Annotated in this window: 90 protein-coding genes, 1 tRNA gene, 2 pseudogenes and 3 CRISPR repeat arrays (2 of these 96 cut by a window edge); of the genes and pseudogenes, 28 read left to right on the plus strand and 65 right to left on the minus strand. The window is 51.8% G+C overall.

The features are described 5' to 3' along the window. Positions 1-175: the 3' portion of a hypothetical protein gene (locus ACTHPM_RS23330; RefSeq protein WP_440397541.1), read on the plus strand. It extends 5 nt beyond the left edge of the window; the window shows 175 of its 180 coding nt (coding positions 6-180); its start codon lies beyond the left edge, outside the window; its stop codon occupies positions 173-175. Here ACTHPM_RS23330 and ACTHPM_RS23335 read toward each other — a convergent pair. From ACTHPM_RS23335 to ACTHPM_RS23370, 8 genes are all read right to left on the minus strand, one after another. Continuing rightward, positions 167-240: transfer RNA gene (locus tag ACTHPM_RS23335), tRNA-Pro, on the minus strand. The two genes, ACTHPM_RS23330 and ACTHPM_RS23335, sit on opposite strands and share 9 nt — an antisense overlap. 284 nt (positions 241-524) lie before the next feature. Further along, positions 525-1,346 carry an MBL fold metallo-hydrolase gene (locus ACTHPM_RS23340; protein WP_440397540.1) on the minus strand — a complete coding sequence of 274 codons (822 nt, stop codon included), beginning with the start codon at positions 1,344-1,346 and terminating at the stop codon, positions 525-527. A 65-nt stretch (positions 1,347-1,411) separates the two neighbouring features. Next, positions 1,412-3,148 (minus strand): glycoside hydrolase family 36 protein, encoded by a 1,737-nt coding sequence (locus ACTHPM_RS23345; protein ID WP_440397539.1) that lies wholly within the window; start codon positions 3,146-3,148, stop codon positions 1,412-1,414. A gap of 51 nt (positions 3,149-3,199) precedes the next feature. Continuing rightward, positions 3,200-4,033 (minus strand): carbohydrate ABC transporter permease, encoded by an 834-nt coding sequence (locus ACTHPM_RS23350; protein WP_440397538.1) that lies wholly within the window; start codon positions 4,031-4,033, stop codon positions 3,200-3,202. 14 nt (positions 4,034-4,047) lie between these two features. After that, complete coding sequence (locus tag ACTHPM_RS23355) at positions 4,048-4,929, minus strand: carbohydrate ABC transporter permease (RefSeq protein ID WP_440397537.1); 882 nt, start codon at positions 4,927-4,929, stop codon at positions 4,048-4,050. Between the two features lie 68 nt (positions 4,930-4,997). Then, positions 4,998-6,347: an ABC transporter substrate-binding protein gene (locus tag ACTHPM_RS23360; protein ID WP_440397536.1), complete on the minus strand. Its 1,350-nt coding sequence runs from the start codon at positions 6,345-6,347 to the stop codon at positions 4,998-5,000. Between the two features lie 102 nt (positions 6,348-6,449). After that, positions 6,450-8,039 carry a response regulator gene (locus ACTHPM_RS23365; RefSeq protein ID WP_440397535.1) on the minus strand — a complete coding sequence of 530 codons (1,590 nt, stop codon included), beginning with the start codon at positions 8,037-8,039 and terminating at the stop codon, positions 6,450-6,452. After that, complete coding sequence (locus tag ACTHPM_RS23370; RefSeq protein ID WP_440397534.1) at positions 8,032-9,849, minus strand: sensor histidine kinase; 1,818 nt, start codon at positions 9,847-9,849, stop codon at positions 8,032-8,034. The genes ACTHPM_RS23365 and ACTHPM_RS23370 overlap by 8 nt, the downstream gene beginning before the upstream one ends. A 409-nt stretch (positions 9,850-10,258) precedes the next feature. Here ACTHPM_RS23370 and ACTHPM_RS23375 point away from each other — a divergent pair, with 409 nt between their 5' ends. The 4 genes from ACTHPM_RS23375 (at position 10,259) to ACTHPM_RS23390 (ending at position 14,429) form a co-directional block, all read left to right on the plus strand. Then, complete coding sequence (locus tag ACTHPM_RS23375; RefSeq protein WP_440397533.1) at positions 10,259-11,068, plus strand: ABC transporter ATP-binding protein; 810 nt, start codon at positions 10,259-10,261, stop codon at positions 11,066-11,068. A gap of 23 nt (positions 11,069-11,091) precedes the next feature. Then, positions 11,092-11,916 (plus strand): ABC transporter permease, encoded by an 825-nt coding sequence (locus ACTHPM_RS23380; RefSeq protein ID WP_440397532.1) that lies wholly within the window; start codon positions 11,092-11,094, stop codon positions 11,914-11,916. A 114-nt stretch (positions 11,917-12,030) separates the two neighbouring features. After that, on the plus strand, positions 12,031-13,377 hold the full coding sequence (locus ACTHPM_RS23385) for an LLM class flavin-dependent oxidoreductase (protein WP_440397531.1): 1,347 nt from the start codon (positions 12,031-12,033) through the stop codon (positions 13,375-13,377). Positions 13,378-13,406: 29 nt separating this feature from the next. Then, complete coding sequence (locus ACTHPM_RS23390; protein WP_440397530.1) at positions 13,407-14,429, plus strand: ABC transporter substrate-binding protein; 1,023 nt, start codon at positions 13,407-13,409, stop codon at positions 14,427-14,429. 171 nt (positions 14,430-14,600) lie between these two features. On the opposite strand, the gene ACTHPM_RS23395 is transcribed toward ACTHPM_RS23390, so the two are convergent. The 11 genes from ACTHPM_RS23395 to ACTHPM_RS23445 form a co-directional block, all read right to left on the minus strand. Further along, positions 14,601-18,902: a SpaA isopeptide-forming pilin-related protein gene (locus tag ACTHPM_RS23395; protein ID WP_440421693.1), complete on the minus strand. Its 4,302-nt coding sequence runs from the start codon at positions 18,900-18,902 to the stop codon at positions 14,601-14,603. Positions 18,903-19,329: 427 nt separating this feature from the next. Beyond that, a complete protein-coding gene (locus ACTHPM_RS23400) occupies positions 19,330-19,962 on the minus strand; it encodes a class D sortase (protein WP_440397528.1) in 633 nt (210 codons plus the stop codon). A 24-nt stretch (positions 19,963-19,986) separates the two neighbouring features. Next, positions 19,987-21,114 carry a response regulator gene (locus ACTHPM_RS23405; protein WP_440397527.1) on the minus strand — a complete coding sequence of 376 codons (1,128 nt, stop codon included), beginning with the start codon at positions 21,112-21,114 and terminating at the stop codon, positions 19,987-19,989. Positions 21,115-21,212: 98 nt separating this feature from the next. Beyond that, positions 21,213-21,458, minus strand: coding sequence for a hypothetical protein (locus tag ACTHPM_RS23410; protein WP_440397526.1), 246 nt, complete (start codon positions 21,456-21,458; stop codon positions 21,213-21,215). Positions 21,459-21,655: 197 nt separating this feature from the next. Beyond that, a complete protein-coding gene (locus ACTHPM_RS23415) occupies positions 21,656-24,379 on the minus strand; it encodes a glycoside hydrolase family 2 protein (protein WP_440397525.1) in 2,724 nt (907 codons plus the stop codon). An 11-nt stretch (positions 24,380-24,390) separates the two neighbouring features. Then, a complete protein-coding gene (locus tag ACTHPM_RS23420; protein WP_440397524.1) occupies positions 24,391-25,230 on the minus strand; it encodes a carbohydrate ABC transporter permease in 840 nt (279 codons plus the stop codon). A gap of 17 nt (positions 25,231-25,247) precedes the next feature. After that, positions 25,248-26,129, minus strand: coding sequence for a carbohydrate ABC transporter permease (locus ACTHPM_RS23425; RefSeq protein WP_440397523.1), 882 nt, complete (start codon positions 26,127-26,129; stop codon positions 25,248-25,250). A gap of 120 nt (positions 26,130-26,249) precedes the next feature. Further along, positions 26,250-27,548 carry an ABC transporter substrate-binding protein gene (locus tag ACTHPM_RS23430; RefSeq protein ID WP_440397522.1) on the minus strand — a complete coding sequence of 433 codons (1,299 nt, stop codon included), beginning with the start codon at positions 27,546-27,548 and terminating at the stop codon, positions 26,250-26,252. A gap of 281 nt (positions 27,549-27,829) precedes the next feature. Further along, positions 27,830-28,735, minus strand: coding sequence for an ArsR/SmtB family transcription factor (locus tag ACTHPM_RS23435; RefSeq protein WP_440397521.1), 906 nt, complete (start codon positions 28,733-28,735; stop codon positions 27,830-27,832). A gap of 131 nt (positions 28,736-28,866) precedes the next feature. Next, positions 28,867-30,675, minus strand: a complete 1,809-nt coding sequence (locus tag ACTHPM_RS23440) for a glycoside hydrolase family 2 protein (RefSeq protein ID WP_440397520.1) — start codon at positions 30,673-30,675, stop codon at positions 28,867-28,869. 276 nt (positions 30,676-30,951) lie between these two features. Further along, positions 30,952-33,708 (minus strand): fibronectin type III domain-containing protein, encoded by a 2,757-nt coding sequence (locus tag ACTHPM_RS23445; RefSeq protein WP_440397519.1) that lies wholly within the window; start codon positions 33,706-33,708, stop codon positions 30,952-30,954. 399 nt (positions 33,709-34,107) lie between these two features. On the opposite strand from ACTHPM_RS23445, the gene ACTHPM_RS23450 reads away from it, so the two are divergent. From ACTHPM_RS23450 to ACTHPM_RS23475, 6 genes are all read left to right on the plus strand, one after another. Then, on the plus strand, positions 34,108-36,339 hold the full coding sequence (locus tag ACTHPM_RS23450) for a helix-turn-helix domain-containing protein (RefSeq protein ID WP_440397518.1): 2,232 nt from the start codon (positions 34,108-34,110) through the stop codon (positions 36,337-36,339). Positions 36,340-36,605: 266 nt separating this feature from the next. After that, positions 36,606-37,898, plus strand: coding sequence for an ABC transporter substrate-binding protein (locus tag ACTHPM_RS23455; RefSeq protein WP_440397517.1), 1,293 nt, complete (start codon positions 36,606-36,608; stop codon positions 37,896-37,898). Between the two features lie 96 nt (positions 37,899-37,994). Further along, positions 37,995-38,900 (plus strand): carbohydrate ABC transporter permease, encoded by a 906-nt coding sequence (locus tag ACTHPM_RS23460; RefSeq protein ID WP_440397516.1) that lies wholly within the window; start codon positions 37,995-37,997, stop codon positions 38,898-38,900. Beyond that, positions 38,897-39,709 carry a carbohydrate ABC transporter permease gene (locus ACTHPM_RS23465; protein WP_440397515.1) on the plus strand — a complete coding sequence of 271 codons (813 nt, stop codon included), beginning with the start codon at positions 38,897-38,899 and terminating at the stop codon, positions 39,707-39,709. Before ACTHPM_RS23460 ends, ACTHPM_RS23465 begins: the two co-directional genes overlap by 4 nt. Positions 39,710-39,766: 57 nt before the next feature. Next, on the plus strand, positions 39,767-41,443 hold the full coding sequence (locus ACTHPM_RS23470) for a DUF4091 domain-containing protein (RefSeq protein WP_440397514.1): 1,677 nt from the start codon (positions 39,767-39,769) through the stop codon (positions 41,441-41,443). Then, positions 41,440-44,016, plus strand: a complete 2,577-nt coding sequence (locus ACTHPM_RS23475) for an immunoglobulin domain-containing protein (RefSeq protein ID WP_440397513.1) — start codon at positions 41,440-41,442, stop codon at positions 44,014-44,016. The genes ACTHPM_RS23470 and ACTHPM_RS23475 overlap by 4 nt, the downstream gene beginning before the upstream one ends. A 66-nt stretch (positions 44,017-44,082) precedes the next feature. Here ACTHPM_RS23475 and modB read toward each other — a convergent pair whose 3' ends face one another. Both modB and modA read right to left on the minus strand, forming a co-directional pair. Continuing rightward, complete coding sequence (gene modB / locus ACTHPM_RS23480; protein ID WP_440397512.1) at positions 44,083-44,787, minus strand: molybdate ABC transporter permease subunit; 705 nt, start codon at positions 44,785-44,787, stop codon at positions 44,083-44,085. Positions 44,788-44,802: 15 nt separating this feature from the next. Then, entirely contained in the window at positions 44,803-45,666 is an 864-nt protein-coding gene (gene modA / locus ACTHPM_RS23485; protein WP_440421695.1) for a molybdate ABC transporter substrate-binding protein, read from the minus strand. 179 nt (positions 45,667-45,845) lie between these two features. Here modA and ACTHPM_RS23490 point away from each other — a divergent pair, with 179 nt between their 5' ends. The 3 genes from ACTHPM_RS23490 (at position 45,846) to ACTHPM_RS23500 (ending at position 48,134) form a co-directional block, all read left to right on the plus strand. After that, a complete protein-coding gene (locus ACTHPM_RS23490; protein WP_440397510.1) occupies positions 45,846-46,817 on the plus strand; it encodes a substrate-binding domain-containing protein in 972 nt (323 codons plus the stop codon). Between the two features lie 20 nt (positions 46,818-46,837). Then, positions 46,838-47,635: a helix-turn-helix transcriptional regulator gene (locus ACTHPM_RS23495; protein ID WP_440397509.1), complete on the plus strand. Its 798-nt coding sequence runs from the start codon at positions 46,838-46,840 to the stop codon at positions 47,633-47,635. Between the two features lie 109 nt (positions 47,636-47,744). Further along, the gene (locus ACTHPM_RS23500) at positions 47,745-48,134 is read left to right on the plus strand and encodes a VOC family protein (RefSeq protein ID WP_440397508.1); all 390 of its coding nucleotides are present in this window, start codon (positions 47,745-47,747) and stop codon (positions 48,132-48,134) included. A gap of 75 nt (positions 48,135-48,209) precedes the next feature. Here the strand turns inward: ACTHPM_RS23500 and ACTHPM_RS23505 are convergent, their stop codons facing one another. The 8 genes from ACTHPM_RS23505 to ACTHPM_RS23540 form a co-directional block, all read right to left on the minus strand. Further along, positions 48,210-49,079 carry an EamA family transporter gene (locus ACTHPM_RS23505; RefSeq protein ID WP_440397507.1) on the minus strand — a complete coding sequence of 290 codons (870 nt, stop codon included), beginning with the start codon at positions 49,077-49,079 and terminating at the stop codon, positions 48,210-48,212. Positions 49,080-49,283: 204 nt separating this feature from the next. Further along, entirely contained in the window at positions 49,284-49,655 is a 372-nt protein-coding gene (locus tag ACTHPM_RS23510) for a hypothetical protein (protein ID WP_440397506.1), read from the minus strand. A 167-nt stretch (positions 49,656-49,822) separates the two neighbouring features. Next, positions 49,823-50,326: a CYTH domain-containing protein gene (locus tag ACTHPM_RS23515; RefSeq protein ID WP_440397505.1), complete on the minus strand. Its 504-nt coding sequence runs from the start codon at positions 50,324-50,326 to the stop codon at positions 49,823-49,825. A 236-nt stretch (positions 50,327-50,562) separates the two neighbouring features. After that, positions 50,563-52,458 (minus strand): cyclic nucleotide-binding domain-containing protein, encoded by a 1,896-nt coding sequence (locus tag ACTHPM_RS23520; RefSeq protein ID WP_440397504.1) that lies wholly within the window; start codon positions 52,456-52,458, stop codon positions 50,563-50,565. 54 nt (positions 52,459-52,512) lie between these two features. Then, the gene (locus ACTHPM_RS23525) at positions 52,513-53,106 is read right to left on the minus strand and encodes a hypothetical protein (RefSeq protein WP_440397503.1); all 594 of its coding nucleotides are present in this window, start codon (positions 53,104-53,106) and stop codon (positions 52,513-52,515) included. Positions 53,107-53,328: 222 nt separating this feature from the next. Then, complete coding sequence (locus ACTHPM_RS23530) at positions 53,329-54,747, minus strand: DEAD/DEAH box helicase (protein ID WP_440397502.1); 1,419 nt, start codon at positions 54,745-54,747, stop codon at positions 53,329-53,331. Positions 54,748-54,925: 178 nt separating this feature from the next. Next, positions 54,926-55,300 carry an IDEAL domain-containing protein gene (locus ACTHPM_RS23535; RefSeq protein WP_440397501.1) on the minus strand — a complete coding sequence of 125 codons (375 nt, stop codon included), beginning with the start codon at positions 55,298-55,300 and terminating at the stop codon, positions 54,926-54,928. A gap of 183 nt (positions 55,301-55,483) precedes the next feature. Beyond that, positions 55,484-55,849 (minus strand): sensory rhodopsin transducer, encoded by a 366-nt coding sequence (locus ACTHPM_RS23540; protein WP_440397500.1) that lies wholly within the window; start codon positions 55,847-55,849, stop codon positions 55,484-55,486. A 172-nt stretch (positions 55,850-56,021) separates the two neighbouring features. Here ACTHPM_RS23540 and ACTHPM_RS23545 point away from each other — a divergent pair, with 172 nt between their 5' ends. Further along, positions 56,022-59,132, plus strand: coding sequence for an ATP-binding protein (locus ACTHPM_RS23545; protein WP_440397499.1), 3,111 nt, complete (start codon positions 56,022-56,024; stop codon positions 59,130-59,132). Positions 59,133-59,216: 84 nt separating this feature from the next. Here the strand turns inward: ACTHPM_RS23545 and ACTHPM_RS23550 are convergent, their stop codons facing one another. Both ACTHPM_RS23550 and ACTHPM_RS23555 read right to left on the minus strand, forming a co-directional pair. After that, the gene (locus tag ACTHPM_RS23550) at positions 59,217-59,345 is read right to left on the minus strand and encodes a hypothetical protein (RefSeq protein ID WP_440421697.1); all 129 of its coding nucleotides are present in this window, start codon (positions 59,343-59,345) and stop codon (positions 59,217-59,219) included. 102 nt (positions 59,346-59,447) lie between these two features. Next, positions 59,448-60,170, minus strand: a complete 723-nt coding sequence (locus ACTHPM_RS23555; RefSeq protein ID WP_440397498.1) for an NADPH-dependent F420 reductase — start codon at positions 60,168-60,170, stop codon at positions 59,448-59,450. A 166-nt stretch (positions 60,171-60,336) separates the two neighbouring features. Between ACTHPM_RS23555 and ACTHPM_RS23560 the strand changes: the two genes are divergently transcribed. Both ACTHPM_RS23560 and ACTHPM_RS23565 read left to right on the plus strand, forming a co-directional pair. Further along, the gene (locus tag ACTHPM_RS23560) at positions 60,337-60,699 is read left to right on the plus strand and encodes a winged helix-turn-helix transcriptional regulator (protein WP_440397497.1); all 363 of its coding nucleotides are present in this window, start codon (positions 60,337-60,339) and stop codon (positions 60,697-60,699) included. A 102-nt stretch (positions 60,700-60,801) separates the two neighbouring features. Continuing rightward, positions 60,802-61,407 (plus strand): hypothetical protein, encoded by a 606-nt coding sequence (locus ACTHPM_RS23565; protein WP_440397496.1) that lies wholly within the window; start codon positions 60,802-60,804, stop codon positions 61,405-61,407. Here ACTHPM_RS23565 and msrA read toward each other — a convergent pair. Both msrA and ACTHPM_RS23575 read right to left on the minus strand, forming a co-directional pair. Beyond that, on the minus strand, positions 61,363-62,352 hold the full coding sequence (msrA, locus tag ACTHPM_RS23570; RefSeq protein WP_440397495.1) for a peptide-methionine (S)-S-oxide reductase MsrA: 990 nt from the start codon (positions 62,350-62,352) through the stop codon (positions 61,363-61,365). The two genes, ACTHPM_RS23565 and msrA, sit on opposite strands and share 45 nt — an antisense overlap. Positions 62,353-62,467: 115 nt before the next feature. Beyond that, positions 62,468-63,361: an AraC family transcriptional regulator N-terminal domain-containing protein gene (locus tag ACTHPM_RS23575; RefSeq protein WP_440397494.1), complete on the minus strand. Its 894-nt coding sequence runs from the start codon at positions 63,359-63,361 to the stop codon at positions 62,468-62,470. A gap of 191 nt (positions 63,362-63,552) precedes the next feature. On the opposite strand from ACTHPM_RS23575, the gene ACTHPM_RS23580 reads away from it, so the two are divergent. Together ACTHPM_RS23580 and ACTHPM_RS23585 are read left to right on the plus strand one after the other, a co-directional pair. After that, entirely contained in the window at positions 63,553-63,825 is a 273-nt protein-coding gene (locus ACTHPM_RS23580) for an Atu4866 domain-containing protein (protein WP_440397493.1), read from the plus strand. A gap of 2 nt (positions 63,826-63,827) precedes the next feature. Further along, positions 63,828-64,565, plus strand: coding sequence for an SDR family oxidoreductase (locus tag ACTHPM_RS23585; protein WP_440397492.1), 738 nt, complete (start codon positions 63,828-63,830; stop codon positions 64,563-64,565). A gap of 495 nt (positions 64,566-65,060) precedes the next feature. Beyond that, a CRISPR array of direct repeats spans positions 65,061-65,816; the repeat unit is 32 nt; unit sequence ATTTCAATCCACGCACCCACATAGGGTGCGAC. A gap of 89 nt (positions 65,817-65,905) precedes the next feature. Further along, a CRISPR array of direct repeats spans positions 65,906-67,070; the repeat unit is 32 nt; unit sequence ATTTCAATCCACGCACCCACATAGGGTGCGAC. A 169-nt stretch (positions 67,071-67,239) separates the two neighbouring features. Here ACTHPM_RS23585 and cas2 read toward each other — a convergent pair. From cas2 to ACTHPM_RS23635, 10 genes and pseudogenes are all read right to left on the minus strand, one after another. Then, on the minus strand, positions 67,240-67,530 hold the full coding sequence (gene cas2, locus ACTHPM_RS23590) for a CRISPR-associated endonuclease Cas2 (RefSeq protein ID WP_440397491.1): 291 nt from the start codon (positions 67,528-67,530) through the stop codon (positions 67,240-67,242). 10 nt (positions 67,531-67,540) lie between these two features. After that, positions 67,541-68,571: pseudogene (gene cas1c, locus ACTHPM_RS23595) on the minus strand (type I-C CRISPR-associated endonuclease Cas1c). Then, positions 68,568-69,228, minus strand: a pseudogene (cas4, locus tag ACTHPM_RS23600) (CRISPR-associated protein Cas4). Before cas4 ends, cas1c begins: the two co-directional pseudogenes overlap by 4 nt. Further along, entirely contained in the window at positions 69,218-70,081 is an 864-nt protein-coding gene (cas7c, locus tag ACTHPM_RS23605; RefSeq protein WP_440397490.1) for a type I-C CRISPR-associated protein Cas7/Csd2, read from the minus strand. The pseudogene cas4 and the gene cas7c overlap by 11 nt, the downstream one beginning before the upstream one ends. A gap of 2 nt (positions 70,082-70,083) precedes the next feature. Then, entirely contained in the window at positions 70,084-72,006 is a 1,923-nt protein-coding gene (gene cas8c / locus ACTHPM_RS23610) for a type I-C CRISPR-associated protein Cas8c/Csd1 (protein ID WP_440397489.1), read from the minus strand. Further along, complete coding sequence (cas5c, locus tag ACTHPM_RS23615; RefSeq protein ID WP_440397488.1) at positions 72,003-72,722, minus strand: type I-C CRISPR-associated protein Cas5c; 720 nt, start codon at positions 72,720-72,722, stop codon at positions 72,003-72,005. The genes cas8c and cas5c overlap by 4 nt, the downstream gene beginning before the upstream one ends. A 233-nt stretch (positions 72,723-72,955) precedes the next feature. After that, the gene (gene cas3 / locus ACTHPM_RS23620) at positions 72,956-75,388 is read right to left on the minus strand and encodes a CRISPR-associated helicase Cas3' (RefSeq protein ID WP_440397487.1); all 2,433 of its coding nucleotides are present in this window, start codon (positions 75,386-75,388) and stop codon (positions 72,956-72,958) included. A gap of 186 nt (positions 75,389-75,574) precedes the next feature. Further along, positions 75,575-75,799, minus strand: a complete 225-nt coding sequence (locus ACTHPM_RS23625) for a helix-turn-helix domain-containing protein (RefSeq protein WP_440397486.1) — start codon at positions 75,797-75,799, stop codon at positions 75,575-75,577. A 287-nt stretch (positions 75,800-76,086) separates the two neighbouring features. Beyond that, a CRISPR array of direct repeats spans positions 76,087-76,716; the repeat unit is 32 nt; unit sequence ATTTCAATCCACGCACCTCTATGAGGTGCGAC. A gap of 871 nt (positions 76,717-77,587) precedes the next feature. Then, entirely contained in the window at positions 77,588-78,511 is a 924-nt protein-coding gene (locus tag ACTHPM_RS23630) for an alpha/beta hydrolase family protein (protein WP_440397485.1), read from the minus strand. A 60-nt stretch (positions 78,512-78,571) separates the two neighbouring features. Beyond that, the gene (locus ACTHPM_RS23635) at positions 78,572-79,324 is read right to left on the minus strand and encodes an SDR family oxidoreductase (RefSeq protein WP_440397484.1); all 753 of its coding nucleotides are present in this window, start codon (positions 79,322-79,324) and stop codon (positions 78,572-78,574) included. 189 nt (positions 79,325-79,513) lie between these two features. Here ACTHPM_RS23635 and ACTHPM_RS23640 point away from each other — a divergent pair, with 189 nt between their 5' ends. The 3 genes from ACTHPM_RS23640 to ACTHPM_RS23650 all read left to right on the plus strand — a co-directional run bounded on the left by ACTHPM_RS23640 (position 79,514) and on the right by ACTHPM_RS23650 (position 82,405). Then, the gene (locus ACTHPM_RS23640) at positions 79,514-79,930 is read left to right on the plus strand and encodes a MarR family winged helix-turn-helix transcriptional regulator (RefSeq protein ID WP_440421699.1); all 417 of its coding nucleotides are present in this window, start codon (positions 79,514-79,516) and stop codon (positions 79,928-79,930) included. 363 nt (positions 79,931-80,293) lie between these two features. After that, the gene (locus tag ACTHPM_RS23645) at positions 80,294-81,046 is read left to right on the plus strand and encodes a GTP pyrophosphokinase (RefSeq protein ID WP_440397482.1); all 753 of its coding nucleotides are present in this window, start codon (positions 80,294-80,296) and stop codon (positions 81,044-81,046) included. Between the two features lie 60 nt (positions 81,047-81,106). After that, on the plus strand, positions 81,107-82,405 hold the full coding sequence (locus tag ACTHPM_RS23650; RefSeq protein ID WP_440421701.1) for a hypothetical protein: 1,299 nt from the start codon (positions 81,107-81,109) through the stop codon (positions 82,403-82,405). Positions 82,406-82,477: 72 nt separating this feature from the next. Here the strand turns inward: ACTHPM_RS23650 and ACTHPM_RS23655 are convergent, their stop codons facing one another. The 3 genes from ACTHPM_RS23655 to ACTHPM_RS23665 all read right to left on the minus strand — a co-directional run bounded on the left by ACTHPM_RS23655 (position 82,478) and on the right by ACTHPM_RS23665 (position 84,869). Next, a complete protein-coding gene (locus tag ACTHPM_RS23655; protein WP_440397480.1) occupies positions 82,478-82,990 on the minus strand; it encodes a ferritin in 513 nt (170 codons plus the stop codon). A gap of 132 nt (positions 82,991-83,122) precedes the next feature. Further along, positions 83,123-83,776 carry a M48 family metallopeptidase gene (locus ACTHPM_RS23660; protein ID WP_440397479.1) on the minus strand — a complete coding sequence of 218 codons (654 nt, stop codon included), beginning with the start codon at positions 83,774-83,776 and terminating at the stop codon, positions 83,123-83,125. A 226-nt stretch (positions 83,777-84,002) separates the two neighbouring features. Continuing rightward, positions 84,003-84,869: a DMT family transporter gene (locus ACTHPM_RS23665; protein WP_440397478.1), complete on the minus strand. Its 867-nt coding sequence runs from the start codon at positions 84,867-84,869 to the stop codon at positions 84,003-84,005. 107 nt (positions 84,870-84,976) lie between these two features. On the opposite strand from ACTHPM_RS23665, the gene ACTHPM_RS23670 reads away from it, so the two are divergent. From ACTHPM_RS23670 to ACTHPM_RS23680, 3 genes are all read left to right on the plus strand, one after another. Next, on the plus strand, positions 84,977-85,648 hold the full coding sequence (locus tag ACTHPM_RS23670; RefSeq protein WP_440397477.1) for an ArsR/SmtB family transcription factor: 672 nt from the start codon (positions 84,977-84,979) through the stop codon (positions 85,646-85,648). Positions 85,649-85,758: 110 nt separating this feature from the next. After that, the gene (locus ACTHPM_RS23675) at positions 85,759-86,460 is read left to right on the plus strand and encodes a dihydroorotate dehydrogenase electron transfer subunit (protein ID WP_440397476.1); all 702 of its coding nucleotides are present in this window, start codon (positions 85,759-85,761) and stop codon (positions 86,458-86,460) included. Beyond that, positions 86,444-87,376: a dihydroorotate dehydrogenase gene (locus ACTHPM_RS23680; RefSeq protein WP_440397475.1), complete on the plus strand. Its 933-nt coding sequence runs from the start codon at positions 86,444-86,446 to the stop codon at positions 87,374-87,376. The genes ACTHPM_RS23675 and ACTHPM_RS23680 overlap by 17 nt, the downstream gene beginning before the upstream one ends. 253 nt (positions 87,377-87,629) lie before the next feature. Here the strand turns inward: ACTHPM_RS23680 and ACTHPM_RS23685 are convergent, their stop codons facing one another. The 6 genes from ACTHPM_RS23685 to ACTHPM_RS23710 form a co-directional block, all read right to left on the minus strand. Then, positions 87,630-88,175 (minus strand): GNAT family N-acetyltransferase, encoded by a 546-nt coding sequence (locus ACTHPM_RS23685; protein ID WP_440397474.1) that lies wholly within the window; start codon positions 88,173-88,175, stop codon positions 87,630-87,632. Between the two features lie 108 nt (positions 88,176-88,283). Beyond that, positions 88,284-89,165, minus strand: coding sequence for an NmrA family NAD(P)-binding protein (locus ACTHPM_RS23690; RefSeq protein WP_440397600.1), 882 nt, complete (start codon positions 89,163-89,165; stop codon positions 88,284-88,286). A gap of 39 nt (positions 89,166-89,204) precedes the next feature. Next, positions 89,205-89,633 carry a nuclear transport factor 2 family protein gene (locus tag ACTHPM_RS23695; RefSeq protein WP_440397473.1) on the minus strand — a complete coding sequence of 143 codons (429 nt, stop codon included), beginning with the start codon at positions 89,631-89,633 and terminating at the stop codon, positions 89,205-89,207. 115 nt (positions 89,634-89,748) lie between these two features. Next, complete coding sequence (locus tag ACTHPM_RS23700) at positions 89,749-90,333, minus strand: TetR/AcrR family transcriptional regulator (RefSeq protein ID WP_440397472.1); 585 nt, start codon at positions 90,331-90,333, stop codon at positions 89,749-89,751. A gap of 62 nt (positions 90,334-90,395) precedes the next feature. Beyond that, positions 90,396-91,790: an MATE family efflux transporter gene (locus tag ACTHPM_RS23705; RefSeq protein ID WP_440397471.1), complete on the minus strand. Its 1,395-nt coding sequence runs from the start codon at positions 91,788-91,790 to the stop codon at positions 90,396-90,398. An 82-nt stretch (positions 91,791-91,872) separates the two neighbouring features. Continuing rightward, a complete protein-coding gene (locus tag ACTHPM_RS23710) occupies positions 91,873-92,400 on the minus strand; it encodes a DUF4241 domain-containing protein (protein WP_440397470.1) in 528 nt (175 codons plus the stop codon). A gap of 239 nt (positions 92,401-92,639) precedes the next feature. Here ACTHPM_RS23710 and ACTHPM_RS23715 point away from each other — a divergent pair, with 239 nt between their 5' ends. After that, a complete protein-coding gene (locus tag ACTHPM_RS23715; RefSeq protein WP_440397469.1) occupies positions 92,640-93,524 on the plus strand; it encodes a stalk domain-containing protein in 885 nt (294 codons plus the stop codon). A 105-nt stretch (positions 93,525-93,629) separates the two neighbouring features. Here the strand turns inward: ACTHPM_RS23715 and ACTHPM_RS23720 are convergent, their stop codons facing one another. The 5 genes from ACTHPM_RS23720 to ACTHPM_RS23740 all read right to left on the minus strand — a co-directional run bounded on the left by ACTHPM_RS23720 (position 93,630) and on the right by ACTHPM_RS23740 (position 100,837). Continuing rightward, positions 93,630-94,115, minus strand: a complete 486-nt coding sequence (locus tag ACTHPM_RS23720; RefSeq protein WP_440397468.1) for a hypothetical protein — start codon at positions 94,113-94,115, stop codon at positions 93,630-93,632. 1 nt (position 94,116) lies between these two features. Continuing rightward, positions 94,117-95,403, minus strand: coding sequence for a WXG100 family type VII secretion target (locus ACTHPM_RS23725; RefSeq protein ID WP_440397467.1), 1,287 nt, complete (start codon positions 95,401-95,403; stop codon positions 94,117-94,119). A gap of 467 nt (positions 95,404-95,870) precedes the next feature. Next, positions 95,871-97,838, minus strand: coding sequence for a carbohydrate binding domain-containing protein (locus ACTHPM_RS23730; protein ID WP_440397466.1), 1,968 nt, complete (start codon positions 97,836-97,838; stop codon positions 95,871-95,873). A 45-nt stretch (positions 97,839-97,883) separates the two neighbouring features. After that, on the minus strand, positions 97,884-98,852 hold the full coding sequence (locus ACTHPM_RS23735) for a peptidylprolyl isomerase (protein WP_440397465.1): 969 nt from the start codon (positions 98,850-98,852) through the stop codon (positions 97,884-97,886). Positions 98,853-98,887: 35 nt separating this feature from the next. Next, positions 98,888-100,837, minus strand: coding sequence for an exo-alpha-sialidase (locus ACTHPM_RS23740; RefSeq protein WP_440397464.1), 1,950 nt, complete (start codon positions 100,835-100,837; stop codon positions 98,888-98,890). Between the two features lie 174 nt (positions 100,838-101,011). Here ACTHPM_RS23740 and ACTHPM_RS23745 point away from each other — a divergent pair, with 174 nt between their 5' ends. After that, positions 101,012-102,745, plus strand: coding sequence for a cache domain-containing sensor histidine kinase (locus ACTHPM_RS23745; protein WP_440397463.1), 1,734 nt, complete (start codon positions 101,012-101,014; stop codon positions 102,743-102,745). Continuing rightward, the gene (locus ACTHPM_RS23750; protein WP_440397462.1) at positions 102,742-104,007 is read left to right on the plus strand and encodes a response regulator transcription factor; all 1,266 of its coding nucleotides are present in this window, start codon (positions 102,742-102,744) and stop codon (positions 104,005-104,007) included. Before ACTHPM_RS23745 ends, ACTHPM_RS23750 begins: the two co-directional genes overlap by 4 nt. A gap of 6 nt (positions 104,008-104,013) precedes the next feature. Here ACTHPM_RS23750 and ACTHPM_RS23755 read toward each other — a convergent pair whose 3' ends face one another. The 8 genes in view from ACTHPM_RS23755 to ACTHPM_RS23790 are tightly spaced (at most 28 nt apart) and all read right to left on the minus strand, a layout consistent with a single transcriptional unit that may run on beyond the window. Then, positions 104,014-105,135, minus strand: a complete 1,122-nt coding sequence (locus ACTHPM_RS23755) for an ABC transporter ATP-binding protein (RefSeq protein WP_440397461.1) — start codon at positions 105,133-105,135, stop codon at positions 104,014-104,016. 13 nt (positions 105,136-105,148) lie between these two features. Further along, complete coding sequence (locus ACTHPM_RS23760) at positions 105,149-106,138, minus strand: carbohydrate ABC transporter permease (protein ID WP_440397460.1); 990 nt, start codon at positions 106,136-106,138, stop codon at positions 105,149-105,151. A gap of 2 nt (positions 106,139-106,140) precedes the next feature. Beyond that, a complete protein-coding gene (locus tag ACTHPM_RS23765) occupies positions 106,141-107,004 on the minus strand; it encodes a carbohydrate ABC transporter permease (RefSeq protein ID WP_440397459.1) in 864 nt (287 codons plus the stop codon). Continuing rightward, complete coding sequence (locus ACTHPM_RS23770) at positions 106,994-109,288, minus strand: DUF5696 domain-containing protein (RefSeq protein ID WP_440397458.1); 2,295 nt, start codon at positions 109,286-109,288, stop codon at positions 106,994-106,996. The genes ACTHPM_RS23765 and ACTHPM_RS23770 overlap by 11 nt, the downstream gene beginning before the upstream one ends. Further along, the gene (locus ACTHPM_RS23775) at positions 109,285-111,438 is read right to left on the minus strand and encodes a YIP1 family protein (protein ID WP_440397457.1); all 2,154 of its coding nucleotides are present in this window, start codon (positions 111,436-111,438) and stop codon (positions 109,285-109,287) included. The genes ACTHPM_RS23770 and ACTHPM_RS23775 overlap by 4 nt, the downstream gene beginning before the upstream one ends. Positions 111,439-111,462: 24 nt before the next feature. Then, positions 111,463-112,329: a carbohydrate ABC transporter permease gene (locus tag ACTHPM_RS23780; RefSeq protein ID WP_440397456.1), complete on the minus strand. Its 867-nt coding sequence runs from the start codon at positions 112,327-112,329 to the stop codon at positions 111,463-111,465. Then, positions 112,329-113,267, minus strand: a complete 939-nt coding sequence (locus ACTHPM_RS23785; protein ID WP_440397599.1) for a carbohydrate ABC transporter permease — start codon at positions 113,265-113,267, stop codon at positions 112,329-112,331. Before ACTHPM_RS23785 ends, ACTHPM_RS23780 begins: the two co-directional genes overlap by 1 nt. 28 nt (positions 113,268-113,295) lie before the next feature. Next, positions 113,296-115,343 carry the 3' portion of an extracellular solute-binding protein gene (locus ACTHPM_RS23790; RefSeq protein ID WP_440397455.1) on the minus strand. It continues 949 nt past the right edge of the window, so only the last 2,048 of its 2,997 coding nucleotides appear in the window; its start codon lies off the right edge, out of view; it ends in the stop codon at positions 113,296-113,298.

A 115,343-nucleotide genomic window follows, 5' to 3' on the forward strand; every position in this document is an offset into this window, starting at 1 on the left:
ATCCAAATCCACGCACTCCCTTGTCGCTGCTGTTTTGACCTTTAGCATCCTGATGGTGAATTGCGCGGAAGCCAGACGTGCTGCCGATCTGCCTTCCAATTCATCCGTCAGGCCGTTCAAAGGCCCTATTGCCTTGAATAAAAGCATCGATCGTCATGGTGAAAAATCGGAGTAGCGGGATTCGAACCCACGGCCTCACCCACCCCAAGGGTGCGCGCTACCAGACTGCGCCATACCCCGATGAAATAACGCGGTATTACACCGTTATCGTACGTTTTGCCCTTACGCCATCTTTCAAATCCACCCTAATTATACGTGATAGGCGCGCACACCCGCAATACATAAACCGCACACCCCGCCGGAATAATTTTATTCGTTTTATGCGCGCCATCATCTCGTCACCATTCGCCACGGAAACGGGCGAACCCCAACTTATACACCCTTCGCATTTCGCTCGAAATGCAATTTATAGAATAAAAGACAAAAAACCGCCGATGCCTCCTGGCATCAGCGGTTGCAGGTCGTCAATTAAGATCAAGCATCATACCGTCATAGGCGACCTGAATGCCATGCGGCGCAAAAATCTCCGTCAAATCCGTATGCGAGAGCTGCGCATTATGCGAAAAATGGGTTACGACGATGGCCGCATCCGGCTTCAGCATGCCACTTGCTTCAAACTGCTGCTTCGTCTCAAGCACCGCATCGATGTTCATATGGGATTTACGATAGTCGATGCGTCCCATCGTGCATTCTAGCACGGCCAGATCCAGCTGCTTATTTTGCAGCCAGGCCCAGGTTTCTTTGGGGAACCAGCCGCTGTCATGCCCGTACAGGATGCTTTTTCCGTCCTTTTCGATGTAATAGATCAGGCAGTTTTCGATCGGGTCGTGGCTTGCCGGAAGCGGCACGATGACCGCGGTCTGCAGCTCCGTCCGTTCGAACGGCCTTGCCCTGTTCAGCTGGAACTTTCCCTGCACCCCCCCGTTAAAATCAAGGGTCTGCTTGATTCTGAGCAGTACGGCATCATTGCCGTACACCTGAACCGCATGAGCCCCGGACTGCGCATAGCCCGGCAGCCTCGCCGCCAAGTCCTCCGCGTACAGATGATCGGAATGCGAATGGGTAAAGATCAGATCCTTCACCTGCTCCAGGTCCAGCCCGCCGTGCACCATATGCATAAAGGTGTCCGGCGGAAAGTCGATCTTCAGGTCTTCGTCCAGCAGGACGGAGGTACGGGAGCGGATTTCTTTTCCCCCGGTCTCCCTGGCCTTCAAACATAGCCCGCACCGGCAAAACAGTGACGGAATGCCCTCGAAGGCCGCCGTCCCCAAAAAGCGGATTCTCATCTTATCCCCCCTCAAGCTAGATGTATGTCCATTTAAGAACTTATATACGGGGCTCTCTTTTCCTTCTATTCCTGCCGCAATCGGATAAGCCCGGACGGAGGCACGTGGAGCATATGCAGCCCTGCCTGCAGGCTTACCGGCCCAGCCGACAGCTCATTTCCCAGGCAATCGAGCACCGTCGCGAAACCTGCCAGCGGTTCCGCCAGATGAATGGCCATCGAGCCGCTTGAGGTGCCGTTCACGAACAGATAGCTTTCATGCCCGAAGCTGTCGATATGAACGATGTGTTCGCTGTATACGGCTGCAAGCCATTGGTTCGTGCTTGCCGCGTACACCACCGGGTACAAGTACTCCGGAGACTCGGGCCGCAGGCTCCCGGCAAGCAGCAGCTCGCGGTGCTCCCGCCAGAAGCTGAGCCAATAGGCAGTCACCTGCCGATGGGACTCCGGGATCTGGTCCAGCCGAACCGAAATCTGCGGCACGGAAAATAACGAATGGATGAACTGAAGCGCGACATGCTCCGGGCTTTCATTGCGGTTCCACATCATCATATCCGAGTGCACGGCCGTATTCCCGCTTAGTAGGCGGATGTCGAGCGAACCGATGCGGTTTTGGCTGTAGTTGCCCGGGCAGTCGGCCACCCGGAACATATTGCCGTATTTCCGCATCAGCGGGCCTACGTATTGCTGCCGGAACTCGATGATAACCTCGGGTTTGATCGTCTTCAGCCTCAGCATCACATCCGACAGCAGCCGGTCCACCGCTTCCGGCACGGAATCGTAATCGCGTCCCCCGCCAAGCGAGAACCGCATCTCCTCCGACAAGTTAAAGGAGTCCACGAAATCCAGCTTGAAGCCGTCAATTCCCCAAGCCAACAGGGCATCTTCATAAGTGCCGATCAAATATTCGCGAACCTCCGGGAACCGGGGGTCCAGCACAGCGGTATCTGAGCCGTAGCTGTTCATGAATTTCCCCTCGAAGCGTCCCCAGGCAGCGGAGTGCCTGCCCACGAACGGGACGGAGTACCAGAGGATGAATTTCATACCGAGATCATGCACGCGATCCACGAAACCCCGCATATACGCGATCCGATTCGGCGAGACTTCCCAATCCCCGCAGTAAGCATAGCCCCGCTGGTTGTCGTCCGTCTGCCAGCCGTCATCCACGATGACCGCCTCGCAGCCAAGCTCCTTCGCCATCCGGCACTCTTCTTCAATCGCCGCCGGATCCAGCTGCTGATGAAAGCTGTACCAGGTGGAATACATCGGAAGCCGCGCCGTGTCCGGCACATCAGCGGGGGCGTAACCCGGCATGGCGGCCCACCACTCGCCGACCTCCCGGAGGCAATCCGCATAGAAGAGCTCCCTCGTATCGATGCGGAGCACGGCTTCGTAATGGTCGATCGGCGGACTGGCCTCGGTGAAGAGCTCCAGCCACATTTCGAACTCCGCCGTTTCCTCATGGATGCCCGCCCGCATCCGCAGCGGTCGCATCGCGTCGGAGAAGGCGACCGTCAGCCGGTTCTTCCCTTTCGGATTGTATAGGGCGCATACGGGCGCAAGCGAAGTCGCCTTGCTCTCCAGCGGGGCGCTGAAGTCGATCCGCAGCCCCTTTTCCCGGTTCGCGCCCGGATCCCAGTAACCGGAGATATCGATTGCGGGATGCATCCAGCTGATCCGCACGGACTTCGGAATCCGTGCTTCTTCGCTATCCATAGCGAAGCGGATGAACTCCAAGCCGCCTTCAGCTTCGAGCAGCTCCAGCGTGAAGCTGAAGCCCGTTTCTTCCGTGCTGATGTTCATAGATTTAGTTCCGGTCTGAAAGCGCATATTGATCCTCCTCGAAGATGTTCCTTATCCTTTCACTGCCGAGCTGACGGTCAGGGCATTCTCCACCTGTTCCGAGAACAGCAGATAGATGAGCACCGTCGGAATCGTCGATATGACCATCACCGCTCCCATGGCGCCCCAGTCCGACGTAAACTGCGTTTGGAAATACAGCAGTCCAAGCGGCAGCGTCTTCAGTGCATTATCGCTGATCATCACGAGGGCGACCAGAAATTCGTTCCATGCGTACAGGAAGACGAAAATACTTACCGAGGCGATTGCCGGCTTCACGAGCGGAACCATGATTTTGAAGAACGTCGTATATACGCTAGCCCCGTCGATCGAGGCGGATTCTTCGATTTCATAAGGCAATGTCCGGAAAAACGCAAAAAAGATAATCGTCGCAAAAGACAGCTGAAAAGCCACGTAAGGCACGATGACGGCCAGGTAGCTGTTCTGCAGATGGAACGTGCGCTCCAGAATCAGCAGAGGAATCAGGATGATCTGCATCGGAATAAACATGCCTACGGTCATGTAGATCTTGGCTCCGTTCGCCAAACGCCACTTCATCCGGGCAGCCGCGTAGGAGAACATCAGCGACAGGATCACCGTGCCCACCACCGTGCCGACAGATACGACAAGGCTATTTTTGAAATAATTCAGCAGATCGAACGCGGAAAACGCGTTTTGATAATTCTCGAAATGCCACTGCTTCGGAAACCCGAATACGTTGGTGGAGAAGATCTCCTCGTTCGTTTTGAACGAATAGAACAAAAGCCAAATCAGCGGGTATAAGCTAAGCAATACGAACAGCGACAGCGGTACATAGATCAGCGTTCGATTCGTCAGTCTCTTTAACATATGTGCCTCCCCATTTAATAACTGATTTTTTCCCGCGCCACGAATTTGTTAATGAGGATGGTGAACAACAGGCATTCGATGACCAAGATCGCGGAGGCAGCCGATCCATAGCCGTACTCGCCGGATCTGAACGCCGCTTTGTACATCATGAAGGTGAGCGTGTACGAGATATTGCCCGGACCGCCGTTGGTCATGACGAACATGTTCTGGAACGCATTCAGTCCCCCGGTAATCGCAATGATCAGGCAAAATTTATACGTTTCGCCCAAGAGCGGAATCGTAATTTTCCAATGCGTTTTCCAATAAGGCGCACCGTCGATCTTCGCAGCCTCGTACAGATGCTCGGGAATCGATTTGATCGCCGTGTAGATCAGCACGAGCTGGACGCCCATATTATGCCATGCATTGGTGAATGCAATCGCCCAGATCGAGGTATGCTCACCGCTCAGCCACGCCTGCTGGTAATCGATGCCGAGCAGGGAAAAGATGCTGTTCAGCAAACCGCCGTCGGCATTGTAGATCGAAATCCACAGCTGCGACACCACGACGCCCGAGAGGACGACCGGAATGAAGTAGCTTGTTTTGAAAAATTTGCGTCCCCGGATGCTTTTCGTGCTCAGCGCAATCGCGAGGATTGTCCCGAGGCCCATCTGGTAGACGACCAGGACAAAGGCGAAAATGAGACCGTTCTTCAGCGAAACCCAGAAGTCGTCATCCGTCAGCAGGCGCTTATAGTTATCGAGGCCGATAAAGGTCGCGGGCGTCAGGCCATCCCAATCAAAAAAGCTTTTCTGGAACGTTTGAAAGATTGGAATGATGACGATCACCGTAAAAAAGAGCAGCGTGGGAACCGTAAACACAAGTAAAGCCAAATTGTACTTCTGTCTGGATGTCATATTCTCCCTCCCCTTGAAAAACAGGTCATCCATGAAAGACAAGGATAACCTGTTCTCACCTACCTTATTTATTTGCGGGCCGTTTCCAGCGCTTTGTTCATGTCTTTAATGAAATCCGCCGCCGATTGTCCGGCAAGCAGCTTTTGCGTATTGTCTTCCACGGCCGTCTTGAACTTCGCGTTCTCATATCCCCAGGCAAATGTGGTCATGGTTTTGAAATTCACCGAATCGTCCGCATACTGCTGCTGAATCGAAGACAGTCCCTTTTGCGGGGTGACCTTCTCGGCCAGAATCGAGTTCGGGTCGGACAGCAGGATCACGCGCTGTTTCGCAAATTCAAGGGAGAACAGTGCCGCGTATTTCACAGCCACGTCTTTGTTTTTCGAATTCTTGGAAACCGCGAACCCTTGGTTGAAGCCGCCGCCGCTTAAGTTCCACTTCACCTGATCCACTTTGTCCGCATCACTCAGCGGCGTGTACAGAATGCCCACTTTATCTCCCATGAGCGAGTCCAGGTTGCTCATCGACCATGCGCCATTCATGTACATGGCCGCTTTACCGGAGCTGAACTGGGCCGAGGCATCGTCCGCCGTCGTGTTGAATGCGTTTTTCGAGATGAGTCCTGCCTTGGTCAGCTCTTCCAGCTTTTGTGCGCCCTTCGCGTAGGCTTCATCGGAGAATGTGCCTTCCCCGTTGTCCAGCTTTTTCAGACCGCCAGGTTCGGAGCCTACGACAGCCAAGTCGAGCAGCTGTACCGCCGGCCATTTTTCTTTGGCAAACACCGCAAGCGGCGTAATCTTCTTCGCATTGAAGGCTTTGACAGCTGCCAAAAACTCATCATAGTTCGTTGGAACTTTCACATTGTTCTGGGTGAACAAATCTTTGTTGTAAAAGATAAGCGCCGCCCACTGTCCAACGTTCGGTACCGCGTAGGAATGTCCGTCCTTGTTCCACATCATCGGCTTTGCGCTTTCGGTCAGCTTCTCCTCAAGCTTATTCTCCTTGATGACGTCGTCCATCATGGCGAGATTATCCGATTTTTTGAGCGTCTCGATCAAACCGCTGGATGCGTAGAAAATGTCCGGCAGGGTGCCAGCCGCCGCATACGTTTTAATCTTTTGCTCGTCATCCTGCGCGGAAACCTCGAAGTCCACGCTTACTTCAGGCATGACCTTCTTCATCTCTGCGGCGGCCGCATCGTACACAGCCTTTTCAGGACCGCTGTACTGCGCGTAAAATTTAAGCTTTACAGAGCCCTCTTCCTTCTTCTCGCTGCTTCCGGCCGTACTTGTACCGCCGCTTGCGCCGCTGTCCGAAGCCGTCCCTTTGTCGCCCGCGCCGCCGCATGCGGAAAGCGTGAGCATGAGCATCGAGAGCACCACCAGCATGGAAGCCGGTTTTTTAACATTCCATTTCACCCGTGTATCCCCCTTATTTGTGTTCGATTTATTATTATTGTAATGAAAACGCTATCTTGGCTGAATGGAGGAATCGGTACTGATTTGTATATTTCCACATCTTTATCTGGTGACCTCATATTCGCTCGGCGATAAGCCGGTATGTTTTTTGAACGTTTTGCTGAAATGGGCCACGTCGCTATACCCCACCATTTCCGCGATGCTTGACAACCGCAGGTTCCGGCCGGAGGCGAGAAGCTCCTTCGCCTTTTTCATCCGGGTCTCCACGATGTACTCGCTGACGCTCATACCGAGGCCCTCCTTGAAAATTTTCAGCAGATACCGGGGCTGGATCAGAAATTGTCGCGAAATGTCCTCGACCTTCAGCTGGCTGTCCGCGTAATGCGTATCGATGTGCTCCCTTGCCAAGGTCAGGATTTTGTTCGACTTGGACCGCTTGACGTTCTTCGAATGCTCCATGACCTTCATGTAGAGCCCTTTCATCCATTCGAAAGCATCCTCCAGCGATGGCTTGTTCGTGATTTCCTCAAACGGCGAGAAACCTTCAGGAAAAATATCGCCCACATGCTTGCCGATTTCATGCACATAGGTCAGGCACAGCGACACGAGTCCGGCCAAAATCATATGGATGTAATCGCCGGAGAGCTGGTTGACCTGAATATAATGCCGAATGGCATCCAGCGTTTCCCTGATTTGCGCTTCATCGCGAAGCCGGAGGTGAATGAGCAGGTTCTCATTCATCTCGCTCGGGTAAAATCCGATGTTGGCGGGCCTTGCGACCATCTCCTCGTACTTCACCACAGGGGCGGTATTCATGGAAATCCGGTTGCGAAGCGCGATCACTGACTCCTTGTAGGACTGGCGGATCGAGGCGATGCCGCTGCCTACGCTTCCCAAGCCTGCCGTGACGCTGAACCCGAAATGCTTGCCCGTCAAAAAGCACAATCGTTCGAATCCTTCTGTCGCCAGGCTCGGGTGCTTCCCGCCGGCATCATACTGCAGCAGCAGGATAATCCGGTTCTCAGGTCCGTTGAAAATATACCGCTGCCCCTGGGTCTGAATCAGATCCCCGAGCAGGCTGGAAACGGTCGATTTGCGGAGACGAACCTCCGCGGGGTCGAGCATCGCCTCATGAAGACCGTCCATTTCTATGGATGCCACCTGAAACAAGGTCTGTTCCTTGACCATGTCGGACAGGTGGAGCCGATTCCAATCGAGCCCGCTGTCCGTCGTGCCGTCGTTGCTGATCAATAGGTTCAGGAAGCCTTCCTTCAGAGCCATCCGCTCCTTCTCCGACCGGCTTCGTTCCGAACGCAGCTTCTCCAGCGAGCTCTTGACCTTGGCAAGGGCCACGAGGAGCTCTTCTTCGTCAAAAGGCTTCAGGATGTAGTCATCCACTCCGATTTTCAGCGCCTTGCGCGCGTATTCGAATTCGCTGTGGCCGGTCACGAGCAGGACGAACGTGGACGGATACCCCTCCTTTACCTTGGCCGCAAGCTCCATGCCGTCCATATAAGGCATGTTGATGTCCAAGATGGCGATATCCGGCTGCGTCTCCTCGACGAGCTTCAACGCCTCGATTCCGTTCTTTGCTTCACCGCACCATTCGAATCCGTGGGCGTTCCAATCAATAATGCCTTTCAGGTACGCGCGGAACCGGGTCTCATCATCGGCAATAACCACTTTATACATCGGCTTGTTCTCCTCTCGATAGCGGAATTCTAACGGTAATCTCGGCTCCTTCGCCGCGGGTGCTGTGGATGCGGATGCCGTACCGGTCACCGAAATACAGCCGGATGCGCTCATCTACGCTTTTCAGTCCGAAGGTCCCACTGCTTTCCCGGCCTTTCCTGAATCCCTCCAGCTGCTCCGGGCTGAATCCGACGCCGTCGTCCCTTACGATCAGCTCGATCATTTCTTCCTGCCTGCGTCCTTCGATGGAGATGTGACCGAAGCTTCCCTTCTCCTTCAGGCCGTGATAGATCGAATTCTCCACCAGCGGCTGCAGGGTCAGCTTCGGGATCGCGCAGTTCTGCAGCTCGGCGGGAACGTCGATGCGGAAATCGAACAGATCGGAATAACGTGCGCTTTGTATATACAAATAGCTCTGGAGATTCTGTAATTCCTCGCGGACGGTGATGATCTCTTTGCCGTTGCTGAGCGCAACCCGGTAGAAGTCCGCCAGCGCCTTGGTCGCTTTGCCCGCTTCTTCGCTTTCTCCCGTTTTGCACATGACAAAGATCAGATCCAGCGTGTTGTAGAAAAAATGAGGCTTGATCTGCTCCTGAATGAGCGCCAGCTCATACTCCCGCTTCTGCTGCTGCTCTTCCCTGACCTTGACGAGCAGATCATTGATTCGCCCCAGCATCATGTTCAGGCCGGCGCCGAGCATGCCGACCTCGTCCCGGCTTCTCACTTCAACGGGCCGGTCGATGTTCTCGTCCCGGATGCGGTTCATATGCTTGGCAAGCGACATGATCGGCGCCGCGATGACGCCGGAGAGAATGATCGCGCCGAGCAGCGCGAGCAGCAGGCAGAGGCTGCCGACGATGAGAATAACCCGGGATACCTTGGCCGTCTCCCGGGTGAGATCGGCAAGGGAGATCTCGTCCACGAGCTTCCAGTCGGCATGGCTGAACGGCATCGCCGTCAGCAGTACCTTCTCGCCGTTCTCCTTGCGGATTTCTTGAAAAACGGTATCGCCCGCCATGATTTCCTGCTTCCGGTACGATTCCAGCGGCTTTAATATGCGGTTTTCATCCCCTGCCGAAATCACGATGCCGCGCGAATCCACGATGTAATATCCGGCCGTCTGCACAGGACCCACCGGATTATAGATATTTGAAAGCGTTTTCTCACTGATGTTGACGAACAGGTAACCAAGCGTCTCCATGGTCTCCGTATCCAGTATCTTTTTGCCAACGGTCAGCACCGCCTTGTCCTGATCCAGCACCCAGAAGCTGCGCTTCTGCATCGGAAACCAGAGCATAATGCCGTTGCTGCCCTCCACCTTCCGGTACATGTCGCTTGCCAGGCCGGCCTCGCTGCCCGCCGTCAGCTTCGGATCGGTCGTGTATACATTCTGGTTTCGGTCGACGAACACCGCCGACTCCACGTCATGAAAGATCAGCTGGGCAAAGTCCAGCTTGTTCTCAATCTGGTTGCGCAGCACATGATCGTCGCTGATCGGCAATTCGCCTTCATGCTTGGCCGCAAGCTCCAGCGTCTTCAGCTTCACTTCTTTGTTCAGGTCGAGCATCGCAATATTGGCAAAGCTCTCGGCGTTGACAAGAAGGGTATCGATCCGGGTCGTAATGAGCCGCGACTCGTCCAGCATGTTTTTTCTCGTCTTGCTGACGATCGAATTCGTATTGGTGTTATAAGAAAAGAGTCCCAGCAGCAATAGCGGGATCACAATCAGCGGCAGGTACACGAAAATGATTTTATTCTGAATTCTCTGGTTCCGGAACCACCTGAATTTGCCGGTCTGCATCCTGTCCATTCATCCTCCGATTCTGTCATTTCATGTAAGGGCTTCAATAATGGTATGCTCGAAAGCTTTGAGCGTCAAGTATCGACAAAATATTATTTTCCACTTCCTTCCTTGTGAATTTCTTAGGTCCACATCCGACAAATGATGATCTATCCATACACAACAGAAAGGCAGCCTGCTGAATGAAGCCGGTATAACCAATGTTACGCCTTGATTCAGGAAGATGCTCAAAAATGATTGACAATTCCATCCAAGATGTTAGTATATTCACATCGGCATAATAGGAATTAAATTCACCATTGGCTGACCGGTCAACCGGAAGCTCAGAGGACAATGACGTTTCGACGTCATTTCCACTGAGCTTTTTGTGTTCTATGGATGCAGGGTCGAAATCATTCAAGGCGAAAGGAAGATGAATATGCCTCCAAAAGATAAAATCAGATTCGACAACGTCACCAAGACCTTCACGGTCCGTGATTCCAGAAAAAGCGGAGCAACCAAGCTGTTCACAGCGGTCAAGGATCTAAACTTCACTGTCCGGGAAGGAGAGTTCCTGACGTTGGTGGGGCCGAGCGGCTGTGGCAAATCGACCCTGCTCGACATGATCAGCGGCTTATCGGAGCCGACGCGCGGCCGCATCCTCATGGACGGCGAGAAGATTTCCGGTCCCGGGCTCAACAGGGGAATTGTCTTCCAGCAATACGCCCTATTCCCATGGAAGACAGCGCGCGGCAATATCGAGTTTGGATTGGAGGCCAAGGGCATCCCGAAGCGCGAACGCAGAGAACAGGCCGACCACTTCCTTTCGCTCGTAGGGCTCGGCAGCTTCGGCAATCGGTACCCGCATGAGCTGTCCGGCGGTATGAAGCAGCGTGTCGCGATTGCCCGCAGCCTAGCCTTTAACCCGGATGTACTGCTCATGGATGAACCGTTTGCGGCGCTCGACGCGCAGACCCGGGAGTCTCTGCAGGGTGAGCTTCTGCGAATCTGGCAGCAGACGAAGAAAACGATCATTTTCATCACCCATGGCATCGACGAAGCCGTTTATCTCGGGGAGCGCGTCGTTGTTCTGACTCCAGGCCCCGGCACCGTGAGCAAAATCGTGGACGTGCCACTCTCATCAAGGTTGGAGGACGCAGATATCCGCTCACATCCCGACTTCGTGAAGCTCCGTCATGAAGTGTGGAGCTTGCTTTACAAACCTGTATATCAGGGAGCCAGCATCTAGTACAAGGAAGGAGAAATATTCAAATGGAGACCGTCAAGTCCGCACCTGCAAGCTTGCCCGGAAGAGGTCCTGGAGTTGCTCTGCTAGCCGTCTTCCAAAGACTGATCCGGCAGTCCATCGTTCTTATTGCCTTGTTCTTGTTATGGGAGATCGCTCCCCGCGCGGGACTGGTGGATCCCGCTTTCTTCCCGCCGTTCTCCCACGTCGTCGAGGCGTTGTGGAACCTCATTGTGTCCGGAGAACTGCTTCGGCATTTTACTGCAAGCATCGTTCGCTCTCTGGCCGGCTTCTCGCTCGCTCTCGTCATCGCGATTCCACTCGGACTGATGATCGGTTGGTACCCGCTGGCGAGAGAGCTCCTCAATCCGGTGCTCGAGCTATTCAGGAATACGGCGGCGCTGGCTCTGCTCCCCGTATTTATGCTGTTTCTCGGTATCGAGGAGACTTCCAAAATCGCGATCGTCCTGTTCGCCTGCTCTTGGCCGATTCTCCTCAATACGATCGCTGCTGTTGGTAATGTTGATCCATTGCTCATCAAATCGGCGAGATCGATGAACCTGTCTTCCTCCAAGCTGTTCCTAAAAGTCATTCTGCCTGCATCCATTCCGACGATATTCACGGGAATTCGAATGGCCGGGACGGGGGCAATACTGGTGCTGATTGCCGCCGAGATGGTGGGTGCTAAGGAAGGGCTTGGGTATCTCATCACCTATTCGCAGTACAACTTTCAAATCCCCAAGATGTATGCGGGCATTCTCTCCATCTCACTGCTGGGGCTACTCATCAACCAGGGGTTAGTGCTGCTCGAACGGAAGTTCTCCAAGTGGAAGCCACAGGCAAACAGCTAGCTGCTGAAAAGGAGTTCGGCGTGAAGCCGGAATGGCTGGAACGTATGCGGACAACCGCCCGTAAGGACCAATTCCCTCACGTATTCATTGAATTAAAAACAAGGAGTGATAGCGATGGCTAACAAACAAATGAAGCTCGGAGCGTTCTTTAATCTACCAGGGCACCACGTGGCCAGCTGGAGGCATCCGCTGACTGCGGCTGACCAGAGCTTGAATCTGGCTTACCTGCAGGAGCTCGCGCAGATCGCCGAGCGGGGCAAATTCGATATGATTTTCTTCGCCGACGTACTTGGGCTACGGCCTTCCGGCAATCAGTCGGCTTCGGCCATCAAGCTGGACCCGTTGATCATCCTGGCGGCACTCGCGTCTGCCACGCGTCATATCGGACTGACCGCCACCTTGACGACGACGTATAACGAGCCTTACCAGGTCGCCCGCAAATTCGCGGCGATCGATCACCTGTCCGGAGGCCGGGCGGCTTGGAATGTTGTGACGTCAGCCAACGACAGGGAGTCACTGTTATTCGGCAAACCGAAGCATCTGGAACACGCACGCCGTTACGAAAGAGCCGAAGAATTCGTCGAGGTTGTCAAGAAGCTCTGGTTATCGGTGGATCGGGAAGCGCTCATCCTTGACAAGAAGAACGGGAACATCCTAGACGTCGAGAAGCTTCATCCCTTGGACCACGAGGGGGAATGGTTTAAATTGGAGGGTCTGCTGGATGCACCAGCAACCCCACAGGGACATCCCGTCATCGTACAAGCGGGATCTTCGGAGGCGGGGAAGGACCTGGCTGCGAAGACGGCGGAGGTCATTTTCACCGCGTGGCAAACACTGGGGGAAGCCCAGACGTTCTATCGGGACGTGAAAGGTCGCCTCGCCAAGTATGGCCGTAAGCCTGATGATTTGAAGATTATGCCTGGGGTCTTCATCACAGTGGCGGAGACGGAAGCGGAAGCGATCGCCAAGCGGAAAGAATTAAACAGCTACATTCTACCCGAGGTCGGACTGGAATACCTGTCCAACTTTATCGGTACAGACCTTAGGGGCTATGACGTCGATGCGCCACTGCCGGAGTTCGTGGAGGCCGAGGATAAGACGAATCCTCAGATTCGGGCAAACCTGATCCGGACTTTGGCCGAGCGTGAGGGATTGACGACGATCCGCGAGGTTTACGAGCAGATTGCTGGAGCACGCGGACACCGTGAGATTGTGGGTTCGCCGACTCAGATCGCGGACCAGCTCGAAGAATGGTTCCTCAGCGATGGTGCGGACGGCTTCAATATCATGCCTCCGACCTTCCCGGAAGGACTCCGGGACATCGTCGAACTCGTGATTCCAGAATTGCAGCGCCGCGGATTATTCCGCACGGAATACGAGAGTGACACGCTGCGCGGAAATCTAGGATTGTCCGTGCCCGCCTATCCGGATGCCAAGCAAACGCAATCGGTGCATCGATAACACAATTCCTTGAAAGCGGGAGAACTCATATGCGTATATCATGGATAAAGACAGCAGCGTTAATCACGTTGATCGGGATCGCGGGAGCGATTCTGGGAGGGTGTGGCATAGAAAGTAAGGCGAAGTCTACAGGTGAAGAAGACAAGGTACTTCAGTACAATTCGACGCCGGGTAGCGTGTCATTCCCGGAACTGGCCGAAGAACTCGGCTATTTGGGAGATTTAAAGCTAGAGTCGATCGGCAGCTCGACGGGCGGCCCGGAGATGATTCAGCTGACGGCGACGAAGCAGAGTGATTTTGGGTCTGCGTTTAACGGGGCGATCATCAAAGCGATCTCGCAGGGAGTCAAGATCAAGTCCGTTATCGGTTCGTACGGCAGCGACAAGAACACTTACGTCGGTGCTTACGTGCTGGAAGGCAGCCCGATTCAGGCGGCTAAAGATTTCATCGGCAAGAAAGTGGGCATGAACACGCTTGGCGCGCATCTGGAGTTCGTGATCAAGGATTACTTGCGCCAGGGCGGACTATCCGAGAAGGAGATCAGTCAGGTAACCCTGATGACGGTTCCTTCCTCGAACGCGGAACAAATTCTTCGCAGCAAGCAGATCGACATCCTCCTGACAAGCGGAATTACCCGGGACCGCGCCTTGGAGAAGGGCGGCCTCGTCGAGCTGTTTAAAGATATCGACGTGTATCATACGAATTTCACAGCGGGCGACTACTTTTTCACGGAGGAATATATCAAGAACAATCCAAACACCGTGAAACAGTTCGTTGAAGGGGTAGCCAAAGCGATCGAATGGGAACGGACGACACAGAGGGAAGAAGTGATCAGCCACTTCAAGAGCATCGTGGAGAAGCGGGACGGCAAGGACGCGACTGCAAATCTGAAGTATTGGAAAAGCACGGGCATCGCGACAAAAGGCGGTGTTATCACCCCGGATGAGTACCAGATGTGGATTGATTGGCTGGTGGCTAATGGCGAATTGAAGAAAGGGCAAGCGAAGCCGGAGGATCTCTATACGAACGAATTCAATCCGTATGCCAAATAACCGGATCAGAGGAAGGCGGCCCGTATCCCCGAGCTAGGGATCGCCCGCCTTCCTGGTGGTTGCAGTACAAGCAGTTTTATTCCGGAGCTAACTTTCGCCTTAGTTCGATCATCAAACTACGCTATAACGTAAAAAAGCAGCCTGCTGGAATACCAGCAGGCTGCTTCTCTTCTATTGGTTGCGAATGGCGTTCATCTTTCTGTACAAGAGCATCGCTCCCCCGAGCACGATCAGGCCAAAGCCTGCGAGCTGAATCGGAAGATGACTGTCTTCTCCGGTTTTCGGCAGCATGCCTCCGGAAGAAGGATCCGGCTTCATCCCTTCACCGGAGCCGTCCGGCGAGCTGGCGCTGCCTTTGCCAGGCAGTCCTTGGTCATTGCCGGCATCCGGAGCCCCGGAGCCGCTTGCACCCGGAGCCGATTCACCGTCAGGCTGACCAGGCTCAGCTGGCGTAACAGGCGTGCTTCCGTTATCCGGTACGCTTGGCGTTCCCGGCTCCACCACGGTTCCCGGTACGCTCGGCGTTTCCGGTTCCGGCTGAGGAGTCGCCGGAGGCTGCGGATCCGTTGTTGGCGGCGTTACAGGACCCGGCTGATCCGGCCCGGTAGATGGTCCGCTTGGACCTCCCGGAGTGGAAGCTCTATTGTTTGTTTTTTCGACCATTACCGGTTCCGTTTGTTTACTCGTAATTTCAAATGCTACGGGCTTGTTGTCCAACTGATAGCCCGGCGGCGCCTGAATTTCAACCAGTTGATATTTTTGAGGCGCCAAGTTCTCTAAGAATAGCTCACCGTTTACATCGGTCGTTAACTTCGCTTTATCGATGCCTGAAACCACGTTATATACATAGTTCCCGGCTTGATCGAAGATGTTCGTTTCTTCTCTTAATTCGAACACAGCCCCTTGAAGCGCTTGGCTTTTGACCGAATTATATTTTGTCAGTTTGACCGAGCGATCATTCTTTTTATTCTCGATCGTCAACGGCGTATTCGATTGCTTAACTTGAACCAGAGTTTCAGCCTGTTCAATAACATAACCCGCGGCGGCTTTGGTTTCTACTAATGTATATTCGCCATAAGGCAGGTTATCAAACTCGACTAGGCCCTGGCTATCCGTCGTTTTCGTGCCCTTCAGAGTCTTTGTACTATCGTAAAGCTCAAATTCTACTCCTTCCAGTAGAACCGAAGGATCTTTAGCGTCTACTTTGGTAAGGATGAGCTTACCATCCGCACCCCGGGCATTCGTTTGGTTCAAATGCAATATTTGCGTCTGGTTGGCATCAATGGTGACCGGAATCGGCTTCGTATCCAGGACGTAGTAATCGGGTGCCGTGATCTCAACCAATTCATACGTTCCGGGCTCCAGGTCGCCTTTGGCAATCTTTCCATCCACATCTGTCGTTAAGGTATCAACCACATCTTGCGTACCGGCCTTTCTCAATTCAAACACGGCACCCTGCAGCTTAATCGCCAGATCTGCCGCATCGGATTTGATTAACTCGAACCCGTGACGCAGTATTTTGTTCACGATCGTAAAGGATTCACTCGGATCTTTAAATAAGATTTGTTTTCCCGTCGTACCCGCATAATCAGGGTCCATCAGATAACCTGAAGGTACGGATACTTCTTTTAATTTGTAAGGCAGTCCTGCCGTTTTATTATTGTATCTGTAATCCCGGGCCGTCACTGCTTCCCCGTTCGCATCGGTTTCCAGCGTTTCGAGCAGCGTCGTTCCGGAAGCATTATACAGCTCGAATTTGACTCCTGCGAGGGGTTTGTTCAAATCATCCACTTTGACGATTTTGATCTTCCCGCTGCCTGTCGATGCTCCGCCGCCCGCTCCGGCTAAAGAGACGAGAATGCCTTCCTGATTCCCTTGCCCGATTACGGAAGAGGATTTGCCTGCGAATTCAGCTTTATTGGTTATTCTTGCACCGCTGTCTGCATTAATAAACGACTGGTATTCCAGGATATAGGCCGTATTCAGTGCCTTCTTGAAGGTTAGCTTGAACGTGTTACCTGTGACTTCTAAGGCATAGTCTGATGTCGGATCAAATTCGATGGCTGAACCATTTTTTTGGGATACATTACCGGAATTGTCCGCAGGTATATCTGCCTTATATAACTTTATGGAATCCTTGAGCAGAATTTGGTTATCCGATAAGGTATCTGTCAATATGGAGCCTGCTGGTACGTAAGATTGGCTCGGATTGATGCTTACATGCCAAGAGGCAATATCGGATTGACCTACTTGATTCCCCGTTTTCTCAACGTAGACCCCGCCATGTTTAGGTGTGACAGAGGCTTTTTTATCGAAAAGATTGGCCGTACCCTCGCCATCCTGCAGCGTTGCATGATTCGAATACGTACCTTCGACCGGAAATTCACCGTCAAGGCTTGTTTTGTACGTAATCCGATACGCGGTTTTACCGATGTTACCCAGGTTCAATACAAAACCCTTACCATCCGGATTCAGCGTGAATTGACTAGGTGCAAAGGTTATTTCGCCACCAACATCTGTTACTTCGTTATTTTTGGGGTCAAGTGTCAACTTACTAACCTTCAATGAGTTTTCTACAAAGGTTTCGTTACCTTCATAGTTATCCTTGATCACGGCATCCCTAATATCATGCAGGTTATAGTTCACGTCAATTTTCCACGTAATGGTTTTATCTTTGGCGTTATATTCGCCTATTTTATTACCATTATCAAGCGTGTAGTTTTGGGGTGTCACTACTGCAGACTTGGTGATCGAAGCTTGAGGAACGCCGGCTTCATTCCAATTCAGGGTTCCTACGTTTTTGTACTCGTTATCCGAAGGCATGCCTGCCGTCGGATCAAACGAAGTGGTGTACGTAATAACATATGGAATACGAATAGCGTTAGCCGGGTCTTTCAGCTGCAGCTTAAACCCGCTCTCAAAGCCGGCATCTCCGCTATTGGCAATAAGCTCAAACTCGCTATGTTCCAGATCTGCTCCGTTAACCTTGATCGTAGCCGGGTCTAATTTCATATGTTTGCCCGCATAATTATCTTGGATGACGACATCTGTCATTTCTTTCGAATCTTGGTTCAGCACAAGTTTCCACTCAATCGTCTTGTTCTGGAAATCCGACTTGCTTACGCTCTTGTCAAAAATAACTTCACGGATACCTTTTGAACCCGTTCTCGTCGTGTTATCGTACATTTTCACCGTGTTCGCTACGGTTTCATCCTTGTAGATGCGCGCTTGAGCATCGGTTTGGTATTCGATGATATAGGCTTTGTTGATCGGATCGTTAAACTGCAACTTAAAGCCGCCCTCAAAATCTGTGCCCACACTAGTTAAGGTGTACTTGGACGGGGCAACGAGGGTCCGATTCACGCCTTGGCCCGCACCGTTAATGTCCACGGAATACACATTCACACTACCGCCAACAAGCTTCTGCGTTGTCTTATTCGCCGCATCGAATGTATCCTCGATCCATGCATTCGCTTGGGAAATCGATTGTTCATTATAATTGTATTGAATTTTCCAGGTAATGGTTTGCGTCTGTGCATTATAATCACTTTCAGCCGGATTCGGCTTCGTCAGCGGCTCGTTGAAGTTCACCTTCACCTTGCCCGTAACCGTTTCAGTGGCTGCTCCATCGCCCGTAAGCTCCGCCGTGTTAGCAATTTCCCTGTTCTTAAACGGTTCGGCGGTTGGTGCTGCAACGCTTGTCGTATAAGTCACCCGATATGCTTGATGGATATCCCCAAGATGAATCGGGAAGCTGGTTTCCGTTGTCGGGGAACCCTTCGGCTGCACGCTGCCGTCTAACTTCACTTCCAGCGGCTGAACCGTAATATCCCCTTTAAGCGCTAGTCCGTCATAAGCGAACGTATCATTCAGAACGGCGTTCTTGATTTCCTTTTCACTTTGGTTAAATTCAACGGTCCATTCAATTTCATCGGAATTGATTCCATTTTTATTGGCCTTGGCGGTTTTCTTGAGCTTGTCCACCGCGGTATTGGCAAAATGAACGTTGATGGCGCTTTGCCCGACCGAACTGAAATCGATGGGCTGTTCCAGGCTTCCGTCCAGCTTGGATTCGTCAAACGTCAACCACACGTAGAAGCTACCGCTTAATTGATTCCCTTTAATGGCTCCATTGAATGTGAACGTGACTTCTCCATCGGTAGACACGACATAATCGCCTACTTCACCAATCAATTTCCCCGTCAGTTCGCTCGGAACCTTAAATTCGTCAGGAAGACGGAAGGTATAGGTTGAACCGTCATCGTACGAATGTGCATCATCCGGTAATGACCAGTCATAAACGATAGCTACCGTATCCTTGACGCTGGGCCGAACGTTCTGGATCTCGTTCCCTTGCGGACGAATCGTCCCGTCGGTTTCATCAAAAAGGGGCTTGGCATCCCAAATCTTGACTCCTGTAATAAGCTGATCCGTAATCACCGGACCGACGGGCTCATCACTGGCCGTAGCCATTGAGCCAGGAAGTACAAGATTTAGTAGTAATGTTACGACTAAAAACAAATAGAGCATTTTGCTATGTTTCTTCATGCTTCGTCTTTCACCTCACGCTTGATTTGTTGAACATTTCCCTGCAGAACCCAAACTACGCCTATTGCTGCCCGAAGCAATTTCATAACTATATAAATTGGTGTTCTGCATCATCAGGCAGCTCAATCAGGCCAGCAGCACGGCGGCAGCTTGCCATCTCTCCCGAACATCCGGATGCTCTCCTCTCTTTTTCCACATATTCATACGCTTTTCGAGCCGTCATTTCGTCCTTTTTTGGCTAAACATGTCGGATCGGAGCCTATCATCTGAACTATACAGCACCGCTCTGAATATTTTCTGAATACACGGAAGCACAAAAAAACCACCCATTCCCTTCGGAACTGCGTGGTTTTTAATGTATGATCCTTCCTTTAATAATGAGCCGGTGCGTCGGATTGACCATCGGATGACAGGTCACAAGCGTAATTTCCTGGTCCTGGCCGCCGGCTTCAAGTACCCATACGTCCTCGGGCTTGACGATCAGCTTTTCGGTAACGGTATACTCAAAGCGCTGTGTCCCGGTATCCACCACAATTTGATCTCCCGTTTGCAGTTCATCCAGCCGGTTGAAGTTTCTGCCGAACGTCCGGTTCCGGTGCCCTGCAATGGCATAATTGCCGATTTCCCCAGCTGTACCCGTATGTTCAATGCTGGCCACAGTCGTTCTCATGTTCTGCTTCGTGGCTCCATGCAGGATCGGCAGCTTCAGGTCGATTGTATCGATCTCGAGCATACCCTCCATCTGTCCCACCACGCTTGACGCCGAGGAAGACATCGGTTTGACCTGTGGAGTCACGTCCTTGTCCTTTAGCTGTTCTCCGGAAGAGTCCGGCTCATCCGCGGCTTCCACATTTCGAAAGCTGCTCTCCCACGTCTCCGCCAATTCCTGCTGCTGAGCATTCTCCCTCAGCTCCGTCAGCTTGGGGTAGCACAGCAGGAATAATCCCGCAATGATGAAGAGCAGCGCCCCTATTCTTAATTTCACCTGCTCTCTCCTTCCTCCCTAAGATCATAAAGAGTTGTCCCTTTCCCATGCCCAATACCACTCCGCAAGCTCCTTGCTGGACGTCATACCGTATTCCTGCATCAGCACAGCCTCCAGCATCTGAAACAGCCTCCTGACCTCGCCGGGATGATGAAGCTGTGCATAAACCCGCATCAAGCCCGCATAGCCGTCCTCTGCATACGGAATTCTCTCCATCATCTTCTGGTACAGGCCGAGCGCCTCCCCATACTGTCCGAGCTCAAAATGACAGGCTGCCACGCTGTTGGCATGTTCAAGCCACAGCAACCGGAGGCGTTCCTGTTCGGGTTCCGCCCATGTATACCGATGCTCCTCCAGAAAATCCCCCGTATACAGCTCCATAATGGACAAATGCGGCTCGAGCGTGTCCGGTGTAACCGGAGGCGCCTCGCGCAACCGGCTTTCCCACACCTCGGCATCCAGAGCGACGGCGCCCCATTCCAGGCGGTAGCCCTCATCCTGATATTTGATGCTGATATCCAGCTCATACGTTTTGATCATCCTGCGAATTTGATAGATGGCCGTGTGCAGCTGAGTCGTTGCTTTTTTTATTTCGTATTCCGGCCACAGCAGATCGATCAGCGTCTGTTTGCCTACCGTCTTATCGCGGTAGTAGAGGAGATAGGCGAACAATTCAGGCGCTTTCAGCGTTTTCCACGGAAAGGACCGCGCCTCTTGGTGCTCATCCCTAAAATGCAGGCTGCGGAGACAGCAAAGCATTGCGGAACGGACATGCGCGCCGGCGGCGAGCCCGGACACCCTGTTCATGGTCACGGCCAAGCGGGATGCATGCACGGGCTTCAGCAGATAATCCAGCGCATTGATCTCGAATGCCTTGACGGCAAAGTCCTGATAGGCGGTGACAAAAACGATCTGCATGGAAGGGTCCAGATCCAGGAGGCGTTCCGCCAAGACGAATCCGCTCATTTCAGGCATTTCGATATCAAGAAAAGCGAGATCGGGCGCGAGGTCCCCTGCCGCTTCCAATGCGGCCGCAGGGTTCTGGAAAGAGCCCAGAATGTCCACGGAAGCGTCGAACCCGTCACGTGCCTGCAGAAGCCTTTCCATTTTTCGCAATGCCAAATATTCATCATCGACAAGGATTATCTTCAATTTCTATCTCTCCCCCGGGGTCGTTCCATTGCTTATTTGTCCTTATTTTAGCAACAAATAGCGCCGAGGGGTACGATTTCAACCATTTTGCATGCAGATTAATCGGGCGTATCCATCTCCGTGTTCAGCGAACAATGCTTCCAATCATCCATGACCATGTACCCACGGCGAACCAATGCAAAAATGGTATTCGTCGTGCAGCACCATTCCAGATCCGAAGCGTCCTCCTGTTCCGGTATAGCCTCCGCATACGTCCAATATCCGCCCTGCTTCCAGCGCACCAGTCTGCCACCGTGCTTTTGCGCCTGATTCAGCGCTTCCTGCTGCTTTTCCGATAAATCCATGATCCTCACCACACACTTCGAATGTTCAAAGCCCCTTCCGGGCGAGGCGCCCGAAGCAAAGGGTCTTCCCTAACTTTTCCGACATTTCGACAATTTCTATTAAAGCACAGCGTTCTGAATATTTTCTGAACATGGACCTGCCCAACAAAAAGAAGAGGGCTTTCGCCCTCTTCTTTCTTATCTGCTTCACTTCCCCGTTACTTCCGGCATTTCAGCAGTAACGCATTCACCAGCTGTGTAGCGATCGGATGAATTCCATAACTGGTCTTCAGCTTCCAGGTCGTTAATATCAGGCTGCCTTGTTCGCTCTTCTGCACGAGCAGCGAGCCGCCCGCCTGCCCGATCCAGCCTTGGAAATATCCCGAGACGATTTCACTTGTCTCCGTGACGCCCTCATTGCCGAACATATAGACGACACGGCCGATTGTACCGCCCAGCTTGTTGTAGTTGCTGAACGGCACGATGTAATCCGGGTACAGCCCTTCCATTTCCCAGCCCATCTCATGATGGAGCGGCACGCCCTGGAAGTATTCGGGATCGACATAATTAAAGGAAGATGTGCGGTCCCAGCTTTCGCCGCGCACCAGTTCACGGAACGTAAACTGGCCTTTCTCCGACAGCTGATCGCCATCCTCTGCCAGGAAGACGACATGCCCGCCGCCGCGATAGTATTCGAGCACCTGCTCGTCGAGAACCGAAGTGACCACCGCTTCCGCCGCATGCAGCTCATCGGTCATCACCATGCCTCCGTCCGCCAGACGGGATTGGAATTCCGAATCCATCCGGTAGGCGCAGACACGGACGCCGGCGGACGCCGGCCGTGGCGAGATCGTCAGTTCTTCCTCATTCACCGCTGCGAGCTCTTCATCCAGCACAATCGACAGCTTCAGCGTGTAGAATCCGGACTCCTTTACCTTCGGCACCTGGAATTGAATCGCGCCGAGCAGCGCCGCAAAGGTCCGGTTTCCTTCCCGCAGCGGAATGACGCCGGACAAGTCCGTTCCCGGGATTTCCCACCGGACCTCGCCGTTCAGGATCCGCTGATCATGGTTGGAGATCAGGATGTCCCATGACTGGCTTTCCCCGCACCACAAATTCCGCTTGACGCGGTCCGCCATAATCACGAGCCCGCCGTTGAAGTCGGCGGCATGCTCCATGCCGAGCTTCAGGTTACGCGTGTAATCCATCCAGCCATTCGTTTCCCATTCGATATCCGTAAATTCGGTTACGACATAGCCGTTAATCTGCGGACGTTTCCGCATTTCCTCAATGAGCGACTTCACGGCTCGGTACATCCGCCGCTGGGAATGCAGAGACAGGTTCTCCAGATTGCCGAAGATGCGCTGCAGCTGATATTTCTCGAAGTTTTCGTATGCCGTCAGCGGTTTCTTGAAGTCCTCGCGATGGGTGTCATCGCCCAGATTGGCGAACCAGGACGGTTCTCCCTTGTAGTATTCCAGCAGCTTCGCGACGCTTGGCAGCCCCCACACGCCGAATTCGGAGATAATGATCGGTTCGCCCTGCGGGGCATAGCCTTTCACATAATTTGCCTCCGGATCTCCGGCCATGTAGTCGTCAAGGTCGGCTTTCCATTCTTCCGTCTGTTCCGGCAGGACAAAATAGCGGTGATAATCGTTAATATCCGTCTTCACGTGAATCCAGCCGGAATTGTCGCAAATCAGCCGGGTCGGGTCCATGGTTTTGATATCCTGGTACATCGCTTTTACATGTTCCTGCTTGGCCTTGTCATTCGCCAAATCCCATTCCAGTCCCCACTCTTCGTTATACAGCGACCAGATGAGAATGGATGGATGGTTGAAGTCTCGGTCAATCATAGCGCGCAGCTCGTCGCTGAACCGGCGTCTGCTCTGTTCGGACCATTTCACGACGTTCGGCGGCTCCGCCCAGATCAGCATGCCCATCCGATCCGCCCAATACAGATAGCGCGGGATTTCTACCTTGATATGCTTGCGCAGCAGGTTAAAGCCCATGTCCTTCGCGCGCTGGATTTCCGTCTTGATCCATTCATCCGAAGGAGCCGTGTAGATCGTATCCGGGTAGAAGGCCTGATCCAGCGCCCCGCGCACGAACAGCGGCTGGTGATTCAGCAGCAGCTGGCCGTCTTTAAACTCTATTGTTCTCATGCCGAAATACGTGCAATACTCGTCGATTACATTCCCCGCAGCATCTCTAAGCTGGACCTTCAGGTCATACAGATGGGGGGCCTGCGGCGACCACAGCTGCGCATCCGGAATCGGGATTTCATGCTGAAGCCATCCGTCTTCCGCGGCGGCCATGGATTCGGTCACCAGCGTCTTTGGATGCAGATGCCCCGTAACCGCAAAAGTCAGCGCCGCGCCCGGAAGCATGCCTCCGTTCATCGTCACCTTGGTCCGGGCTATGCCGCTGTCGATATCCGGCACCACATGCACCTGCTGGATGAAGCTGTCCGGACGGTATTCGAGACGGACCTCCTGCCAAATCCCGCTGATGCGAGTATACCAGCTGCCCTGCTTGCCGATCGGAATTTCCGCGTTATCCTGCGGATCGTATACCCTTACCGTCAAGCGGTTCGTCCGCCCCTGCTCCAAACTCGTTGAAACCTCGAATTCGAATGGCGTAAAACCGCCTTCATGCTCGCCGATAAATTTGCCGTTCAGCCAGACCCTGGCCTGAAAGTCCACGGCGCCAAAGCATAGATATGCCTTCTGCCCCGGTTGGTGCAGAGCAACCTCGAACTCTTTTTCGTACCAAGCCGTTCCGCAGTAATGCACGAACTCCTCTTCGCGCTGCCAAATATGAGGAACCTCGACCTGCCGCGACTCCGTCAGGCTGCTATCGTACCAACGCGCGCGTTCCCCTTCATCCTTGCGGTCAATCCTGAACTGCCATGTTCCGTTCAATCCCAGTTGTTCTCTCATGTTCTCCTCCACTATTTAATGCCCGTCATCGAAATGCCTTTAATAATATGCTTTTGGAAAAATAGGAATACGAGCAGTGCCGGGATGCTTGCCAGCACGTTCGACGCCATCGGCACCGCCAAATCCGTCGCAAAAATACTTTGGAAGGTTGGAATGCCGACCGGCAGCGTCATCATGGCCGTATCCTGCGCTACCAGCATCGGCCACAGCAGGTTATTCCATGATTGAATGAAAATGAAAATGCTGACGGCAGCCATAGAACTGCTGGACAGCGGGAAAATGATTCGCGCCCAGATTCTGAAGATGCCCGCTCCGTCGATTTTGGCCGCCTCCAGCAGCTCGTTCGGCAGCTGATCGATAAACTGCTTCAGGATCAGGAAGGCCAGTGGAAGCATCATGCCCGGCCAGATGAGCGCATTGTAGCTGTTGCTCCAGCCCATATCCGTAACCATCTGGAACAGCGGAACCACGATGGACTCCACCGGTACCATCATACCGGCAAGAATCAGCGCAAAAACAAACGTCTTCCCTTTAAAAGGAATGCGGGATACGGCGAATGCCGCCCATGAGCTGAACAGAACCGTAATCGCCGTCTGGATCACACCGACGATGACGCTGTTCAGCGTCCATCTCCACATCATGGCCGTCCCGTCCGGCTTCAGCACTTTCGCAAAGCTTTCAAAGGTGAAAGGAGGGCCAAACAGCTTGCCCAGGATGGTGACGGTGGAGCCCGGCTGCTTAAAGGCGGATATGAGCATCCAGAGCAGCGGGGCAATCATCATCACGGCAAACAAATATCCGAAGGCATAGGCCCATATCCGGGGATTCGTCCAACGTTTAATCGTAGTCATGTTCTCTCACCTCTTCCTTAGCTTTTGCTCATGAGCAGTTTGTATTGGATCAAGGAAATCAGGGCAATGATCAGGAACAGCACGAATGACACGGCAGCCGCATACCCGGTATCCCACTGCTTGAACGCGATTTGATAAATATAATGAACGAGAGGCGTCGTCGATGTTCCCGGTCCGCCTTTCGTAATAAGCCAGGTTTGGCCAAACAGCTTAAAGGAGGAGATCGTCTGGAGAATGACTACCAGCGCCGTCACTCCCTTCAAGGATGGCATGGTAATGAAGCGGAATTTATTCCATGCGCCCGCTCCGTCAATGTCCGCCGCTTCGTACAGGTCATCCGGAATTTCCTGAAGGCCTGCCAGAAACAGGATCATGTTGAAGCCAGCGGTCCACCACAGCGTGGCGATCAGGATGGAGAGCCATCCCATTCCCCAGCTCCCGAAGAAGGATACGCCCATGGTAATGCCCATCGAGCCCAGCGTCTCCGCAATGAAGCCGGTTCTGGATTGCAGAATGAATACCCAGATGCTTCCGATTACGGAAACCGACAGCATATAGGGCATGAAAAAGGCGGTGCGCAGAAATGTGGTGCCTTTCAGCTTCATATTAACGATCAGCGCCAGCACAAGGCCCACAACGACGATGGATGGCGTTGAGATGAGAATAAAATACAACGTGTTCCACAGCGAGCTCCAGAACTTGTCGTCTGACATCATGTAGCTGTAATTGTCGAGGCCTGCAAACGTCTTCTCCCCGCCCATGCTGCCCTTGGACAGGCTTGTCATAAATCCTTTAATGATCGGATAAATCCAGAACCATAAATAAATCACCATGAAAGGGGCCAAAAAAGCCAAAGCGGCCAGGTAATTTTTGTAGGCATGGCTTTTGTGCTGCTTCACTCGTCTCACTCCTTTACAAACACCTATATATGCAGATGGCGGACATACGATCTGCTCTCTTGTAAATAAAGAGGATGCGGGGCTGTAATTCTATCTTTGTCCCCGCATCGCCTCCATTTCCTATCTGCTCATTAATTTGTCAGCTTTCTCTTGCGCTTCCTTCAGGCCTTCTTCAATCGTTTTTTGACCATAGTTGATTTGTACCAGGGACTCGAGAACCGCGTCGTTCACGGCGCTCAGCTTCGGCGTATCCGGCATGTACTTCACGATTTTCATCACGTCCGCGTATCCGGCGCGGTAAGGCATCGCCTTGTATTCTTCGGATTCCACCACGGATGGTTTGGAAGGCACATGGCCTGCTTTTGCCCACATGGCGCCATGCTCTGCAAGCCAGTTCGCGAACTTCACGGCTGCGACCTCTTTATCCTTGTCATCCTGCTTCGGTACGATCAGCGTATGCGAATCGCCCCATGCGGCAGGCTGGTCGAAGAGCTGCGGGAACGGCACGGCAGCGAATTCAAGCGATTGTTCCTTCTCGAAATTGCCTGTAGCCCATACACCGGTGAAGGTTACGGCTGCTTTGGATGTTTTGAAGATATCGTAGCTGTTGTCTCCGATGTCCGGAAGCATGAGGCCTTTATCCAGCCAGGACTTCAGAAGCTCCATCGCTTTTTTGCCCTCGGGCGTATCGATCGTCGGCTTGCCGTCCTTGAAATACGTTCCGCCCTGCTGCTGCACGAGTGCATACCAGATCCAGTACGTAAACACGTTGTTGCTTCCGATGATCATCGGAGATACGTCGCCAGGCAGCTTGGCTTTCAAGGTTTCCAGCATTTTCGTGAAGCCTTCGGCGCCCGGTTCCATCTTGATGGTTCCGTCCTCGTTCAAGAGGCCGGCATCGCCAAGGAACTTCTTGTTGTAATACATGACGACCGCGTGGGTATCCAAAGGTACCGCATAATGCTTGCCGTCACGGATGATGGCATCCTCCTGGTTTTTTCCGAACGTGGACCAGTCGAGGCCCGCATCCTTCGCCAGGTCATCCAGCGGCTCGAGCATTCCCGTCGGAGCCAGCTCCGCCAGATGGGATACGTGGGCAACCGCCACATCCGGAGCCGATTTCGCCTGCAGGGAGGACAAAAGCTTCGGATAGTAGTTATCCCAGTTGTTGTTCATGAACTTGACCTTGATCTCGCTTTGCGATTCGTTGAAGGAATTCACCATATCCTCCATGAACTCGCCGTCCGAGCCGCTGAACGGCACCCAATAATTGAGCTCTACGGTTTTGCCGCCGGACTTGCCTTCCGAATTCGAAGCGTTTTCATTACTTGGCTTGGAATCCCCTGATTTGGAGCATCCGGCCAATACCAGACTAAGAATCATGAGGACGCTTACAAATTGAATCATCGTTTTTTTCATCGCTTCAATCCCCCTTGAAAAGTGAAGTTTTCCACTGCAAAAACAATATAACACTATTTTATGTTTTATATCAATATTTTTTGTAATAAAAACTGAAAGTACTTTGCTTCACAAATAAAAACGTTGCTATAACAGGGATTTTATCATCATTCGGGCTGATTTCATTGTTACATAAAAAACCATAACAAAAACTTCCTCACGGATCTCTGCACAAAAAAAGACATGCGCCTTGATCAAGGCCATGTCTTCCATTTCAGCCACCCATCGGATTGACGGCTTCCTTACTCGGTGTGACGCAAATTCATGATGATCCCCTGCTCATAGTTGCCGAAATTCGGGCCGAACAGATTGATTCCTCCCGCGTTGAAGGCATCCTCTTTGACGCCGATCCGCAAGGAAACGAAGGGCTTGTCATGAAGATTCAAGTCGCTGATCGTCACGTCCGAAATTTGGACGCCGTCCAGAAAGCTCCCGTTCTGATTGACCTTCCAGTGCTTCAGGAGGCCGTATTGGGTAAAGTAGATCGTCCACCATTCCGGCGTATTGAAGCCCCGCTGGCCTCCAAAATCCCCGGGACAAGTCCAGGTCCCGATCTCCGTCCCGTTGATCCAGAGCGTAATGTCCGAGGGCCAGTCCAGCTTGTGATACGGCGCCTCCGAGCAGATCTCCATGCTGAATTCGATCTCCGTCGCCTTCTTCCCGTAAGGAATGCGGTTAGGGTAACGGTATTCGACAAAGCCGTGCCGGAAATAGAGAAGCTGCGCCTCCCTCCGTCCAGGCTCATAGAACGAACGGGGATCATCCTGCATGCCGATGTAATCCGATTCGCTGACCAGGCCGCAGCTGGGCTCTACCTGGCAGTCCACGTATTCGCCAATCGGCATGTCGATGGTAATCATGTTCTTCTCCTTATCCGTGCTGTCCGTGAACAAATCGATGACGATGCGGTCATAGTTCTTCGAATTCACCTTCTGGGTTCCCCGTCCGGGAACCAGCTCGGTAATGATCAGGTTCGCGTCCTCCAGCTTCTTGACGTTCACGGCCGTCGTCGAGAAGGGAAGCCCGAGCTTTTCTGACAGTTCGTTAACGTTATGCGGTCCCGTGCTTAATATTTTCAAAATATTCATCCGGTGTTCATTCCCGATGACTTTGCTTATTTCGATCGCTTCATCCATCGTCAGCTGCAAAACTTTAATGGAGAACACCTCCAATCCGAGATTATTTAAGAAACGGACGTTTTATTACATGTTTTCTTAATATAATAAATATAGCAGATATAAGGCTATGTTGGAATGAAATGATGCAGGGCTTTTTTTTGTTACCCCTTGGACAGCAGCTCCAGATGCAGCTTTCTCATCCACTCGGGCTCGACCTTTAGGACTTCACGGTCATAGGTCAGAAGCCCGTTGATCTCTGTCTCGACGTCCGTCAATTGTGTATAAACGGCAGCGCACACGCCTTTGGCAACGAGCGGCGCAAGCTGCGTCCGGATCAGCCTGCCGTAGGCTTCGGTCAGCTCTTCACGCGATCGGCAGCGCTTATACCCGACCTCCTTGCCCTCCTGCCATTCATGCCCCTTCTCGAGCAGGCTGTAGCCGCCATATTCCGAAATGACGACGGCCCGGCCCTTGATGCGGTTCGGCATGCGAAGCTTGCGGAAGTAGATATGTACGCTCTTGATGTCCCCGACCTCCTGGTCATGCCAGCCGCTGGCGTGATCCACCGGACGTGTCGGATCGTATGCTGTAAGCCAGGCCGCCGTCCCGGCCGCGTCGAACTGCCCCCAGGCTTCGTTGAACGGCACCCACATGCCGATGCTCGGGACATTGTACAGCGCATCGACCATTTCTTTGAGCTCCGCCCTGTACTGCTCCCGGTTAGCCGGGTCCTCGCGTCCCATGACCTTATAATGATTGTCCTTGACCTTAAAAGCTCCGAAAAAGTTCGGCAAAACGATATGGTGCAGATGATTCCACCCGCCCCCGCCGTTGATCATGTCCTGCCAGACGATCAGGCCCAGCCGGTCGCAGTGATAATACCAGCGGGCAGGCTCGACTTTGATATGCTTGCGGGTCATATTGAAACCGAGCTGTTTGGTGACAACCACGTCATAGGCCAGCGCCTCGTCCGTCGGTGCGGTATACAGGCCATCCGGCCAGTACCCCTGGTCGAGAATGCCATGCTGGAACAGGGGCTTGTGATTCAGACACAGCCGCTTGTCCCCCAAGTGATCCTTCTCGACGCTGAACGAGCGCATGCCGAAATAGCTTTCCACGGTGTCCACGCTCTCTCCGTTCTCGAGACGCTGCACCGTCAAATCGTATAAGAAGGGGTCCTCCGGGCTCCATAGCCGCGGATTCTCCAGTTGAAGCTTCAATACCTCTCCGGAACGGCAGCAGCCATAAGCCATGCGGATCCCCTTTTCATAGGCCGCTGCTTCATAGAGGGTATCATCCGTACCCGCGCTGCCAGCCTTGATCTCGATACGCAGCTCCTGGCGGTCGATGTCGGGCGTCAGCCTTATCGATTGAATGCCATGCTCCGGAACCGGCTCCAGCCAGACGGTCTGCCAGATGCCGGACACCGCCGTATAGAACAGGCCCTTCGGCTGCAGGGTTTGCTTGCCGCGTTCCTGCCCGTGCGTCTCGGTCGGATCCCAGACGATGACCGTGAGCTCGTTCGAGCCGTCGTTCACCAGATCCGTGATATCGAACGTAAAAGGGCAGTAGCCGCCGGTATGTTCACCTGCCCGCTGTCCGTTGATCCATACCTCCGTCTGCCAGTCCACCGCGCCGAAATGCAGGAGGAGACGCTGCTCCAGCCACGCCCCGGGGATGTGGAATGAGCGACGGTACCAGAGCCGCTGGTCCGGACGAAGCGGCTTCTGCACGCCTGACAGCGCCGATTCTACCGGAAAAGGCACCAGAATCTGCCCATCATAGGTTCTCGGCTCTTCCGCCATGGGACGGATCGCATAGTCCCACAGCCCGTTCAAATTCATCCATTGCTCCCTTACCATCTGCGGCCGCGGATACTCGGGAAGCACGCTGTCCGGGTTCACGTTCTTGGCCCACCTGGTCATCAGCTTGCCCTGCACTGGCTTCCACTGCTTCTGCCTCTCTTCCATGACCCGCCTCCTAGAAGATTTGAATTCTGTTTTTTCAATGCGCTCTTTCGCTTCCGTTTGTATAACTGGATGTTATCACCATTTTATACGTAATTTTGAGTTTCGGATATGATAGAATATCGAAGCTTCATGATCGGTGCTTATGTTGATCTTGCTCCGGTATGGACACAGGTTCCAGGCACCGGGTACAAAGTAAAGAAGCCGCCAATTTGGCGGCTTCTGATGCGTAAGATATGATAAAGCCTGTTCGTCTGACCTTCATTATCTTCTCCTTATTTATTTCGTCAGCGTAAACTGATCCACAACTCTGCCTTGAACGGTACGGGCCGTGAATTTCAGCTGATCCCCGTCCACTTCGACAGAAGCGTACATTTGCGTCTTCTCCTCATCCGTTATCTGCTGCCAGTATTTTTCCGTGAGCGGATAAAATTTCGGGCCGGAGGTGCCGCCCACCACATATGTCGTTCCTTCGCCTTCCTTCACCACTTGATTATCCATCATGGCGTGGGTGCGGAGGTACATATGATCATGTCCGTTCAGGACGAGATCGACGTTGTTCTTCTCCAGCACTGGCGCCCACAGGCGTCTGACTTCCTCGGTATCATAAATGCTGCCGTATGGACCGCGGTGGAAGATAGCGATCGTCCACTTTTGGTCCGATGAAGCGATGTCCTGCTCCAGCCACTGCCGCTGCGCTTCATACTCGTATTCGCTGTTCAGCACGATGAAATGAATGTTTTTGTAATCAAAAGAGAAGTTGCTTCCTTTCAGGTCCGGAATACCGTTCCCCGGTTGATTGAAGTGCTGGAGGAAGTCATTGCTTTGCGTCGTTCCCATCACTTCATGGTTGCCGATGGCCGTAACCAGCGTCGTATTCAGCATGGCTTCCTGCGCTTCGCTGAACCACCATTTCCATTCCTGCTCGTTGAACCCTTTCTCGACCATGTCGCCCACCTGAATCATGAACTCGGCATCCGGCGAATTCTTGAACGCCTGCTTCACGGTATTCCCCCATAGCTGGAAGCCCGGTACGTCCTTGGCCTGGGAGTCCGCAAAATACACGAAGCTCGTGCGTTCCCCCGATTCCGGCGCGGTTTGGAAGCTGCCCTGCGGACTGTAATGCCCTTGGCCGTCGCCAACCCGGTATACATAAGCTGTCCCTGGCGTCAGGCCGTTTACGATTGCCTTATGCACGCGTACGGTGCCCAGGTCCAGCGTTTGGTACAGCTCGCTTGTACCTTCTACCTTGATGACATCCGCCTGTTCAAAGCTGCGGAAGCCGGATTGCTTTGCCACTTCCACGACGGTTGCTTCCGTTCCCGGATCGGTCTGCCATGTAAAGCCTCGGGAAACCTTCGGATCGGCTCCCATGCTGACGTTGATGCTGTACGGCACCGGAGTACCCGACAGCGGGGACACCTTGAACGGAAGAACCGGACTGAAGTACTTGCCTTCCTTGCCGGCCTGCAGCTTGACGGTGTGAACCGAAGAAGTGAGCGCGCGGGTCGTCAGCTTGCCCTCTTCGTTGGTCGTGCCGATCACTTGGCCATCCGCGAGCACCTGTGCATGCTGGACCGGGTTGCCTGCCACATTCTTGACTTGAAGCTCCGTCTCGTATTCCTCTACGTTCCCGTTTTTGTCCCAGGTCAGGGATAAGCTCGTCTGGATGCTCGATGGCAGCGTATATCCGGAAAAGGCAAGGCTGCGATCCGAACCGGCGAGCTTGATGCTGCCGGACTTCAGGCGGATTTCATTGGTGCCTGCCGCGTCCTTTTTAATGTCGTACAGGATCTGCCCGATCACGTCCTCATCCGACAGGCTGGATGCATTCAACTGGTCCAGAGAGACCACTGCCGTCCCTTGGGACGTGTCGACCTCAGCCTGAACCTGCTCCCCGCTCAGCTTATCGCTTTTGACAAAACGCAGGTTCTCCACCTTTGCCGGATCGAAGATGAACTCCATGCGGCCGCCGGCAATCTCCGCCGCCTTGACGCCCTTGATGTCCAGCGAATACGTATTGCCTGCATACGTGACATCCTCGGCATGATAGGTCAGCTTCGGCTCGCCCGCCGCGACCGTGAACGACCAGGTGCGTTCCGCAAGGTTGCCTGCGGCATCCTTCACCGAGACGTTTACGCGATGCAGACCGTCCGAAAGCGGCGCTTCCGGCTGATACTGGATCAGCCCTTCCGCGGCAGCCAGCGTGTGCTGTACCGGCTGCCCGTCCACGCTCATCCGGATCGAATCCGGATCGATCTGCGTATCTTCGGGATGCTTCACCGGATCATATCCGGCGTCCTCGGCATGCACCGAGATCACCGGCGTGCCGCTGGCAACCGGAACGCCTACCGCCGGCGTCAGCCTGCTCAGCACCGGCGGTTCCACGTCGTCCGTGTTCGGACCGTACAGCGCGCGGATTTGGTCCACGTAGATTGCGCCGGCATCCTTTTTGTCGCCCGAGGTTTCCATATACCGTACCGGCATGTCGATCGAGAACGGAAGCGTGCGTCCCTTCGGCACCTCAGCCTCAAGATAGCGCCAGCCGGTCCAGTCGATCCCGACCTTCTCGTCGACGAAATTCAGCGGCACGGCGCCTTTGGCGTCAAGCAGCTGCATCCGCAGCCAATGCTTTTTGCCGTCGCCATACACCCACATGCTGATTTTCTCCGGATAGCCGGGTACTTTCAGATTCTTCGATGCATCGGTGGTCTGCAGGTACGCGCCGGATGTTCCGGTCGTGCCCGTAAAATCGTATTCCAGCTTCAGCGAACCGCTGCCGAACCTCACCAGCGCCGGATCCTTTTCGATGCCGATTCCAACCTTTTTAAACTGGGCACCGGAAGAGGGCATATAAGCCTCCAGCCCATTCTCGAAATCCTCCAGAACGACCGGAGCCTGCGCGCTCCCGCCGGCTTGCCCCGCAGAACCGCCTCCCGCGTCCGCCAGCGCCTGCTGCGCCGGCAGCATCATGGACAGCAGCATCATGCCGCTGAACAAGGACGAAAACATCCGCTTACCCTTTTTTCTGATCATGCCTTGATGACCTCCCTCTTTGGTTTTCATTGATTTGGACAGCCGATACAGCCTTCTGACGAGCCCGAAAGAAAGCCCTTTCAGAATAAGGCGAACGAGAATTTTGGATCTCCCATGCTGCAGCTTGTTTCACTTGCCGGTCAGACTGTCTTTTTATTTCAAAATTTTATTACATACATTGATAAATACTATAAAATTTTATTACAAAAATTTGAAGGTGCTTTGTTACTAGGGACATGTACCCAGCTTACGAGGACCTCCACGCAAAAAGCGCGAAAGGGATTCTTTTTTCACGTCGGAATTTGCAATATTCCATTTCAAAAAAAGCGTTGTCTGCTATACTGGACATACATTTTACGGAAATAACCCCCAAGTACGGTTGAAGGAGATCGTGGACCGATGAACATGATGAAGAGCAAGGCTCAACGCATATGGATTCGCACGCTCCTGGTTTTGATCATCATCCTGCTTCTTGTTGTAACCGTTCTCACCACGTGGATGGTCAATTCCTTTACCAAGGAAATCACGGAGCTTAATTATCATCTGACGTCTCTGGTGCAGGAAAGCGTGGATACCCGGCTGAAGGAAGTCGACAACATTTCCTCGCAAATCGAGCTGAGCGCCGCCAATCTGGCCTTAAGCCGCCTCCAAAGCAAGGAGCAGATGAACAGCCTGCTTTCCTACCAATTCGGGAATCAGGTGCGGAATTACAAGCTGGCGAACCGTTATATCGAGGACATCTACGTATATTATCCCACCATTGATTACGTCATCGGCGATATCGGCAGCTTCTCCTCCAAAAATTACTATCTGCTCCATAACAGGCTCATCCAAACGGGCTATGGCGAATGGGTCGGCAAAATTTCAACCAAGAACAAAAACTATTATTTTGACGGAAACGCGCTCATGTTTTCCCGCCAGCTGCCCTACAATGATTTTGCCAAAACGACGGCCAGCATCGTCATCAAAATCAACCGCGACGAAATTCTGAAAACCCTCGGCAGCACCAAAGGAGCCGGCACCAATGCCGTTACCGCTGTGCTGGGTGCGGAAGGACAGGTTTACGCTGCTGCAGGCAAAGATGCCGAAGGCGTGCTGAAGGCCATTCCTGCGGACATGCTGGCAGGGAAGGCATTGACATCCTACCGTAATTACTACATTTTAAAGCGCGACTCCACGATCGGTGGCATGAGCTTCGTTACGGTCGTGGACCGCACCGATCTGTTGTCGCTTGCCAATAAAATACGCAATATCGCTTACCTCGTGCTGCTCGGCTGCCTTGTCATCGGCATTTATCTGTCGTTCTATATCAGCAAGAGAAACCACCGCCCCCTGCTTCACATCGTCAATAAAGTAAGAGAAAGCGAAGCGGAAGCGGGAGCACCGGCCAAAACCATCGACGAATACGGCCTGATCGCAAGCAGAATCGAGCATTTCCTGACGGAGAATGCCAAAAGCAGCAAGCGTCTGGAGATGCAGCATTCCCGGATTGAGAGCCTTTTCCTCACCCATGTGCTGAGCTTCGAGGAGCGAAGCAGCTCCGAAATTTTCGCGACCATGCAGCGGCTGGATCTGGAATTTCTGGCTCCCCGGTTCGAAGTGATGGTGATCCGCCCTCACCTGAAGCTGGATGCCGAAGAAATCGACGAACGCTTCCGGCAGTTTACGCAAAAGCTGCATGAAGCCCATGAACATATGTATTTCATATCGGCCGGGTATCAGGGCGACCTGGTGCTGCTGTTTAATATCGAAAGCGAGGTCACGCTCGGGGAGCTTGCGGGAACGGCTGCCGATTTTCAGCCTTTGCTCGCTGAGCTCCCGGGATGCATTACGGCGCTTGGAGGTGTCTATGACACGCTCTCCGATATCGCGCGAAGCTACCATCAGGCCCGCAAGACAGCTGAAGCCCATCAGGAGCAGCCCGGCGGCGTGTACGTATACGATGCCGCTTCCGCCAATGCCGTCCCCCTCGAAAACTATGCGCACCGCGTCATGCAGGAATTCGCCCGGCATATGGACGAGCACCATTACGACGAGGCGCGGCAGCTGGCTGACGTGATGTTCCAGCAGTATGTTATGCCGGATGAGCATGATTACCTCGCCCGGTGCAAAAAATACGCCATCGTGAACCGGATCGTAGAGGAGGTTCAAGCCTGCGCCCTCCTCCATAAAACGCTGGATGCCGATGCCTGCGTCGGGCTGTTGTCCGGCAGCCAAAGCCTTGCCGAGCTGCGGCGTTCCGCCGCCGAGGTGCTTCGTCTGCTTCAGGACACGCAGGTGCAGCCATCCGCAAGGCAGCATGCGGGTCTCGCCGAGCGCGCCCGCGAGATCATCGAGACCGGATATGCGGATCCCATGCTGGGCCTTTACAGCATCAGCGAACAGCTTGGGGTGACGAATACCTACCTGTCCAAAGTGTTCAAAGACGCCTACGATCAGGGACTGGCCCAATTCATCAACCAGAAGCGCGTGGAAAAAGCCATTGAGCTGATCACGACCACCTCGCTAAGCGTTAAGGAAGTCGCTGTCCGGGTGGGTTATTCGAGCGATGTAAGCTTCATCCGCGTCTTCAAGCAGTATACGAATACGACGCCGGGCAAATTCAAAGAGAAGCGCCGGAATGCGGACTAACCATTTTTATGATGCCGACTAAAAAATTGTTAACGATGCCTAAAAAAATGTATATTTCCTGCGCCTGCGCCGCGGGTTACAATACCGGAAACGGCTGGATATGCCGCTGTTTTCCGGTTTTTTTATGAGCAAATATGAGAATAAATATTGCGTATTTACGCCCCTGTCCGGGGTTGATTATGATGACGGCACAAAGGCAAACCGCACCTTGCAAGCGCTTTATCAGTGATATTAGCGGGCCTTTCAAAAAGGAGGATCAGAACAAGATGAAAAAGACATGGAGTACGCTGCTCACGCTGCTGATGGCCGTAACACTGATGGCCGGCTGCGGAAGCAAGGACGGCGGCGAGACGGGCACGGCGGCCGATCCCGGGGACAACGCTGCGAATAAGGAACCGGAAAAGCTGCTGCTCTGGATGCCGCCCTTCGGCACCGAGGATACCCTCGATAAGGAGATGTGGTCCAAGACCATCGCGAAGTTCGAGCAGGACAACAACGCCAAGGTCGAGATCGAGATCGTGCCTTGGAGCAATTATGAAGAAAAGTACCTGACGGGCATCTCCTCCGGCAACGGTCCTGACGTGGGCTACATGTACATGGAAATGATGAATGACTTCATCGACATGGGCGCGCTTGAGCCGTTCGACAGCTACTTGACGGACAAGGACAAAGAGAATTTCTATTACCTGGATAAAGGCGTCATCAACGGCAAGCAGTATGCGCTCCCGATCGTCGTGGGCAGCGCCCGCGTCATGTACTATAACAAAAGCATGCTGGACAAGGCTGGCGTGACTACCGTTCCGTCCACATGGGACGAATTCCTTGCGGCCAGCAAGAAAATCAAGGCCGCGGGCATGACTCCGTTCCAGCAGCAATGGGGAGACAAATCCAAAGGCGCCCTGAACGCGATCTTCTTCCCTTATCTCTGGCAGGCCGGCGGAGATATCTTCAGTAAGGATGGCACGAAGGCTACCTTCCATTCGCCCGAGGGCATCAAGGCCGCCCAGTTTCTGTATGACATGAAGAAGGGGGGGCTGATTCCGGACTCCACCACCTCCATGTCCGAGGATCAAGTCCTTGCCGATTTCAAGGCAGGCAAGCTCGCCTTTGCGGTCGCACCGACGAACCGTGGCGCGGAATTCACGAAAGCGGGGGTCGACTGGGGTTACAGTACGTCGCTTAAGCAGGCGAAAGGAGGCACCTTCGCGGCTGCCGACTCGCTGGTCCTCATCAGCTCCAGCAAGCATAAGGAGCTTGCAGCCAAGCTTGCGCTGTACATGCTCAGCGGCCCGGCGATGACCGAATTCCATAAGATGGCGCCGTTCCCGCCGGTCGCGAAGGACGAAGAATATCATGACGACGTCAATTTCAAGCGCGTATACAACGAGGATCAGGCTTCACTGGTCACCCTGCCTGCCGTGAAAGGATCTGCGGGCATATATGACAACCTGTACAAGAACCTGCAGCTCATGATGCTGGGCGAGCTTACGCCCGAGCAGGCGCTGAACGAATCCGCCAAATATGCGGATGACTCGCTCTCGCAGGCGCAGGCCAAATAAAAAGGATGTCATTTTGCAACCGGATCGCTCTCCCGCCATTCATTCCATGGCCGGAGGGCGGTTGTCTAACAGCTATGATTGGAGGTGGAGACAGACATGCATACTCCACTAGTGAAGCGGCTTAAACAGAACAGCGGTTTTTTATATATTCTTCCCAGCTTTCTATTGATCCTTATTTTCTCGCTCATTCCGCTCGGGATGACCGGATATTACAGCTTTACGCAGTATAACGTCATTCAGCAGCCGGATTGGATCGGCCTGGGAAATTACAGGCATCTCATGGATGACGCCTTTTTCCGCTCAGGCATCATCAATACCCTGGTCTATACCGTGATCGTCGTGCCCCTCCAGACAGTTCTTGCGCTGGTGATCGCCGATATCATTGCGGCCTATTGCCGGGACAAGTTCGGATCCTTCGTCAAGAGCGCCCTCTTCATTCCGGTCATCAGTTCGATGATCCTCGTCGGCACCGTCTGGAAGTTTCTTCTTGCCACCGACAACGGGCTGGTCAACCAGTTCCTTGGCATGATCGGTATCGACGGGCCCAACTGGCTCGGCGGTAAAATGCTGGCCATGATCAGCATCTGCCTCGTGTCCATTTGGAAGAATGTCGGCTACTTTCTTGTCATCTATTATGCGGGCATCATGGACATCCCGCGCAGCCACTACGAGGCCGCGGAGGTCGATGGAGCGACCCGCTTCCAGCAGTTCATCTACATTACCCTGCCCAGCCTGAAGCCGATCACCTACCTGGTCGTCACGCTAGGCACGATCTGGAGCTTCCAGGTGTTCGACCTCGTTTACGCCATGACCGGCGGCGGTCCGGGACGCAGTACGCTGACAATGGTGCTGAACATTTACCAGAACGCGTTCAAGCAGTACAAGATGGGCTATGCCAGCGCGATTTCCTTCGTGCTCTTCCTGCTCATTCTCATCATTTCGGGTCTCCAAAAGGGACTGTTCAGCGATAAAAAACGAACCCGGGGAGGTTATCGTTCATGACGGCACGCGCGGGCACCAAAAACCTGTTTCGGATCATTCTGTTGATCCCTTCCCTGCTGGCCTTGTTCCCTTTCGGCTATATGATCGTCACCTCGCTTCGCCAGACGTATGCGATGGATCTATCCTTCGATCTGGCTAGCCTGAATTTTAAGAATTACGCGACGATTTTCAAAAATTATGATTTTGCGCGGTATTTCACCAACAGCCTGGTCGTCGTCGTATGCGCCTGCATCGGCAACGGACTGATTTCTTCCCTGGCCGCCTTTGGCTTCGCTAAGAAACGATTCGCCGGCAAGGACTTTATCTTCTGGCTGTACCTGGCGACGCTGATGATTCCTTCGCAGGTCATCCTCGTTCCGATGTTCGTCATCATCCGCGAGCTGCATATTTCCAACACCTATCTTGCCCTCTTCCTGCCGATCATCAATGCCTTCGGCGTATTCCTGATCAAGCAGTTCATGGAAAGCATTCCCGACGAACTGCTCGAAGCGGCGCGCATCGACGGCAGCGGCGAGCTGCGGGTATTCTTCACGATCGTCATCCCGCTGGTGAAGCCGGTACTCGTGAGCCTGACCGTCTTCACGTTCATCACGAGCTGGAATGATTTCGTATGGCCGCTCATTTCCATCACGAACCAAAAGATGAGCACCCTGACGCTCGCGCTGTCCTCGCTTCAAGGCAATTACGCGACGAATTATGGTCTGGTCATGGCCGGAGCGACCATGACGTTCCTGCCGCCCTTCATCCTGTATTTGTTCCTGCAGCGGCAGTTCGTCGAAGGTATCGCGCTAAGCGGGATCAAAGGGTAGAACATCATCGAACGAGAAGCACGCTTCGTACAACCACCAAAACTTCAGGAGGCTCCCATGACATCCTTTACATTCACGCTCGCCGGAAGTCTGGAGAAGGTGCTGCCCAAACAGGCGCCTTCTTCCCTCAGCTCCGGCGCCTCGCTCTCCGGGCTATGGGGAGAAATGTTATCCTTCCAGCTCGCCTACCGCTGCGATAGCGACGAATACGATACGGCGAGCTTTCATTATCGCCTTGAGATCGACTCGCCACTGCATGCAGATATCCGTGTCCGCAAGGTCGAGCTCGTGCCCTGCTCGTATCCTTGCCACGGCGTGTGGGATGATGACTATCTCACCACCGAGCCTGGATTGCTGCCGGACCTTCTTGTTCCGCTGGATCTCGGCCAAGCGGTCAAAGCCGTTCCCGCCCAGTGGCGATCGCTATGGATTGACGTGAAACTGCGAGGAAGCCTGCCGGCCGGGAAGTATCCCGTCACGCTGACCGCCCGTAATCGTGAAGGCGGCTTTCTCTGGGAGGATACAATCTACATCGAAGTCATCCCGCATCACCTGCCGCCGCAGCGCCTGCTGCATACGGAATGGTTCCACGCGGACTGCCTCGCCGACTATTACGGTGTCCCCGTATTCAGTGAAGAGCATTGGCGCATCATCGACAACTTTATGGCTGCCGCCGCCGACCATGGCATCAACATGCTGCTGACGCCGATTTTCACCCCGCCACTGGATACGGCGATCGGCGGCGAGCGGACGACGGTCCAACTCGTGGACGTACATGTTGAAGACGGCAGGTACACGTTTGATTTCGGCAGGCTGGAACGTTGGATCAACCTCTGCCGGAAGCACGGCATCGACCATCTCGAAATTTCCCACCTCTTTACCCAGTGGGGTGCCGAGCATGCGCCGAAGATCATCGCCCGGGTTAACGGGAGGCCAGAGCGGATATTCGGCTGGGATACGGAAGCCGCCGGGGAAGCTTATACCGCCTTCCTGCACGACTTCCTCCCGCAGCTGAAGGATTTCCTGAAGCGGCAGGGCGTGTTCGAGCGGACCTGGTTCCATATTTCCGACGAGCCCCATGACCATCAGAAAGAGACTTACGCGGCGGCCAAAGCCGTGGTCAAAGACCTGCTGTCGGACTGCCGGGTCATCGATGCGCTCAGCAGCTACGACATCTACACAGAAGGCATCGTGGAGAAACCGATTCCCTGCAATGACCATATTCAGCCGTTCATCGATGCGGGCGTGCCCCATTTGTGGACCTATTACTGCACTGTGCAGGCACTCCAGGTCAGCAACCGGTTCATCGCCATGCCTTCGTCGCGCAACCGCATCCTTGGCGTTCAGCTGTATCTGCACCAAATGGAAGGATTCTTGCATTGGGGCTTCAATTTCTACAACTCGCAGCATTCGGTTAAGCCGATCAACCCGTATCTGGTGACGGATGCCGGCGAGGCTTTCCCTTCGGGCGACCCGTTCCTCGTATATCCTGCACCGGACGGCACCGCTTATGATTCCATCCGCGGCATGATCCTGAAAGAGGCGCTTTACGATCTGCGGGCCATGCAGAAGCTGGAGACGCTCGCAGGGAGACATACGGTTGAACGCCTTATTCATGAAGATACCGAAGGGCGCATTTCGTTTACCGCCTATCCGAAAGGCTCGCAGTACCTGATTCGGCTGAGGGACAAAATTAACGGCTCCATCGCCGTTTTAAAGGAGGATGAATCATGAAAAAGAAAGCGTTAGGCTTACTTCTATCCTGCTCCATGCTGTTCACGGGAGGTGCAGCGGCTTCCGCCGAAGCCGGCAGCGCCGCCGCCAGCTTGAGCGCCACCGTTACCGTGACGGACACCCAGCTCCAGTCCTCGGTTCCTCTAAGCCAGTTCAAGCATATGGGCGTGAACTTCGAAATGTCCAAGACGAGCGACGAAATGTGGAATTCGAACGGTAAATGGATGGAGCAGACCTATGCGGGGAGCGGCATCCAAATGATCCGCTGGGGATACGACGCCTGGGTCTTCGACTGGGAAAACGAGCTGCCCCTGAACACCAATTACCAGGGAGGCATGAATACGAAGGATGACGCAGGCTCCTTCGGCCTGAGGGAATTCCTCGAGTTCGCCAAAGCGCATGGCATCATTCCGTTCCTTCATCTGCCGATCGAGTCCTGGAACCATAATAACGGCAAAAACGACCCGACGTACGCCAGGGTGCTTCAGCTTGCCGAAAATATGGCGACGTACCTGAACAACAACGGTTTCCAGCAGGTATATTTCGACATGGGCAACGAGCCCATGGAGGCGCCGAGCAATCCGTACGGTACGTTCTCCGCAGCCGTTTACGGCAGCACGTTCAAGGATGTCTATACCCGCGTCAAAGCCATCAACCCCAACTACAAAATCGTCATGATGGCCAACAACAAAACCTGGTATAACAATGTCAAGACTGCGGCCAGCGAGAACGGCAAGCTGTATTTCGACGCCATTGACTACCACAATTACCCGAGCAACAACGTCGGTTGGGATTTGTACTATGCCCGCAGCGACGACAATATCTTCGGAAGCTTCGGCGCTATAGATTCCGGCGTAGAGAAGATTCTGGGCGAAAGCAATATCCCGTGGCCGAATTTCCCGACATACTCCACCTCGCTCGGAAGCGGACTTGCGCTGCTGAACGGATTCCTGAAGCTCGCGCAAAACGACGAGTACAGCAGCGTCATCATGTGGCCTTCCCAATGGCCGAGCAACGGCACGACCTATAATGCGTTCAACCCGTCCGGCAAGTCCTTCGGCTGGTTCGATCAGGACGCCTGGTACGACAGCAAAACGGCCAAGCGCCTGAACGGGCCGATGCTTGCCGAGATGATCACCCAGAAGAGCGTGCTCTCCCGCAAGGTCGACAGCACCTCGAGCGATTCCAAAATGCGCACCTTCGCGTTTACCAACGATGATAAGTCCCAGCTGAACGTTATCGTGATCAACAAGCATTCCGAGGACGTCAGTCTGACGCTGAACGTGCCTTCTGCCTTTACTTCCGTCAAAGCCTCAGTGCTGAAGGGCGTCAAAAACGCCTCCGGAACCGCCAACGCAGATGAAGCGCCGGATTTCGCCGGACATATTGCAGCGGCCCAGGTCGCGAACGGAACGTTTACGGATCAACTGAACTACGGGGAAAGTGCCGTTGTGTACACGTTCTACAAAGACCTTGCGGCAGGACTCCCCGCAGCTTTTAACGCTATCCTTCCGGCGAGTAGCGGCCAAGAAATCAGCACGGCGCAGAACTTCACCTGGCAGGCAGCCGCAGGGGCGCAGAACTATCGCCTGATCGTGTCCGAAAATGCGAACTTATCGAATCCGGTAATCGATACGACGACCAAAGGCTTCACCAATTATCAGCCGACCAAGGATTTGAAATTCGGCACAACGTATTATTGGAAGGTCTCTGCCTTGAACAACCAGGGCGAAACGCCCGCCGCCACGGGCATCCGCACCTTCAAGACTGTCCGCGAACGCCATTTTTACGACAATAATCACGCCTCCATCCAATATGGTGGCAGCTGGAACGCGAACCAGAACTACCTCGGCTCCTTTGGCCGCAAGGATCATGGCACGAACAAACCGGGGGCAACGGCGACCATCCAGTTCAACGGAACGCAGGCGATCGTCTACGGCATCAAGGATGACTGGATCCGCAACATCTCGGTATCGGTCGACAATCAGACACCGCAGATCATCGATCTGTACCAAAGCCGCGGGGTGATGGCCTACAGCGCCAACGATCCGGCTCATTACAGCCGCGGGGCCGGCGAAACGGAGAGCCAGAAGATCGCGCGCCTGAACGGCGTAGCGGCCACGCAGCAGGTCTTGTTCGATACGGGCAAGCTATCGGAAACCGATCAGAACCATACAATTAAAATTACGGTGCTGGAGAGCTATAATCCGGCCATTACGAAAAGCTGGATCGGGTTCGAGCTCGATTATTACGAAGTGATCAAGGCAGGCGAGAAACCGCTACAGACCTCGGCCAAACCGCCCGTTCTGACCACGAATCTGCCAGCTGCCCGGAATGCCGCGGCCGGAAGCCCGGTGATGCTCTCCGTGAGCGCTTCTTCGCCGGACCAAGGCCAAATTCGTTATGAGTGGTACAAAAACGGCAAGCTTCTCACCCAAACAGGCAGCACGCTGTCCATCCCTCAAGCGACTGCAGCGGATGCCGGCGAATATTGGGTGCGGGTCACCAACATCTATGGTGGAAATTCAACCAAAACGATATCCAGCACGCACTGCATCCTGACGGTTCAATAAACCTGCTCCACCCGAACAAAGCGAGCGGCCCAAGGGCCGCTCGCTTTGTTGGTACTTATATGGTTCTTAATGCGAAGATGTTTTCGTTCGGACCGCCGCGCGAGTATCCTCTACGGGGCTTCGTTTCCCCGTGAGCAGCAGCATCACGAACGAAATGAGGATGATCGCACAGGTCCAGGCCCAGGCCATGCTTGTATTGCCCGCATCCACCGCTACATAAATCGCTGTCGGAATCGTCTGCGTTTTGCCCGGGATATTCCCGGCAATCATGAGCGTCGCGCCGAATTCGCCGAGCCCCCGCGCGAAGCCGAGGATGAAGGCCGTACCCAGCGAATGGTAGGTGACCGGCAGCGTGATGTACCTGAAGACCTGCCATTCACTCGCCCCGCTCGACCGGCCGGCATTCTCCAACTCCGGATCGACGGAGGCAAAACCGTTTCTCATCGTCTGGTACACAAGCGGGAAGGAGACGACCACAGCGGCGATAACGGCTGCCCACCAGGAAAAAATGACGGGAGCATTAAACAGCCATTCGACAGCCTGTCCTACCCAGCTTTTGCGGCCCAAGATAACGAGCAGCAGAAAACCGACGACCGTCGGCGGCAGCACGAGGGGAAGCATCAGCAGGGTTTCCAGCATGATTTTCCCTTTGAAATTTCGTTTGGACATCCACCAGGCCGCGGCGACGCCAAGAATCAGGACGACCACGCTGGAGAGCAGCGATACCTGCAGCGATATCCGCACCGGCGGCCACAAATCGCGCCAGTTCATGAAGACACATCCTTTTTATTTCGGAACGGTAAATCCGTATTTAATAAACACGTCAAGTGATGCTTGGGATTGCAGGTAGTCATAGAAGTCTTCCGCTTCTTTCGGATGCTTCGTCGCTTGGACGACGCCGATCGGATACTCGATGACCGAATATGAAGCCGGGTCGACCACAAACGCGATTTTCACCTTCTGCGAAGTCAGGGCATCCGTTTTATAGACGAATCCGACATCCGCATTTCCTGTCTCTACGTATTGTAACACCTGACGGACGTCCTTGGCTTGCACCATTTTCGGCTGCAGCGCATCCCACTGCTTGGCATTCGTCAGCGCCTCTTTTGCATAATTACCGGCAGGAACGCTTTCCGGAATGCCGACCGCGACCTTTTTCACTTCCGCTTTGTCCAAATCTTCCAGCGCAGCTACCGCTGCCTTGCCGTCCGCGGGGACGACAGCTACCAATTCATTAGTCAGAAGCGTCAATTCCTTGCCTTCCTCGATCAGGTTCTGTTCAATAAGAGGGGTCATATTCTTCGTAGCAGCGGACAGGAACAAATCCGCCGGTGCCCCCTGCTCGATCTGCTTCTGCAGTGCGCCGGAGCCGCCGAAGTTAAAGCGGAGCTCGATATTCGGATGAGCCGCTTCATAGGATTTCTCGATTTCGCCCAGCGCATCGGTCATGCTGGCGGCAGCCGAGATGGTCAGATCCACCCTTTTCGCCGGGGTCGTGTTTGAAACGTTCGTATCGGAGGAACCGGAAGCCGCGCCGCTCGGTTGGCTATCTGACTTCGAATCGGAGCTGTTTCCGCAACCTGCAGCGAACACTAGCATCATCGCAACCAAAACATACATGATCACATTACTTTTACTTTTAGAAATCACTATCGCTTCCTCCATCGTTATATTTAATTATAAATAGATATAATTAATATAAATTAAATTATAACTAGGTCGGTTTAAGCTTGTAAACCTGCTTCAGAAAACTTTCACATTCAATTATGCTACAATAAAGAGCAATGAAACCTTAAGAGCGGATTGTTTTTTGAACGAGGAGGAGTCCAATGTCCAGCGATATATCCTATACCACCGAAGAAATTGCCAAAATGCTGAAAATCTCCAAGCTCACGGTCTATGACCTGATCAAAAAGGGCGAGCTGCCTTCGTATCGTGTCGGCAAACAGATGCGCGTCGACAAGACGGACTTTGATGCGTATAAACAGCGGGCCAAAGGCATCCAGACGGCAGCTCCATCCGCACCATCCGTTCCGCTGCCTGCCCCTTCCGCAGATCATTCCTATGCCCGCGAGAATACAGCTTCAGGCGGCATGCGCCCCATCGTCGTCACGGGCCAGGACATCAGCCTGGATATTTTGGTCAAGTACATGGAAAAAGGCATCTCCGGCATCCGGCCCCTCCGCGCATACGTCGGCAGTCTCGACAGCCTGATCTCCATGTACCGCGGCGAGTCCGATATCGTCAGCACCCACCTGCTCGACGGCGATACCGGCGAATACAATGTTCCGTACATCCGCAAGCTGCTGGTCGGCTCGTCTTACATGGTCGTCAATCTGCTGTCCCGAAATGCCGGACTCTACGTGCCGAAGGGAAATCCGCTGGGGCTTAAAGCATGGTCCGACCTAAGCCGCCCCGGCCTGCGCCTCATGAATCGCGAAAAAGGCTCGGGCGCCCGCGTCCTGCTGGACGAGCAGCTGCGCCTGCATGGCATTCATCCGCAGCAGCTGACCGGCTATGAGCTGGAGCAGACGAACCATATCGGGGTGGCTGCCCAAGTCGCCTCGGGTGAAGCCGATGTCGGCGTCGGCATCGAAAAGGCCGCAGCGATCGTGGGTCAGGTGGATTTTATCCCGCTGATCGAAGAGCGCTATGACCTCGTCATGCTGAAAACTGCGGAGAATCTGCCGTGGATTCAGTCTCTGCTGGACATTTTGCGGTCAGAGGGGTTCCGGAAGGAGCTCCAGGCCATTGCCGGCTATGACCTTGCCCGCACGGGCGAAATTCTTTTCGAGACCTGAACAAGGCCAAGGAGGATCACATGCAGGTAAAGCGAATACACGAAATTGACGAAGTCGTCGCGTTCATCCATCGGAATTTGCACGAACCATTCACGCTTGAACGTTTGGCGGCGCATGTGGGGTATAGCCCTTTTCATTTCTCCAGGATGTTCAAGAGACAAGTCGGCCTGCCGCCGCTGTACTACGCATCCGCACTGCGTCTGCAAAAGGCCAAAGATCTCCTCATTCATACGGGTCTCAGCATACGCGATATCAGCCTTGAGATCGGACAGCAAAGCTTGGGTACGTTTACGACCCGCTTCACGAATTGCGTTGGCGTCACGCCATCGGAATTCCGTCATTCGCTGCCGTCTTCGGAAGCGGCGAGAGCCTCCCTTTCCCTTTTGAAACATTGGCGGGAGCCTCTGCTTTCCATAAACACTGATCATGCCGTCGAAGGAACCGTCAGCACCAGCGCTCCGTTTGAGGGCTTCATCCTGATCGGATTGTTCGCAAGTCCCATCCCGGAAGGCCTCCCCATAAAAGGTACTTTGCTGCCTGGACCGGGGTTCTTCTCTTTGTCCGGCATCCAGCCGGGCACGTATTATTTAATGGCAACCGCGATTTCGTGGGGCTCGCGTGAGCATGATATGCTCCTTCCCTATGACACGCTGCGAACCCGGGACCATCAACCCCTCATCGTGCATCCGCATACAAAGGTCCCGCATCAAAACGTTATTCTCCACGAGCCTCGCCTGGATGACCCGCCCATATTAATTTCCCTGCCGCTGCTCATGAACAGATTTCTTAAACGATTGAGCCAGATTAACCACCGGTAAACAACAATGACCACTGCCATATCCGCAATCCAGAAGAAATGAGCCCGGACCACTTAGGGTACAATGGTTAATATCGTCCAATTTTTGTAACAGAAAGGATGTTCAACCAATGGGATATGTAAGACCTTTTATTCTATCCGAGGATGCGAGATCGCAGGCAGAGTTCTATGCAGAGACGCTTGGCGGAAGCATTTCTTCCGTGATGACGCATGGACAAGCCGGGGAAGTTCAGCACGATCTGAAGGACAAAGTCATGCATTTATGTCTGGAGATCGCTGGCGGAAGCTCCATTTTCATGGCCGATTCGGCAGAGCCTTTTACGCAAGGAAGCGGGCTGCTGCTCAATATATCGTATCCGGCGGAGACAGAGGCGAGGGAAGCCTTCGACAAGCTTGCATCACATGGCACGGTAAAGATTCCGTTCGAGCAGAAGCCCTTTGGCTTGCATTACGGTGAAATTACGGATCGCTACGGCATAACCTGGATGATCACCGCGTAGCCGTCAACACTAAATCCAAAAAGGTATAGAACATACAAAAGCCCGCCATCCAGCGGGCTTTTGGTCCGTTATCCTCTACACTTTAATGAGCAATGCCAGCGTTCCGGCTGTTAAGAGCAGCAGTCCGATAGCGGACTTCGCCGACAGTTTCTCCTTCAGGAACACGAGCGCGAAGAGCACCGTCAACAGCACGCTCAGCTTGTCAATCGGCACCACCACGCTGGCGGGTCCGTCCTGGAGCGCCTTGTAGAAGCAGAGCCAGGAGAGCCCGGTCGCAAGACCCGAAAGCACAATATACAGCCAGCTTTTCCGGTCGATGCGCTTCATCTCCCCCTGCTTCTTCTGCATGAAAACGATAAGCCAGGCCATGATCAGCACGACGATCGTCCGGATGGCCGTCCCTAAATTGGACTCGACGTCTTCGATGCCGATCTTCCCCAAGATCGAAGTGAGGGCGGCGAACAGCGCCGACAGGCAGGCGTAGAGAAGCCAGCTTTTATGTCCGGGAGCGGCTGTCTTTTCCGTTTTGCTTTTCTGGATCATCATATAGGTACCGATCGCAATTACCACCATGCCTGCCAGCATCATCCACGAAATCCGCTCGCCGAGGAACATGAACGCGAGAATCATCGTGAGCACGTTGCTCGATTTGTCCACCGGGACCACCTTGTTGACGTCCCCGTGCTGCAGCGCCCGGAAGTAGCAAATCCAGGAAGCTCCCGTCGTGAGTCCCGACAGTACGAGGAAGAGCAGGCTTTTCCCGCCAAGATCCGTGATCGTATCCTGAGACCCGACAATGAACACCATCAGCCAGGAAAAAAACAGTACGACCCAGGTCCGCAGCGCGGTAGCCAGGTTCGAGTCCACGTTTCGGATGCCGATTTTGGCGAGGATGGAGGTAACGCCGGCGAACAGCGCCGAGCCGAAAGCGTAAGCGATCCACATTACAGTTCCCCCTTTCTTTGTTTTTGCTATACCCATAAGCAAAGATTTGTATTCGATAGCCAATGCATATGTGTCCAAAGTTACCGTATCCTTCGTACATGCCCAAGGTGTTTTCCTCTCAACACAAAAAACCGTCTTCCCGCTCTTGCAAGGGATCATGGACGGCTTTCTGAACGCTTTGTTCGGTTCGGCGATGCGGCTCGATTATTCGAATTGCGGCCGCAACTTTTCATCGAAGTATCTCGTGCGGCCCTCTTCATTCTCGAACTGAAGCATCACTTCCGCTGCATCACTACACGCCCGGCGGCGCCTGATGGTCCGCTTGGAAATCCATAACAGTATGAAATAGAAAATGATGACGTACAGGCTCCATGAACTGAGAAAAAGCGCGTTCCCGAGAGCTAACCGCATCGTCCAGAATAGAGCTGCAAAGAACAATATCCCTCCAAATTTAATCAGAAGCTCGTTCGCATGAATGATATTCTCGCTCCGCAGCTGCCGTGCAATAATATCTTCCGTCCTCAGGCTCAGATACGATTCGCAAGCTTTATAATAGTACTTATTGTAGCGCTTCATGAAAGACCCTCCTACATTGTACCTTTTATCACTATGTAAAAATATTCTACATAAAATAAAATATTCCTTTATATGGAGGTTTGATACGGGTATGAATATGTGAGATGCATGAGCCGGTTTATACAGCAATAGGGCATCCACGGGGATGCCCTTTACTCATTCAATCTTCAGCCCTGCTTTTGTTTCTGCAGTTCCTTCCACACCTTTTTGTTGCTGTACTCCTTCGAGCTGCTGATGTCCAGGCCGAACCATTCAGGCGGAACAAAGCTTTCCGCTTCCTCCACCGAGGCAAATTCCACTTCCAGCACCAACAGGCTGATCTGCTCGTAATCGTCGATTTCGATGCATATATCGTCCCAGCGGGCAGTCGTCCGTTTTTTGATCAGCGGGATCGCCTGATGCGTCTGGATCATCTGGTCATACAAGCCCTCCGAGATGTGATACTCCACTTCCTCGCGGGCAATGCCATGCCCTTTTTTGAACGTGTGGGTGTATTCGGTGTGACCCGAGGCAAGATCCGTGATTTTCCGGACCCTCAGCTCCTGATCCCCGGCTAATGCCAAATACGTCTGCTCAATGACCTGTACCTTTTCGATCCGGATCACGTTATTCTCAATTTCTGCCGCCGGATACGCCGGCAGCAGAAATTTACGTTCTATTTCCATGCCCATAACTTCGCTCCCCCTCTTCTCCCTGCTGTAACTTCCGACATTTGTTCAAGTGCTTGTGACTTACATTATACGATCGGAATGCTTTGGGAGACAATCCATCTGAATAGGAATCGGAATCAGGGGGCCGGCGGCGAGGCAGTCATTCCGCTTGATCCGGAGGTTTGACTTCTGCCTCGATATAAGCAAATAAGACAGGCCGTTCGGGAATCATCCCTGTACAGCCTGTCTTTCCATACTTACAGCTTCAAGGCCTGCCCGCAGCGGCCGCAATATCTGGAGCCTGCGGGTGACACGGTCTTGCATGCATCGCACACCAGGGTGTGAGCTCCTCCGCCACCCTTTGCATGCTCCGAGCTGACGGCCACCTTCAGCCTCTCCTCCAGCTGCTGCTCCGGATTGACGGCATACAGCATATACTGCTCATCCCGCGAAGCCCGCCGAATCAGCACATACAGCAGCGCGATGCCTGCCGCAGCGACCGCCAGCATTCCGATCAGCTTGATCACTCCGGTAGCGTATTGATAATCCCATAAGGCATGCAGCAGCATGCTGAGCAGCAGGAGCCCGGTCATCGTCAGAACGCTCCGGAGCCGCGTTCTGCCGGCTCCCGCCCCATTCGTGCCGCGTCCCAGGCCGTACCAGATGCCTGCGGCGGCAATCGCTGTCCATGTACCATGCCCGAACGGCGAAATCAGCGCACGGACCCATAATACAGCCAGCATGCCCGATGTGGCATGGTTCTGCAAATACGTCAGGCCGTAGAGGATGCTCTCAATCGCGGCAAAGCCCATGCCGGCCGCGGCTCCGAAGACGATCGCGTCCATCAGGAAACGCTGCTTGCGGCTGCGCAGGAAGATCAGGCAAACGAGCAGCTTCGCCATCTCTTCAATGACCGCGATCAGAATAGCCGCCCGGACGTGTCCGGAAGGGTCTGACGACAGGCTGGTCACATCCAGCCATTCATGCTCAAGCAGCCAGGCAATAGGGAGGGCAATGACTGCGGATGCCGCAAATACGGTGATCAAGCGCAAAACCCGAAATCCCAGCAGCTGCGAGCTCCGCATATATGCCACGAAGGACACAGGACCGACAAAGCCTCCCGACAGCAGCGCCGCATAAATCCAGAACGGCTGCTTCAGCCAGGCTGCTAGAATCGTGAATACGACGAATATTCCGCCCAAGATCAGGAGAAGGTCCATCCACCTTTCCTTTTTGGCCGGGGCAGGTGCAGGGACGGCTGCCTCAGTCCCCTGCGGGGGCTGCATTTTATGCTCCGGCTGCGCTTCCGCAAACTGCAGCTTGGACTTGACGACATCCGTCAACAGATCGGGCCTGCGGATGCGCAGCACCTCATGGAACTGCCTTCGGACAGGCTCATACTGCTGTAGGACGAAATGGAATTCATCCCTGCCCATCACCATCAGCTCGCCGTTTTCCAGCGCCGTCACCGTTCCCGTCTGCGCTTCGCCCGTCAACAGGTCCATCTCGCCGAAGTAATCGCCGGCCTCGTATATCGCTTTTTTCCTGCGGCCCGTGCGGACCTCGAAGCGTCCCTCCGCGATCATGTAGAACCGGTCGGCCAAGACGCCTTCGCTGACGATGACGTCTCCCTTGTAGACCTTCCGCCTGACAGTGACTTCCGCCAGCCCGCGCAGCTCCGCGTTGGGAATCGCCGCCCAAATGGTCGCTTTGCTGAGCATGGCATGCATGGTACGGATTCGTGCGGAAAAGGACAAGCTTTCATGGAACATCGGGCTTGCCGCGGCCAGCCTGCTGAATGCATTCTGTTCCAGGCGCAGCGCCTTCACCTCGCCGATGGCCTGGACGCCGGACGTTCTTTTTTCCTCCAGAAAAAGGGCCACTTCACCGATCAGCTCTCCCTCGCCCAGCACATCCAGCGTTACGGATTGGCCTACCAGATTTCGCGATACGACCTGTACCTGCCCGCTCATAATGAAATAACAGGAATTGCCGTAGCTGCCCTCAACAATCAGGCTATCTCCGTCCCGGAAGCTCTCCTCATGCATCGACCTTGCTGCCCCTTCCAGCTCGGGAACGGGTACACCGCGGAAAAGCGGATGTCCCCGCAAAAAATCTACCGCCATCGTTGTCATTTCCATCTCTCCAAACACGAAAAGAACCCGCCGTACGGCAGATTCCTTTCCTTCATCATAATTTAAAACCGATTATCTCATATTGCCGATAATGCTGCTTCGGGAGTCCTGCATCTTCTTAATGAAATTCGTCATGGTGTCGAATGCCTCATTGCGCTTGTTGCTCATCGACTGCAGCCGCAGCATGTCCATCTGCTGGCTGTTCGAATACGAGTCGATTTTACCTTTCAAGTCCTGGCTCATCTTGTCCAGCTCTTCCTTCGAGAAGCTCGTCTTGGATCCGTCGCCCACACCTTGCTCGGAGAGCTTGCTGGTTACGTCGCTCGGAAGCTCGTACTGTCCGTTCTCGTTGTTCTCGGCTCTGGCGTTATTGACACTGGCCAGCAGGTCATTGACCTTCGCAATTTGATCATTGCGACTCTGAACATCCTTAATTTGCTGATTCAGCTGCTGATCCAATAGAGCCGTCCGTTGTTCCTGCACAGCTTGGAGTGCCGTCTCAATATCCATGCTGCTGATGTCGATCTGTCCAATCGAGTTGCTCGTTCCGCCGCCGACAGCCTGTTTAACCGAGCTATAGGCCTGGTCGTTCATCATGATGCCCGTTCCGGCGACAACGCCAATGACCAGGGACGCAGCCGTCGTCAAAATCATCTTACGATTCATCGTCTCTACCTCAATTCATCGATTCTTGTCATCTGTAATCAAAAGGATAGCAAAAACAGGAAAACAGCACAATCCATAATATTACAATTTTAGTCATGGATTAGACAACTTTGATCAAATTTGATGAGTTTATTCTTTCACATGAGGTGAGCCGGTCACGAAAGACCGAGAAATCATACAACAGCCTGTCTGCTGACGCAGACAGGCTGTTTCGTTAAGGTCCTATGAGCGGGAACCGCTCACTTGGCTTTTGGGCTGAAATTTTTCGGATTTCGGCTTGCGGTTCGGGTTCGGCTTGGGCTTCCGGGAAGAACCTTCCTGCGGCTTGCGATAAGGGCTCTCCTTGGTGCCCCGAGCCTTAGTCCCTTGGGAACCGCGATTCGCATGTTCCTTCGCATGACGGGGCTCATGATCCTTCGGCTTGCGCTCTGCTCCCGCCTTTGGCTTGCCCGGCCGCTGGGCCGCAGGTTTATTCGGCTGTGCTTTCACGGTTCTCGAAGAGCTCGGCATCGGGTAGTCATGTCCCGTGACCTCCGGGATCTTCTTCCCGATCAGCTTCTCGATGTCCTTCAGGAATGGAAGCTCGTCAACCTCACAGAAAGAGATCGCGGTCCCGCTGAGTCCTGCTCTACCGGTACGGCCAATCCGGTGAACGTAAGTTTCAGGAATATTCGGCAGGTTGAAGTTGATGACATGGGACAGCTCATCGATATCAATGCCTCTGGCAGCGATATCCGTCGCGACCAGAACGCGGGTCACCCCGCTTTTGAAATTCTTCAAGGCGATCTGCCGGTCCGTCTGCGACTTATTGCCATGGATGGCCTGAGCTGCAACGTTCACCTTCTTCAAATCCCTGACCACCCGGTCGGCGCCGCGCTTCGTGCGCGTAAATACGAGCGCGGATACGATCGAGCGGTCCTTCATCAGTTCATTCAGCTGCTTCTGCTTGTTGCCGGATGCCAGCAAATAAACGGACTGCTTGATCCGCTCCGCCGTGGAAGAGACCGGAGTAATTTCCACTTTGACGGGATCAACCAAGAGGGTCTTCACGAGTTTGGATATTTCCGGAGGCATCGTTGCCGAGAAGAACAAGGTTTGTTTCTTTACAGGCATCTTGGCGATGATTCGCTTCACGTCATGAATGAAGCCCATATCCAGCATCCGGTCGGCTTCATCCAGCACCAGAATTTGTACATGCTGCAGATCGATGCGCTTTTGATTGATCAGGTCGATCAGCCGGCCCGGGGTTGCAATAATGACGTCCGCGCCTTGCTGGAGCGCCCGCTCCTGTACCTTTTGGGAAACCCCGCCGACAATCGCGGAGCAGCGGATATCCGTAAATTGGCTGTAGGCCTTCATATTTTCATCGATCTGGAGCGCAAGCTCTCTTGTCGGGGTCAAAATTAATGAACGGATGCGGCGCACCGTACCCGGTTTATGCGGCTGCTGGCTTAACAGCTGAATGGTAGGAACGGCAAATGCAGCCGTCTTCCCCGTACCTGTCTGGGCGCAGCCCAGTAAATCCCTGCCTGCGAGCACAGCCGGAATCGATTGCTCCTGAATCGGCGTCGGCTTTGAATAATTTTCTTTCGCGAGTGCTTTCAATATGGCAGGGGCAATCTTCAAATCGTTAAATGTCATGTGATCTCCTTTAAACCGTCCTTTTTTTCATAACACATAACGATACCACATTTCTACACCAAAAAAGAAGCGGAATATTTCGCCGCCCCTCTCCATCAAGCATGAAACCCTGATTATCCTATGTATTACGCTAACCAAAAACGAAGCACCGGAGTCCATTCCGGGTGCTTCGCTTTCATCATTTGTTCTCGTACGATCCTAAACGATTGGTCCGCGAGCCGTTGATCCGGACTTCCCGGGCATTGCGCTTATCGGATTTCAGGCTGTTGATCCGGCCCGCCAACTCTTCAAACCACGCCTTATCCGACGTCGCCAAGGCCAGGTCGATCAGGCTTCTCAGGTTTTCTATATCATCAAGGGGGTTAACAACCGGAGCCTGTTTGAGCCAAGAGCTGCGAAGCGCGATGATCCTGCCGATCGCCCTTTTGTTGTCCGATTGAACGATGCGTACTCGAACGAGATCCTGCTGGGCACCCATCGATTCCACATACCCGTGAATAAACTCTCCGTCTACTGTTCTTCCCTGGATCCACTCGCCTACTTCGAATGCCATCATCATTCCACCGCCTATATATCAGATTTGGGTCTAGCTGTCATGAAACTAGTAACGAGAGACGTTGTATCTTCTTGTATCTATTATGTACCCAAAAAAAGACATCTAGCCCCATTGCCAGATGTCTTTTTGTCAATTCTATGAAAAATCCTACCAAACTCACTCCGTCATCCTTCAGTAGAACTACTTGACCGGGAAAGCCATGACGCTCATGAGCGCATTTTCCGCCTGGGTCGAATCGAGCCGGCTGTACTGCACAATAATGGGCGCGTCTCCTACCACCTCCATCGCGTAGGGCACTCCTGCCGGAATCCGCCCGCCCGCAGCTTCCAATGAAGCCGTACGGATATGCTTGGTCCGCTGCCCCGGTACGGACGCCTGCAAGCCCAGCAGCGGTTCCCGGTCCTCAAAGTAAACGTTGACGGTGACCGTTACCTCTTCCTTATTCATATTCAGCACGCAAATGGATTCATGGCTCTGAAGCTGCCCGCTGCTGGTCGGCGGAATGTAACCGTCCGGTATGATCCACTGCAGTTCGCCTTTGGACATGGGTGCTTTCACTCCGTTTCTAAATAATTATCACAACGCTCCATTCAACTTTTTCGCCCCCCGGAACCGATTATCCTTTTAAAAAAGGCTGCATGGATAAAATCACTGTACGGCTCGTTAAAGACATTGTAAATTGATCTATGAGCATGAAACCACGGAGGAATTAACATATATGAAAATAGATAGGGATAAACCGGTCCTGAAGCATAAGTGGATATGGACAACGGTTGTTTTTCTGGTCGCCCTGACCGGCATTCGACTGACGTGGATGCACTTTCTGCATACGTTCGATGTCCCGCAGCAACCGGAAGCCGTCCAGGGCGTGCTGGACTTGCGCGGCTCGAGCCTCGGCAGTAAGCAGTCGCTCGTCCTCAGTGGCGAATGGGGTTTCTCCCCCTCCTTGTCAGACCCAAGCCAGCCTGACCTACCCAATGAAGCGACGGCTCGGGAAATCTACACGAAGGTTCCAAGCATATGGACGGACAGGGCTGCCGGGGAATTGAACGCCTCTTTCCATTACGGCACGTACCGGCTTCGCATATTACTTGATCCGGACAACCATCAAACATTCGGACTACGAATCAATGAAATCAAGAACGCTTCCGCCGTCTTCGTGAATGGACATTACGCAGGCGGGTCAGGTCATCCGGCTGCCAGCCCGGAGCAGCATCAAGGCCGCAGCGTCCCTTACACCGTCAAGCTGACGCCGGAAGACGGGGTCATGGATTTGACCATTCACGCGTCAAGTAATGGCGGTACCTGGGGAATGACACGAACGATCCGCTTCGGCACGATGGATGCGATTCAGTTGCGGAACTCGATTTCGATCGGTCTGCAGCTGCTGCTTTGCGTCGTGTTTCTCTTCCACAGCCTGTATGCCACACTTTTGTATGTTCTTGGCGCCAGAAACCGGGGGCTGCTCTACTTTTCGCTGCTCATTTGTTGCGCGATTTTCAGCGTGCTCGTGGCCGACGACAAATTATTGTTCGCCTGGCTCCCGTTTGACGGTGATCTGTCCATTAAAATCCTGTTTTTGTCTTACATTGGCGTTGCCGCATTTATGCCTCCGCTCGTCAAAAATCTGTTCCCTTCCTATATCAAGGAACGGATCGTGCACGGCTTTGCCGTCTACTGCGGACTATACGCCGCCTTTGTTCTGGCCGCGCCGACGCCGTACATATTGCTCTCATCCAAGGTGCTGCTAACGCTTGTGCTGCTGCTGTCCGTCGCCATTTGCGCGTACATCCTGCGGCAGGCCATGAAGGAGAAGGAAGACGTCATCTTCCTTATGCTCGCCTGTTTAAGCGTCGGGGTGAATATCGTATGGGCCATGCAGCAATATAATACCCCGCTGGAAACGCTGCATTATCCCTTTGACCTGATCATCGCACTGCTCGCCTTTGCCGCGTTCTGGTTCAGAAGGTTTTTCCGGGTAACGGTACAAACCCGCGAGCTTGCCGAGAAGCTTCAGCAGCAGGATAAACACAAGGACCGATTTTTGGTCAACACCTCGCATGAGCTCCGAAATCCGCTGCACGGCATTACCAACCTGACGCAAACGCTGCTGGAAGACCGGGAACATCCTCTTGCCCAGCCGCACCGGGATCGCTTGGAAATACTGATGAACATCAGCTCGCGCATGTCGCTGCTGCTGGATGATTTGCTCGATGTAACCCGTCTTAAGGAGAACTTGATCCGGCTGAACCTGAAAAATACGCATATGCAGTCCGTTGCCGTCGGCGTACGGGAACTGTTCGCCTTCATGCTCGCCGGCAAACCGGTTCGGCTCGTGCTCGATATTCCCGATCACTTCCCTGCAGTGAAGGCCGACGAGAACAGGCTGGTCCAAATTCTGTTCAACCTGTTACACAATGCCGTGAAATATACGCATGAAGGAACGATCACCATCCGCGCCGAAGCCCGAAACGGGCTTGCATATATCCATGTGGAGGATACCGGCATAGGCATCGAGGAAGAGGCCATGCTCCGCATCTTCGACGCTTATGAGCAGGCCGGTGTGGAGCCGGATCAAGCGAACGGCGGGCTGGGGCTTGGGCTGAATATATGCAGGGAACTGGTAGACATGCACGGTGGAGCCTTATCCGTCCGCTCCGCTCCCGGCCAGGGCTCTGTGTTTACCTTTACGCTCCCCCTATCCGAGGAGGATGGCGCGCGGGAGGACGCAGCGGCAACGATGCTCACATCCGAGGAAAGGCTCGAAATGATCGCCTCTGCAGCCGCTCCGTCTCTTTTCGTGCGAACGGAAGCAAGGAACCCAGCCTCACCGGGCAAGCCCAAAATACTGGCCGTGGATGATGACAGCATCAATTTGAATATTCTGATGGGCATCCTCGAATCGGAAGAATACGACATCACCGGCGTAACATGCGCGCAGGAGGCCATCGTCAGATTGGAGCATGATCAGTATGACCTGGTCATCTCGGATGTCATGATGCCGCAGGTTTCCGGTTACGAGCTCACACGTCTCATCCGGGAACGGTTCTCCATATCGGAGCTGCCGGTACTGCTCCTAACGGCCTGCAGCCGGGTCGAGGATATTCTGACTGGCTTCCGCGCAGGCGCGAACGACTACCTGAGAAAGCCCGTGGATGCCTGGGAGCTGAAGGCACGGGTGCGGACGCTGACGGAATTGAAATGCTCCATCGATGAGCGGCTGCGCATGGAGGGAGCCTGGCTGCAGTCGCAAATCCAGCCTCATTTTCTGTATAACACCCTGAACTCGATTGCTGCGCTCGGACTCATAGATATGGACAAAATGCAGGCCCTTCTGGATGAGTTCAGCAATTACCTGCGCCTCAGCTTCGACTTTCAGAACTCAGATCCCATTGTGACGCTGGAGCATGAGCTTTCTCTCGTTCGTTCCTATGTATATATCGAGAAGGAGCGGTTCGGCGACCGCCTTAACATACAGTGGGAAGTAGATGTCGATACCGATGTCTTCCTTCCGCCACTCACCATCCAGCCTTTAGTGGAAAACGCCGTCAAGCATGGCATATTGCAGCGCGCAAGCGGAGGAACCGTCTGCATCCGCATCGAGAGAAAGGATCGCGCGGCGGAAATATCCATTATCGACGACGGTGTAGGCATGGGTGGGGAGCAGATGCGTAGGCTGCTCGCAGCAGACAGGGCTTCCGCCCGCACAGGCGTAGGACTGAGGAACATCGACCGGCGGCTGAAGCAATTTTACGGCAAAGGCCTGCACATCCAAAGCACGCCGCAGCACGGCACGACCGTCCGTTTTCAAATTCCGGACAAGAGTTAAGACCATTTGCGACCCGTACATAAAAAGCGGCCTGCCGATGCTTCGCATCCGGCAGACCGCTTTTTGACGTGCAAGTCCGTATCATCAGGCGGAGGAACCCGCCATCACTATGTGGCTCGTGGAGTCCTGGCTCCGCATACTGCCATGCATCTCTTCCACGGACGCCATGTTCTGCTGCGTCGCAGCCGCGATATGCGCCATACTGTCCGCCATATCCAGCGCTGTAAAATTATACGTGAAAAAGGCAGCCGAATATCCGGGCTGCCATCTTAGGTCATCCTTTACTTATCCTGTTCATAAAGCTGCTTTACAAAATTATGGTTGATATAATTCTCTGTTCAGATTCACCTTTTCTTCATGTGAAAGTTCGGTCGAAAACTTCTTCGAGAACTTATCCCGAATGGAGGGGGCCTTTTCTTTGTTTGCCTTTTTCAACGCTTCGGTTAGTTCCTCTTTGGTTAGCTCTGTGCAGTATGCAGGATTTCCCGGCTGTATTCTCCATGAATCACTTAATGAACCACTATCGACGGCATCAAAGCCTAACTCGTTTATTACGTCCATGATGATTTGCTTTTGTGCTAAGTCATCACCGGCGATCGCCAGGGCAATGCGCCCCCTGGAACCTTCGGGGGTTCCTTTATGTTCAAGAGTGTAGGCTAATTGATTATTGAAGGCTTTAATGATCGGTCTGCCTAATTGGTTTGAGACCCATACACTCTCCATCATCCCATTCTCTATATCTTCAATTCTATGGTCTCGAAGAGGATAATAATTGGAAGTGTCTACAACGATGACTTCCTCTCCAACTTTTTGAACAATGCTGCGAATGCTTGGTATGACATAAAAAGGGATAGATATAATCAGGACGTCGATATTGGTGATAACCTCTTCAACACTCACAGGCGTTCCGGCAAACGCTTTTCCTTCTAAACGGTCAATGCCCCGAATGTCTGCCATCTTGACTTCATGTCCATTCTTAACTAAATTTTTAGAAATAATGCTCCCTATAGGTCCTGCACCTATGATTCCAAATCTCATGATTGTTCCTCCTCCATATCATATCGTGTTCCTGTTTTTGAGGCTCCAGAGATTGAGTTGCTGTGGTATAGATAATACAATAGGCTCAATACTTCGCTTTTTGAAGTAGGCAATAAAAATGGACATGGTACACTTTGTTGTACCAACAGAGAATAAAGGTGATAGGATGGCTAGAATTTATAAGGATGGATATAAGAAAGAATGGGTTAAGGAAAAAAGAGATATTTATGGAATTGCTTATACTCAAAACATGCTATCAGGCCGTTGGAAGTGTCTCATACTATGGTTTTTAAAAACAAAAAAACATCGATACAATGAAATTAAAGCTTTTTTATGTGATATTTCACAAGGTTCTCTTACAAAACAGCTTCGAGAGCTGGAAGCCGATGGATTAATTAAACGTACTGTTTATCCGGAGGTACCTCCCCGCGTGGAATATTCGTTAACGCCAAAAGGAGAAGAATTTATGCCGATCCTCGATTTGATGAAGGACTTCGGCAAAAAACACGGAGAAAGAATAGATCAATAAGTGCATATAATTACTGATAAACGGAACCGATGAAAAAGCTAGACAATCCGGAGGGAGGATGGTTAAATAAGCTCAAACCCAATCAGGAGGAATATGGAAATTATGCGTGAATTGGCAAGGTTACCGAAAGCTGCCGTCTTTGGCGCCGCAAATGGTGTGATGTTCATGACTTTTTTTGGGGCTCTGTGGGCTTCCATTGGTATTATTGGTTCACATGGACTTGGGGATCCCTGGTCACTCGTTGTTACAGGCATCATGACATTCATCCTGCTGTTCGGGGCGATATCACTTTTGGGTAAAGCTCGCAGAATGAACCATGCCGCTTCACCCGAGGAGAGAGAACAGAGAAGAAGCCTCAATCGGAGGTTTGGTTGGGTCTTTGGTCTGGAAGGGCTGGCGATCTTTATCGCAAGTGTCATTTGCAACATGATCAACTACTTTGAAATCTTTTTTCCGATCATGGCCATCATTGTCGGTATTCACTTTTTTCCTTTAGCTCGGCTGTTTCATGAAAATTTTTATTATGGCACGGGTATCATACTTTGTATTTTAGGCGTTATTACTTTCTTTCTGCCGCTGCATGCTACGGTAAACGATGTCACTCTGATTGCAACGTCAACTTTTATCGGTTTTGGTTCTGCCCTGACGCTATGGGTGACAGGTCTAAGAATCTGGACGGTTATGCATAAGCAATTGAAACAGATATAAATACCTCCCATATCCCGCCTGCTCGAGCTCTTCCTTCGGCACAAAGCGCAGCGCCGCGGAGTTCACCTGGTAATGCAAGCCGCTCGGCTGCGGACCGTTATGGAATACATGCCCCAGATAAGCCCCGGACAGCCTGCCGTATATGGACGTGCGGGCTTTTCCATTACTAAGGTCTGCCTTTCTGGCAAGGAAGCCTTCATGAATCGGTTTTGTGAAAGCAAGCCTTCCCGTCCCCGCATCGAACTGGTCCAGCGAGCTAAATAACGGATCTCCGTTCACAATATCCACGTAGAGGCCTTCGCTCGTGTTGTTCCAATATTCGTTGTTATACGGCGGTTCGTCCGCCGCGTTCTGCGTCACGTCATATTGAAGTGCTGTCAGGCGCTGCCGCAGCGCTTCCCGATCCTTAACCGAATGCCAGTGACGCTCGGCAAAATCGGGCCTTCCCGAACCTTCAACGTACTGATTGTAGCGGAAGCGGTGCGTATTATAATAATGCTGGTGAACGGCCTCCGCCGGATAAAAGGGAGCTGCGGGCAGGATCTCCGTCACGATTCTCTTTCTAAACCGGCCGCTCGCCGCAAGCGCCTGCTTCGATGCCTCGGCCTGCTTCCGCTGTTCCTCGCTATGCACAAAAATCGCCGTCCGGTACGATGCTCCCCGGTCCATGAACTGCCCCCCGGCATCGGTCGGATCGATCAGCTGCCAATAGATGTCGAGCAGGCGCTCATAAGGGAACACCTCGGGCTCGAAGGTAATCTGCACCGCTTCCGCATGTCCGGTCGTCTCCGTCCCTACCTCCTCGTACGTCGGGTTATCCGTATGGCCGCCCGTATATCCGGAGATGACGGACTTGATCCCCGGAAGCTCGTCGAACGGCTTCACCATGCACCAGAAGCAGCCGCCGGCGAACGTGGCCAACTCGGTTCTTTGTTCGTTCTCCATCCACCGTACCTCCTTTTATTATCCTTAAACTTACCACGATTCCGGATCACCGGATCACGCAATCATCCCCGCACAGTGCATAGGAGGCTTTTACCAGGAGTAATAGCATCCTTATCTAAGAGGACGTCTTCCCGGATTGCAGCTCATGACGGAAACGCCTGATCTCCTTGATCGGGGGATGTCCATACATACGAGCGTATTCGCGGCTAAATTGCGAGGGGCTTTCATAGCCGACCTGGAACGCGGCGTCAGCCGCTTGTATGGATGTCGAATAGAGCAAGCGGCGCGCCTCCTGAAGCCTTAGCTGCTTCTGATACTGGATCGGGCTCATGGCTGTCACTTCTTTGAAGTAATAATGCAGGGACGAGGCGCTCATACCCGCTTCCAAGGCTAACTCATCAATGCGCATGGACATGGCGAAATCCCGGTTCATCCGCTTGATCAGCTTTGCAATTCGCTGCGCATGGCTGCCGATCAGAGCGAACTCTTGGAGGGCAGCTCCCTGTTCGTCCTGAAGGACCCGATACACAATCTCTCGTATGGCATAAGGTGCAAGTACCGGGATGTCGTTCGGTGTATCTAACAGCCGGACAAGCCGCAGTAAGGCATCATGGAGCGTATCGTTCATATGGTTTATGTACAGTCCGCGCCCGGATTTCTTGGGGCTCTCTACGGCGGCGGATGCTTGAATAACCTCAAGAATTTCATTCATGTCAAATTGCAGCTGCAGGCTTAAATACGGTGTTTCCGGTGCAGCCTCCACCACCTGTCCGGTAATCGGCAAGTGTACGGAAGCCACCAAATAGCTGCTTGGATCATACCGATAACGCTCTTGATTAAGCATGACAAGCTTCGAACCCTGAGCCACTACGCACAAAGAGGGTTCATATACCGAATAGACCGGCTCGGATACCTCGGACGAACGAATAAAACGCAAAGCAGGAATCAAGGTCTGATGTGTGCCGTCTTGTTTCGTAAACCGCTCAATCACCTGCGGTAATTCTTCCATGGGCCTCACGGACTGATCATCCATTCGATTCGCCTCCCCTTGATTCGATTGAACAACTTAACTTTATAACCTTTTGGAGGATTAGGCAAGAATAGCGTACCATTTGGCTACCGCCCTGCTTTCCATTCGCCTCATAATGGGCTTGTGGCTATGAGATAGATTTCATGGCCGAACGGGAAGGAGATGATGGAATGAACACCAAACAAACAGATTCGCTTCCTTATGTCGGCATGTGGGTGACGGCGGACGGCTATATCCGGCATGAGCTGCTACCGAACGGACGGTATGACGAAGCCCGCGGCGGTCGCAAAAGTGCTTATCAAGGCAAATATACCATCGAAGGCGATCATATCGAATATGTGGATGATACTGGCTTTACAGCCGATGGAGATTTTGTCGACGGGGTGCTGTACCACGCAGGTATGGTGCTTTATCTGGAAAAAAACAAAAAGGAGAGTGTGTAATCATGTCTTCACTAGACGGAAAAGTTGTTGTCATTACAGGGGCGAGCAGCGGGATCGGCGAAGCAGCGGCCCGTCTGCTGGCGAGCCAGGGCGCTCATGTTGTTATTGGAGCCCGGCGGCTGGAAAGACTGGAGGTCCTGGCATCCGACATCCGCGCTAAAGGAGGCTCCGTCGAATATCAACAGCTTGACGTGACGGAGCTTGATCAGATGAGGGCGATCGTCCACATGGCGAAGAACCAGTTCGGGCGGCTCGATGTTGTCGTAAACAATGCTGGCGTGATGCCGCTCTCACCGCTTGAGGCTTTAAAGATCGATGAGTGGAACCGTATGATCGATGTGAATATCCGCGGCGTACTCCATGGGATTGCTGCCGGACTCCCCATCATGAGGGAGCAAGGCTTTGGTCAATTCGTAAATGTGGCTTCCATCGGTGCTTATGAGGTGTCCCCGACCGCGGCGGTCTATTGCGCTACCAAGTTTGCCGTTCGGGCGATCACCGAAGGTTTGCGTCAAGAAGCCGGGAGCAGCATCCGTGCAACCCTCGTGTCTCCGGGCGTGACGGAGTCGGAGCTTGCCGACAGCATCACGCACGAAGGGGCAATCGAGCTAATGAAAGAGTATCGCCGCGTTGCGCTCCCAGCCTCGGCTATCGCCCGCTCCATCGCATACGCCATCGAGCAGCCGGAGGGCGTCGATGTCAACGAGTTGGTTATCAGACCCGCTGCGCAGCTTGCTTAGGCGACGGTAATAAATTGCATCGCCATTGTCAAACGAAGGGCATCAATCCGGTTCACTCATCTTCGTAGACATCGAAAAACCCAGGCTGCAACCTGGTGCCGGTCTTGTACCGGCGTCAGGTTGTTTATTTTACCTGGGGTCCTACTTTATCTATTTCTACCCTCTACCCGTACTCTGCCCAGAACTCGCTCGCCAAAACGGTCCCCGAGCAGTTTGTAACCATCGGCATTCGGATGCAGGCCATCGTATAAAAAAGCCTCGTCAGCCGGACCAAACCATTCGCGTCCATCCCTGTAATGCAGATATCGGTCACCCCGCTGCTGCAGCAGCTCTACTCATGTCAAATGTCCTGTTCCGATATCTGCTATTTCAATCCACGCACCCACATAGGGTGCGACAATGGCCAGACGGCCGGCTGCAGGCCATTGACGTATTTCAATCCACGCACCACATAGGGTGCGACGATACTGCTTGAGAAGCATGTACATCTTGAGAATTTCAATCCACGCACCCACATAGGGTGCGACGGGATGTCAACATATTTAAGCACAGAGAGACACAATTTCAATCCACGCACCCACATAGGGTGCGACATGCTGCTGCAAAAGGCGGCGGCGATACCGATTATTTCAATCCACGCACCCACATAGGGTGCGACACGACCTTAACCGTTCCAGGGCCAGCCCATTCAGATTTCAATCCACGCACCCACATAGGGTGCGACGAACTAGGGCTCGATCTTACGGATCCTGAGGTTCAATTTCAATCCACGCACCCACATAGGGTGCGACAAGATGAACCGTTGCCCGATCCTTATCCTTTGTATTTCAATCCACGCACCCACATAGGGTGCGACTGATGCTTAGACCTAGTTACAAGCCCTTGAAGAATTTCAATCCACGCACCCACATAGGGCGCGACCGGTCGCCCTCGCGTGTCAATTCGAATCCATATACGATTTCAATCCACGCACCCACATAGGATGCGACGTTTCAATCTTCACGAAATTTCACTCCTACCATGATTTCAATCCACGCACCCACATAGGGTGCGACGAAGATTGCGAACAGGTTGCCCAGGCCCAGGCATTTCAATCCACGCACCCACATAGGGTGCGACCATTCTCATACACTAACCGTTTGTTATTCTGGATATTTCAATCCACGCACCCACATAGGGTGCGACGAACCTTGTGAGGGAGCTGGTATTGTGCCGGATATTTCAATCCACGCACCCACATAGGGTGCGACCAAACACGTTCTCAGGAACTGGAGGCTGCGATCAATATTTCAATCCACGCACCCACATAGGTACAACGAAGCGTTGATCGCACCGGAAGAATTTCAATCCACGCACCCACATAGGGTGCGACTGCACGTCCTCCCGACGCTATACCAGCTAAAAGATTTCAATCCACGCACCCACATAGGGTGCGACAGGACCTAAGTATCAAGCGGACGAAGAAAGCGAAATTTCAATCCACGCACCCACATAGGGTGCGACGTCCCGACCTATACGCGATATAAAGAAATGGTTATTTCAATCCACGCACCCACATAGGGTGCGACCTGCATGTCGGTTAGATCGTCCCGAAGCTCGGTCGATTTCAATCCACGCACCCACATAGGGTGCGACTGTACGTCTATAACGTCAGTCTGCCTTACCTGGAAATTTCAATCCACGCACCCACATAGGGTGCGACTTTATGTAATCGTGCCAGTTCATCTGCCTGGTGCTATTTCAATCCACGCACCCACATAGGGTGCGACCTTGTTCCTTAATAGGGTCGTAGATCATGAATGATTTCAATCCACGCACCCACATAGGGTGCGACAAAGGAGTATCTGCATCCTCTACCAAGATCGGAAAATTTCAATCCACGCACCCACATAGGGTGCGACGGTTGGCATCCTCATATTCATTTGCTTTTGATGCATGATTTCAATCCACGCACCCACATGGGGTGCGACAAGCATTAACCCAGGTTTAGCACAGGAGGGGATAAATTTCAATCCACGCACCCACATGGGGTGCGACAAATGATGACGTGGAAGCGTCCGAAGACGGGTTATTTCAATCCACGCACCCACATAGGGTGCGACAGTCTGAGTTCTATCAAGCTCACGCAGCAGGGATATTTCAATCCACGCACCCACATAGGGTGCGACGGGTAGGTGTTCGTTAGCTCCACACCTAACAGATTAATTTCAATCCACGCACCCACATAGGGTGCGACCATTTATCTTCCCTGCAATGTGGAAATTCCTTTGGTCATTTCAATCCACGCACCCACATAGGGTGCGACTGTTTGCCGGTACTGCCTGGATGTTTGGTCATCGGACATTTCAATCCACGCACCCACATAGGGTGCGACCCGGATATAACGTTTATGTCTCCGAGGACGGGGAATTTCAATCCACGCACCCACATAGGGTGCGACTGTAAAGGACGACAAGGCAGCGGAACCGGAAGGATTTCAATCCACGCACCCACATAGGGTGCGACTCCGATTTCCCATAGAAATTGGATAAAATCGGGTAATTTCAAAGGTAAACAAATAAAATTGGCAGCCCAAACACATAGTAACACTAAGACTTCATTACCAGTATGGTAATATAAGGGAATTTAAAGGTGCGAATCTCCCGGAGAAATCATGTTCGCTTCAAATTCGCACTTATAATATCAACGGTCCTTCCAAATCTAATGATTGTTTAATGCCAATATGTTCTACTTTATTTTTGTAGTTGTTTCCCAGTTGGTAAATACGCAGGCTATCTTCTTCCTCATCAATGACATCGAGCAGCTTCATTTTAAGGATGGCAAGTTGCGTCGCATCGACGATGCACTCGAACACGGAATGTTGAACCCGTTGGCCATAATCCTGGCAAATTTTCGATACCCTTCGCAATCTGCGTTGTCCTGCACCGCTCATGGTACTTACATCATAGGTAATTAAAACAAGCATGGATACACCTCTATTTCCACAAAAATGGAGGATATTCATCCAGATCATTACGCAAATGACGTGCTAATAGCAGGGCTTGTGCATGTGGTACAAGCCCCCAAGTTATTTTCTCCCCCAAGTAGGGATGCGTGATCTTTTCCTGTTTTTTACTTTGCCATGCTGTCAGAAATTTTTTTCTCGCATCATCCGTCATAATTACGGCTCTGTTTTCTTTGTAAAGGAAGTCCTCTTTGCTCACTACCTTTTTATTAATAAGCGATAACACAAACTTATCTGCAAAGACACCCCTTAATTCTTCCATAAGGTCTAGCGCCAAAGAAGCACGCCCCGGACGATCGCGATGCATAAACCCAATATAAGCATCCAATCCTACGCCTTCAAGAGCGGCGGCCGTATCGTGGGAAAGCAGCGTGTACGCTAATGAGAGCATGGCATTCACAGGATCGAGCGGAGGTCTTCTCGAACGGCCATTGAATTTAAAATCTTCTTTTTGCTGCAAAATCATATCATCGAATAATTGAAAATAAATCCATGCTGCTTGTCCTTCTAACCTCGAATCATCTCCAAATCCTCACAATCCCGAATACGAGCCATCAGAGATGAGAGCTGCTGCGAAGCAGCCTTAAATTCTTCAATGTTAAGTTGCAAAGGATAGTCGCGGGTCATCCGCTCCAGCATCCATTTATGATTATAAACCTTGCCGATGATGAAATTGCGGGCAATCATGGCCGAACGCCTCTCGTCTTCGGATAACAGGCATTGTTTCTTTCGCAAAATAACATTGCCTTTACTGGCCCCGATCACTCTCGCTAAAAAACGACCGTTTATGGTTAAGAATACCAACGCAATGTTTCTTTCCGCACAATAACCCATTAAAGCCGGACTTGCCCCCGTGTATCCGAATGCTACAATGGATTCCAAATTATGAAGTGGAAGCCTTCCGATCTTCTCTTCCCCTTTAAGCAATACAACATTGTCTCCATCTAGCGACAAATATGCGTCCGGCTGCGTAATAAACAACGTATTTAGAAGTTTTTTCATTCCCTTATTTTCCCCTCGACGTAGCTTTTGACCGAACGCTTGTTCATGACTTCGGGTAAACATACGGCTTGAAGGGAACAGCTTTGGCAAAAGGATCCTGTCTTTACTTTCGGAGTATGTTTGCGGTCTACATAGTGGTGCATCTCTTCAACGATAGATTTTACCTTTTCCTTTAAATCCGTTGTTAGCTGCACCGTAATCCGATGTTTGATTTCATTGTAAAATACGTAACCGGTCTCCACTCTGCCCATCATCATTTCTTCCAGGCAAAGGGCTTGAGCAGCCAATTGGAGGACATCCGCATCGCTTACTTTGGGTTTGCCTCTTTTATACTCCACGGGAGAAGCAACGTAATCTGCCTTCTCCCCCGTGAATTTCCACACCGTCCTCGCTCCGGACAAACTCCACAACGTCACAGACGCCGGTAATTCGGAGACGATCGGATTTAACCGGCATGGCCCGAACGATCAGCTTATCACCACGTTTTTCCCTGACAAAGGGCTGGTCGGCTTTTCGATGGAGCTGCTGTCCCTCCACAGTCCTCACATTTTCTTCCCACTGCTGCTCAATATGAATCAAAGCCCACTGTCTCTTGCAAAATTCAAAATGTTGAATTCCCGATAGCATCAGGTATGAATCATCTTCATTAACGTCCATCGATCATTTCAACTTTCAAACCTTCCAGTTCGGTTACTTCGATCGCATAATCTTCAAAAGCTTTAGGCTCATCTATCCGTGGTTTCACGGACAGCGCACGATGTACTTTAGCGGATGAATACTGCCCCAGTTTGGAAGAATGCTCCCACCAATAAACTTGATGAACCTCCATGCTTCCTTCGGGTCTTGCGGAAGAAGCATCGTTCTCAAATAGGGTCACAAGTGCCTGTTTGATTTTTTCCGCATCTTCATTCGTGAAGCCTGTTTTCTCCGCTAGTTGGGTATTGATACTGCCATAAAAGACATACACCCCAAAGTCTACCCGATGTTTCATCCCCATCGTATCGGAGCCCCGATCTTTACCCGGCTCGGAATTGACGCTTTTGGTGATTTGCATACTCGTAATATCGATCGGATTGACACTCTTTGCCGTATGGATCGAAACCGGTCCTCTCACCCCTACGGATACGCCGCCCCCGCTTCCCGCTCCTTTGAAAGCAAAGACTTGTCCGAAGCTTCGAACATCCAGCCACTGCTGACAAGCTATCCGGGCGAATTCATCACTGGAGACACTTTTGGATTTTAAGAGCTGGTTCAGTTCGGCATTCCCGTCAGCACGTTCTCTCAAGCTTTGATATTCGTCATTTTTCCGGTCGTTTGATTGCACAAAGATCGCTTCGCCCAGATCCTGAAGACGATTGCGGATTTTCCGCTTGATGGCCACGTCAGAGATTTCGCCATAGCCGTCATAATTTTGCCGCGGGCGATTCCCGTTTAGTGGATCTCCGTTAGGATTGGCACTGTGGACAGACAAAACAACCGCAAAATCAATTTTGTGATCCAAACTGCTCATCGTTATCTCTCCTCTTGAGATGCTGGTTCCGCATCTTCTGTTTTATCTTTTTTCTGGTACAACTCGTGGCGTTGACTATAAAAGCCTAGCAGGTATTTTCCAGACAGCGGTTTGTTATTAAACTCATCAGCCTTAAACTTCGAACCGATTTCGTCGATTATTTTTGACAGATAAATGGCTTTGGCTCCAAGCTTCGCTTGATAAACTTGCAGATTCTGCTGAATGATATTCCAGGTTCTTTCCGGATGCTTGCTGAATGCATTCATATAGCGAACTGCGTTGGTGGCACGTTGTTCATCGCGTCCCAAGGCTTGGCGCTCCAGCACATCGGCTACGGCTAACAAACGACCGAACAAATAATCGCGATGTTCGTTTTCTACATCTAATGCCAAACGGAACCCCTCCTTATGATTAATTAAAGCGCAGGCAATGCTGAGTGTCTTCTCCCATTCCCACTTCTCCATCGAGACAGGGTTCGATGCGCGGTGAAAGGCGCTCTTCACGATATCCTGCGGTATAGCCGCCCCATCAATGACGCACGGCAGCATACGCTCCATAAGTCCTTTGACGATTTTGTCTCCCGCTCTCGGCCCGTATGCAGCAAAAGCGATATCCTTGGTTGCGGGTGCACCACGGAATTCGACGAATACACCATCCTCATTTTTCCGATAGCGATGGAGCCACACACAGGTTGAATGCCACTTCGCCAGCTTTTCCAGATAAAGCTCCTTGTTCATATTGCGGTAATAAAGAACGGCCATTCGCCCTGTCGTCGCAGAATCCAGCACCAGAATATTGGCTTCCGACTTAAAATTCGATGCGGCGTGTGGCACCAGCTTATTGCTGTAGCCAGTCAATGCCTTGGCATGCTCTGCTGCAAGCGATTGATTCGTATTGGACTTGATGGCTACTTTCGGAACAATATCCTGATCAAAGTCGAGTGAAAAGGCGTCCTCCGTAGGATCGGGAAGATCAAGAACATCGTTGCCCCACACCAGAAATACCCGCTGTTCGATGAATTTTCCTTGGCGCTGGATCAGCCATTTCAGAGCATTATGAGCCTTCTGGGAAACATCATAGCTGATGCTCGCTGCATCCCTGCTTTCTTTAAAGCGTCCGCGGAACGTAAATCCCGATGTATCGTTGGCAGAGATTAGTTTCGCCTTATCCGCAGGATTGCGGATTTTGTTCGCATGTTTATCCGTGCTTGGCAAGGTTCTCCCCGTGACAAAACACAAATCCTCGTCACCAAGACGCTCGCGGTAATAGTTGATGAAAGAATCGTACATTTCCGGGTCCTTCCATACCTTCGTTAACATCCGCTCCGGAGAATACACATTAAACCGTATAAATGCGCTTTCCTGTTCGCCTGCCAACACGCTGAAAATAGCGGGTTTTTCCGGATACAGCGCCTCATATTTCTTGTCCCATTTTTCAACCAGTTGCTGCTGCTCGTCCACACAGAGGATGCGGTGCGTAACCAGGTCACGAATCAGCTGCCCCTTGCTCAAGTAACGGTAGATGCTTTTGACTTTTGAATGCGCGTATGGAGATTCCGCCCAGTTCTGCAGCTCTTGAATGTATGTAAGAAAGGGCTCCTCGCCTTTAATTTTGCCTCCGTATTTCTTAAAGTCACCGGCCACATAGCTCAGCTTATCGTGAAGCGGATAAGGAGAAATGACGGCTCCGGCCCGGCTTGCCGACTTTTCCGTGCTGGGAATGAGCGTGTTCATATCATTCTTCTCAATGACAAAAGCAGAATGGAACTCGCCATCTTCCGTAATTTCAACCTCGACATGAGCATTCTGGGTCGTATGTGATACAGGCAGCAGCGTGTACTCCCGATCCTTGCTCTTCTTCTCGATTTCGCCCACACGATCCAAATTCGATTCGTACGTTTCATATAGGTTCAGCAGCCAACTCATGGATTTACCTCCTCTCCCCACTGCGCTAACAATGCATCAGCCGACTCCACATGATGCTCATCAAAATGCTTAGGCTTCATGTCCGATATTTTCCGCACCTGTGTACACTCTTCCGGCCTCGGGAAGGCAATCATCCCATCTCTCATCACTGCATTCCAGAGCCGCACCTCCATCTGATCCCGGCCGGTCTCGTCCGGATAGTTGATGCCATGCACCATCGTCCCAAGGTGAATATCCCCATAGGAATCATAAAATCCTTCTCCTTCGCCGAATATGCAAGGCTCAACATAACCCTGGCACTCCCTGGCCCCAAGGAAAATATCTCTTCGTCCACCAGCGGCAAGCGCTCGTTTTAGAATGTTGTGATGCTTATGTTCGTTGCGGTCAAACGCCATCTCCGGCCGGTTAAGATTGAATTCGAAATGGGCTCTTACCTGATAGCATGGGTCTTTTAAATAAGTGTAGTTTGCCAGCGTATTGCCGCCGCCGTAGTCCATCGGCCGTATGCCTTTCGATTCCATCCGGATCGGATTCATCACTCGGACCTCATCTACATAAAAAAGCAAAGTAGGTTTCCAATAGATAGATTCGACTATTCCTTTGATAGATTGGTACGTAGGGATCTGATATGATAGTTTCTCGCCGCCCAGCTTCGTTAGAGGATCGGTGAACAGAGCGTAGTCGCCGTAAACGACAAATTCTATGGAATTTCTCATCGCATTCACCTCCTTTCGGATTGGGATTTTTTCCCTATGTCTATAATAGCTCTGTTCCAACTCAATGTCTATATCATATTACATTATATGAATTATTTTATGGATGTCTTGTATTATGGTACAATAACCTACGAATTTTTGTCGCTCTGTCAAAAGAGTGTGGATTGAAAAATATAGTGTAAGATGTGAAAACCTATCTAAACAATAGATAGGTTTTTTTTCGAACAAACCATTCAAAATAAGTTCAGTTCCATCCAGCTGTCATTCTCCGTATTCACTCCATACTCTTCACTATAGGCCCCTTCTTTTAAAACAAGGATTTGCCCTTCCATTAATCGCTCCAGCCCATCGTTTTTTTCTAATTTGCGCAGCTCGAAGTCGAACAAATTAACCATGTACTGCTGTGCCCGGCGCAACAAGGCCGAGAAATCCTCGATCCGCTCGGCACCATTGAATGAGGCAATCAGTTCTTTTCCCTCCTGGCCATATGGAACAATCACGCTTGTTGACAATTGGTCGATGACTTGGAAATGCTCCGCAGCCGTATGATAGCTATTGGCCAAAAATAATGGCAGTCTCTCCTGTTTGTTCCGATGGTAATCTTGATAGTAAACACTCTCGGATTTACCTCTATACAATAAATCTGTCATATTGATTTTCAATTTCGGTATGAAGTAATTTAACGAGGAGCCAAAGTCCGTATAAAATTCCTGAAAATACCGCTGCATGGCTTGAACAGAAAGAATATGACCGCCATGGCTGAGCGAATTTCGTTTTAGATCCATCAGAATGTTGGAGGAGATTCTCTTGCCCTTTTCCACTTCCTTCAAATGGCTCAAATTCTCTTCCCCATGATCGATCACATAAACCTTCTTCATGGCATGCTCGCCATGGCGGTTACAACGTCCCGCCGCTTGCGCAATGGAATCCAGCCCGGCGAGTGACCGTATGACGCATTCAAAGCTTACATCAACACCCGCCTCGATAAGAGGCGTGCTAACGCACACGATTTTTTCCCCGTTATGCAAATGCGCTCTGATCTCCTGAAGCATTTGCTTCCGGTGGGCAGCGCACATGGATGTGCTTAAGTGGTAGATTGGAGTCCCGGACGCATTCATTTTTAGTTTCTCATATAACTGTCGTACGACCGTCTTCGTGTTCAAAATAATCAGTATGCTGCGGACTTCATGAAATTTATCTTCTATAAAATCCACGAGCTTGTCATTATCGAACAGGTTGCCTGTGGCCATATCCTGAATTTCTACCCGTTTGAACGCGGCAATGATGTCATCCAGTTGTTCGATCATCTCGCCTTCAGGACTCAAACTCAGCTTTTGCTCCACAAAGTCCAAAGCGGGCTGTGTGGCTGTACAGAGCACCAGGCTTGATCGGCCATACGCATGCAGAAAATTCAGCGCATTATTAAATAAGGAAACGCAGGGAACCGGAACCTTCTGCACTTCGTCGAAAATGATGACCGATTCGGCCAGATGATGCAGTCTTCGAATGTTTCTGCTGCTTTTGGCATAGAAGACATCCAAAAACTGAACCATCGTCGTAAAGATGATCGGAGAATCCCAGTTATCCTTGGCCAGCTTCAGTTTTTGACGCGCATTCATGACTTCTTCCGACGGGTCTTCCACTTCGTGCAGGTCATCAACGACATTAGAATGATGCTCTAAAATATGACCCTCGTCCCTGAGAATCCGTCGGACTTCAGCAGCGTTTTGCTCAATAATCGTTGTGTAAGGTAAAACGTAGACGATGCGTTTCTTGTGATAGGTTATCGCATGCTTGAGCGCATACCTGAGACTAGCCAGCGTTTTACCGCCGCCTGTAGGAATGGAGAGGGTGTATATCCCCGAGGGCTTATCGGCAAACCGGTCGCACTGCTCGGACATTTGACTTCGCAGACGTTGTATTGGGGTTTGAACGTTTCCAGGCTTCACGAAGGTGTTAAGCTCATTCAAGAGTCTATGATAATACGTGCAGAATAGTTGATGCGTGTTTTCAAGCTCCTCATCAGGTCGCTCATTCTCTTCGAATTTTCTCGTGTTCGTCCGGTCGGCATCAATTAGAGCACTAAAAACAAATTTCGTCAAAAACATAAATTTCGCTTCGCTGCCGAGAATCGTGCTCTTGTTCCGGTACGTCATCAGCTCTGAAGTTGCTTCATCAACGTATCGGTGAAAGTCTTGTTCGCTCATGACATGATCAAAAAACAGCTTAACGCTGTATTCGAACTCGTCCAGCTCTTTATCCCTCACTCGCCGGAGATAGTCGGATTCCAAGTCTGGATTCAGAAAATCCTGCAGATAACCATGATGAGATATAATTGCATTGCCCACAACCTCTGCTAAAATCCCCTTCGCAGGATCCCTTGGGGGAGAATGAAACAAGTTATACAGCATCCTGCCTCCAGCCGTTGAATGATCTATACTTCCACGTTTTGGAGCGGATTCCGGCTTATGCACAGCAGCAAAAATGTACTCCTTAAACCCTTCTGAATATTTCCCCAAATCATGCAGCATACCGGCTAGTCCCGTAATATGCTTCACTCCCAGACTTTCTCCATAAACCTCGGATAATTCTTTTACACCGAGCAGATGATCCTCGACGGACTGCTCCATTAGATCACATTCGCGGATATGAGCAATGTAGGACATTATACCCTCTCCTCTAGAAAAAAACGGTGATTAATAGTTCAATATCCCTATAATTCGTTATATTCCTTCAATATCCTCCAAAAGTTGTAAATAAATTAACTGAATTGCCACACAAGAAAAACCACTCACAGAAATTCGTGAGTGGACTTTAGCAACCAAAAGGCTCATCAGGCAGTTCAGTTCATTTTATTTTCTATTATAAATAGAGGCATCTGCTTTGCGTTCTAAAACGTCCGATTTCAAAAAAAATCGTTCTCTCCCCGTATCTTTTACAGGTTTCAATTTACCTGACTTTACGAAGCTATGTACATTTTGTCTCGAGCAGTTCATAATCTCCATCGCTTCTGCGGTCCCTATGACTTCACGGGCTATCCACTCTTTTAATTCTTCTTTGCTGCTGAAGTTATACATTTCCCAACACCTCTCTCAAAGATTATAAAAAGATGGAGACACTACTGGCGTGTCATTCTTCCTGATTTGAGGTGCGACGGAGGAAAATGTCAGTCCGCCGCACCACATGAAGGTGCAATAGAGACCTCGGCCGTACCTTTTGCGGTAGCGTAATTTCAATCCACACACCTCTATGAGGTGCGACAAGATCGGTTCGTGTATCATTACAATATTTTGATGATTTCAATCCGCGCACCTCTGTCTGTGAGGTGCGACATGTCGCTGCAGCAGCGCCCATGGAGCGACGAATTTCAATCCACGCACCTCTATGAGGTGCGACGTTATTGATCGTAAAGTTTGGATCCTGCAGTATGGTATTTCAATCCACGCACCTCTATGAGGTGCGACCGCGGCGCGAACGCTACAACGATACCGAGAATCAGATTTCAATCCACGCACCTCTATGAGGTGCGACGATACGGCACGGATTGTGGTCACGGCTTTCGGGATTTCAATCCACGCACCTATATGAGGTGCGACGATAGCAGCCGTGGCGAAGCTTGCCGGAGCGGGTGATTTCAATCCACGCACCTCTATGAGGTGCGACCCACGTGCACCTGGTTTCCGGATCCGAAAAGAAAATTTCAATCCACGCACCTCTATGAGGTGCGACAAATGGTCCCTGTTACGCTGAATATCGTAGCTGCATTTCAATCCACGCACCTCTATGAGGTGCGACCTAATGAGGGCGTGGACGATCTTTCTGTATTTGACAATTTCAATCCACGCACCTCTATGAGGTGCGACGCTCTGTTTATCGTTTTATCTTCGTAATCAACTATTTCAATCCACGCACCTCTATGAGGTGCGACAGCTACCCGCAAGCCTGGGGGCGAGTGGGGGAGTATTTCAATCCACGCACCTCTATGAGGTGCGACCCTGTTTTCCTGCATAATCATACACGAAAACAGTTTATTCTTTCAAAAAAATAAGTTTTCGAAGAAAATACATTCCTACTAATTACATAAAAATGGTTAAATAAGGATATTTTCAGGTGCGAATCTCTCTGGATATTCATGTTCACTTCACGTTCGCACCAAAGTTAAGGGTGCAACAATTATACCATAATATGGTAGAATGGGAGGGTTTACTTTACTTCTTTACAACCGATAATTTCCCCTTTTCTAACCATTCGTCCTCTCCCGCGTCACAAACCGCATCGCATCCGAATTAACAGATAGTGCAGCCCTCCGGGCTCGGGGCCGGCATGAAATAAATGCCCAAGTAACCGCCGGACGCCCTGCCATAAATAGCCGTGCGTGCTCTGCCTTGACGACAATCGGCTTTCTTGGCGATAAATCGGCCGCGAAAAAGCGAGCATCCCCGACCCTGCATCGAACGGTCCTGCGAGCTTAAGAGCAGATCGCTGGTGACGAGATCGCTCCGAGCCCGGCTATTCCGTAATCATGCCGGACGCAGATATTCTTCTGATCCTACGGGCCACCAGCATCGAGACGAGATAGGATAATGCAACAAGCCCGATGCACAGCAAGACGATCAGGGGATCTTCACGATGAACTGCACGTTGTGGATTCCCGCTCCCGACAAGAGTATCGTCAGCATCGTGTTCGTGTACAGACAACCCAGCACCCCGCCGATGATGACCCAAAGTTAGCAAAATAAAGCTGAGGATGAACGCATGTTCATCCTCAGCTCAGTGATATCTGTATACCGGCATGTTATAAGTCAGGGAGTGTTTGCATATAAAATGCCGGTCATGTCAACAGGCCGGCACCGCCCCGTCAGCCCTTACTCCTTAGACTCGATGCGCCCCAGCGGATCGGCGCTCTCTTCCAGAGCCAATCGGGCCGCCTGCCAGCTGGAATCGCCGAGTCCGAGCGCGCTGCGCAGGTAAGCCCAGGTGACCCGCTGGAGCAGATCCACTCGTTCGGGATTCTCGTCTGTCGTCTCCGTGACGCTGTACCCGGGGATCCCGCCAAGCGAGTGCTCTCCCCCGAAAAGGGTGAGCAGGCTCTTGCTGCCCGGGCTCAGGACGTACGGATCGGTGAACCAGTCCGGTCCCCGAGTAGACAGCATGGACTGGTCCCGGTCCCCCGCGACCACGAGCGTCGGCGTGTTCATGTCCGCGAAGCTCGGATTCATGAAGGGGAAGTGCTCGGCCGCGAACGGGCTCAGGTCGGCTCCACCCGTACCCGTCGTGGCCAGCAGCACGCCCGCCTTGATCCGCGGGTCGGATAGGTCCTCTCCGGGTTTGCCGTCGGCACCCAGAACCCGCGCGCCGAGCAGCGTGCTCACCGTCTGGCCTCCCCAGGAGTGGCCGACTGCGGCGATGCGGCTCCGATCCAGGCGCCCGCTGAGGCTGGGCACGGAAGCTTCGATCTGATCAAGCTCGTCAAGGATGCACGTCAGGTCGTCGATCCGTAAGCGCCAGATCAGCGGTGTACGGGGATCTTCAGGAGGAAGGTTCCGCGTTCTGGAATCGAGGTGGGTAGGTTGAATGACCACGAAGCCGTGAGCAGCCCAGAAGTCAACCAGCGGCGCGTACCCGTCCATCGACGAGCCAAAGCCGTGGGAGAACACGATAATGGGCAGATCGCCTCCCGCAGCGGGCACAGACACCCGTACGTGCAGCTCCTCACCCCGGTAAGGGGCTGAGAGCACAACTGGTTTCATCGATATAATAGGAGTTGGAATACTAACATTGATTTGCATAAGTATAATTCCTTTCTTTGAGTGAGAGAGTTTTGTTAGAATCATATGTTTGAGACCGCATTACCATGGGAGCAGGCGGCTTTCGTTCGAAAATGTGCCTGTCGGACCGTTCTCGTCGAGGAGAGCGAGGTGAACGGGTTGACGTGCGGCCTGCTCGACGGTGCCCGTACCCTCGAAGTTATTGAGATCGGTCGAAGTGAAGCCCGGACATACGGCGTTGACCTTGATGCCTGTGGACTCGAGCTCGATCGCAAAAGCGAGTGTGATCGCATTCAGGGCCGTCTTGGACGGACTATAGCCGGCACCGAACAACGGGCGGTGCGGATTGGCCGGGTCCGCGTTCAACGTCAGCGAGCCTGCGCCGCTGGATATGTTGACGATGCGGCCAGCCGGTGCTTCAAGCAAAAGCGGCAGCATCGCTTGCGTGACGGCGATTACGCCAAACACGTTCGTCTCGAATACCGTCCGCACCTCGTCGAGAGATGCGACGCTAGGCCGGCCTGCTTGCCCGATCTCCTCCAGCGGCCGGCCCGGCAAGCCCGCATGCGAGATGCCTGCATTGTTGACGAGGACGTCAAGACGGCCAAGTTCGCTGCGGATGCGATCTGCCGCCGCAGCGATGGAGTCCTGACTCGTGACATCCAGCTGGAGCGCAAGAGCGTCTGCACCAACGCTCTTCGCCGCCTGTTCCCCTTTCTCCAGATTCCGTGATCCGACGAGCACTGTGAAGCCGTGACCCGCGAGATCCTTGGCGATTTGAAGACCGATTCCTTTATTGGCCCCGGTGACCAGGGCGACCGGTTTATTCTGCATGTTGATCCTCTCCTTTTCATCCTTTGAAATGCAACGCTCGTAAATTACGAGTTGACGTGTCAACCTAACGATCAAACGATTCCCTCAAGTTGACACATCAACCTTGGTGATTACTGTAACATGTTGTGGTTGATACGTCAACCGTGATATGATGTTTCCATGAATAAGAACGAGCTAAATGAAGAAGAAATGCGAATATGGCATATGTGGAAAGGCACCTTTCAGACGATTTTCGGCCGCGTAATCAAAGACACGTCCGAGAGCACTGGACTATCCGAAGGGGACTATGGAATATTGGATCGATTAGACCTGTTCGGGGAAGGCAGCCTTCGCCAGCAGGAATTAGCCGACTCGATGAACTGGGATAAGAGCCGATTATCACACCATCTGACCCGGATGGAGAAACGCGGACTCGTGAGAAGGAAACCACTGGACACAGATCGTGGCGTTCAAGTCACCATCACTCCCGCCGGGAAGTCGGCGCTGGATGAGGCCCGTCCGGTGGTCTCACAGGCAATACGCAAACATTTCTTTGATCAATTAACGGACCAGGATATCGAGTCGATCTCCAGGCTGGCGGGCAAAACAAAGTCTTCGTCTTCATAGTTACGCCGCCTTGATCGCGAGCGATATCGAACAGCCCCTTCCGCCAGAACGGCGAAGGGGCTGTTGCTTTCCATAAGCAACTTTCCGTAAGCAAATTGCCCCAGAACATTTGACCGCGAACAAACCAAAGGAGCTGCCGCAGTATGCTTCTTTGGTTATTTCTATGCCTACGAAGATCCCCCATATGCTTGATATGGATTCTTTACGAAAATATCAAAGGTTAATCCTCCTCTATCAGCTTCTTCTCCCATCGTCTGGCAGCTCCTCACCAACTAAGCTATAATAGGAAAAACATGACTCATGACTATAGAACCATAAAAAAATTGAAATTATAGTTCATTTTATATAGAAGGACGGTAAACCATGCCAGACAACGCAAATCCGATCGAACAAATGAAGGCCATCCAGAAAAAGCTCACGCGGTTTATGATGAAATACAAATTCGCTCTGCAGGAAGTCGAGACCAAAATCAGAATTTTGCAGGAGGAATTCCAGCTGCTGCATGACTACAATCCGATCGAGCATACGAAGTCGCGGTTGAAGTCCCCGGAGAGCATTATGAAGAAGCTGCTGCGCAAAGGCGGTGCCGGCTCCCTCTCCGACATCCAGGACAGCATTAAGGATATCGCGGGCATCCGGATCACCTGCTCCTTTATCTCGGACATTTACCGCATCAGCGACATGCTGCAAAGCCAAGCCGACCTGAACATTCTGTCCGTCAAGGACTATATCCAGCATCCGAAGCCCAACGGCTACAAAAGCCTGCATATCCTGGCCGAGGTCCCCGTATTCATGTCCGACCGCGAGGAGGCGATATGCGTCGAGATCCAGATCCGCACCATCGCCATGGATTTCTGGGCCAGCCTGGAGCACAAAATCTTCTATAAATGCAATGAAACCGTGCCGGAGCGCCTCCTGCAGGACCTGAAGAAAGCAGCCGACACCGCGTATGAGCTCGATACGAAAATGGAGCAGCTCCAGCAGGAGATGGAGGAAATCAAGCTGGCCCATCAGTCCGATGCCAGAGAGGACTTCCAGCTGCTGATCGACAACCAGCAATTCAAAATCCCGGAGAACCTGCTGAAGCTGATCTCGCAGGAAGGGTATCGGTCTTAGCGGGCGGCGATCGTTCCCGCCCGGGAGCGCCGCATGAAACGGCCAAAACCGCACCTGCGGTTGCAGAAACATTTCAGCAATAGAATCCAGATGACGGAGGAAATCATGAAGAAAACGCTGCTCGCTCTATTTGGTACCCTACTGTTCTTTATTACCGCCGCAAGCCCGATGCATGCCGAGGCCATGCTTAGCAGTCAGCCCGAACCGGCGTGGGAAGCCCAGGCCCCTTACCTGCTTCCGGCAGATACATATGTCCGTAAAGTCAAAAACAAGCTCTACGTCATGGATGGGTATGGCGTGGTATCGATCATGAATGACAGCACCGGCGACAAAATCGCCACCGTCGATCCGCATACCTCTACTTTCAAAAGGGCGTACGCAGGTTTTTTCGGGGGCAATCAGGTTGGGAATAACGGGAACCTGTATCTCACGACGCAGTACCAAGACACCAAGAACCACAAGCTCGTCCGCAAGCTCCAAGCCTACGATTCAGCCGGCAAACCATTGTGGACCCGTGAGTTTTCCCGGCCGCTTCCTGTAACGTTTGCCGAGAAGGTCAGCGATATCAGCGGGCTTAATATTGCCGGCGACGGAACGCTGCTATTTTACATGAGTCTGGAAAAATACAAGTTTAACGTGTTTCGGATCGACCAGCAGGGGAAACAGATACATAAGAAAGAGATCAAAGAATATGTGTACAGCTATCATAACGACTTGATGACGACGCTCCTGAATGAGTCCGGCAATAAATCCGACTTTTCAAACTATAAAGCAACCCTGACCGTCTATGATGCCAAGCTCAATGTTCAGTTCAGGCAGCAAATCGCAGGACAGAAATTTGTAGGGATTTTACCTGACAAGACGCTCCTGTTCTACAAGTTCAACAAAGCGACGACCGATGTCATCGCCAGGAACAGCAAAGGGACCGTGCTGTGGACAAAGTCCCTTCCTGGCAAAGTGTTCATCGACAATTTCGAACAGAACGATTCGTCGTTCCATAGCAACGTGTTGATCACATCGGTCAAAAATATGCTCTACGTATTTAATTCCAAGGGCCTGGCTGCCCAAAAGACGTTATCCCTGATCCACAAAAAAGACAATCTAGCGTTCACCGTGAACGCGGATGGAAATATACTCGTCGTGGACGAAAAGACAGCGCTCCCCCAAAATACGCAGGGACAGATCATTATTTTAAACAAAGATTTAAGTACGCTTCACAAAATCACCCTCTCTTCGGGTTCCTACCTGGAAACCGCGAATTTCTATCCGGGGCAAGGGTCGTGGTACCGCTGGTTTGAAGACTTGAACAACCCGGACTTAGAAACGACGGTCATCCGCAAGTTTATCCTTAACCCTTGATGAGTCCCCATATGGATGAAAAAAAATGAAGCTGCTTCCCCTTGCGGGAAAACAGCTTCTTCTTCGTGCGTATTAAGCTTCGTTTACTGGTGGCGTGAACGTGCGTTTGCCAAGCTCCGAATCGAGCATGTAGAATGCGTTGCTGTCATTATCGATGCGGCGCAGCTTCTGGATAATGCTGTCGAAGGTCGCTTCCTCTTCCACCTGCTCGTCGATGAACCACTTCAGGAAATTGATCGTCGCATGCTCCCGCTCGTCCAGTGCAATATCGGACAATTCATAGATTCGCGCGGTCACGGTTTTCTCATGCTCGAAGGAATGCTCAAAGGCATCCAGCAAGGAGCTGTATTCATTCTGAGGATTTCCCATGCCTGTAACGATGGCACGTTTGCCCAAGGCGTTTATGAAATGGAATATTTTCATTCCATGATATTTCTCTTCTTCCGACTGCATGATGAAAAAATTCGCAAAGCCGTCAAAGCTCTCCGACGAACAATACGCCGCCATCGCCAGATATACCTGGGAAGAATAAAATTCATAATTCATTTGGTCGTTCAACTTCGCGAGCAGCTTCTCACTTAACATCGGATCATTCTCCCTTATCGCTAGTCTGGTAGATAGGCAAACCGCGTTCCGGCGGCCATCGCTATGATTCTGCGCCATGCGGCTTCCTTCTATCTACCAGTAGTATGTTGGAAATAAGCGGGAATGTAAAGTTCACAATGTCATCGCCTGCCCGTACCGCGCCAGGTAGCGTTCTTTTTCTTTGTAGTCCGGCATCACGCCGCCCACCCGTCTCCAGAACGAACGGTCATGATTCATATGCGTGAGGTGGCACAGTTCATGGATAATCACATAATCGATCACGTCGACAGGTGCCATCGCCAGGCGGTAATTGAAGGTCAGATGCTTATCCGAGCTGCAGCTTCCCCACTTGGTGCTGGACTCCACGATTTCGACTGTTCTCGGAGTGACTTTGAGCTGCTTCTGATAGATTTGGATGCGTTCCTGAATAACCTTTTTGCAGCTGGAAAAATAGAACTTCTTCAAATCCCGCTTCAGCTGTTCTTCGTCCCGGTCTTTCGTTTCGATGAGCTCATGGAGCAAATGGTATTGTCCCAGGTGTAGAAACCTGCCCTGCTCCTGATATTCTTTGATCCCCGGCGCTTCACGGGCTGCTGCGATAGCCTGCAGATGCTGCACGATCCTCTCCCCATGCTGCTTTACGGCACTCGTCACCTGTTCGTCGCTCGTCCCGTTCGGTGCTTTAACCGTGACCAGACCTGTCGGTTCGATATGAATCGTAAGCTTTTTACGGGGTCCGTAGGACACGTGGCATTCGATGATTTGCTGTCCAATTTCAATTCTCATAGCTCGCCACACCGCTTCGATGCTGTATTGTAAATTTCATGCGATCTCATCCATTCTCTGGTTCGTCTATGCATGTAAAACCTGTTCACCCATCGTAGCATAGATCCGTTTCGGCCGCATCGGCGTACTTGCACTACGCTTCTTCTACTTTATTTCGATTCAACAAAGACCGGGTACGCCTGATGAGTGCTACTACATGCAAACGAGACATTCCCACACCATCGTTCTATGTCATTTTACTTCCCCTAGTCCAATTGACCAGAAAAATCCCGATGAATATACATAATCCGCCCACATAAACATACCAGTGGATCACCTCGCCCAGAATGAACCAACCGGAAAGCACGCCGAAGAATGGAGCCAGAAATAGAAAAGCACTTGTTCTTCCGGGATCCCCTTTGCTAAGCAGGTAGTACCAAGTCGCAAATTGAACAATCGACCCTAGTATCGCTAAATAAAGAATGACGCCCCATGAAGTCCAGTTAAGAATAAGTCTGGGCGTTTCTGCGCTGATAGCTAACAACAACAGAAGCAGTCCTCCGAAAAGCATCTGGAAGGCGGTTAAGGTCCAATTATCGAACCGGGGTCCCCACTTTTTGACCAGCAAGGTGGCGATAGCCCATGCTAATGCCGATCCAAGCCCGAGCAGGGTTCCTTCGGAAAGGCGCAAATGAAATCCCAATGTAACAAAAACGCCTGCAAATCCGATGAGGACCCCGATCCATTGATACATTCGATATTTCAACCCCATAAACACGACGCCTAAAATGACAACGAGAAGGGGATTCACAAAAGTCAGGATCGATGTCTCCCCGGCTGTAATCGTACGCATACTTAAAAAGATACATCCCATGACCGCAGCCGTCTGACAAACGCCGATGAGAAGAAGCCTTGCCCAATCCTGGAGGGTTTCAGGAAATCGCCTTCTTTTTATTTTGACTGCCAACGCTAAAATAACCCCCGCCAGTGTAAACCTGATCCCTACCAGTAATAAGGGCGAAACATAGGATAAACCTACTTTGCCGACAGCAAAGGAGGACCCCATGAGAGAAGTAGCAAGTAAAACAAGGAATACAAACATATAACGATTCACCAATCATTCCTCCTTCGTCAATTCATGTAGTTATGTTACTATGTATACACTTCGATGGAGAACGAACAATAAATGTAGAGGTGAGGACAATCATAAATCCAAATGTCTTGGGAATTGCCCAATTACTAGGCGACCCCTCCCGTCTTACGATGCTGATGAGCTTACTTGGAGGAAAAGCGCTGCCCGCCAGCGATTTGGCTCATGCCGCACATATATCTCCCCAGACGGCAAGCTCTCACTTGGCCAAGCTGGTTCAAGGAGGCTTATTGATCCATGAGAGCTACGGCAGGCACAAATACTTCCGCCTGGCCAATCAAGAAGTCGCGCATACGCTTGAAGCCATGCTAACGATTTCACCTTCGAAGCCGATCCGTTCTTTACGTGAATCGGACGAGCTTAAGCAAATGAGGCATTGCCGCACTTGTTATGATCATCTAGCCGGCAAGGTCGGCGTCGCTCTTACGGATCGGTTCCTTGAGCTGCGATGGCTAGAGGAATCGGGAAAAGATTATGTGCTTAACCTGGAAGGCAAGGAGAAATTGCGGATTTGGGGCGCCGAGGTCGATGATTCTGCCAAGAAACGCCGGCATTATGCCAGGCAATGTCTGGACTGGAGTGAACGCCGCCACCATTTGGCGGGATATCTCGGGGCAGCGATAACGAAGAGGCTCTTCGAGTTGCAGTGGATCGAGAGATTGCATCAGGGCAGAGCCATTCGGGTAACCAGCAAGGGGATAAAAGGACTGTCTCTCGAATTCGGCCTCCATATGGCGGAATGATTCGGCTTCCTCCTTCTCCCCCGCACCCCGGTGTGACCGGCATCACGGCCCTTCCTATGCTGCAGCAGGCATAGTAGATAGAAATGACCTGCAAGCAAAGGAGCCGATCCATGTATACGATACTTTCCAATGAACACATCTGCGACGATATCAGACTCATGACGGTAGCGGGGGATTTCCGGGAGGGCCGCATGGGGCAGTTCTATATGCTGCGCGCATGGCTTGGCGCTCCCCTCCTGTCCCGTCCGATCAGCATTCATAATATGGAACCGGACCGCCTGCAGTTTCTGTACCGGATCGCGGGCGAGGGCACGCGGCTGCTGTCCCGCTTGCGCGAAGGCGATTCCATTGAACTGGAAGGACCGCTGGGCAACGGGTTTCCGCAGGCAAAAGGACGCGTCGCCCTGATAGGCGGCGGAATCGGCATTGCCCCGCTGCTGTATGCCGCCAGGCAGCTGAACCGGCCGGATGTCTACTTGGGCTTTCAGAAGCAGCCCTATGTAACGGAGGCTTTTGAGCTCTATGCGAATCAGCTCACCGTGCAGGTCGGCGGCAGCGTGCTGCATGCGGTGGATATAAGCCGGTACGATGCCGTTTTCGTCTGCGGTCCGCTCGGCATGATGAAGGAAGCCGCCCGAATGTGGGAGGGGCTGGGAACGAAGGTGTACGTGTCGCTGGAGAAGCGGATGGCCTGCGGCATTGGGGCCTGCTACGCATGCACGGTAATGAACAAGAACGGCAATCGCAAAGCGTGCACGGACGGTCCCGTATTCTCGGCAGAGGAGGTCGAGTGGCATGAGCTTAGCCTGTAGCATCGCGGGGATTCCATTCCGCAACCCGATTGTGATGGCATCCGGCACGTTCGGTTTTGGACGGGAATATGCGCAGCACTATGATATTAATCAGCTCGGGGGCATCGTGAGCAAAGGACTGACCCTGGAGCCCCGCAAGGGCAACCAAGGGATCCGCATCTGGGAGACGGCCGGAGGCATCATGAACAGCGTGGGCCTCGAGAATCCGGGCATCGACGCGTTTCTCGCCGAAGAGATGGCCTACTGGGAAACGCTGGAGCCGGTCAAGATCGCCAATCTGGGCGGGAGCCGCATCGAAGACTATGTGCTGGGCGCGCTGCAGATCACGAAGGATGCAGGAGAACGACGGCATGCGCATCTTCGCGGCGTGGACATGATCGAGCTGAACATTTCCTGTCCCAACGTCAAGGAAGGGGGGCTGGCCTTCGGCATCAAGACAGAGGTCGCGCGGGAGGTCGTCCGTGAAGTGCGCCAGGCCACCTCGCTGCCGCTTGCGGTGAAGCTGTCGCCGAATGCGGAGAACATCGTGGACATGGCGGTCATGTGCGAGCGGGAAGGCGCGGATGCCGTCTCTCTGGTGAACACCTTCTCGGGCATGCACATCGATATTCGTGAGCGACGGAGCGTCTTCTCGAATCTGTATGCAGGCTTGTCCGGTCCTGCCATCAAGCCGATCGCCTTGCGGATGGTGCATCAGGTGGCGAAGGAGGTCACGATTCCCGTCATGGGCATGGGCGGAATCACCTCGGCCGCGGACATCATCCAATTCATCATGGCCGGCGCTGAGGTGGTGCAGGTCGGTACGTACAACTTCATGAACCTCCGGGCCGGGGAGGAACTGCTCGCCGGACTGCAGGACTTCATGCAGCAGGAGAACATCGGCAGCCTGGACGAAATCCGCGGGATCATCCGCTGAGGGATCAAGCATACTCCGGCCTCCGTTTCACTGAGCTTATTCGGTCGTCCCGGTGCATCTGTAGCAGCGGCGCCTTTCCATTCGGCGCCGCCCTCACATCAGGAAGAGAGCTCCCCAAGAGAGCCCTCCGATTGCTGGAGACTTTTGCAATCATGAAGATGCCTTCAGCACCGTCAATTTCTTATGTCCAGGTATAAAAAAACAGCCATTCCCATGTTGGAATGACTGTATTACTTATTCCGCTAAAGCCCCGTTACTTGAATAATTTATACCAGTATAACGTGGTATCAATATTCGAATTGTATGACTGTTTTAGCGTGTCAACGCCACCTAGTATGAATCCTTGTTTCACATAAAATCTGCATGCACCAAGATTATCATCCTGAGCTTCCAGGGACAATCCTATAAGTTCTCTTTGTTTTGCCCACTCTTCTGCTCTGTTTAAGAGCAGCTTTCCGACTCCACCGGCTCTATAATCTTTTTTGACAGCAATATTCTCAATATAGCAGAAGCGATTCCAATCCTTAATGATTCTGATTTGTCCTATGCAGGTATGATTCAGATAAGCTAAGAATAAAGCTTTATCCTCTCGGTTTATATATTCGCTCCAATCAAGTTTGTCATCTGGAAACCGTATTTCTCTCGTTTCATCAAACAGTACTTCTTCATAAGTCCACTTTCCGGATTGTAAACTGGGGACAACTCTACCATATAACTCAAAATAGTCATTCGTCATAGGGATATCCGCTATTAAGTCATGATTTAATGGAGAAATTATGACATCACTTTCACTGCCCAATAGACACACCTCCTTTGATGATATTTTGATAATCAACATTACGGTCCGTTAGCTGAATAAGCCCCTCCTGATATCATACCATAAAAAGTAATTATTCCTGTTGGTCTTCTATACTCCTACATTTGTCGTCTCCGGCACCCGTTTCCATACGCCTGCATGTTGTGCTGCAAAATCCCGGAAGGACACAGGTTCCTTTCCACTCACTCTGAACACGGTATCCGTGCTCTGATCTTCCGTCCCTTCCTCTCGGATCTTCCGGTCGAGGCCAGCCATCACTTCAGCATAGTCCTTGCTTAGCCCTGCCGCCACCCAGCTGCTTACCAATGCATCATCCGATATGGAATTGTGTATCACCTGTCTTCCCGTCACTTCACTAATGATCCGACTGACGTCATCATAGGACAAGGTATCCGGTCCCGTGATGATATGCTCTGTATTATGGGCAATATCATCGACGAGTGCTCTGAAGCCCACTTCCGCGATGTCATCAGCTGACACAAAACCAATTTTCCCTTGCCCTGCTGCGCTAATGATCAGATCCTGCTGCGAAATGGTCAAACCATTCGGACCTTCGGTGAAATTTTGCATGAAGTAAGATGGTCTGAGCACGGTCCATTCCGGAGCCAGCTCTTTCAGTAAGCGATGAACAGGGCCGAATACTGGACCCTCCTCCGGAATGGATGCACTGCTGAGAAGCACAAAACGGCGTACCCCTTGTTCGAGTGCCAGCTTCATAAAAGGTTCCATCACTTTGATGGGTTCAGCGTCTCCTACAGGTGCAACCAAATATACGCGTTCAACATGCTGCAGGGCAGGGAGAAACGTCGAACGGTCGTACCAGTCGAAATGAACTTGTGTCTCAGGCTCGGTCATGGCCCCCGCATTCCTCATGGTAATGGCATAGGGATATCCCTTTTGATTCAGCCTTTCTGCGATTCTTATGCCTGTCTTTCCCGTTCCGCCTGTAATCAGTATTTTTCGTTGATTCATCATCTTGGTTTATCTCCTTTTAAATGTAAGTATAAGAACTTAGCCTTGTGCGGATGCAAGCAGGACCATCGGATTCCAATAATCCTTAAAATGCGTGATCTTGCCATCCTTGGTGTGGAACACGGAAATATACGACTGCCGATACGGCTTCTCTGTACCCGTCATTTCAGTTCCTGTCATGACAGCGTCGCATGTATACTCGGCAACGATTGTATCTCCGGATACGAGACATTCCGGGGTGGAGAAAGAGAGAACATTCATCCGCATGAACAGCTCATGCATGTAGCTCCGAATTTCTTCAATGCCGGCCAGCCTTTGCGTATACCCTGCTGGAGCATAAGGAAATTCAACAACGGCATCTGCGCTGAATAACGTAAACCACTTTTCAAAATCACGCGCTACCAGGCTGCTTTGGAATGCCTTTAGCATTTCGGTGGCCTGGGCCTTCAATCCATTTTCGCTTGTCATCTTCATCTCTCTCCTTTTAATAGACCAATCAGTCCGAAATTAGCAAAAAAAATATAAAATCGGACCAATCAGTCTGGAATTGTTAAAATAATAATGAAGCCGTGATCAAGCTCCATTATTTATCCAGGGCAGATAAACTTACCGCAACGAAATCATCCATAACCTTGGGGTCACTCGTCATTTTGGCCAATTGGGTCATCGAGTGTCTTGCAAAATTCAAATAGCGCGCCAAGGCTCGAAGATCCCGGTCACTCGGGATTTCTCCATTCTCCTGGCCCCGAACCAGCGTTTCATAAAAGGCTTCTTCCATCCTGTTCAAATCTTTGGATAGAAATTCGCGGATTTCCTTGTCATGAGCCATCTGATCAATAGCCGAGAAGATAATAAAGCATTCCTTCTGCCGGTCCTTATCCTTTAACGTCTTAGCCACTTCATGGAATACGTAAGCAATCCCCTGCTTTGCGGATTCAGAGGTGGTCAAATACTTCATGGCTGCGCCGCTCTTCTCATTCACGTAATGCTTCAGAGCGAGGATAAACAGGTCCCTCTTCGTGCCATACGTGTCGTATAAGCTTTGCCGGGCAATCCCGAGCCCCTTCAGCAGCTGGGGCAGCGACGTTCCTTCGTAGCCGTAATGCCCGAATACTTCCATCGCTTTATGCAGCACTTCGATCGTATCAAATTCTTTGTTTCTTCCCAAGGTCATCCCCCTTGATCCTCATTATATTCATTCTGGACTATTCAGTCAAGAATTATCCATTGCTATATCAGCTTCCGGCGATACCACTTGTCGCCCCTGAACCGCAGGTAGAAAATAACGCCGCGCACACCCCATTCCGTCACCATGGCGATCCAGACGCCCATGATACCCATCTTCAGCGTGATCGCCAGGAAGTAACCGAGAAATACGCGCAGCACCCACATCGACAGCATCGACGTGACCGACGTGAAGTTCGAGTCTCCGGCCGCGCGCAGCGCCGATGGCATAATGAAACTGACGGACCAGAAGATCGGCTGCGTGACCGCGATCAGCAGCATCAGCTGGAAGATGTCCGGCACGATTTCGGCCGGCGGCGAGAACAGGTTCACGATGAACGGGAAGAGCGGCAGAATGATCGCGGCGATCAGGATGAAGAACACCGTCGACAGCCCGATGAAGGACTTGACGAACTTCCGCGCGTCCGGAATGCTGCCATTGCCGATGCACTGGCCGACCACCGTCACCACGGCGATGCTCAGCGCGCTGCCCCCGATCTGGAACAGCGCGGCGATCGAGCCGCCGATGGCGTTCACCGTAATGGCGAGCGTACCGAGCTGAACGATGAAGGTCTGCGTCAGCAGCTTGCCGCCGTTGAAGAACATCTGCTCGGCGGCGAACGGCACGCCGATGACCAGAATTTTTCTCAGGATGGGAAAATCGAATTTCAATGCGTCCTTGATCTTGTACAGCAGCGTGTGATTCATGCGGATCATGTAGAACAGCGAGACCGCCATGCCCAGCACCCGCGCGGCAATCAAGGAAATGATCAGTCCGACGATGCCCATGTCGAAGACCGTAATGAACAGGACGTTCAGCAGCAGGTAGGTCAGGTTCAGGATCAGCGACAGGCCGAGACAAGCCTTCGTGTCGGCAACGCCCCGCAAGGCGCCGGTCACCGCCTGGAAAATCGCGATGAACGGATACGAAATGCAGCTGCCGATCAGATAAATGCGCGCGTTGTGGAACACCTCGGCGTCAGCCTGGCCGAACAGCAGGTTCAGCACCGGCGTATGGAACGCGATCACGAAGACGCACAGCAGCACCGATATGATCGCCACCGCCGTGATCGCCTGGGCCGCGGACTTCGATACCATCTCCTGATTCCCGCTGCCCTTATACTGCGCAACGATCACCGTGCCCCCAGTGGCCACGGCGATAAAGACGTTAACGAGGAAAATATTCAGCGAATCCACCATGCTGACCGCGCTCACCGCAGCCACGCCAGAGGAGGCGATCATCGCCGTATTGATCAAACTCATTAAAATAATAAAAGCTTGATCCACAAATATCGGGATAATGATCGCGATAATTTGCTTATAATCAAGCTTACTTCCGGTGAAGTACTTATTTAAAAATCCGTTTGTTTTGTGTTTCACATATGGAGCCGGGGTACCCAAGGGATCATCTCTTTTTCAATGTAGTCGAATAACGTTCCCTATTATAGCATGGTTTGAGCCCCCCGGATGTGATAAATGCAAATTAATTTTCGGGGGTCTTGATGAAGACGATTTTCACCGCAGCGACCTGTCCTTGTCCGTCCGTCGCCATGTACGCTCCGTATGCACCGTCGCCCATGCCTGTGCGCGAGACGATGCCGCCGTCCAGCACTCCCGCTTCTTCGCCGCTCTCGGTGATGTCGCAGCAGGCGTAATACCATTCGCTGTCCGTATCCGGCGAACCCCCGGGCTGTGCCCCCGCATCCGGCAACCGGTACTTCTCCACGTCGAAGATCCCGGCTTGTCCGCTGTCCACGCCCACGATGAACGGACATTTCACCCATTCCAACGAATCCGCCCGATCTGCGACCGAGCTGTGGTAAGCGGCGATTTTGGCACAGGCTTCGCCCCATTCCCTGACCTCCGCCTTCTCCACCTGTCCCGTCCACGTGCCGTTCAATGCATTCTCCAGCACGCCCATGATGATGGTCGTCCGGTCGAGCTCGTAACAAGGATCGGCCACGACCAATTGGCCGGAGCTGACTTCAAATTCACCCAGTTGAATGTTCATGAGGTTCCCTCCCGTAACTGCATAATATTTTCTTGTATTGTACCATGTGACGGTTCCGTCGCTAAAGTCGACAAGCATATCCATCGCAACACGATTCACATTCATGCAAACTCGACATAAAAGTACTAAATAAGAATGAATTTATTCCCAAATATACAGCAGCATGCTACAATACGAATTCGGGACGATGCTTTCAAGATTTTGTCTCATTATACATAATTTTAGGGAGAGTTGAACGAATGAAGAAGCTATTGTCACGCAAGATCCTTGCAGCAACATCCGTAGCCTTACTCTGCACGACCATCGGTGCCGTCGCTTACGCCGGCTCCACACTGAAGAAGATCGAAGCCTACCAAAATGCCGGCATCCGTATCGAAGTGGACGGCAAGAGCGTGAGCCTGGGCAGCGGCGCGGACGCGACCTACCCGATCGTTTACAAAGGCAGCAGCTACGTGCCGGCCAAAGTCGTGGCCGAGGCGCTGGGCGGAACGGTGAAATGGGATGCGGGCCGTCAGGTGGTAGCTATTACTTCCGGCGAATTGGACAGCAACGCGGGTATTCCGTACAAAGACAACTCCGACAGCGCGGCGCAGCCATCCGAGCCGGCGACCGAGAAGCCTAGCACGCCTCCGGCGACAACGCCTTCGACGTCTGCTTCCGGCGGATTCTCGAAAATACTCTCCAAGAGCGTGGACATGAAAAAAGCGGGCGAGGATAATAAAGCCCAAGCTTTGAAAACGATCAAAGCCTATGCCAAAGCGGTAGCGACGGAGGATTACTCGGATATCGACGCCATTATCTCCGCATCGATCGTCGACAAGGTCGAATTCGATACTTTCTGGAGCGGTTCCAGCTACACCAAAGAGAAGGTGCACAAAGATATCAAAGGTCTGCGCGACGCCAACAAACAAGACACGCTCACCAAGTGGAACAAAGCCGTTCAGCAAGCGACGCTAAGCGATCTGAAAATCGATGAGCCGTCCAAGCTGGATCTTGTGGCATCGCTGAGATACTCGCTTCCGGTCAAAGGCTTCGACGCCTTCGCGACAGTTACCTTGAATTTGAATTACTCCGTTCCTTACAAAGAGACGGATTTCAGACTGGAAAGAATCAATTTTTATTAAAAAGAAAGGATCCGCGAAGAGCGGATCCTTTTTAATGCTCATACATATGCTTGCTATTTCCATTGTCATTTTCCTGCTCACCCGCTAAAAGGCGTTAAGCTCTGTTTATTCGGGCTTTTTATAGCACCAATCCTGATCATAAGGTAGGGACTTTAACTTTTGCATATCTTCCCACCTAAATACCCAATCATAATCAGCAACCCAAAAATAATCATCAGGATTTAGCTTGAGGTATTCATAGATAAAACGAAAAATCAACTTCTCTGCACCGTAAACTTCTTCAACAGTTCCTACTCTAGACAATTTGCGTACTGGGTCTAACCCCAGATCGTCATAGTCACTGAACCGGATACTAGGATTGTCTGTAGCCTTTACATATAGGATAAATTGGTGGTTATTCTCTTCACTTTTATAAGAGTGATCAAGTATATTCAATGTTGTAGATGAGAAGTGACCCTCTTTCGCGAAATATTTATTATTTTCAAAGATCAGTTTAGCATCTGAATGAAAGGTTGCTACGATGGTATCCGCCAAGAGCTTTTCAGGAGTGTATTTTTCACGTTCTTTTAGAATAAAAGCAGTCGTTCCCATTCTATTTTAGTACCCCCTTTAAACCTTCTAATGAATTAACGATGATTACACCTTGTGACTTAATCTCCTCCAGTATCACCTCATGTTCTGATCTTAGGTTTGTCATTGGCTTATCTATATAAAGAATTATTTTTTTGTTCTCAGGATTGAAAAAATCCGGATAGTCTTGCTTTGTCATCTTCAAAAACTGTTCTGGATCAACTGCTTTAATTGATGCCTTAACTTCAATTATTGCATTCTTTGTAACAACATCTAAATCACCCGCGGGTTGTCCATCTTTTTTTAATATTTTTTGGCCAAATCCAACCACTTCCGTTTCGCTTCTCACAAAATTAGCAACCTTAGCTTCAGTAGCTTTACCAACGTTAGGGCTATTCAGAAAGTTCTCAATATCCCTATTAATATTTTTCGGATGTTGATCCACCCATGTTAATTCATTGCCAGCAGAATTTGTGTATTTCGATTTGCTTCCGTCCTTAACTAAACTGCCTACACTAGGATCTATTTGAGTCCCCTCGCCAGCCCCAGGTTTCCTCCCTCCAGATCCTCCCTCGCCATGATGTTCCTTCTTCATATGCCTGCCAAAAATAAGACCGGAGGCAAGGCTCGCAATAAACTCTGTTTTGGCTTGAGCGGGAGAATGCGTCAGCTTGTCCACCGTCTCCCCGGGATTGCTCGCGGATTCTGCGAGTTTGTAACCGAGGTCCGTATAGAAATTGGTGTAACCTTTGGCGTAATCGACAATCGCCTTAACGATTTCGCCTTTCCTCGCTTCATTATAGGTATTTCTTGCAGCTTCGATATTCGCAATGGCCCCCTGCACCAGGGGTCTCCCGGCAAACATCAATCCAAAACCCTTCGGATCTGCCTCCGCCCATTTCCGCGTTTCATCCCAAGCCCGCGCCATCACCTGGTCTTCAGACATGGCTGGATCCGTCTTTTGCATGATTTCCGATTCGTCGTACCCCTGCTGTCTCATGGCATCCCGAATGCGGTCGGCTTCCTGGCTGTAGGCGTCCCTTTCCTCGTCCGTTTGAGCCTGCGCATATCCGCGCTTTTGTTCGTTGATCATCAGGTTCAGATCCAGGCCGCCCCGAGCCGAGGTCTGCACGACTTCCGCATCGGTTTGCGCAAAGTTTTTGGAGATTGTCAGCAGTTCCTGCCCCACAAAGGTTATTTTATCTAATGTAGCGGTCCTTTGCTCCTGAAATGCACGGAACTCCCGGAAAAAGTTCTCCCGCGTCATCCCGCTCCATTGCTCGTGCGTTTCATACATCCGCTTGTCCAAATAAAATGAACTAAAGTTTTACGTCGCTTCTCCTTGATTTCACATGGAATATGGGCGAATGCCTTGCCTTTAGTTCAATTTATCCAAACTTATGTAATTTTGCTCCAACTGCTTGCGGCCGTTCAGGAACATCTCGGCAATGCGGTTTAACAAGTCGGGTTTTACAAGTATTTTGGTCATACTTCACCTCGAATCCATCCGTCAGTCACGAAAAGAATATACTCCCCAAGATAATATACCAAAATTACCCAAAATTCAGATGGTATGAATCTACTATTTTTCTCCCTTCAGGTTGAAAAGCTTTTAAAAAAAGAGGACCCGCCATGCGGATCCTCTTTCATATTCTTTTTCCTATGAGTCCCCCCTCATCGGACTTACGCGGAAAGAGGGACAACTAACCGAGAGGCGGCGGACGTCCACTTCCGTTATCGTTATGGCGGATCGTTTACGTCATTGCATGCTGCCCGTCATTCAGGGCTAGAGTCCGCACTCATCGCCGGACTTTTCGCGACGACAAAGTCATCCCCATAGGCTGTAGCCGTACCGGATGGTTTGTAGAAGTAAATCGTGGCCGTGGTATTGGCCGCGCCTGTTGTAAAAGTAACCGTGCCCTTCGTGTAGCTGGTTCCGGTGATGCTTGTGAACTGCTGCGTTCCGCCGAAGTTTTTGACTCCGATGTGGACGGGTTCTCCGGCGTTCGTCGTCATCGCATACCCGGTTAGCGAATAGGTTGTGTTCGGCTCCACTTGAATGACCTGCTCCGCCGAACTTGGACCTCCGACCAACCGCAATGCATAAGTACCCGTTCTGGCATTCGAGTTCACCACGCTCGCCGCATTCCAGCCGTACCAAGGTGAAAGTGCTCCTGATTCAAGCCCGCCGTTCACGGCCGGATTGCTTGGCGTAATGCCTGCGCCGTTATACGCCCCCCGGTTAGGCAAGGCAGTGGCTGATACCGCATTGCCCCAATAGTCCTTGCCGCCGTTGCTCGCAATCAGCTTGCCTGTGCCGAGCGCGGGGGAACCCGCCAACAGTTTGTATCCGTCCACCGCCAGGCGGCCCGTTCCGCTTCCCGGATTGACGAGCATCGGATTTGCCGTCGATTTATTCGAATCGGCAGGCTCGCCCGCCGTGTGGACGCCATAAATCGTATTATTATTGAACGTAAAGTTCGCGACTGTGTTTAATCCGTACCAGGTGCCCGCGCTTTCCAGGTGGAACACATTGTTATAGAAAGCTGCGGATTTCGGATAGCCTCCCCATGAATTGGCATAGATCGGTGAGGCTGTTTGCCCTGGGGACAGGTAGAGGGTGTTGTTGTAAATCTGCACATTCGTGATCGGTCCTGCCAGCTGAAAGATCCGGGCGCCGTCATTCTGGCTGATGTTATACCGAACGATGCCGCCGTCGTTTTTGGCCGTGCCCGGCTGAGTCACCATCATGAACCCGCCGTCATTGTCATGGCTGTAGTTGTACTGCATGATGGTGCGGGATTGTCCGTAATCGATGTCGAAGCCCTGGCCGTCCAGCGTCGTATTGCCGTTAAACGCTTCGTTGTACTGGATAATCGTATCGTCGGCGTTATAGGACCATATGCCAGCGTTCACCATCCCCGAGCGTATATTGAAGCCATTGACCGTATTGTATTGGACAATTGCGCCCGACGTATTCTGAGGCACAATCCCGTCTCCGCCAACATCGTTAACATAATTGTTTTGAATCACAACGTTCGTACTGGGGTACCAATTATAGGTGCCCGTGCATTCCGCGTCCGGCCGGCACCAGAAATCGGAATTCAGGTCGATTCCGGTCCGGTCCACGCGGGGACCCACCGTATTCCCGTCGATCCGGACATCATTGTAATTGGACTGAACGGTTCCCGCTTTTGTTCTTACCTTGATGCCGGAGCTGCCGTTGGCGTCCTTGACGTTATTCCCGTAGACATCGTGAACATTATTGCCGATGATATAAATATGGTTCAAGGTGCCGCCATTCTCGTTAACGACATAAATGCCGCTGCGCTTCGAGCTGGCACCGTTGTCGTTGATAATCTCGAGGTTTTTGATCTCCCAGTATTGCTGGTTGTACAAATATACGGTCGCTTCCTGGCCATTGCCGTTGAACAGCGGCGCATTGCCGGTTCCGTAGCTGTCGATGACGATTGGACTGCTGCTGGTTCCGCTGCCCTTCGGCCATAACATCCCCGTCCAGGATCCGCCTTTCTTGAACTTGATCTGATCTCCGGGTTGAAACGTCACGCTGTTCACCTTCGTCAGCGTCTTCCATGCAGAGCTCGTTGCAGTTCCGGCATTGTTATCATTCCCGCCCGACGAATCGACGTAATAGGTTGCAGCTGCCGCTGAAACCGTAAAGTAAACGGCACCAAAAAGAAGCAGCAGAGCTGTAAGATAACCGGTGCGAACCATCGTTTTCATAAATCGTCCTCCTCACATCTTCAATTTGTCGCAATACCCTTCAACTCACTTCATTGCGAAGGCCTCATACCGACTCGTATACTGGATTTCTGCGGTTTGTGCGAGACTCTTCATATATGTCTCAAACGCTTCCGCCTGATATCGGTTAACCACCTCCTCTCTTACTTCGCTGAAGCTCAAATAACCGTCTGCTTCACGTTCTGCGCACATCACAATCATATAGAATTGCTTTCCCTGCACCACATCGCTGATATCTCCCTGTTTCATCCCCATAACCACATCGTAATAACCGCTTTGATATTTGGATATTTCCCGGTAATTCCTCTGATCGATCCTTTCGACTCCCGTTGAACCCGGTACCTTCTTGGCCTCCTCGTATAACGCCATAAAGGACGCCCCTTGATCCAGTCTCGTTTTCCACTCGAGAATCCGTTCCATGGTCGGCTCCATGATCTTGTACACGGTGACCCCGTCATGCTTTTTGCCCAGCAGCTCCCTGTTGTTATCGTAGAAATCCTGAAGGGCCGATTCGTTCAACTTCAAGTGATTCTGAATCCATGACCGCTGAAGAGCGTTGATCATAACCGATTGCCTGTAATCGTAATAGGCCTGCAGCGTATATTCCTTCGGACCATAAATCACCTTCCCGTCTTGCAGTGCCTGGGATCTTCGCCGGTTCTCCTCCTCCCACTCCTTCAAAAAAGAAGCATATGAGCTGTCTTCTAATAGACGGTTGCTTACGGCTTCCTGCTGGATGACTTTCGCTTTCAGCAAGCTCCCAAAAGCGTTCTTTCTTTGACTTTCCTGCCCATCCGGTGCTAATTCCCCTCCGCCTCCGGGGCGGGTGAATAATGACAGCTCCTCCTCTTCGACAGGCTCTCCGTTAATGAATGCGATAATATTCTCGCCCTTTACGCGCGCAGGATCGCTATTTCCTGGAACCATGGCGTACAACACGGCTACGACTGCCAGCAATGCCAACGCGGCGAAGGATACTGCAAGGCTTTTTTTCATGGACAACCCTCCAATCAACCGATGGGCCTAATTCCTTATTCCCGGACAAAAGATTCAATCCGATTGACCCACAGCTCATAGCCATATCCCGTCAAGTGGCATCCGTCATCAGTGTATCTCGCATCCATTTCGGTTCCGCTGAGAAACGCATCATACAGGTCGATAAATGTAACGTCATGCTCACCGCATAGCCCGGCTAAACGGATATTGAAATCCTTAATTTCTTCATGGTGAAGCGGGTGATTATACACGCTGTTATTAACGGGAAGAAGGCTTTGAACGTACAAGCGGGTATCCGGCAGCTCCTTCCGGATTCGGCCTATAATCGTTTCGTAGTTTTTCAATACACCAGCGGGTTCTTTACGATCGTATACATCATTGATGCCTACCATTAAAAAGACTTTGCGCGGCTTGAGCGAAATGATCGCATCCAATCGCTGCAGCAGGGCCGCAACCCGGTCGCTGTCAATGCCTCTGTTCAGCACCGTCAAATCCCCGAAAAATTCCGACCATTGGTTCCTCTGCGTCAAGCTGTCTCCCGCAAAAACAATGGCATCGTGAATAGGAGGCAACACTTCGAACAGTCCCATTCTGTTTACATAGGTCGGAAACGAAATACAGCTTTCCACCTGTTCCGATTCCCCGCCTGCTTGGATCCAGTCCAACGTAAAGGTGCCGAATGCAATGTCCATGTTATTCCAGTCGGAATAGTCATACACCCGTTCATAGAGGACCCCGACCTCTCCGTTTGCCAGAACCGTCAAGCAGGAATAACCGAAAAACCCCTCGTCCAGCACCCGGCTGTAGGGCCATGTCTTCCCCCCGTCTTCGCTTAAGCGGACGGTTCCCTTCACCCGCTTTGTCTCATCAGCCGGATTCGAGAATAATAAGCGAACCTTGCCGTCTCCCAGATCCGGATACCGGATGACGCTGGATTGGCAGGTCGGATCCGTCAATGCCATGTCAAAGCAAACTTCGCCCCATGTCTGTCCGCCGTCCCTGCTCGAAGAAACGGCTGTTCTCTGCATTCCGGAATGGTTTCTCATATAACACTTCAATTCCCCGGTAGGCAGCTCGATCACTTGGGATTCGGTTAAATTGTGCTTATTCTCGGCGAGCGTTCTTGCGGACAGCACATGACCCTCCTGCACCCTGCCGTCATTCGGCGATTCCCCGCGCTGCCAAGTCACGCCGTGATCGTCGCTGTATATGCAAGCACATGACATTTGCCAATCCTCGTTGCCAAAATAGACCGGGAACACCAAACGTCCCGCATGCTCCCCATGCGCCAGTTGAATTCCGCAGCCGGGCCCCGAACCGATAAAACGCATCCATTCCTCCTTCACCATCGGATTCAGATCCCTTGGAGCCGACCAGGTTAATCCGTCATCCTCGCTTTGAATGATCTGCAGAAACGAGGTTCTTGCTTCCAGCAGGCTTTCATCGGGATCCAGCCCTTTCTTGAAATAGATATTTCCTTGCGGTTGGCCGCCTTTGAATACATAGCCTTGTCCGTCTACGTTGTAATCGGTTTCATTTCCCTTCGCATCGAATACCTTTCCTTCGCTTGCGAGCGCATAACCGTTTCCGTCCCGGTCAAACAACTCTCTGCGGCCTTCCGAATCGAATCCTGTACCCGGATCGCTGCTCCATAATCCGATCCCCCCGGGAGTGTGGCAATATAGCATGAATACCGTTCCCGTTTGTTGATCTTGAAGCAGCGATGTATCGATCGCAGCAGCTCCGTCCAATCCTTCGCCGGCAAAGGCAACCAGCTTCTGTACCGTCCCCCATGTCTTCCCATGGTCCCCGCTTCTTCGAATGGTGGCGTCGATCTGATTGGGATTATCCGTCTGATCCGCGATTCTTGCATCGATGCCGGCAATAACTGTACCCTGTAGCGTCGTAATCAGAGAGGGAATCCGATAAGCTTTCGAGCCCGCTAAGCCCGGATAATATATAGCCTGTGAACGAATAAATGACATCCTCATTCACTCCTCCATTAGTTTTGCTTTTATTATACTGGCGCATAAACATCCATGGTATTGCACTTATGTAGCGATAAATGTTCATTTTTTAGACTACAATCTTTCCTTTGGATAGGTTCAATGATATGTTTGTTTTAACGGTTACATAGGTTAACGCGGCGGTGATTTTCGATGATTAAATTTAAAATCTTCCAAAAACTGCTCATTCTACTGGCAGCCATGCTGATTCCTACCACGCTTCTATTCATCTATGCCAATCACATCGGAGAGCGATCCGTACGAGAGACGCTCGAAACTTCGGCTTCCAAACAACTGGATTTCTCCATCCGGCAGCTTGAGCAATCCTTAAAACAAATTGAGACGCAAACCCTTCTTCTGGCAAACGATCCCGACATCCAATCCTATGGACGCGACTGGAATTCGGTTGCATTCGTCGAGCATCTGCTCAAGCGCAAACCTTTGGAAGAGAAGCTGATCATGCAGAACCAGGCGAATAACCACATTGAGAGCATCACGGTGTATTGGCCCAATATAAACGAATCCATCTCCACATCGGGAGAACATGCTTCCAGCAGGGAGGATATTCTAAACATTCCGCGCAACCAGTGGTTTTCCGAGGAGACGCAGGAAGGCCCGTCTTATCAATTACTGTTCACCTATCCGGCCATCACCGATTTTGATCCGGATAACTTGCTGCTCGCGGTACAGGTCACGCTCTCGCGCGATTATTTATTGTCGGTCCTGAATGGACATGATGCTTCCGGCAACGGCCAGTCCTTTTTTCTCGCTTCCGGTCAGTCCTTGATTACGAATCATGCCGTGGAACCGAATCTTGTTCACCTGCTGCAGGGCAAGGGGGTACTGGAAGACAGCGAATCTCCGCGTCTAACCGTATTTAAGCTGGACGGTGTCAAATATCTGGTTCAGTCCGCCCGGAGCTCCTCATTAGGCTTAACGCTGGTGAGTTATATCCGATTGAATGAATTTCTTCATCCGCTCGATAATGTCAGTTTTCTTGTCACGTGCAGCTTGATCTTCCTCTTGCTGACGGGGATTATCATTTCGCTCGTCTTATACCGGAATTACATGCTCCCCTTCGGATACTTGGTTCGAAAAATCGAAAGCTTGGGATCAGGAAACATCAAGATCCGGGCAACGGTGAAGGCGAACAATGAGTTCGACTACTTATTCGAGCGTTTTAACGATATGGCGGGGCGGATCCAATCCCTGATCGAGAACGTATACGAGGAGAAAATCCGCACCCGGGAGGCTGAATTCAAGCATCTTCAATCCCAAATCAAACCGCATTTCCTATATAACTGCTTGTTCTACATCGTGAGCATGGCCCATAAATCGCCGGATGCGGTCATTTCCATGGCCAAAAATCTATCCGAGTTTTTCCGCTACGTAACAAGGAAGGCAGGAAAAGAAACAACGCTGGCGGATGAAATCAAACTGGTCGAAAGCTACCTGAACATTCACGTATTGCGTATTCGAAGGCTGCGGTACGAAATTGACGTCCCCCCTTCCATGATGGGGCTGACGGTGCCCACCCTGCTCCTTCAACCGATTGTCGAGAACGCCATCGTCCATGGATTGGAAAGCAAGTCGAACTCCGGCTTCATACGCATCACCGGTTCCGAAGACACCGCTTGCGGGCGGTACACGCTTGCGGTCGATGACGACGGGGCCGGAATGAGCGAGGAGCAGCTGCTGCAATTGTCCGGCCGAATGCAGCAGCCGCATGGGGCTCAGGAGATCGGATGCGGATTATGGAATGTTCATCAACGACTGCTGCATCGCTACGCCGCGGGTTCCGGGGTTTGCCTCGAAAGAAACGAGCAAGGCGGGCTGAAGGTTTCCATTCGAATATGCTACCGACCACAAGGAGAAACGAGCCAATGAATATTTTGATCGTCGATGATGAAGAATTCGTGCTTGACTATATCGAGGAGGTTATTGCATCCTCCAATCTGTCTGTCCAGTCCATCTTAAGGGCAAATTCGGCAATGGAAGCGCTGGAGCTTATCGGGTGTAACCGGATTGATATCATCATCTCCGATATACGGATGCCCGAAATGAGCGGGATCGAGCTTCTCGATGCGATCACTGCGCAATATCCGGATACGAAAGTGATTCTGTTATCCGGGTATTCCGAATTTGAGTATGCGCTGAAAGCCATCAAGCACGGAGCATTCGATTATTTGCTTAAGCCGGTAACCGGAGAGGAGGTGTTGGATTGCTTGAAGAAAGCGCTGGAAGCCTTCCATCAGGAGAACCGGGTGCAGCAATCTCTGTCGCAGACGAACGCCATGCTCGAACATCATAGACTCCGGCTGCGCGAACAGCTTCTTACAGACCTGCTCCTTGGCAAGCGCCTTTTACCGGAACAGTTCCAGCAAGAAGCGGAGACGCTTGGCCTGAACCTATCCCCCGATCATCGCTGCGTCCTGGCAATTATCCGTTTGGAGTCCGGCGTCCAAGAAATCTCCTATGAAGACTTTGAACGGCTCAGCTTCGGAATATTAAACATGGCCGAAGAGATTATAAGCGGGCAGGTGACGACATCCCCTTTCTTATGGACCTGCAAAGACTCGAACCGGAACCTGATCGTGATCATCCCTGCTGAATTTGCAGAAACGCCCGGACATATCCATCAGAAGATGAAAGCGCTTAAATCAGCGGCGAAAGTTTACCTGAAAAAGACCCTTTCGATTCTTATTTCAACACCGTTTACGCTGCCGGGTAACTTGTCCGAAATCTATTCGCAGGCTGCCGATGAAATCATGCGTTCCATCGACACGGCCGACGGCATAGTGTTATCCTTGGATGACTCCTCTTCCGGGAAGGAGCGTAACCATGTCATTCGGCAGGTTCAAGCCTTTATCGATCAGCATCTCAAAGACGACGTATCGCTCCAGGCCATCAGCGAGCACGTGTATCTTCATCCTGTTCACGTATCCCGCTTATATAAAAAAGTGACAGGCGAGAGCCTGTCACTTTACATTACCAAGATCCGGATGGAGAAAGCCGCGATGCTGCTGAAATCGACCAATATGAAGGTGTCCGATATTGCAGAGGAGGTCGGTCTCCGCAAGACCCAGTACTTTATCCGCTTGTTCAAGCAATATTACCGTATTACGCCGCAGAGCTTCCGTAATCAATAGCTGTACTCATATTACGCGATTGCCTGAATTGATATCGAAGACCAGCGCCTTATTCATATCGAATGCGACTTCAATCGGTTCCCCTTCGCCGAACGCATATCTCGGATTGACCCTGGCGACAACGGTCTGGATGTCATTGCCTAAATCCAAATGCAAATAACGGTCTGCCCCCATAAGCTCGCTCATCTTATGGGTTCCTTTGGCCATCGCCAGAGGAAAGGCATCAAATACGACATGCTCCAGATTGATATTTTCAGGTCGAATGCCCAGGATGACTTTGCGATCGACAAGGTATTTTTCCCGGAGAAGGGCCGTCTTCCCTTCCGGTATTTGCAGAGCAAATTTTTTGGTGCAAAACGCCAGCTTGCCGTCCTCCTCCTTAATCGTTCCTTTGATAAAATTCATGGGAGGCGAGCCGATAAATCCGGCAACGAACATATTGACGGGATTATTATAAATTTCCTCCGGCGTATCCACCTGCTGGATGATTCCGTCCTTCATGACTACAATCCGGTTCCCCATCGTCATCGCTTCCGTCTGGTCATGCGTGACATAAATCGTGGTCACCCCAAGCTGCTTATGCAGCTTGACAATCTCCGAGCGCATCTGAACCCGGAGCTTGGCATCCAAATTGGATAAGGGTTCATCCATTAGGAATACCTTCGGGTTCCTGACGATGGCCCGCCCCAGCGCAACGCGCTGTCTTTGTCCGCCGGACAGCTGCTTCGGCTTGCGGTCCAGAAATTGTTCGATTTCCAGAATGCGCGCGGCGCGTTTCACGCTCTGATCGATTTCATGCTTAACAACTTTGCGTAGACGCAGACCGAAAGCGATATTCTCGTAGACGGACATATTCGGATACAAGGCATAATTTTGAAACACCATCGCAATATCGCGGTCTTTCGGCGGCTGATCATTCACGCGTTGGTCGCCGATGTAGATCTCTCCGTCCGAAATGTCCTCAAGCCCGGCAAGCATCCGCAATGTAGTGGATTTCCCGCAGCCTGACGGTCCGACAAATACCAGAAACTCCTTATCCTCCACCTGCAAGTCGAAATCCTTGACCGCCAGCTGCTGATCGTTTTTGCCATACTTTTTGTATACATGGTTGAATGTTATGCTAGCCACAATGCTTCTCCCCCTATTCCACTAGGCCCGTGCGTTCAACGCCTTCGATAAACCAGCGCTGCGCGATGATATACAGCACCAACGGCGGCATGATGATCAAGAAGAAAGCCGCCATTTTGACAAGGTCAGGAAAGAATACCTCACCACTGGGATCCGGATTCTGCTGCAGCGAGGCGATGTAGCTGTTCAGCGCTTCGATCCCCATGGACAATTGGGGTACATCCGGGAAATCCGGTCTCGGCATAAACATGCCCGGCAAATAGGCATCGTTCCAAGTCCACACAAAAGAGAATAGAAACACCACGAGTATCGCAGGCTGCGCAAGTGGAAGAATAACCTTTCCATAAATACGGAAGACGCTTGCGCCGTCAATCCTCGCCGCCTCTTCAAGCTCCTTCGGTAGCGTAGAGAAAAATTGCCTGAAAATGATTACGAACAAGGCCCCTTTCAAACCATGGCCGAAAAATGCGGGTAAAAGCAGCGGCCACACCGTGTTGTACATGCCATTCATTGTATAAAAGCTCATGAGCGGCAGTATGGTGACTTGGGCAGGCAGGATCAAAGCGAACAACAACAACGTGAATAATGTCCGTTTGAACGGAATTTGCAGCCGGGCAAAGGCATAACCGGCTATCGAACAGAACATGACGGTGAGCAAAGCCGAAACGGTCGAGATGCCTACGCTTACGGCTAACGATTTCATATAGTTGAGCGCCTTCCAAGCGCTCTCCAGGTGTCCCCAATACAACTCCGTCGGAACCCAGGTGACGACCGGATTCGTTGCGTCCCTTGGCGAAGTGATCATCTTGGTTATCATAAAAAGGATCGGCCGAAGAAAAATATAAGCCGTATCGATAAGGATCAGATATATAAAAATCTTGAACAGAAGCCCCTTATCCGATTCTTTGCCCAGGAGCAGCATGCGCATCCGGTAGACCAGAAACTGCGCCCTGGACAGGAGGTTTCCACTCGGCATTGTCTTGCTCATGATTTTCGGAAACATGTCTATCGACCTCCTACACGCCGCATGATGAGCGCGAATATACCGAAAATAATCATAATGAACGCGAAGATAATCGAGAAATAGATCCATATCAACGCACTCGAGAATCCATACGCGGTCGCATTAAACTTCATCAAGATCGGATTCGTCGGGAAAGTAAACAGATCCACGGTCGTATAAATCGTATTCAGCAAGATGAAGGGCACCATGCCGGGCAGCGTAATCTTCCAGAACATCTCCCAGGGACCCGCCCCGTCGATGCGGGCGGCCTCATATATCACGGGGGAAATGGTCTGCCTGCCCGCGATAAAGATGAGAATTTGAACGCCTGAATACCATAGCACCAACACAAACTGTTCCAATACGTTCATGATCGGAACCGCCCAGGAGGAAGGCAGATTTGCCTGTACGAACTCGGCAACCTGGTACTGCTCAAGAAAACTAAGCCCCCCTTGGTCCTGGTTCATAAATTCCGTGATCAGCGGTCCGGTCGAGAAGATTACCGGCAGAAAAAAAATAGCCCTGAAAAATGTCCGTCCCCGAAACGGTTGATTCAGCAATATTCCGATCATGAGCGCAAACACCACGATAATCGGAATCATCATGACGGCCTGCTTCATGAAAGGAAACAAATCATTGTACAGCAGTGAACCGTCCTTGAACAATATCTGCTTGTAATTGTCGAATCCAACCGGGGTCGTGATAAGCTTACCTACCTCAAACTTCACATTGTTCGTACTGTAATACAGCGAATAAGCCATCGGAAACGCCACGAAAAATAAAAAACCAAGCACCCAGGGCAGGATGAAGATGATCCCCTCGAGGTTTCGCAGTGTCGAAGAGCTGAGCTTCAACCTAGTTCGCATGGACCGCGCCTCCCTCTACAATGACAAAATCCCTTGGAGGCACGGTTACGCCGTCTACCTGAAATGGATCTTTGCGGTAATTCACGATGATCCGCTTTCCGTTGGAATACGTCACTTCTTTAACCTGATTGGCGACCGTGCGATGGCCGACCATCCACTCGTCCTGAACGTTCCCGAGGGCATCGTTAAACTTCCTATACTCCTCCTGCACGACATCCAGCCATTCTTTGTAGTAATTATTGAACGAAAGCCGGAGCTCGAACGTGTCCTTCAATTGATCCGAGGTCACGCCGGAGAAGGCAAAGTTCGGTACAGCCCCATATTCGATGCTTCGTAAAAACTCCTCCACGAACAATTCCCGGTCATTTACGGGATTAAAGCTGTAAGAGACGAAGCCGTGAAGCACCATCTGCATAAACGGAATTTCTTCATCGGAAAATAAGTCGAACGAGTACCCGTCGGCCAAACCATAAATATGATTCATATACGGAACCGCATATAAATTGGAGGAACGTCCGGCGGATAAGCCCAGCTTCTCCTTGGATGCGCGCAGCATTTCAACTTGCGTGTTCAGCGCCTCGCTCCGGGTCACCTCCTGCCCACGCTTAAAATCGCTGTTCAGATAATTACCGATATTATGAAAGCTTATGCCATCGGCGCCAAGATCCTGGTAGAGCTCCATGTCCTTATCCATTTCCCGCTGGGCGTACTTCGGACTTACCATCACTTCTTCTCTGCCGAACAGACTGTCCTTGTAGCTGATGACCGTGTTCCCCTGATCGACGAGCCCGTACTTCCTCTCGTTGAAATGTTTGGAATTGTTCAAGTTATATACGGCATGCAGATAGACGGGAATATCATAATCATGCATTTGGTTGATAAATGTCTTCATTCCCTTGTTTCCGCCGATTTTTTTGGATGTTTTGTTATACACGCCATAGCTTGAGAAACCGCCGCTCTGCCAGCCGAGGTACCGTACAACCATGTTCTTCACGCCGGCATCCCGGACCTGATCGACGATTTCCTTCGCCGTCTTGGTGTCGGTTGCTTTCCGATAACGGTCGAAGAACACGCCAAGCTCCATGTCGCCTCCTAACAGATCCAGATAAAGCGGAAGGTCCGGCTTAGCCTTTTGCTTGACAAACCCCTTCTCCTCGATTAAATAATCGCGGAATCTGGCCGCCATTCCCGAATAATCGGCCTGCCCTTTCTCAAGCAGATAATAGCGGACCGAACGGTCACCCTGATAGCGCTCTTTCGGATATACGTTATATCCCTTGCTGCTTCTCTCCTTTTCATTTGTTGTCGTCGGCTGCCAGTAACTCTCTCGGTAGAGAAGTTCGAAGTTAACGGCATTGTACATCGTCAAATGTCCGGAAGGCGTGGCTTTGACCTGAGCGTATTCCGCGCCTTGATCCAATACCGCGATCATCCCCTGCTCTCCGGATTTCACCCCCAGCACGGGTAAATTCACTTGAAAGCGATTTTCGGAGAAATCGCTCGTATGCTGTACGGCAAAATCGATTCCATATACGCTGGAGGCATAGTTGTAATTGGATTTATTCCGGTTTTCATTAAACCGGATCAATGCGCCCGAGCCGTCGGGGATGAACAGATAACCGTCTTGGCCAGTGGACTGATATGCACCGAAGTAAGGATACAGCTGCAAGGAGGTCATATATATTTTCCCCTCTTTGATTCCTTCGCTTACAACCTTCGTCTCCACTCCATCATCCATCAAACGAACCTCAACCGGGATTTCAAGCTCCAGTGAATCGATCACAAAAGAGAATTGAAACCCGTTTGCATTCGTTGTAAAATGCTCGACGCTTCCCTTTTGGCTGATCAGATTACCTGACCTCGGGCTATCGTTTTTCCGCTTCGGATCGACGAATTGGATCTGTAGAGGCGAGACCAGATTCTCCCGCCATACGCCTTGAGTCGTCTCTTTCGGCCAACTCTCCGGGTCGGGAAAGGAGTACCAGACCTGGCCGCTTCGCTTGTCCTCAACCATAAAGTGTCCGGTTGCCGCATCGGCCTTCAAGCGCAAATTTCCGTTTTCCTTTATACTTTGCATTGCCAGGGCATCCGGCAGCTGTAATACACCCGTCTTATCGCCCGAATTTTTCTTTCCATCCTTGCTGTCCGGATTATAACGGAACGAGTCAAACACGCTGCCTTCCGCAGAAACGGATCGCTGTTGACCGGTAGCAGACAGATTCACCAAGAGAAACGCCGACAAAAATCCCACCAGGAGGAAGCGAATTCGATTCCGTCGTTTCATCGCAGCTTCACCTCCATGTAAATCGATTTTACGAAATCGATCAGGTCACCGGTTAACCCGAAAGTAATAAACACAAGCACACCCACCACAATCATCGTGAATAATGTGCTGAGGATGTTGATCACCGTTTCCCCCACGCTGTAATTCTGCAAGGATTGAACCTTCCAGAAAAAGAGCAGCCCCGTCCAAATCATCATGCCGGAGTCCATAAACCGGTAAATGGCACCTTCCGAGCCCGTCATCACATTCGAGAGCAGGGTTATTGGTATCCCAATGATGATGAGTGGAACCAGACAATAAGCGCTTCCGATGAATACATCGCGGAATCTGGCCTCGCCCCGCTGGATGGCCCCGATCAAATAGTGGCATATGACCCACAACAGCCAAACGGCAAACGTTTGGACAAACACGGATCCGGCATTGATCGTATATACTTCGAACTTATTGAAGGTAAAGCTCGTATTGATTCTCTCAAATAGGATGGCGGTGAACACGACGACCAAAATAAGGAAAGCGCTCGTGTAACTGCCCTTATTCTCGAAGCGCAGCCCCGTAAATCCGTCGACCGGATGTTTGAGAATGTAGAGTGCCTGCTTCAACTGCTGCAGCAGCATCGGCGCTTTGCGCTTGCGCGTTCGCCGGTTCAGCCGGAACGGCTTGTTCTTGGTTAAGCGGTCAACGCCGAACAGCACAAGGCTGCCTATGATCACGCCCGTAGCGATTACGGAAAAATACTTCTGGAACCAGGCAAGCCGGATTTGCCAGTATGCATCGGAATACCCCTTTTGCACCCCGGCTTCCCTGAACATCGTCTTGGCCGTTTGATAATCTCCCGCATGATAGGCGGCTTTCGCTAGTCCCAGCTGTGCAATCGGAAATTTGGAATGGTAACGAAGGACTTGCTTCCACAGCTTTTCACTTTCGCCATACTTCCCTTCCAGCATCAACGCATTGGCATCAAAGACAAGTTCACCGAATTCGGTGGGTTCATAGACATGGATAATGTTCTCCTGATCGTCTGCGATGAGAAGGGAATTGTCGGAACCTGATGCGATCGCGGCCAGGCTTTTCGGAAGTCCAACCTGCTGCGTGCCGGGACTATGCGAGGCAGACCAGAAAAACAGCAGATTGCCGTATGCGTCGTACTGGCTTACATAGTTGAACTCTCCGTCAATGACCGTCATGTTGCCATTCGGGCTTACGGCAACGTCAATCAGCTTCGGCTTGCGAAGCATCGTACTGTCATTTCGGGTTTCTCCGAACGCCAGCGCTCCGCCGCCGCGGTAGTTAATGGCATATTCATCTGCTTTGTCCAGCAGGTTCTGCCCGGAGAAATTCAGCTTTTTTAATTGGTTCTTGGAAATGTTAGGCCCGCTGGTCACGGTATAGATGAATCCGTCATCATCAATCGTGGCGCTGTTCACGGATCCGGGCAGCTTGCTCAATTCCTTTGCGTACATTTCCTTCGAATAGAACAGCTTCTTCAGCCGATCCGTCAGGCTGAGCTCAGACTGATTCGTCCCGTAGAAGCCTTGGAACCCGCCATCAGGGTCCATCTGCAGCATCCCCTGATATCCTCCCAATGTGGCAACATATAAGAAGCCCCTTTTATCCACCACGATTTTGATCGGATCAAAAATATAGGTATCGGACAAATATCTGCTGTCCGGCCGCTTGTATTCACGCTCAAACCGGCCCTCCTTGTTCAGCAGCACAACCCGCTGATTCCCCGTATCCGCAATATAAATTCGGCCATCATCGGTGACGAATACGCCTTGGGGCTTATTCAGTGCGCTGTCCGGCGAATCCAGCACCCGGATCAGACGGCCGTCTTGGCTTAAATGGACGATACGGTTATTGCCCGTATCCGCAACATAAATTTCGTCACTGCCTGTGATGAATAAATCTTTGGGGCCGTTCAACTTGGTGAATATTCGCTTGCCCGGATTGCCGGGATCGGGCATGGACAGATCCTGGCCGATGGCTTTGACCGGATAGTAAGCCGATTGAGTGAACACATAATCTCCCCAACTGTTTTTGGTAAACGTATTGTAAGGCGCTTCGGCGCTTACCGGAATCGGAATGGTCATGAGGCCGATCACCATAAACAGAAGAAACCACTTGAATGCGCGTTTGTTTGAATGCGTCATGATTAACTTCTCACGCCCTCCTTTTTACTTGATTCCGGAATGTGCCATCGTTGCAATGACCTTGCGTTGGAGCAGCAGGAAGATGATCAGGTTCGGTATGAACAGGATGAGCGCCGCTGCGGCTGCCGCCCCTTGCCGCGCAACGCTGTTCGCAAGCCCGCTGGTCAGCGTGGATAAGAAGAACGGAAAGGTCTTCATCGATTCGTCCTGCATGAATAATGTCGAGGTCTCTACATTCCCCCATGCTAGCTGGAATGTCAGAATGCAGACGGTTGCCACCGCGGGCATGGTCATCGGAATGGCGATTCTTGCAAAGACATACCATTCCCTGGCTCCGTCCATTCTTGCCGCCTCCAGCATTTCATTCGGAATTTGATCCATAAACTGCTTAAGCAAAAATACGCCGACCGGCGACGCCAGAAGGGGCAGCAGATGTCCCCAATACGTGTTCATGATCCCGATGTTCACGGCAACCAGATAGCGCGGAATCTGAACTGTTTCCGGCGCGAACATCAATGTCAGCAAGATGATGCCAAGCAGCAGCTTGTGTCCGGGAAACTTATGTTTGGCCATCGGGTACGCGCATAAAGCGCTTATGACGGCTACCCCAACGACGGCAAGCACCGTCGTAATGAAGCTGTTAAATAAATATCTGGACACGGGTACAACGCTGCCCTGCGTAATTTGGAACAATTCATAGAAGTTCGATAACGTAGGCTCCTGAACGATAAAGGTCGGCGGATAGATAAACAGCTCATGATACGGCTTGAGCGAGTGACTGAATATAAACACCAGCGGCAGCAGCATGAATACCCCGGCGATGGTCAAAACCGCAATCAAAATGGCTTGGGTAGCATCGATTCTTTTCAACTTAGCCCACCGAATGGCCATCACTCACCCTCCTTGGGACCTAACAGGCGATAGCAAAATTTGTTGGCCAGATACATCACGATAAGCAGGAAAACCGAAATGGCCGAAGCGTAGCCAAGCTCATACCGGACAAATCCATAATCATCGATATGGCTTATAATCACATGCCCTGCATATTGTGGAGTCGGGAATACGCCTGAGAGCTCTGAGCCGATCTGACCGGACTTAAACGTTCCTACGATCGCCATAACGGCGCCGAACAACATTTGAGGTTTGGTGGACGGGACCGTGATGTACCATATTTCCTGAAGCCTGCTCTTCATTCCGTCAATGCGCGCAGCCTCGTACAGTTCCTGATTGACGTTCAATATCCCCGCCAGCATAGCCAGGAAGCCTACGCCCATGCTGGACCAGAGGGTTACGCCGATCATGGAATTCATCAAATATTTCTTGTCCGTCAACCAAAGAATCGGTTTCTCGATAAACCCGAGTTCAAGAAGGAAGCTGTTCAAATATCCGATATCATCACCCGAAAGCATCGGAAGCCAGATCGTTGACATGGCGATTCCCATCGTCAAGGACGGCAGATAGAAGGCCAGGGCATACCAATTGCGGACCGACGCCGGAAGCTGACTGATCAGCCAAGCGAGTAAAAAAGCCGCGATATAGCCGCCCGGACCTACGATTAGTGCAAACTTGAACGTATTCGGCAGCGCGTACTCCAGGAACGTCAGGTCCTGCGAGAACAGCGTCTGGAAGTTCTTCCACCCGATAAAGCGCGGAGCTTCAATCGCATTGAAGTAGGTAAAGCTTAGATACAGTGCTGCAATGACCGGCACGAGAATAAACAGGAGAAAACAGACCATGAAAGGTGCAATAAACAGGTAAGAGGTGCGATACTGCCAAACTCGCGCAGCAAATTGCCTGCTCCGCTCCAGGTAAGACGGCTTCGAAACCATTACACGAACGGAGGTCGCTAATTCATTACTACTCTCGGGCATATTCATCCACCCCTTTCCATGGTGTCGTGATCTTCGGCAGCTCAAGGCTTTTTATTTGATTACCGTTTTCGTCGATGAAGTTGAATTCTTGCTGCTTGCGAATGATCTCCCGGTTGATCTCTTTGATCGACTTCTCAAGGGATGTTCGGAAATTCATATGATCAACCACGGTACGGTTCCATGCATTGTTGAGTTCGCGGGTCACCAGGTAGCTTCCCGGAAGGTTTGGCATTTCCTTGAACCACTTCCACTGCTCGAGAATGACGTTCAAATCATCGACTGTCCAGGGGAGACGGACGAAGGCTTCAACATTCGCCGTGTTCCAGCGGAATTCCGTACCGTTATAAGCTTCAATATCGGTGCCGTAGCGCTCTTGCACATCGGCGGATAACCACCATTTCAGGAAGGTCCATGCCTCTTCCTTGCGATCGGACTTCCCGTAAATGACGCCGGCCGTCTGTCCGCCCGAAGCCCAGCGGGCAATCGTTCCGTCTGGCTGCCGGGTTCCCGGGATCGGTGCGATAGCCCAGCGCCCATACAACTCGGGCGCCGACGTCGTCAGCTGCATGAACATGTTATAATCGGATATTCCGATCGGCATCGTTCCTCTGCGGAAATGCTGATAGAAGCTGGGCACCTCTTGTTTAATCCCGTATACGTTATAGAAATCCGTCCATTGCTTAAACGCATCAAATGCTTGCGGCTCATCCAGTGCCGTTGCGGATCCATCTTGTTTGAAGAAGTCAACATTGTGCTGATACATGAACGGAAGGAATTCCGTCCGGACGATGTGAAAGTTTTTTTGGTTCTGCTGGAGCGTCGGCAGCATCTCATACAGGTCATCCCACGTTTGAGGAACCTTCAGCCCAAGCGAATTCAGGATATCCTTCCGGTAGTACATCACATTGAACGACTGCGTTTCCGGCAGCGCATAGTAACCGCCGTCGAAATAATACGACAACGTCGCACCCGGCGCGTATTGCTGCGCCACTTCATCGAAATCGGGGAACTCCTTCAGGTTGACGATCGCATGGCGAAGGGCATAATCAAATGGCCGGTCCTGCGACAATCCGAGCGCAACGTCCGGCTGGATATTGGCGGCATTCGCAAGCACAAGCAGATTATCATTCGGAATAAGATTGACCTTAACTTCGATGCCGGTTTCCGGCGTAAACAACTCATCTGCCAGCTCCTGAAGCAGATTGACATGGTCCCTTCCGCGCATCACCCAAACGTTCAGCTTATTTTCATCCAGATCGCTGACGTCGTCCTTTCTCTGGAATGAACTGAAAAAGTCGGATATCGCTCCGCCGCTGGATTCCCAGAAGCTGGCCTCTGTCCTTGGCAGCTTGGCTTGAACCGGCGCAATATAAATACGATCCAGCCCTAGCTGCTGTTGAACCAGCACTTGATGAAAGCCGCTTATTTTATCCAGCAGCTTTCCGAGCTCCTCAAGCCGATTAGGCAGATCGGTCGGACGATCCGCATACTTCCTGATCGTCCGGGCCGCCGACTGCAGGCCTGTGACGATGTCATCACGCTCTCCGTTCATCTCAAGCGTCTTCTTGATAATTTGATCGGACAGCTTGGAAGCCGCGGTCAGTTTCTCCTGCAACCCGGGGAGCTCCTGGATTTTCCAAGTCCTGTTCGTATCCACCGAGCTTTTCAAATCAACCGTGCTTCCCGTAATTTGCATCAACTCGTCGTTCATCGTGCGAACCTGGTCAATCAGCACCTCCAGATCCATAATGACCGGCTTTACAGGACCGTGTGTGACATCCATCGTTATGCTGTGCTTTCCCTTCTCCAGGTAAAACTCGAAAGGCTCGTCACCGGATCCCCCGAGCGTCATGCCGTACCATCCGTGTGCATAAGGGAAACGATATTCAAGCAGCTCCTTGAAAGGGACCTCTCCGTCGATTCGAATCGTCCGGAAGGTCGATTTATTGGCATAATGCTGTTGGGAGACACGAAGCGCGATCTTATATCTTCCCGTTTCGGGCACTTCAAAGTCCCAAGTGGCGGATTGCCCTC

The sequence above is a fragment of the Paenibacillus sp. SAFN-054 genome, from assembly GCF_051966755.1.
GTDB lineage: Bacteria > Bacillota > Bacilli > Paenibacillales > Paenibacillaceae > Paenibacillus_AQ.

Excerpts from the sequence above, each read along its gene's own strand:
- ACTHPM_RS23415 (WP_440397525.1), bottom strand. The coding sequence starts at position 24,379 with ATGAGAGAACAACTGGGATTGAACGGAACATGGCAGTTCAGGATTGAC.
- ACTHPM_RS23580 (WP_440397493.1), top strand. The coding sequence starts at position 63,553 with ATGAACACCAAACAAACAGATTCGCTTCCTTATGTCGGCATGTGGGTG.
- ACTHPM_RS23365 (WP_440397535.1), bottom strand. The coding sequence starts at position 8,039 with ATGTATAAAGTGGTTATTGCCGATGATGAGACCCGGTTCCGCGCGTAC.
- ACTHPM_RS23750 (WP_440397462.1), top strand. The coding sequence starts at position 102,742 with ATGAATATTTTGATCGTCGATGATGAAGAATTCGTGCTTGACTATATC.
- ACTHPM_RS23495 (WP_440397509.1), top strand. The coding sequence starts at position 46,838 with ATGCAGGTAAAGCGAATACACGAAATTGACGAAGTCGTCGCGTTCATC.
- ACTHPM_RS23535 (WP_440397501.1), bottom strand. The coding sequence starts at position 55,300 with ATGGCATTCGAAGTAGGCGAGTGGATCCAGGGAAGAACAGTAGACGGA.
- ACTHPM_RS23655 (WP_440397480.1), bottom strand. The coding sequence starts at position 82,990 with ATGTTAAGTGAGAAGCTGCTCGCGAAGTTGAACGACCAAATGAATTAT.
- ACTHPM_RS23460 (WP_440397516.1), top strand. The coding sequence starts at position 37,995 with ATGCATACTCCACTAGTGAAGCGGCTTAAACAGAACAGCGGTTTTTTA.
- ACTHPM_RS23760 (WP_440397460.1), bottom strand. The coding sequence starts at position 106,138 with ATGTTTCCGAAAATCATGAGCAAGACAATGCCGAGTGGAAACCTCCTG.
- cas8c (WP_440397489.1), bottom strand. The coding sequence starts at position 72,006 with ATGAGTTGGCTGCTGAACCTATATGAAACGTACGAATCGAATTTGGAT.
- ACTHPM_RS23695 (WP_440397473.1), bottom strand. The coding sequence starts at position 89,633 with ATGACAAGCGAAAATGGATTGAAGGCCCAGGCCACCGAAATGCTAAAG.
- ACTHPM_RS23585 (WP_440397492.1), top strand. The coding sequence starts at position 63,828 with ATGTCTTCACTAGACGGAAAAGTTGTTGTCATTACAGGGGCGAGCAGC.
- ACTHPM_RS23505 (WP_440397507.1), bottom strand. The coding sequence starts at position 49,079 with ATGTGGATCGCTTACGCTTTCGGCTCGGCGCTGTTCGCCGGCGTTACC.
- ACTHPM_RS23370 (WP_440397534.1), bottom strand. The coding sequence starts at position 9,849 with ATGGACAGGATGCAGACCGGCAAATTCAGGTGGTTCCGGAACCAGAGA.
- ACTHPM_RS23385 (WP_440397531.1), top strand. The coding sequence starts at position 12,031 with ATGGCTAACAAACAAATGAAGCTCGGAGCGTTCTTTAATCTACCAGGG.
- ACTHPM_RS23550 (WP_440421697.1), bottom strand. The coding sequence starts at position 59,345 with ATGGCGGACAGTATGGCGCATATCGCGGCTGCGACGCAGCAGAACATG.
- msrA (WP_440397495.1), bottom strand. The coding sequence starts at position 62,352 with ATGGAGAACGAACAAAGAACCGAGTTGGCCACGTTCGCCGGCGGCTGC.
- ACTHPM_RS23560 (WP_440397497.1), top strand. The coding sequence starts at position 60,337 with ATGGCTAGAATTTATAAGGATGGATATAAGAAAGAATGGGTTAAGGAA.
- ACTHPM_RS23380 (WP_440397532.1), top strand. The coding sequence starts at position 11,092 with ATGGAGACCGTCAAGTCCGCACCTGCAAGCTTGCCCGGAAGAGGTCCT.
- ACTHPM_RS23735 (WP_440397465.1), bottom strand. The coding sequence starts at position 98,852 with ATGAAAAAAAGCCTTGCAGTATCCTTCGCCGCGTTGGCATTGCTGGCA.
- ACTHPM_RS23525 (WP_440397503.1), bottom strand. The coding sequence starts at position 53,106 with ATGAATCGTAAGATGATTTTGACGACGGCTGCGTCCCTGGTCATTGGC.
- ACTHPM_RS23455 (WP_440397517.1), top strand. The coding sequence starts at position 36,606 with ATGAAAAAGACATGGAGTACGCTGCTCACGCTGCTGATGGCCGTAACA.
- ACTHPM_RS23375 (WP_440397533.1), top strand. The coding sequence starts at position 10,259 with ATGCCTCCAAAAGATAAAATCAGATTCGACAACGTCACCAAGACCTTC.
- ACTHPM_RS23785 (WP_440397599.1), bottom strand. The coding sequence starts at position 113,267 with ATGGTTTCGAAGCCGTCTTACCTGGAGCGGAGCAGGCAATTTGCTGCG.
- ACTHPM_RS23445 (WP_440397519.1), bottom strand. The coding sequence starts at position 33,708 with ATGATCAGAAAAAAGGGTAAGCGGATGTTTTCGTCCTTGTTCAGCGGC.
- ACTHPM_RS23540 (WP_440397500.1), bottom strand. The coding sequence starts at position 55,849 with ATGTCCAAAGGCGAACTGCAGTGGATCATACCGGACGGTTACATTCCG.
- ACTHPM_RS23690 (WP_440397600.1), bottom strand. The coding sequence starts at position 89,165 with ATGAATCAACGAAAAATACTGATTACAGGCGGAACGGGAAAGACAGGC.
- cas3 (WP_440397487.1), bottom strand. The coding sequence starts at position 75,388 with ATGTCCTACATTGCTCATATCCGCGAATGTGATCTAATGGAGCAGTCC.
- ACTHPM_RS23660 (WP_440397479.1), bottom strand. The coding sequence starts at position 83,776 with ATGAGAATTGAAATTGGACAGCAAATCATCGAATGCCACGTGTCCTAC.
- ACTHPM_RS23355 (WP_440397537.1), bottom strand. The coding sequence starts at position 4,929 with ATGACATCCAGACAGAAGTACAATTTGGCTTTACTTGTGTTTACGGTT.
- ACTHPM_RS23720 (WP_440397468.1), bottom strand. The coding sequence starts at position 94,115 with ATGGGAACGACTGCTTTTATTCTAAAAGAACGTGAAAAATACACTCCT.
- ACTHPM_RS23730 (WP_440397466.1), bottom strand. The coding sequence starts at position 97,838 with ATGAAAACGATGGTTCGCACCGGTTATCTTACAGCTCTGCTGCTTCTT.
- ACTHPM_RS23565 (WP_440397496.1), top strand. The coding sequence starts at position 60,802 with ATGCGTGAATTGGCAAGGTTACCGAAAGCTGCCGTCTTTGGCGCCGCA.
- ACTHPM_RS23675 (WP_440397476.1), top strand. The coding sequence starts at position 85,759 with ATGTATACGATACTTTCCAATGAACACATCTGCGACGATATCAGACTC.
- ACTHPM_RS23775 (WP_440397457.1), bottom strand. The coding sequence starts at position 111,438 with ATGACGCATTCAAACAAACGCGCATTCAAGTGGTTTCTTCTGTTTATG.
- ACTHPM_RS23635 (WP_440397484.1), bottom strand. The coding sequence starts at position 79,324 with ATGCAGAATAAACCGGTCGCCCTGGTCACCGGGGCCAATAAAGGAATC.
- ACTHPM_RS23390 (WP_440397530.1), top strand. The coding sequence starts at position 13,407 with ATGCGTATATCATGGATAAAGACAGCAGCGTTAATCACGTTGATCGGG.
- ACTHPM_RS23440 (WP_440397520.1), bottom strand. The coding sequence starts at position 30,675 with ATGGAAGAGAGGCAGAAGCAGTGGAAGCCAGTGCAGGGCAAGCTGATG.
- ACTHPM_RS23555 (WP_440397498.1), bottom strand. The coding sequence starts at position 60,170 with ATGAGATTTGGAATCATAGGTGCAGGACCTATAGGGAGCATTATTTCT.
- ACTHPM_RS23470 (WP_440397514.1), top strand. The coding sequence starts at position 39,767 with ATGACATCCTTTACATTCACGCTCGCCGGAAGTCTGGAGAAGGTGCTG.
- ACTHPM_RS23420 (WP_440397524.1), bottom strand. The coding sequence starts at position 25,230 with ATGACTACGATTAAACGTTGGACGAATCCCCGGATATGGGCCTATGCC.
- ACTHPM_RS23450 (WP_440397518.1), top strand. The coding sequence starts at position 34,108 with ATGAACATGATGAAGAGCAAGGCTCAACGCATATGGATTCGCACGCTC.
- ACTHPM_RS23475 (WP_440397513.1), top strand. The coding sequence starts at position 41,440 with ATGAAAAAGAAAGCGTTAGGCTTACTTCTATCCTGCTCCATGCTGTTC.
- ACTHPM_RS23710 (WP_440397470.1), bottom strand. The coding sequence starts at position 92,400 with ATGAACATTCAACTGGGTGAATTTGAAGTCAGCTCCGGCCAATTGGTC.
- ACTHPM_RS23530 (WP_440397502.1), bottom strand. The coding sequence starts at position 54,747 with ATGACATTTAACGATTTGAAGATTGCCCCTGCCATATTGAAAGCACTC.
- cas5c (WP_440397488.1), bottom strand. The coding sequence starts at position 72,722 with ATGAGAAATTCCATAGAATTTGTCGTTTACGGCGACTACGCTCTGTTC.
- ACTHPM_RS23500 (WP_440397508.1), top strand. The coding sequence starts at position 47,745 with ATGGGATATGTAAGACCTTTTATTCTATCCGAGGATGCGAGATCGCAG.
- ACTHPM_RS23340 (WP_440397540.1), bottom strand. The coding sequence starts at position 1,346 with ATGAGAATCCGCTTTTTGGGGACGGCGGCCTTCGAGGGCATTCCGTCA.
- ACTHPM_RS23350 (WP_440397538.1), bottom strand. The coding sequence starts at position 4,033 with ATGTTAAAGAGACTGACGAATCGAACGCTGATCTATGTACCGCTGTCG.
- modB (WP_440397512.1), bottom strand. The coding sequence starts at position 44,787 with ATGAACTGGCGCGATTTGTGGCCGCCGGTGCGGATATCGCTGCAGGTA.
- ACTHPM_RS23715 (WP_440397469.1), top strand. The coding sequence starts at position 92,640 with ATGAAGAAGCTATTGTCACGCAAGATCCTTGCAGCAACATCCGTAGCC.
- ACTHPM_RS23745 (WP_440397463.1), top strand. The coding sequence starts at position 101,012 with ATGATTAAATTTAAAATCTTCCAAAAACTGCTCATTCTACTGGCAGCC.
- ACTHPM_RS23395 (WP_440421693.1), bottom strand. The coding sequence starts at position 18,902 with ATGGCTACGGCCAGTGATGAGCCCGTCGGTCCGGTGATTACGGATCAG.
- ACTHPM_RS23430 (WP_440397522.1), bottom strand. The coding sequence starts at position 27,548 with ATGAAAAAAACGATGATTCAATTTGTAAGCGTCCTCATGATTCTTAGT.
- ACTHPM_RS23740 (WP_440397464.1), bottom strand. The coding sequence starts at position 100,837 with ATGTCATTTATTCGTTCACAGGCTATATATTATCCGGGCTTAGCGGGC.
- ACTHPM_RS23780 (WP_440397456.1), bottom strand. The coding sequence starts at position 112,329 with ATGGCCATTCGGTGGGCTAAGTTGAAAAGAATCGATGCTACCCAAGCC.
- ACTHPM_RS23770 (WP_440397458.1), bottom strand. The coding sequence starts at position 109,288 with ATGAAACGACGGAATCGAATTCGCTTCCTCCTGGTGGGATTTTTGTCG.
- ACTHPM_RS23465 (WP_440397515.1), top strand. The coding sequence starts at position 38,897 with ATGACGGCACGCGCGGGCACCAAAAACCTGTTTCGGATCATTCTGTTG.
- ACTHPM_RS23345 (WP_440397539.1), bottom strand. The coding sequence starts at position 3,148 with ATGAACATCAGCACGGAAGAAACGGGCTTCAGCTTCACGCTGGAGCTG.
- ACTHPM_RS23515 (WP_440397505.1), bottom strand. The coding sequence starts at position 50,326 with ATGGGCATGGAAATAGAACGTAAATTTCTGCTGCCGGCGTATCCGGCG.
- ACTHPM_RS23490 (WP_440397510.1), top strand. The coding sequence starts at position 45,846 with ATGTCCAGCGATATATCCTATACCACCGAAGAAATTGCCAAAATGCTG.
- ACTHPM_RS23575 (WP_440397494.1), bottom strand. The coding sequence starts at position 63,361 with ATGGAAGAATTACCGCAGGTGATTGAGCGGTTTACGAAACAAGACGGC.
- ACTHPM_RS23625 (WP_440397486.1), bottom strand. The coding sequence starts at position 75,799 with ATGTATAACTTCAGCAGCAAAGAAGAATTAAAAGAGTGGATAGCCCGT.
- ACTHPM_RS23680 (WP_440397475.1), top strand. The coding sequence starts at position 86,444 with ATGAGCTTAGCCTGTAGCATCGCGGGGATTCCATTCCGCAACCCGATT.
- ACTHPM_RS23640 (WP_440421699.1), top strand. The coding sequence starts at position 79,514 with ATGCGAATATGGCATATGTGGAAAGGCACCTTTCAGACGATTTTCGGC.
- ACTHPM_RS23645 (WP_440397482.1), top strand. The coding sequence starts at position 80,294 with ATGCCAGACAACGCAAATCCGATCGAACAAATGAAGGCCATCCAGAAA.
- ACTHPM_RS23545 (WP_440397499.1), top strand. The coding sequence starts at position 56,022 with ATGAAAATAGATAGGGATAAACCGGTCCTGAAGCATAAGTGGATATGG.
- ACTHPM_RS23630 (WP_440397485.1), bottom strand. The coding sequence starts at position 78,511 with ATGCAAATCAATGTTAGTATTCCAACTCCTATTATATCGATGAAACCA.
- ACTHPM_RS23765 (WP_440397459.1), bottom strand. The coding sequence starts at position 107,004 with ATGCGAACTAGGTTGAAGCTCAGCTCTTCGACACTGCGAAACCTCGAG.
- cas2 (WP_440397491.1), bottom strand. The coding sequence starts at position 67,530 with ATGCTTGTTTTAATTACCTATGATGTAAGTACCATGAGCGGTGCAGGA.
- ACTHPM_RS23510 (WP_440397506.1), bottom strand. The coding sequence starts at position 49,655 with ATGAAGCGCTACAATAAGTACTATTATAAAGCTTGCGAATCGTATCTG.
- cas7c (WP_440397490.1), bottom strand. The coding sequence starts at position 70,081 with ATGAGCAGTTTGGATCACAAAATTGATTTTGCGGTTGTTTTGTCTGTC.
- ACTHPM_RS23410 (WP_440397526.1), bottom strand. The coding sequence starts at position 21,458 with ATGGATTTATCGGAAAAGCAGCAGGAAGCGCTGAATCAGGCGCAAAAG.